The sequence below is a fragment of the Acidovorax sacchari genome (assembly GCF_042847045.1).
Classification (GTDB): domain Bacteria; phylum Pseudomonadota; class Gammaproteobacteria; order Burkholderiales; family Burkholderiaceae_C; genus Paracidovorax; species Paracidovorax sacchari.
In genome coordinates, this window is the sequence record NZ_AP035783.1 from 4818931 (window position 1) to 4930821 (window position 111891).

102 protein-coding genes and 1 pseudogene (1 of these 103 only partly in view) are annotated in these 111891 nt (G+C 70.6%); 50 read left to right on the forward strand and 53 right to left on the reverse strand.

What is annotated here, in order from left to right; genetic code table 11:
• Window positions 1-199, forward strand: partial view of a ribokinase gene (gene rbsK, locus ACGHC0_RS21295; protein ID WP_368352830.1) — the final stretch only. The gene continues 782 nt to the left of window position 1, outside the view; the window shows 199 of its 981 coding nt (coding positions 783-981); the start codon falls outside the window, past its left edge; its stop codon occupies window positions 197-199.
• Window positions 196-588 (forward strand): D-ribose pyranase, encoded by a 393-nt coding sequence (gene rbsD / locus ACGHC0_RS21300; RefSeq protein ID WP_415266678.1) that lies wholly within the window; start codon window positions 196-198, stop codon window positions 586-588. The genes rbsK and rbsD overlap by 4 nt, the downstream gene beginning before the upstream one ends.
• 7 nt (window positions 589-595) lie before the next feature.
• On the opposite strand, the gene ACGHC0_RS21305 is transcribed toward rbsD, so the two are convergent.
• Window positions 596-1120 carry a DUF6622 family protein gene (locus ACGHC0_RS21305; RefSeq protein ID WP_415266679.1) on the reverse strand — a complete coding sequence of 175 codons (525 nt, stop codon included), beginning with the start codon at window positions 1118-1120 and terminating at the stop codon, window positions 596-598.
• Window positions 1121-1280: 160 nt separating this feature from the next.
• Here ACGHC0_RS21305 and ACGHC0_RS21310 point away from each other — a divergent pair, with 160 nt between their 5' ends.
• Window positions 1281-2234, forward strand: a complete 954-nt coding sequence (locus ACGHC0_RS21310; protein ID WP_368352833.1) for an MBL fold metallo-hydrolase — start codon at window positions 1281-1283, stop codon at window positions 2232-2234.
• Window positions 2235-2273: 39 nt separating this feature from the next.
• Here the strand turns inward: ACGHC0_RS21310 and ACGHC0_RS21315 are convergent, their stop codons facing one another.
• A complete protein-coding gene (locus ACGHC0_RS21315) occupies window positions 2274-4256 on the reverse strand; it encodes a lytic transglycosylase domain-containing protein (protein ID WP_368352834.1) in 1983 nt (660 codons plus the stop codon).
• Window positions 4257-4270: 14 nt separating this feature from the next.
• Between ACGHC0_RS21315 and ACGHC0_RS21320 the strand changes: the two genes are divergently transcribed.
• Entirely contained in the window at window positions 4271-4846 is a 576-nt protein-coding gene (locus ACGHC0_RS21320) for a 5-formyltetrahydrofolate cyclo-ligase (RefSeq protein WP_368352835.1), read from the forward strand.
• 205 nt (window positions 4847-5051) lie between these two features.
• Here the strand turns inward: ACGHC0_RS21320 and ACGHC0_RS21325 are convergent, their stop codons facing one another.
• Window positions 5052-6836, reverse strand: a complete 1785-nt coding sequence (locus ACGHC0_RS21325) for a diguanylate cyclase domain-containing protein (RefSeq protein WP_415266680.1) — start codon at window positions 6834-6836, stop codon at window positions 5052-5054.
• Between the two features lie 155 nt (window positions 6837-6991).
• Here ACGHC0_RS21325 and ACGHC0_RS21330 point away from each other — a divergent pair, with 155 nt between their 5' ends.
• Window positions 6992-7678, forward strand: coding sequence for a glutathione S-transferase family protein (locus tag ACGHC0_RS21330; RefSeq protein ID WP_415266681.1), 687 nt, complete (start codon window positions 6992-6994; stop codon window positions 7676-7678).
• Window positions 7679-7723: 45 nt separating this feature from the next.
• Here the strand turns inward: ACGHC0_RS21330 and ACGHC0_RS21335 are convergent, their stop codons facing one another.
• Entirely contained in the window at window positions 7724-8185 is a 462-nt protein-coding gene (locus ACGHC0_RS21335; RefSeq protein WP_368352838.1) for a hypothetical protein, read from the reverse strand.
• Between the two features lie 98 nt (window positions 8186-8283).
• Between ACGHC0_RS21335 and ACGHC0_RS21340 the strand changes: the two genes are divergently transcribed.
• On the forward strand, window positions 8284-9543 hold the full coding sequence (locus ACGHC0_RS21340; protein ID WP_415266682.1) for a multifunctional CCA addition/repair protein: 1260 nt from the start codon (window positions 8284-8286) through the stop codon (window positions 9541-9543).
• A gap of 26 nt (window positions 9544-9569) precedes the next feature.
• Here ACGHC0_RS21340 and trxC read toward each other — a convergent pair whose 3' ends face one another.
• Window positions 9570-10025, reverse strand: coding sequence for a thioredoxin TrxC (gene trxC, locus ACGHC0_RS21345; RefSeq protein WP_415266683.1), 456 nt, complete (start codon window positions 10023-10025; stop codon window positions 9570-9572).
• A 123-nt stretch (window positions 10026-10148) separates the two neighbouring features.
• On the opposite strand from trxC, the gene otsB reads away from it, so the two are divergent.
• From otsB to ACGHC0_RS21365, 4 genes are all read left to right on the forward strand, one after another.
• The gene (otsB, locus tag ACGHC0_RS21350) at window positions 10149-10886 is read left to right on the forward strand and encodes a trehalose-phosphatase (RefSeq protein ID WP_415266684.1); all 738 of its coding nucleotides are present in this window, start codon (window positions 10149-10151) and stop codon (window positions 10884-10886) included.
• Window positions 10887-11068: 182 nt separating this feature from the next.
• The gene (locus ACGHC0_RS21355; RefSeq protein WP_415268443.1) at window positions 11069-12826 is read left to right on the forward strand and encodes a glycoside hydrolase family 15 protein; all 1758 of its coding nucleotides are present in this window, start codon (window positions 11069-11071) and stop codon (window positions 12824-12826) included.
• Window positions 12827-12862: 36 nt separating this feature from the next.
• On the forward strand, window positions 12863-14242 hold the full coding sequence (otsA, locus tag ACGHC0_RS21360) for an alpha,alpha-trehalose-phosphate synthase (UDP-forming) (protein ID WP_368352842.1): 1380 nt from the start codon (window positions 12863-12865) through the stop codon (window positions 14240-14242).
• A 24-nt stretch (window positions 14243-14266) separates the two neighbouring features.
• Window positions 14267-14527, forward strand: a complete 261-nt coding sequence (locus tag ACGHC0_RS21365; protein ID WP_415266685.1) for a helix-turn-helix domain-containing protein — start codon at window positions 14267-14269, stop codon at window positions 14525-14527.
• Between the two features lie 8 nt (window positions 14528-14535).
• On the opposite strand, the gene ACGHC0_RS21370 is transcribed toward ACGHC0_RS21365, so the two are convergent.
• From ACGHC0_RS21370 to ACGHC0_RS21385, 4 genes are all read right to left on the reverse strand, one after another.
• Window positions 14536-15471, reverse strand: a complete 936-nt coding sequence (locus tag ACGHC0_RS21370) for an ROK family protein (RefSeq protein ID WP_415268444.1) — start codon at window positions 15469-15471, stop codon at window positions 14536-14538.
• Between the two features lie 118 nt (window positions 15472-15589).
• Window positions 15590-16501: an amino acid ABC transporter substrate-binding protein gene (locus tag ACGHC0_RS21375; protein WP_415266686.1), complete on the reverse strand. Its 912-nt coding sequence runs from the start codon at window positions 16499-16501 to the stop codon at window positions 15590-15592.
• Window positions 16502-16619: 118 nt separating this feature from the next.
• Window positions 16620-16814 carry a DUF2905 domain-containing protein gene (locus tag ACGHC0_RS21380; RefSeq protein ID WP_013596459.1) on the reverse strand — a complete coding sequence of 65 codons (195 nt, stop codon included), beginning with the start codon at window positions 16812-16814 and terminating at the stop codon, window positions 16620-16622.
• A gap of 102 nt (window positions 16815-16916) precedes the next feature.
• A complete protein-coding gene (locus ACGHC0_RS21385) occupies window positions 16917-17786 on the reverse strand; it encodes a LysR family transcriptional regulator (RefSeq protein ID WP_415266687.1) in 870 nt (289 codons plus the stop codon).
• A gap of 125 nt (window positions 17787-17911) precedes the next feature.
• Between ACGHC0_RS21385 and ACGHC0_RS21390 the strand changes: the two genes are divergently transcribed.
• Complete coding sequence (locus ACGHC0_RS21390; protein ID WP_415266688.1) at window positions 17912-19216, forward strand: aspartate aminotransferase family protein; 1305 nt, start codon at window positions 17912-17914, stop codon at window positions 19214-19216.
• A 31-nt stretch (window positions 19217-19247) separates the two neighbouring features.
• Here ACGHC0_RS21390 and ACGHC0_RS21395 read toward each other — a convergent pair whose 3' ends face one another.
• From ACGHC0_RS21395 to ACGHC0_RS21410, 4 genes are all read right to left on the reverse strand, one after another.
• Window positions 19248-20171, reverse strand: a complete 924-nt coding sequence (locus ACGHC0_RS21395) for an ABC transporter permease (protein ID WP_415266689.1) — start codon at window positions 20169-20171, stop codon at window positions 19248-19250.
• A complete protein-coding gene (locus tag ACGHC0_RS21400) occupies window positions 20168-21178 on the reverse strand; it encodes an ABC transporter ATP-binding protein (protein WP_415268445.1) in 1011 nt (336 codons plus the stop codon). Before ACGHC0_RS21400 ends, ACGHC0_RS21395 begins: the two co-directional genes overlap by 4 nt.
• 81 nt (window positions 21179-21259) lie before the next feature.
• The gene (locus ACGHC0_RS21405) at window positions 21260-22315 is read right to left on the reverse strand and encodes an ABC transporter substrate-binding protein (RefSeq protein WP_415266690.1); all 1056 of its coding nucleotides are present in this window, start codon (window positions 22313-22315) and stop codon (window positions 21260-21262) included.
• Window positions 22316-22571: 256 nt separating this feature from the next.
• Entirely contained in the window at window positions 22572-23492 is a 921-nt protein-coding gene (locus tag ACGHC0_RS21410) for a TauD/TfdA dioxygenase family protein (protein ID WP_415266691.1), read from the reverse strand.
• Window positions 23493-23869: 377 nt separating this feature from the next.
• Here ACGHC0_RS21410 and ACGHC0_RS21415 point away from each other — a divergent pair, with 377 nt between their 5' ends.
• Window positions 23870-24313, forward strand: a complete 444-nt coding sequence (locus tag ACGHC0_RS21415; protein ID WP_368352851.1) for a ricin-type beta-trefoil lectin domain protein — start codon at window positions 23870-23872, stop codon at window positions 24311-24313.
• Between the two features lie 165 nt (window positions 24314-24478).
• Here the strand turns inward: ACGHC0_RS21415 and ACGHC0_RS21420 are convergent, their stop codons facing one another.
• Genes ACGHC0_RS21420 through ACGHC0_RS21435 form a run of 4 tightly spaced genes read right to left on the reverse strand, consistent with a single transcriptional unit; the run spans window position 24479 to window position 29007 of the window.
• Window positions 24479-25255: a DeoR/GlpR family DNA-binding transcription regulator gene (locus ACGHC0_RS21420; protein ID WP_415266692.1), complete on the reverse strand. Its 777-nt coding sequence runs from the start codon at window positions 25253-25255 to the stop codon at window positions 24479-24481.
• A 10-nt stretch (window positions 25256-25265) separates the two neighbouring features.
• Window positions 25266-26936, reverse strand: coding sequence for an ABC transporter permease subunit (locus ACGHC0_RS21425; RefSeq protein WP_415266693.1), 1671 nt, complete (start codon window positions 26934-26936; stop codon window positions 25266-25268).
• Window positions 26933-27940 (reverse strand): ABC transporter ATP-binding protein, encoded by a 1008-nt coding sequence (locus ACGHC0_RS21430; protein ID WP_415266694.1) that lies wholly within the window; start codon window positions 27938-27940, stop codon window positions 26933-26935. Before ACGHC0_RS21430 ends, ACGHC0_RS21425 begins: the two co-directional genes overlap by 4 nt.
• Window positions 27941-27981: 41 nt before the next feature.
• Window positions 27982-29007: an ABC transporter substrate-binding protein gene (locus ACGHC0_RS21435; protein WP_415266695.1), complete on the reverse strand. Its 1026-nt coding sequence runs from the start codon at window positions 29005-29007 to the stop codon at window positions 27982-27984.
• Between the two features lie 197 nt (window positions 29008-29204).
• Here ACGHC0_RS21435 and hisN point away from each other — a divergent pair, with 197 nt between their 5' ends.
• The gene (gene hisN / locus ACGHC0_RS21440) at window positions 29205-29993 is read left to right on the forward strand and encodes a histidinol-phosphatase (RefSeq protein ID WP_415266696.1); all 789 of its coding nucleotides are present in this window, start codon (window positions 29205-29207) and stop codon (window positions 29991-29993) included.
• Between the two features lie 25 nt (window positions 29994-30018).
• Here the strand turns inward: hisN and ACGHC0_RS21445 are convergent, their stop codons facing one another.
• Complete coding sequence (locus ACGHC0_RS21445; protein WP_415266697.1) at window positions 30019-31167, reverse strand: class I SAM-dependent methyltransferase; 1149 nt, start codon at window positions 31165-31167, stop codon at window positions 30019-30021.
• Between ACGHC0_RS21445 and ACGHC0_RS21450 the strand changes: the two genes are divergently transcribed.
• Complete coding sequence (locus ACGHC0_RS21450; protein WP_415266698.1) at window positions 31166-31951, forward strand: SDR family oxidoreductase; 786 nt, start codon at window positions 31166-31168, stop codon at window positions 31949-31951. The genes ACGHC0_RS21445 and ACGHC0_RS21450 overlap by 2 nt on opposite strands.
• A gap of 61 nt (window positions 31952-32012) precedes the next feature.
• Window positions 32013-32384, forward strand: a complete 372-nt coding sequence (locus ACGHC0_RS21455; protein WP_041827603.1) for a dihydroneopterin aldolase — start codon at window positions 32013-32015, stop codon at window positions 32382-32384.
• Window positions 32385-32401: 17 nt separating this feature from the next.
• On the opposite strand, the gene ACGHC0_RS21460 is transcribed toward ACGHC0_RS21455, so the two are convergent.
• From ACGHC0_RS21460 to ACGHC0_RS21475, 4 genes are all read right to left on the reverse strand, one after another.
• Window positions 32402-32599, reverse strand: a complete 198-nt coding sequence (locus ACGHC0_RS21460; RefSeq protein ID WP_041828234.1) for a YbdD/YjiX family protein — start codon at window positions 32597-32599, stop codon at window positions 32402-32404.
• Window positions 32600-32679: 80 nt separating this feature from the next.
• Window positions 32680-34743: a carbon starvation CstA family protein gene (locus tag ACGHC0_RS21465; protein ID WP_415266699.1), complete on the reverse strand. Its 2064-nt coding sequence runs from the start codon at window positions 34741-34743 to the stop codon at window positions 32680-32682.
• Between the two features lie 155 nt (window positions 34744-34898).
• Window positions 34899-35558 (reverse strand): response regulator transcription factor, encoded by a 660-nt coding sequence (locus ACGHC0_RS21470; protein WP_368352860.1) that lies wholly within the window; start codon window positions 35556-35558, stop codon window positions 34899-34901.
• A complete protein-coding gene (locus ACGHC0_RS21475; RefSeq protein WP_415266700.1) occupies window positions 35555-36991 on the reverse strand; it encodes a cache domain-containing protein in 1437 nt (478 codons plus the stop codon). The genes ACGHC0_RS21470 and ACGHC0_RS21475 overlap by 4 nt, the downstream gene beginning before the upstream one ends.
• Window positions 36992-37156: 165 nt before the next feature.
• On the opposite strand from ACGHC0_RS21475, the gene ttcA reads away from it, so the two are divergent.
• The 4 genes from ttcA to ACGHC0_RS21495 all read left to right on the forward strand — a co-directional run bounded on the left by ttcA (window position 37157) and on the right by ACGHC0_RS21495 (window position 40698).
• On the forward strand, window positions 37157-38089 hold the full coding sequence (gene ttcA / locus ACGHC0_RS21480) for a tRNA 2-thiocytidine(32) synthetase TtcA (protein ID WP_415266701.1): 933 nt from the start codon (window positions 37157-37159) through the stop codon (window positions 38087-38089).
• A 66-nt stretch (window positions 38090-38155) separates the two neighbouring features.
• Window positions 38156-38884 carry a DUF4136 domain-containing protein gene (locus tag ACGHC0_RS21485; RefSeq protein ID WP_415266702.1) on the forward strand — a complete coding sequence of 243 codons (729 nt, stop codon included), beginning with the start codon at window positions 38156-38158 and terminating at the stop codon, window positions 38882-38884.
• A gap of 7 nt (window positions 38885-38891) precedes the next feature.
• Window positions 38892-39533, forward strand: coding sequence for a histidine phosphatase family protein (locus ACGHC0_RS21490; RefSeq protein WP_019701636.1), 642 nt, complete (start codon window positions 38892-38894; stop codon window positions 39531-39533).
• Window positions 39517-40698: a DSD1 family PLP-dependent enzyme gene (locus tag ACGHC0_RS21495; protein ID WP_368352864.1), complete on the forward strand. Its 1182-nt coding sequence runs from the start codon at window positions 39517-39519 to the stop codon at window positions 40696-40698. Before ACGHC0_RS21490 ends, ACGHC0_RS21495 begins: the two co-directional genes overlap by 17 nt.
• A gap of 7 nt (window positions 40699-40705) precedes the next feature.
• Here the strand turns inward: ACGHC0_RS21495 and ACGHC0_RS21500 are convergent, their stop codons facing one another.
• The 7 genes from ACGHC0_RS21500 to ruvA all read right to left on the reverse strand — a co-directional run bounded on the left by ACGHC0_RS21500 (window position 40706) and on the right by ruvA (window position 48431).
• Window positions 40706-41320, reverse strand: a complete 615-nt coding sequence (locus ACGHC0_RS21500) for a phage tail protein (RefSeq protein ID WP_368352865.1) — start codon at window positions 41318-41320, stop codon at window positions 40706-40708.
• A 54-nt stretch (window positions 41321-41374) separates the two neighbouring features.
• Window positions 41375-41986 carry a phage tail protein gene (locus tag ACGHC0_RS21505; RefSeq protein WP_368352866.1) on the reverse strand — a complete coding sequence of 204 codons (612 nt, stop codon included), beginning with the start codon at window positions 41984-41986 and terminating at the stop codon, window positions 41375-41377.
• Between the two features lie 163 nt (window positions 41987-42149).
• A complete protein-coding gene (locus ACGHC0_RS21510; protein WP_368352867.1) occupies window positions 42150-42764 on the reverse strand; it encodes a phage tail protein in 615 nt (204 codons plus the stop codon).
• Window positions 42765-42992: 228 nt separating this feature from the next.
• The gene (gene ruvB, locus ACGHC0_RS21515; RefSeq protein ID WP_208943268.1) at window positions 42993-44054 is read right to left on the reverse strand and encodes a Holliday junction branch migration DNA helicase RuvB; all 1062 of its coding nucleotides are present in this window, start codon (window positions 44052-44054) and stop codon (window positions 42993-42995) included.
• Between the two features lie 37 nt (window positions 44055-44091).
• Complete coding sequence (locus tag ACGHC0_RS21520) at window positions 44092-46029, reverse strand: serine protease (protein ID WP_368352868.1); 1938 nt, start codon at window positions 46027-46029, stop codon at window positions 44092-44094.
• A 164-nt stretch (window positions 46030-46193) separates the two neighbouring features.
• Entirely contained in the window at window positions 46194-47792 is a 1599-nt protein-coding gene (locus ACGHC0_RS21525; RefSeq protein ID WP_368352869.1) for a trypsin-like serine peptidase, read from the reverse strand.
• Window positions 47793-47858: 66 nt separating this feature from the next.
• A complete protein-coding gene (gene ruvA, locus ACGHC0_RS21530; RefSeq protein WP_013596486.1) occupies window positions 47859-48431 on the reverse strand; it encodes a Holliday junction branch migration protein RuvA in 573 nt (190 codons plus the stop codon).
• A 48-nt stretch (window positions 48432-48479) separates the two neighbouring features.
• Here ruvA and ACGHC0_RS21535 point away from each other — a divergent pair, with 48 nt between their 5' ends.
• On the forward strand, window positions 48480-49430 hold the full coding sequence (locus tag ACGHC0_RS21535; protein ID WP_415266703.1) for a PhoH family protein: 951 nt from the start codon (window positions 48480-48482) through the stop codon (window positions 49428-49430).
• Window positions 49431-49458: 28 nt separating this feature from the next.
• Window positions 49459-49917 (forward strand): rRNA maturation RNase YbeY, encoded by a 459-nt coding sequence (gene ybeY, locus ACGHC0_RS21540; protein ID WP_368352871.1) that lies wholly within the window; start codon window positions 49459-49461, stop codon window positions 49915-49917.
• Between the two features lie 30 nt (window positions 49918-49947).
• Here ybeY and dtd read toward each other — a convergent pair whose 3' ends face one another.
• The 4 genes from dtd to dbpA all read right to left on the reverse strand — a co-directional run bounded on the left by dtd (window position 49948) and on the right by dbpA (window position 53973).
• Complete coding sequence (gene dtd, locus ACGHC0_RS21545) at window positions 49948-50403, reverse strand: D-aminoacyl-tRNA deacylase (RefSeq protein WP_415266704.1); 456 nt, start codon at window positions 50401-50403, stop codon at window positions 49948-49950.
• On the reverse strand, window positions 50400-51323 hold the full coding sequence (locus tag ACGHC0_RS21550) for a cation diffusion facilitator family transporter (RefSeq protein WP_415266705.1): 924 nt from the start codon (window positions 51321-51323) through the stop codon (window positions 50400-50402). Before ACGHC0_RS21550 ends, dtd begins: the two co-directional genes overlap by 4 nt.
• 136 nt (window positions 51324-51459) lie before the next feature.
• Window positions 51460-52485 (reverse strand): tripartite tricarboxylate transporter substrate binding protein, encoded by a 1026-nt coding sequence (locus ACGHC0_RS21555; protein ID WP_415266706.1) that lies wholly within the window; start codon window positions 52483-52485, stop codon window positions 51460-51462.
• 54 nt (window positions 52486-52539) lie between these two features.
• Window positions 52540-53973, reverse strand: coding sequence for an ATP-dependent RNA helicase DbpA (gene dbpA / locus ACGHC0_RS21560; protein WP_368352875.1), 1434 nt, complete (start codon window positions 53971-53973; stop codon window positions 52540-52542).
• A gap of 65 nt (window positions 53974-54038) precedes the next feature.
• On the opposite strand from dbpA, the gene ACGHC0_RS21565 reads away from it, so the two are divergent.
• Both ACGHC0_RS21565 and ACGHC0_RS21570 read left to right on the forward strand, forming a co-directional pair.
• The gene (locus ACGHC0_RS21565; RefSeq protein WP_368352876.1) at window positions 54039-55520 is read left to right on the forward strand and encodes an AMP nucleosidase; all 1482 of its coding nucleotides are present in this window, start codon (window positions 54039-54041) and stop codon (window positions 55518-55520) included.
• 28 nt (window positions 55521-55548) lie between these two features.
• Entirely contained in the window at window positions 55549-56736 is a 1188-nt protein-coding gene (locus ACGHC0_RS21570) for a GGDEF domain-containing protein (RefSeq protein ID WP_415266707.1), read from the forward strand.
• Window positions 56737-56782: 46 nt separating this feature from the next.
• Here ACGHC0_RS21570 and ACGHC0_RS21575 read toward each other — a convergent pair whose 3' ends face one another.
• Window positions 56783-57859, reverse strand: a complete 1077-nt coding sequence (locus tag ACGHC0_RS21575; protein WP_415266708.1) for a porin — start codon at window positions 57857-57859, stop codon at window positions 56783-56785.
• Window positions 57860-57897: 38 nt separating this feature from the next.
• Window positions 57898-59238 (reverse strand): MFS transporter, encoded by a 1341-nt coding sequence (locus ACGHC0_RS21580; protein WP_415266709.1) that lies wholly within the window; start codon window positions 59236-59238, stop codon window positions 57898-57900.
• A 306-nt stretch (window positions 59239-59544) separates the two neighbouring features.
• Here ACGHC0_RS21580 and ACGHC0_RS21585 point away from each other — a divergent pair, with 306 nt between their 5' ends.
• Genes ACGHC0_RS21585 through ACGHC0_RS21595 form a run of 3 tightly spaced genes read left to right on the forward strand, consistent with a single transcriptional unit; the run spans window position 59545 to window position 62530 of the window.
• On the forward strand, window positions 59545-60528 hold the full coding sequence (locus ACGHC0_RS21585) for an amidohydrolase family protein (protein WP_415266710.1): 984 nt from the start codon (window positions 59545-59547) through the stop codon (window positions 60526-60528).
• A 29-nt stretch (window positions 60529-60557) separates the two neighbouring features.
• Window positions 60558-61439 (forward strand): intradiol ring-cleavage dioxygenase, encoded by an 882-nt coding sequence (locus tag ACGHC0_RS21590; RefSeq protein ID WP_415266711.1) that lies wholly within the window; start codon window positions 60558-60560, stop codon window positions 61437-61439.
• 2 nt (window positions 61440-61441) lie between these two features.
• Window positions 61442-62530 (forward strand): maleylacetate reductase, encoded by a 1089-nt coding sequence (locus ACGHC0_RS21595; protein ID WP_415266712.1) that lies wholly within the window; start codon window positions 61442-61444, stop codon window positions 62528-62530.
• A 49-nt stretch (window positions 62531-62579) separates the two neighbouring features.
• On the opposite strand, the gene ACGHC0_RS21600 is transcribed toward ACGHC0_RS21595, so the two are convergent.
• Both ACGHC0_RS21600 and ACGHC0_RS21605 read right to left on the reverse strand, forming a co-directional pair.
• Entirely contained in the window at window positions 62580-63578 is a 999-nt protein-coding gene (locus ACGHC0_RS21600) for a LysR family transcriptional regulator (RefSeq protein WP_368352883.1), read from the reverse strand.
• A 31-nt stretch (window positions 63579-63609) separates the two neighbouring features.
• Window positions 63610-64050, reverse strand: coding sequence for a MarR family winged helix-turn-helix transcriptional regulator (locus ACGHC0_RS21605; RefSeq protein ID WP_368352884.1), 441 nt, complete (start codon window positions 64048-64050; stop codon window positions 63610-63612).
• A 269-nt stretch (window positions 64051-64319) separates the two neighbouring features.
• Between ACGHC0_RS21605 and ACGHC0_RS21610 the strand changes: the two genes are divergently transcribed.
• Together ACGHC0_RS21610 and ACGHC0_RS21615 are read left to right on the forward strand one after the other, a co-directional pair.
• Window positions 64320-65582, forward strand: coding sequence for an acyl-CoA dehydrogenase family protein (locus tag ACGHC0_RS21610; RefSeq protein ID WP_415266713.1), 1263 nt, complete (start codon window positions 64320-64322; stop codon window positions 65580-65582).
• Between the two features lie 121 nt (window positions 65583-65703).
• On the forward strand, window positions 65704-66249 hold the full coding sequence (locus ACGHC0_RS21615) for a flavin reductase family protein (RefSeq protein WP_415266714.1): 546 nt from the start codon (window positions 65704-65706) through the stop codon (window positions 66247-66249).
• Between the two features lie 43 nt (window positions 66250-66292).
• On the opposite strand, the gene ACGHC0_RS21620 is transcribed toward ACGHC0_RS21615, so the two are convergent.
• Window positions 66293-66796: a DUF4189 domain-containing protein gene (locus ACGHC0_RS21620; protein WP_415266715.1), complete on the reverse strand. Its 504-nt coding sequence runs from the start codon at window positions 66794-66796 to the stop codon at window positions 66293-66295.
• A gap of 49 nt (window positions 66797-66845) precedes the next feature.
• The gene (locus ACGHC0_RS21625; protein ID WP_415266716.1) at window positions 66846-67346 is read right to left on the reverse strand and encodes a DUF4189 domain-containing protein; all 501 of its coding nucleotides are present in this window, start codon (window positions 67344-67346) and stop codon (window positions 66846-66848) included.
• Window positions 67347-67555: 209 nt separating this feature from the next.
• Between ACGHC0_RS21625 and ACGHC0_RS21630 the strand changes: the two are divergent.
• The 3 genes and pseudogenes from ACGHC0_RS21630 (at window position 67556) to ACGHC0_RS21640 (ending at window position 69918) form a co-directional block, all read left to right on the forward strand.
• Window positions 67556-68134: pseudogene (locus ACGHC0_RS21630) on the forward strand (N-acetylmuramoyl-L-alanine amidase).
• The gene (locus ACGHC0_RS21635; RefSeq protein ID WP_415266717.1) at window positions 68128-68607 is read left to right on the forward strand and encodes a hypothetical protein; all 480 of its coding nucleotides are present in this window, start codon (window positions 68128-68130) and stop codon (window positions 68605-68607) included. Before ACGHC0_RS21630 ends, ACGHC0_RS21635 begins: the two are co-directional and overlap by 7 nt.
• Window positions 68608-69165: 558 nt before the next feature.
• Window positions 69166-69918, forward strand: a complete 753-nt coding sequence (locus tag ACGHC0_RS21640; protein ID WP_415266718.1) for a hypothetical protein — start codon at window positions 69166-69168, stop codon at window positions 69916-69918.
• Window positions 69919-69942: 24 nt separating this feature from the next.
• Here ACGHC0_RS21640 and ACGHC0_RS21645 read toward each other — a convergent pair whose 3' ends face one another.
• From ACGHC0_RS21645 to ptsP, 3 genes are read right to left on the reverse strand one after another with little or no spacing between them, the layout of a single operon-like run.
• Window positions 69943-71727 (reverse strand): fructose-specific PTS transporter subunit EIIC, encoded by a 1785-nt coding sequence (locus ACGHC0_RS21645; RefSeq protein ID WP_415266719.1) that lies wholly within the window; start codon window positions 71725-71727, stop codon window positions 69943-69945.
• A gap of 21 nt (window positions 71728-71748) precedes the next feature.
• Window positions 71749-72744 (reverse strand): 1-phosphofructokinase family hexose kinase, encoded by a 996-nt coding sequence (locus ACGHC0_RS21650; RefSeq protein WP_415266720.1) that lies wholly within the window; start codon window positions 72742-72744, stop codon window positions 71749-71751.
• Window positions 72737-75328 (reverse strand): phosphoenolpyruvate--protein phosphotransferase, encoded by a 2592-nt coding sequence (gene ptsP, locus ACGHC0_RS21655; RefSeq protein ID WP_415266721.1) that lies wholly within the window; start codon window positions 75326-75328, stop codon window positions 72737-72739. The genes ACGHC0_RS21650 and ptsP overlap by 8 nt, the downstream gene beginning before the upstream one ends.
• A 300-nt stretch (window positions 75329-75628) precedes the next feature.
• Here ptsP and ACGHC0_RS21660 point away from each other — a divergent pair, with 300 nt between their 5' ends.
• A complete protein-coding gene (locus ACGHC0_RS21660) occupies window positions 75629-76624 on the forward strand; it encodes a LacI family DNA-binding transcriptional regulator (RefSeq protein ID WP_415266722.1) in 996 nt (331 codons plus the stop codon).
• Between the two features lie 427 nt (window positions 76625-77051).
• On the forward strand, window positions 77052-77879 hold the full coding sequence (locus tag ACGHC0_RS21665) for an HpaF protein (RefSeq protein WP_415266723.1): 828 nt from the start codon (window positions 77052-77054) through the stop codon (window positions 77877-77879).
• Here the strand turns inward: ACGHC0_RS21665 and ACGHC0_RS21670 are convergent.
• From ACGHC0_RS21670 to purT, 5 genes are all read right to left on the reverse strand, one after another.
• Window positions 77857-79695, reverse strand: coding sequence for a TonB family protein (locus tag ACGHC0_RS21670; RefSeq protein WP_415266724.1), 1839 nt, complete (start codon window positions 79693-79695; stop codon window positions 77857-77859). The genes ACGHC0_RS21665 and ACGHC0_RS21670 overlap by 23 nt on opposite strands.
• On the reverse strand, window positions 79692-81410 hold the full coding sequence (locus tag ACGHC0_RS21675; protein ID WP_415266725.1) for an Hsp70 family protein: 1719 nt from the start codon (window positions 81408-81410) through the stop codon (window positions 79692-79694). The genes ACGHC0_RS21670 and ACGHC0_RS21675 overlap by 4 nt, the downstream gene beginning before the upstream one ends.
• Window positions 81411-81503: 93 nt before the next feature.
• A complete protein-coding gene (locus ACGHC0_RS21680; protein WP_415266726.1) occupies window positions 81504-83588 on the reverse strand; it encodes a retroviral-like aspartic protease family protein in 2085 nt (694 codons plus the stop codon).
• Window positions 83589-83771: 183 nt separating this feature from the next.
• Window positions 83772-84980 (reverse strand): hypothetical protein, encoded by a 1209-nt coding sequence (locus tag ACGHC0_RS21685; protein WP_415266727.1) that lies wholly within the window; start codon window positions 84978-84980, stop codon window positions 83772-83774.
• Window positions 84977-86221 carry a formate-dependent phosphoribosylglycinamide formyltransferase gene (purT, locus tag ACGHC0_RS21690; protein ID WP_368352901.1) on the reverse strand — a complete coding sequence of 415 codons (1245 nt, stop codon included), beginning with the start codon at window positions 86219-86221 and terminating at the stop codon, window positions 84977-84979. Before purT ends, ACGHC0_RS21685 begins: the two co-directional genes overlap by 4 nt.
• A 72-nt stretch (window positions 86222-86293) precedes the next feature.
• On the opposite strand from purT, the gene ACGHC0_RS21695 reads away from it, so the two are divergent.
• The 3 genes from ACGHC0_RS21695 to ACGHC0_RS21705 all read left to right on the forward strand — a co-directional run bounded on the left by ACGHC0_RS21695 (window position 86294) and on the right by ACGHC0_RS21705 (window position 89027).
• Window positions 86294-87241, forward strand: a complete 948-nt coding sequence (locus tag ACGHC0_RS21695) for an ATP-binding cassette domain-containing protein (protein WP_415266728.1) — start codon at window positions 86294-86296, stop codon at window positions 87239-87241.
• 61 nt (window positions 87242-87302) lie between these two features.
• On the forward strand, window positions 87303-88118 hold the full coding sequence (locus ACGHC0_RS21700) for an ABC transporter permease (protein WP_415266729.1): 816 nt from the start codon (window positions 87303-87305) through the stop codon (window positions 88116-88118).
• A gap of 60 nt (window positions 88119-88178) precedes the next feature.
• Window positions 88179-89027 carry a 3-hydroxybutyryl-CoA dehydrogenase gene (locus tag ACGHC0_RS21705; RefSeq protein WP_415266730.1) on the forward strand — a complete coding sequence of 283 codons (849 nt, stop codon included), beginning with the start codon at window positions 88179-88181 and terminating at the stop codon, window positions 89025-89027.
• Here the strand turns inward: ACGHC0_RS21705 and ACGHC0_RS21710 are convergent.
• Window positions 89021-89830 (reverse strand): IclR family transcriptional regulator, encoded by an 810-nt coding sequence (locus tag ACGHC0_RS21710; RefSeq protein WP_368352905.1) that lies wholly within the window; start codon window positions 89828-89830, stop codon window positions 89021-89023. The two genes, ACGHC0_RS21705 and ACGHC0_RS21710, sit on opposite strands and share 7 nt — an antisense overlap.
• Window positions 89831-89846: 16 nt before the next feature.
• On the reverse strand, window positions 89847-90479 hold the full coding sequence (locus tag ACGHC0_RS21715) for a flavin reductase family protein (protein WP_368352906.1): 633 nt from the start codon (window positions 90477-90479) through the stop codon (window positions 89847-89849).
• 253 nt (window positions 90480-90732) lie between these two features.
• Here ACGHC0_RS21715 and ACGHC0_RS21720 point away from each other — a divergent pair, with 253 nt between their 5' ends.
• From ACGHC0_RS21720 to ACGHC0_RS21780, 13 genes are all read left to right on the forward strand, one after another.
• On the forward strand, window positions 90733-91719 hold the full coding sequence (locus ACGHC0_RS21720; protein WP_415266731.1) for a Bug family tripartite tricarboxylate transporter substrate binding protein: 987 nt from the start codon (window positions 90733-90735) through the stop codon (window positions 91717-91719).
• Window positions 91716-92141, forward strand: coding sequence for a RidA family protein (locus tag ACGHC0_RS21725; protein ID WP_368355684.1), 426 nt, complete (start codon window positions 91716-91718; stop codon window positions 92139-92141). Before ACGHC0_RS21720 ends, ACGHC0_RS21725 begins: the two co-directional genes overlap by 4 nt.
• 41 nt (window positions 92142-92182) lie before the next feature.
• A complete protein-coding gene (locus ACGHC0_RS21730) occupies window positions 92183-93073 on the forward strand; it encodes an amidohydrolase family protein (RefSeq protein ID WP_415266732.1) in 891 nt (296 codons plus the stop codon).
• On the forward strand, window positions 93070-93939 hold the full coding sequence (locus ACGHC0_RS21735; protein ID WP_368352909.1) for a fumarylacetoacetate hydrolase family protein: 870 nt from the start codon (window positions 93070-93072) through the stop codon (window positions 93937-93939). The genes ACGHC0_RS21730 and ACGHC0_RS21735 overlap by 4 nt, the downstream gene beginning before the upstream one ends.
• A complete protein-coding gene (gene hpaH, locus ACGHC0_RS21740; RefSeq protein ID WP_415266733.1) occupies window positions 93936-94766 on the forward strand; it encodes a 2-oxo-hept-4-ene-1,7-dioate hydratase in 831 nt (276 codons plus the stop codon). The genes ACGHC0_RS21735 and hpaH overlap by 4 nt, the downstream gene beginning before the upstream one ends.
• A gap of 36 nt (window positions 94767-94802) precedes the next feature.
• Window positions 94803-95618: an aldolase/citrate lyase family protein gene (locus ACGHC0_RS21745; protein ID WP_415266734.1), complete on the forward strand. Its 816-nt coding sequence runs from the start codon at window positions 94803-94805 to the stop codon at window positions 95616-95618.
• Between the two features lie 93 nt (window positions 95619-95711).
• Complete coding sequence (locus ACGHC0_RS21750) at window positions 95712-96182, forward strand: MarR family winged helix-turn-helix transcriptional regulator (RefSeq protein WP_415266735.1); 471 nt, start codon at window positions 95712-95714, stop codon at window positions 96180-96182.
• 57 nt (window positions 96183-96239) lie between these two features.
• On the forward strand, window positions 96240-96656 hold the full coding sequence (locus tag ACGHC0_RS21755; RefSeq protein ID WP_368352913.1) for an organic hydroperoxide resistance protein: 417 nt from the start codon (window positions 96240-96242) through the stop codon (window positions 96654-96656).
• A gap of 345 nt (window positions 96657-97001) precedes the next feature.
• Entirely contained in the window at window positions 97002-97412 is a 411-nt protein-coding gene (locus ACGHC0_RS21760) for a hypothetical protein (protein WP_415266736.1), read from the forward strand.
• A gap of 289 nt (window positions 97413-97701) precedes the next feature.
• Window positions 97702-98460 carry a metallophosphoesterase family protein gene (locus ACGHC0_RS21765; protein ID WP_368352915.1) on the forward strand — a complete coding sequence of 253 codons (759 nt, stop codon included), beginning with the start codon at window positions 97702-97704 and terminating at the stop codon, window positions 98458-98460.
• Between the two features lie 16 nt (window positions 98461-98476).
• The gene (locus tag ACGHC0_RS21770) at window positions 98477-99922 is read left to right on the forward strand and encodes a serine/threonine protein kinase (RefSeq protein WP_368352916.1); all 1446 of its coding nucleotides are present in this window, start codon (window positions 98477-98479) and stop codon (window positions 99920-99922) included.
• Entirely contained in the window at window positions 99891-100928 is a 1038-nt protein-coding gene (locus ACGHC0_RS21775) for a serine/threonine protein kinase (protein ID WP_415266737.1), read from the forward strand. The genes ACGHC0_RS21770 and ACGHC0_RS21775 overlap by 32 nt, the downstream gene beginning before the upstream one ends.
• A gap of 175 nt (window positions 100929-101103) precedes the next feature.
• Window positions 101104-101814 carry a response regulator transcription factor gene (locus tag ACGHC0_RS21780; protein ID WP_415266738.1) on the forward strand — a complete coding sequence of 237 codons (711 nt, stop codon included), beginning with the start codon at window positions 101104-101106 and terminating at the stop codon, window positions 101812-101814.
• 153 nt (window positions 101815-101967) lie between these two features.
• Here ACGHC0_RS21780 and ACGHC0_RS21785 read toward each other — a convergent pair whose 3' ends face one another.
• Window positions 101968-105651, reverse strand: a complete 3684-nt coding sequence (locus ACGHC0_RS21785; protein WP_415266739.1) for an IPTL-CTERM sorting domain-containing protein — start codon at window positions 105649-105651, stop codon at window positions 101968-101970.
• Between the two features lie 385 nt (window positions 105652-106036).
• Between ACGHC0_RS21785 and ACGHC0_RS21790 the strand changes: the two genes are divergently transcribed.
• Window positions 106037-108979 (forward strand): ATP-binding protein, encoded by a 2943-nt coding sequence (locus ACGHC0_RS21790; protein WP_415266740.1) that lies wholly within the window; start codon window positions 106037-106039, stop codon window positions 108977-108979.
• Here ACGHC0_RS21790 and ACGHC0_RS21795 read toward each other — a convergent pair.
• From ACGHC0_RS21795 to xrtH, 3 genes are all read right to left on the reverse strand, one after another.
• The gene (locus tag ACGHC0_RS21795; protein ID WP_415266741.1) at window positions 108919-110355 is read right to left on the reverse strand and encodes a carbohydrate porin; all 1437 of its coding nucleotides are present in this window, start codon (window positions 110353-110355) and stop codon (window positions 108919-108921) included. The genes ACGHC0_RS21790 and ACGHC0_RS21795 overlap by 61 nt on opposite strands.
• An 86-nt stretch (window positions 110356-110441) precedes the next feature.
• Window positions 110442-111230 (reverse strand): exosortase H-associated membrane protein, encoded by a 789-nt coding sequence (locus tag ACGHC0_RS21800; RefSeq protein WP_415266742.1) that lies wholly within the window; start codon window positions 111228-111230, stop codon window positions 110442-110444.
• A 15-nt stretch (window positions 111231-111245) separates the two neighbouring features.
• A complete protein-coding gene (xrtH, locus tag ACGHC0_RS21805) occupies window positions 111246-111788 on the reverse strand; it encodes an exosortase H (protein ID WP_415266743.1) in 543 nt (180 codons plus the stop codon).
• Between the last annotated feature and the right edge of the window lie 103 nt (window positions 111789-111891).

Consider the following 111891-nt stretch of genomic DNA (forward strand, 5'->3'; position numbering starts at 1 on the left):
CACCACGGCCGCGGGCGACACCTTCCTGGGAGCCCTGACCGTTGCCCTGGCACGCGGCGAATCGCTCGACCTGGCGGTGCAGACCGGCGTCCGCGCCGCGGCGCTGTGCGTGACACGCCCGGGCGCGCAGCCATCGATCCCCACGCGCGCCGAAGTGGCCGCATCCCCCATGCCCCCTGAATGGAGCCGCATCGTATGAAACGCACCGCCCTGCTGCACGCCGATTTGTCCCGCGCCATCGCCGCCCTGGGCCATGGCGACATGATCGTCGTCGGCGATGCCGGCCTGCCGATTCCGTCCGGCCCCCTGCGCATCGACCTGGCCGTGACCCCGGGACTGCCTTCGGTCGCCGATGTGCTGGCCGCCGTGCTCTCCGAAATGCAGGTGGAGCGCGCCCTGATCGCCACCGAGGCCGTGGAGCGCGCGGGCGGGGCCCTGCCCGGCTGGGCCGGCGCGCTGCCCTTAGCCCCGCAGACCCTGTCCCACGAGGAATTCAAGCGCCTCACGCGCGATGCGCGTGCCGTGGTGCGGACGGGCGAGTGCACGCCCTACGCCAACGTGATCCTCTGCGCAGGCGTGACGTTCTGACCGGATTTCAGGTGCGCCCCAGCGGCATGGCACCGCGCGCGGACCACCACAGGCCCAGCAGGCGCAGTGCCCGCCCTGCGCTGGCTCCCGCGAAAATGCCGTAGAGAAGGCTGACCGCACCGGCGAACAACGGATCGCCCGACATCGCCGGATGCAGGGCGAGCGCCACGGCCACGGTGTACTTGGTGCAGAAGATGCCGAGCATCAGCAGGAGCGGCCGGACGCTGCCGGGCAGGTGGAAGACCGCGTCCACGGGGTCGAAGCGCGTGCCCGCCGGTACCGGACGCGACGCCACGAAGGCCGCCGCTGCCAGTGCCGCCAGGCCCCAGGCGGCCCAGGCGGCCGGCTGCCCGTGGCGCGCCGCCACCATACCGTACAGCGAGAACGCCGCCATGGCGGCCGGCAGCAGCATGGCCCGCCCCAGGGTCCTGCGGGACGGTCGCAACTGGCGCACGCCCAGCACGGACAGGGCGGCCAGCAGCGCGAAGACCCAGGCGGGCGTCGCCTGGAGCACGTGGGCAATGAAAGTCATCGGGATTCCTCGGCAGCGGTACGGCGATGGCGCACTGTCGGGCCTCCATGCCGCGCGGGCGAGCCCGGTGCGACGGCCTGCGCCGTGGCGGCGCGAAGGGTTGCGCCGGATGGATGAACGGCGGGGGCCGGTGCCATACTTTCCCGCAAAGGCTCTTCCCATGCACATTCCCACGCCCCAGGCCCCCGTCGGCGGCACCGCGCCGCTCCTGCCGCCCGGCACCACGGTGCTCGAACGCGGCTGGCTTTCGGCCAACAACATCGTCTGCGTGGGCGAAGACGCGGCGGCGGTGGTGGACACGGGCTACTGCGCGCATGCGGCCCAGACGGTGGCGCTGGTGGCGGCCGCACTGGAGGGCCGGCCCCTCGCGCTCATCGCCAACACCCACCTGCACAGCGACCACTGCGGCGGGAACGCGGCGCTGCAGCAGGCCTGGCCCGGGGCGCGCACCCTGGTGCCGCCCGGACAGGCCGAACACGTGCGCGACTGGGATCCGCAGGCGCTGAGCTATACGCCCACGGGACAGGACTGCCCACCCTTCCGCATGGACGGCCTGCTGGAGCCGGGCCGCAGCATCCGCCTGGGCGCACACGACTGGGAGATCCATGCGGCGCCCGGGCACGACACGCATTCGGTGGTGCTGTTCGAGCCCCGGCACCGGGTGCTGCTCTCGGCCGACGCGCTCTGGGAAAACGGCTTCGGCGTGGTCTTCCCCGAGCTGGAAGGCGAGCAGGCCTTCGCGGACGTCGCGGCCACACTGGACCTGATCGCCGGGCTGGCTCCGCGCACCGTCGTGCCCGGGCACGGTTCCGTTTTCACGGACGTCGAGAGCGCGCTCGGCACCGCGCGGCGCCGGCTCGACGGGTTCGTGCGCGCCCCGGAGCGGCACGCGCTCTACGCCGCCAAGGTGCTGCTCAAGTACAAGCTGCTCGAATGGCAGAGCGTGCCGCTCGCCCGGCTGCACGCCTGGGCCGGTGCCACCCCGTATTTCGGACTGCTCCATGCCGGCCATTTCGCGGGCCAGCCCCGCGCGGCGTGGCAGGAAGCCCTGGTGCATGAACTGGTGCGCAGCGGGGCCGCCCGGCTGGACGGGGAAACGCTGCACAACGCCTGAAGGAAGCAGCAGAGGCCGGACCGGCGCTCCGCTCCGTCATCAGGGCAGCTCGCGGCTCGGGTCCGGCGTGGCGGCGTCGCGCGGGCCCACGTTGCCGAGCCGGCCCTTGAGCGACTGGGGCTGGCCCGTCAGGATCGCGGCATACATCGTGGTGTTGGAAAGCACCTTCTTGACGTAATCGCGCGTCTCGGAGAAGGGGATGTTCTCGGCCCAGATCGCGGCCTCCAGCACCGGCCCGTTGCGCCAGTTGCGCGGCCGTCCGGGGCCAGCGTTGTAGGCGGCCGCGGCCATGGACATGGAGCCGTCGAAATCGTCGAGGGCGAGTTTCAGGTAGGCGGTGCCGATGGCGATGTTGGTGTCGCGGTCGTTGATCTGGTCGGGCGTGAAATCCGCCATGCCGATCTTGCGGGCCGTCCAGCGCGCGGTGGCGGGCATGACCTGCATCAGGCCCGATGCACCGACGCCCGAGCGCGCATCCATGATGAAGCGGCTTTCCTGGCGGATGAGGCCATAGACGTAGGCCGGATCCAGTCCGATGGACTGCGCGCGCGCCACGACGGCGTTGCGGAACGGCATGGGGAAGCGCTGGCCCACGTCCGTGAAGGACTTCGTGCGCTCGCTGGTGTTGATGCAGCGGTCCCAGATCTCGCGCTGGCAGGCGAGGTCGGCGGCGGCGAGCAGTTCGCGGTCGCCCATGCCGCCCGGCGAGTGCAGGTTGGTGGTGTAGTTCCACTCGCGCACGCCTTCGTGCCGCAGCCCCAGGCCGATGGCGTAGAGGCTGCGCACGAAGCCCGGGTTCGCGCGCGCGGCAGCTTTCTCCTCGGGCGTGGGCGGCAGCGGCGGCACGGGCGGGACCACCCGCTGGCCGAGTTCCTCCAGCGCCAGCTGCTCATAGAAGCCGCCGGGGCCCGCGATGCGCTCGAGCAGTTCGCGCGCCTTCGCCCGGTCTTCGTCGCCCGGGCGGTTGGACAGCCAGGCCCGCGCACGCCAGTAGGTCCAGGCGGGATCCTGCCGTCCCGCCGGGCTCATCGCGTCGATGGCGCGGGCCACCTGCTTCCACTGGCCTGCGCGCAGGGCGGCGCGCACCTTCCAGCCGAGCATGTCGTCCGTCAGGTCGGCATCCTTGGAGACGTTCCCGAAATAGCCCAGCGCATCCGGCGACAGCGCCACGGCGGACTGCTTGCCGATCACGCCCCAGACCCAGTTGCGCTCCTCCGGAGTGAGCAGCGGGCCCCATTTGGAGTCCAGCAGCCGGGCCGCGGTGCCGGCATCGGACATCGCCATCTTGATCAGCGACAGCACCACCAGTTCCTGCCGCATGCGGCCCGGTGCCGTGGCACGGCTCGCGAGGAACTTGGCGGGGGCGTCGAACACCTCGCGCAGCATCGGCAGCGCCTCGGGCGCGACGATCTCGACCGCGTTGCGCGTGGCGCGCGCCCGGTTGGCCTCGGCCGCCAGCCGGGCCTTGCGCCACACGTCCAGGGCCGCGATGCGCTTGTCGGCGTAGAACTCGGCCGCCGCGTGCGTGCAGCCGTCGTCGGCCTCGCGCAGCGCGTACCAGTTGCGCAGTACTTCGTCGGCCGCGCCGGAGGCCGCGGAACCCTTGATCTGGTCCACCAGCAGGGCGTAGCAGCGCACCTCGCGGTCGTCGTTCATGCGGTAGAGGGCGTGCAGCTCGCTGAACTGCGCCCAGTCCCGCCGCTGGCCGACGAGCAGCAGCCAGTCGTTGCGCAGCCGGTCCTCCTGGTAGGTGCCGGCAAAACGCTGCAGGAAGCCCGCCACCTCCTGCGGTGTCGCCTGGTCGAGACGGGCGCGCAGTTCCCAGTACGCGCCCCACGGTTCCAGCACGTGCCCGCGCAGGTCCGGCAGCAGTTGCGTGAGCCGCGCGCGGTCGCCCTTGCGGTAGGCCTGCTGCATTTGTAACAGCGCCTCGTCGCCCCGGTTTTGAGCCTGGACAGGCGCCGCGGCGGTAGCGAAGGCCACGGCGGCCAGGAGCGGTGTCAGAATCGTGAGCAATTGCATTGGGGAATTATGTGATGGACAAAGCAGCCCTGCGACGCGCATTGATCGATGAACGCCTGAACCTGCCGGACCGCCTACAGCGTGCAGACCTTCTGCAGCGCGTGATGCGCATCTGGCTGGTGGACCGCCCGGACACCGTGATCGGCGCCTACTGGCCCATCAAGGGAGAATTCGACCCCCTGCCCGCACTGCACCGCTGGAAGGAGGACGGCGAACTGCTGGACGAGCCGCAGCGCCGCCGCATCGGCCTGCCGGTGGTGAACAAGGAGCACAAGACGCTCACCTTCCACGCATGGTATCCCGGCTGTCCGATGGAAGAGGATGCTTACGGCATCCCGAAGCCCAAGGACACCGAGATCATCGTGCCCACCCTGCTATTCGTGCCCTGCGTGGGCTACGGCCCCGGCGGCTACCGCCTGGGGTATGGCGGCGGCTTCTACGACCGCACCCTGGCCACGCTGTATCCGGTGCCGACCACCGTGGGCCTGGGGTTCACCCACGGGTTCCTGGAGGATTTCGAGCCCGAGCCGCACGACCTGCCGCTGGACGCCATCCTGAATGACAACGGCGTCGTCTGGCCACTGAAATAGGCTCCCCCCTGGGTCGCCTTCGGCGCCTTCCCCCCAGGGGGACGACGCCGGCGGCCCGGCGAAGCCGGTTCCGCGGCGTCCGCTGGCGTGGCCTGCTCCGCGGCCTTCTGATGGCTGAGGCCGTGCAGGTTCCAGGGCCGCACGCCGGGCAACCGCCGCCCGGAGCCATCCCCACGCCAACGCACTGACGGTCAGGCAGTGACTGTCATGTCACCGCAGCCAGGTCGCTCGCGAAGGCGAAGCATTCTGCGCCGCCGTTCCGGCCGCGGCGCTTGCTGGCGTACATGGCAGCGTCTGCGGCGCGCAGCAGGGGTTCCAGGGCCCAGCCGTCGCCGGGATGGCTGGCGATGCCCACGCTGAGGCCCACGGACAGTTGCCGGCCCTCGAAGCCGAGGGGGACGGCCACGGCGCGGGCCATGGCGCGGGCCTTGTCCGCGAGGGCCTGGCGCGGCGGAGCGCCGGCCAGCAGCACGGCGAATTCGTCGCCGCCCAGGCGCGCGACCAGGTCGCCCTCGCGCAGCAGGGCGCGCAGGCGCTGCACCAGGGCCACCAGCACGGCGTCGCCCGCCGCGTGGCCATGGGTATCGTTCACGGCCTTGAAGCCGTCCAGGTCCAGCAGCATCAGCGTGAACGGCTCGCCGGCCTCCAGCGCCGCTTCGGCCCGGCGCGCCAGCCCGGCGCGGTTGGCCGCGCCCGTGAGGGCATCCGTGCCCAGCACCTCCACCAGTTCGCGGGTGCGCCGGCCGAGGGCCTGCTCCGACATGCGGAGCAGGCGCAGGCGCGACGCCATGGCGGCGGCGAAGATGACGGCTTCCGCCACGAGCGCGGCCTGGGTCAGGTCCATCTGGCCCGGCTTCCAGGCCACCCAGCCCCAGCTCGCGACGATGATCGCGCAGATGCCCAGCAACAGCAGCAGGACGCCGGCGCTGTAGAGCACGGCGGGCCAGTAGCGCCGGCGCACCGCGATCAGCGCCCCGGCGGCCAGCACCACGGTGGACACCATCACCGAGGCCTGCACGGCCCGGAACAGCCAGAGTGGATGGGGGCCGAACAGCCCGTACACGGTCGCCGCGCCCAGCGCCGCGACGAGCGCGAGCACCAGGCGGTCGATGCGCGGCGCATAGTGCGAGAGGCGCAGCAGGCTGCGCCCGAACAGCAGCTTGGACATGGCCCAGAGCGGTGGTGCGAGCGTGTAGAACAGGCCCGCCGCCGCCGGCCAGTGGGCGAACGGATAGCGCAGCGTGTGCCCGTTCAGGCTGGCGAGCGCCAGCAGGGCGCAGGCGCACGAGAGCGAATACCAGGCATAGATGCCTTCACGGAAGACCGCCAGCATCGCGAGGCTGAACGCCAGCAGGCCCAGCAGCAGGCCATAGCAGGCGCCGTCGAACATGCGCTTGTCCTGGGTGGCCTGCAGGTAGTCGGCCAGGTCCCAGGCCGTGGCGGCATAGAAGCGCGCGAAGGTCGATTCCACCCGGAAGTACGCCGTGTAGGTCTGCGCATCCTGCAGCCGGAAGCGCCAGGCCATCTGTTCCGATCCCGCCGGCCGCGTGGACCACGGATGGCGCATGCCCGTCACCACCGGCGGCGCCAGCGCGCGGCCATCCGGGTCGTAGGGACCGTAGAAGCGCAGTTCGTGGGTGGACACCGTGGGCACGACCAGCAGCCATTCGCGCTGCGCGTCCGCCGGATCGGCCAGGCGCAGCTGCACGCGGAACCAGAGCACCCGGTCGGCCTCGGCGCCCCGCAGCGGATCATCGGGATGCACGAAGTGCGCCGCGTTTCCCGGCGCGAGCACGTCGCCGATGCCGAGGCGGCGCCCCGGATCTTCCAGCACCTCCATGTGGGGCACGAGCGAGACGCCGCCCTCGCGCGCAGCGAGCACTGCCGGCTCGACGGCTCCGGCGCGCGCGGCCGGGTGCACCATCGTCAGGCAGAGCCAGGCCAGGGCGGCGCGCAACAGCAGCAGGCGGAAGAACGGGAAGACCGGCACGGATCGCGAAAAAAGCAGGGGGCGGATTGTGCCGCAGGCCGCCCGGCGCCGCATTGATGCGCGGCATGTATCAATCGGCGGGGCATACGGCATTGGCAGGCGCGGCGCATGGCCCTAGCATCGGCCTTCCCTTTCCACCCCTGCGAGTGCGGCCCATGCTCCAGCTCTACATTGGCAACAAGAACTATTCCTCCTGGTCCATGCGCCCCTGGGTGCTGCTGCGCGAGGCCGGCATTCCCTTCGAGGAAGTGGCCCTGCGCTTCGACAGCTTCGAGCCCGGCTCGCGCTTCAAGCAGGCCCTCCAGGCCGTGTGCCCCACCGGCAAGGTGCCCGTGCTGGTCGATGGCGGCATCACCGTGTGGGACACGCTGGCCATCGCCGAATACGTCGCGGAACGCCACCCCGACAAGCACCTGTGGCCGCAGGACCCGGCCGCCCGTGCGCAGGCGCGCAGCGTGACCGCCGAGATGCACAGCGGCTTCGGCGCACTGCGCAGCGCCTGCCCCATGAACATCGAGGCCCACCTGCCGGAGACGGGCGCCCTGCTCTGGCGCGACCGGCCCGGCGTGCGCGCCGACGTGCAGCGCCTCGTGGAGATGTGGGGTGCCCTCCTGCGCGAGCACGGAGGCCCGCTGCTCTTCGGGAGCCAGTTCACCATCGCGGACGCCTTCTTCGCACCCGTCTGCATGCGACTGCGCACCTATGCCCTGCCCGTGCCGGAGCCGATCGCCGCCTATGTGGAGCATGTGGCCTCACGGCCCGGCGTGAAGGCATGGATCGACGCGGCGCTGGCCGAGCAGGACTTCCTGGACTTCGAGGAACCCTACCGGCTCGGGCGCTGACGCCGGGGCCCGTGCGGCCCCGCGGCGCACTCCGGCTTCCCGGAGTCAGCCCTGGCGGAACTGCTTGCGCAGGAAGGCCCGGTGCCGCGCGATGTGCGCCATCTGCGCCGGTGCGATGGAGCCGCCCAGGTCCTCGTCCTCGGTATTGAGCACCCGGTTCGCGCAGGCCAGCGCCCGGGCTACCACCTCTTCCTGGGGCACGCCCTGCTGCGTGGCGAGTTCCATCGCCACGCTGCGCATGGCGCGCTGCGACAGCACCCACATCGCGGCGAAGGCGTCCCATGCCGCCGCCGTTTCCTTGAACCGGTCGCGTTCGGCCAGGATCTCGCTCAGCGGCTTGTCCAGCACTTCCTGCAGCGACTCCAGCCGCTGCTTCAGGGCCTCGGCCTCCTCCTCGCGGCGCAGCGCCTCCACGGCCGCGTTGGCGGCGGCATCCGGCGATTCCGGCACGGGCACGCTGCCGTCGGGGTTCATCTGGGCGATGGTGAGGGAGGAGGACAGGGACATGGCAGACGGGCAGAAAGGATCGCGCCGAATATACCGGCCGGTGCCTGCGCAGGAGCAGCGCATGCAGCAACGCCCGCCCGCCGCCGTACACTGCCCGCATGCAGATCTACATGGTGGGCGGCGCCGTGCGCGACCGGCTTCTGGGCCGCCCGGTGAACGACCGCGACTGGGTGGTGGTGGGTGCCACGCCCGACGACCTGGCCGCGCGCGGCTTCCTGCCCGTGGGGCGCGATTTTCCCGTCTTCCTCCACCCCGAAACGCGCGAGGAATACGCGCTGGCGCGCACCGAGCGCAAGAGCGGGCGGGGCTACCGTGGCTTCGTGGTGGACACGGCCGCGGACGTGACGCTGGAGCAGGACCTGTCGCGCCGTGATCTCACCATCAACGCGATGGCGGTGCGCGGCGAGGATGCTGCTGCAGGGGATCTGGTCGATCCCTACGGGGGCGCACGCGACCTGCAGGCAAAGCTGCTGCGCCACGTGACCGATGCCTTCCGCGAAGACCCGGTGCGCATCCTGCGCGTGGCGCGCTTCGCAGCGCGCTTCGCCGATTTCTCCGTCGCCCCCGAGACGATGGCGCTCATGCGGGAGATGGTCGATGCCGGCGAGGCGGGCGACCTCGTCCCCGAGCGCGTCTGGCAGGAGATCGCGCGTGGCCTGATGGAAACCGCCCCGTCGCGCATGTTCGAGGTGCTGCGCGGCTGCGGCGCCCTGGCGGTGCTGCTGCCCGAACTGGACCGGCTCTGGGGCGTTCCGCAGCGTGCCGAATACCATCCCGAGGTGGACACCGGCGTGCACGTGATGATGGTGCTGGACATGGCCGCGCGGCTGCAGGCACCGCTGCCGGTGCGCTTCGCCTGCCTGGTCCACGACCTGGGCAAGGGCACGACGCCGGCCGACGTGCTGCCGCGCCATATCGGGCACGAGCAGCGCAGCGCCGCCCTGCTGGCCGATGTGTGCGAGCGCCTGCGGGTACCGGTGGAGTGCCGCGAGACCGCGGACGTGGTGGCGCGCGAGCATGGCAACATCCACCGCAGCGCGGAACTGGGCGCGGCGGCCCTGGTGCGGCTGCTGGAGCGCTGCGACGCACTGCGCAAACCTGCCCGTTTCGCCGACGTGCTGCTGGCCTGCGAATGCGACGCGCGCGGCCGGCTGGGATTCGAGGAAACGCCCTATCCGCAGCGCGCGCGCCTGCTGGGCGCGCTGCAGGCGGCACGCTCGGTCGATACCGCCGCCGTGGCCGCGAGGGCCCAGGCCCGCGGCGTCGCCGGACCGCAGGTGGGCGAATGGATCCGCCGGGCACGCGGCGACGCGGTGCAGGAGTGGATGGCGGCACAGCCACCGGCGGCCGGGGGCTGACGGTCTCCTGCCGCCGGCCTTCGGCGTCAGGCGCCGCCGGCCGTCCGCACCCAGCGCGCGATGTCGGCGGCGCCCAGCGCCCCCGAGATGCGCGCGACCTCCCGTCCCTGGCGGAACATCACCATGGTCGGGATGCTGCGGATGCCCAGGCGCGCGCCGATGGCGGGATGCGCCTCGGTGTCGAGCTTGGCGAGCCGCACGCCCGGCTCGAGCGACCGCGCCGCCTGCGCGAAGGCCGGCGCCATGGTGCGGCAGGGACCGCACCATGGCGCCCAGAAATCCACCACCACAGGAATGTGGCTGCGTTCGGTGTGGCGCCCGAAGGAAGCATCGTCGAGCGCCACGGGCTCGCCCGTGAAAAGAGGCCGGTGGCACTCACCGCAGTCCGCCTCCACCGTGCCGGGCGGCGCAGCCAGGCGGTCGGCCGCGATGCGGTTGGTGGTGTGGCAGTGCGGGCAGACGATGTGCAGGGATTCGGGCATGGCGGCAGATGCGCGGCGACACCCGTGTTTTCAAGCCGCGCCCGCGGCGGCTGCGGCGCGCCTACAGGGCGCCAGCCTCGCGGACTACAGGCTCGGCAATGCCATCTGGTAAGGTATGCGCCAATGCAAAAGCCACCGTTGCTGACCGCGCACCATGCGCTGTTTCTCGACTTCGACGGCACGCTTGCCGACATTGCACCGCACCCTGATGCGGTGCAGGTCCATCCTGGCGTGGTGCCGGCCCTGCGGGTCCTGCACGAACGCCTGGATGGCGCCCTGGCCATCGCCACGGGCCGCACGCAGGCCGATATCGACCACTTCCTCAGCCCCCTGCAGCTGCCGCTGGCCTGCGAACACGGCGCCCAGTACCGGATGGGCAACGGCGTCGTCGGCGGCGTGCCGGCGCCCGACCTCGCCCCCGTGGTGCGGGCCGTGCAGCCGCTGCTGGACCGCTATCCCGCGCTGGTGCTGGAGCGCAAGAGCGCGGGCATGGCCCTGCACTACCGCCAGGCGGTGGAACTGGAGCCGCTGTGCCGCGCGGCGCTCGAGCATGCATTGGCGCAGGCGCCCGGCCTGGAGCTCATGCAGGGCAAGTGCGTGCTGGAGATCAAGCCCTCCGGGCCGAACAAGGGCCGGGCGATCGCCGACTTCATGCGCCAGGCGCCCTTCGCAGGCCGCATCCCCGTGTTCGCCGGGGACGACGTGACCGACGAATACGGCTTCGAGGCCGCGCAGGTGCTCGGCGGCGTCGGCATCAAGATCGGACCGGGCGAAACCCGGGCGCTCGCGCGCTGCGACGACACCACGGAGTTGCGTGAATGGCTGTTCCAGATGGCATCGCCGGAAGGGTTCCCCGCATGACCTCTCCCACCTCCACGCCCCCTGCGTCCCCCCCGCCCCCGGCATCCGCCGCCGCCAGCGCCGCAGCCGCCGCCGCGGCCAGCGCGCCGCCCTTCGCCGACGGCAACCTCGGGCTGTCGCACGACCCGCTGCCGCGCCCGCCGGGCTTCGCTGCGCCCGGGGAGGCCTCGCTGTCGCTCGGCATGGTGGGCAACTGCTCGGTCAGCGCGCTGGTGGACGCGAACGCCCACATCGTGTGGTGCTGCCTGCCGCGCTTCGACGGCGACCCGGTGTTCAACGCCCTCATCCAGCCCGGCGAACAGGGCAGCCGCTTCGCGATCGAACTGGAAGACCAGGTCGAGAGCCGCCAGTGGTATGAACCCAATACCGCGGTACTGCGCACGCGCCTGACGGACCGCTCGGGCAACAGCATCGAGGTGACCGATTTCGCGCCGCGCTTTTACGCACGGTCGCGCTTCTTCCGACCGATGCTGCTGGTGCGCCGCATACGCCCCGTGCAGGGATCGCCGCGCATCCGCGTGACGGCGAACGTGCGCTTCGGCTGGGGCAGCGAGAAGCCCGGCATCACGCGCGGCAGCAACCACGTGCGCTTCGTGGGCGCGGACCAGACGCTGCGGCTGAACACCGATGCGCCGCTCTCGCACGTGCTCTCGGGCCAGCCGTTCGTCATCTCGCGCGAGTACAACTTCCTGCTCGGGGCAGATGAATCGCTGCCCTTCGGCATCGCGGACACCGCACGCTCCTACGAGCAGGAGACCGTCGCCTACTGGCGCCAGTGGACGCAGCGCCTGGCGGTGCCGCTGGAATGGCAGGACGCCGTGATCCGCGCGGCGATCACGCTCAAGCTCTCGCTCTACGAGGACACCGGTGCGATCGTCGCGGCCATGACCACGAGCATCCCCGAATCCGCACACAGCGGCCGCAACTGGGACTACCGCTATTGCTGGCTGCGCGACGCGTTCTTCGTGGTGCGTGCGCTCAACAGCCTGTCCGAGACGGCCACGATGGAGGACTACCTGCGCTGGCTGAGCAACGTGGTGGCGGAGACCAGCAGCGGCCACATCCAGCCGCTCTACGGCATCGGCCTGGAGCGGGAATTGCCCGAGTACTTCGTGCCGCAACTGGCCGGCTACCGCGGCATGGGCCCGGTGCGCGTGGGCAACCAGGCGGCGGAGCATTTCCAGCACGACGTGTACGGCAACATCGTGCTCGGCGCGGCCCAGGCCTTCCATGACCGGCGCCTGCTGCATCCGGCCGGCCCGGCCGAGTTCGCGCGCATGGAGCAGATCGGCGAGCTGGCCGTGAAGGTATACGGCACGCCGGACGCCGGCATGTGGGAGCTGCGCACGCGCGCGCGGGTGCACACCTCCTCCGCGCTCATGAGCTGGGCCGCGTGCGACCGGCTGGCCAAGATCGCCGACTCGCTGCAGCTGTCCGACCGCGCCGGCTACTGGCACGGCCACGCACGGCGCATGAAGGACGAGATCCTGGAGAAGTCCTGGAGCGACAAGCGCCAGGCCTTCGCGGAAAGCTTCGGCGGCAGCGAGCTGGACGCCAGCGTGCTGCTGATGGCCGAGGTGGGCCTGATCGATCCGCGCGACCCGCGCTTCGTGAGCACCGTGGACGCCATGGAGCAGACGCTCTGCGACGGCCCCTACATGCGCCGCTACGAGGCCGCGGACGACTTCGGCAAGCCCGACACGGCCTTCAATATCTGCACGTTCTGGCGCATCGACGCCCTGGCGCGCATCGGCCGCCGCAGCCAGGCCCGCGAGATCTTCGAGGCCATGCTCGCCGCCCGCAACCCGCTGGGCCTGCTGTCGGAAGACACGCACGCGCAGACGGGCGAGATGTGGGGCAACTTCCCGCAGACCTATTCCATGGTGGGCATCATCAATGCCGCCATGCGCCTGTCGGCACCCTGGGACAGCGTGATCTGACAGGCACCCGCCTGGATTGAACAACAAGGAATCCCCATGAGCCGACTCGTCGTCATTTCCAACCGCATCGCCGATCCCCGCAAACCCGCCGCAGGGGGACTGGCCGTGGCCCTGGGCGAGACGCTGAGCCGCACCGGCGGCATGTGGTTCGGCTGGAGCGGCACCATCACCGAGGACGGCGTGCCCGGCGAGGGCAAGCTGCAGACGCGGCAGGCGGGCGGCGTGACGCTGGCCACGGTGGACCTGTGCCAGGAAGACCACGACAGCTACTACGCGGGCTACAGCAACAGCGTCCTGTGGCCGGTGTTCCACTACCGGCTGGACCTGGCCGATTTCAATGCGGGCTACATCGCGGGCTACCGGCGCGTGAACCAGATGTTCGCGCGCAAGCTGCTGCCGCTGCTGAAGGACGACGACATCCTCTGGGTGCACGACTACCACCTGATCCCGCTCGCGGCCGAGTTGCGCGCACTCGGCTGCAAGCAGCGCATCGGCTTTTTCCTGCACATCCCCGTGCCACCGCCGCTCATCATGGCGGCCATCCCGCAGCACGAATGGCTGATGCGCTCGCTGTTCGCCTACGACCTCGTGGGCCTGCAGAGCGAGGCGGACGTGTCCCACTTCACGCAGTACCTGAGGACCGAAGGCGGCGCCGAAAGCGTGGGCCCGCAGCGGCTGCGCGCCTTCGGCGGCACGGTGCAGGTAGGGGCCTTCCCGATCGGCATCGACGTGGACGAGTTCTCGCGCCTCACCGCCGCACCGGACGCCGTGCAGACCTACGAGGCGATGAAGAACGAGTATTCGCGCCGCCGCCTGCTGATGGGCATCGACCGGCTGGATTACTCCAAGGGCATTCCGCAGCGGGTGCGGGCCTTCCGCGAACTGCTGGCCCGCTATCCCGAGAACCAGCACAGCGCCACGCTCATCATGATCGCGTCCCCGACGCGCGACAGCGTGAACGCCTATGCCGACCTGCGGCACGAACTCGAGGGCCTGTGCGGAGCCATCAACGGCGACCACGGCGACCTGGACTGGATGCCCGTGCGCTACATCCACCGCACCGTGGCCCGCAAGCGCGTGCCCGGGCTGTGCCGGGCCTCGGCCGTGGGGCTGGTCACGCCGCTGCGCGACGGCATGAACCTCGTCGCCAAGGAATACGTGGCGGCGCAGGATCCGGAAGACCCGGGCGTGCTCGTGCTCTCGCGCTTCGCGGGTGCGGCGGAGCAGATGAAGGAGGCGCTGCTGGTGAATCCGTACGACACCCAGGGCATGGCCGACTGCATCCAGACCGCGCTGCGCATGCCGCTCGCGGAGCGCCAGCAGCGCCACCAGGCCCTGATGGACCGCATCCGCCGGCACGACATCCACTGGTGGCGGCGCACCTTCCTGGAGGCGCTGGAGAAGGCACAGGACTGAGCCGGCCCGCGGCACAATGCGCGCATGGCCCAAGGCAAACGCATCTCCGTGGACATCTCCGAGGACGCCCTGCAGGCGATCCGTGCCCTGGGCGCGGCGGCGAAGCAGGCGCGGCTGGCGGCAGGCGACGGCCAGGCCGCGGCCGCCGCGCGGCTCGGGGTGCATGTGCAGACGATCGGCCGTATCGAGTCCGGCGAACCCGGTGTCGCCATCGGGCACGTCATGGGCCTGCTGGCGCTCTACGGGGTCGCCGTCGCCGCCGGCACCCCGGCCGCCGGGCCCTGAGCCTGCGCTCAGCCGGCCATGGCGAGCGCCGCGTAATCGCCGATCTGGTGCCCCAGGCCGGCCGGCACCACCAGCACGCCGCCGGTGAGCGCGGGCAGGCGGCCCGACACTTCCGCCTGCAGCCGGGGCAGCAGGAAATCCTGGTGGTGCAGGAACACGCTCCCGCCGACGCTGATGCGCTGCAGGTCCAGGATGGCGACAAGGTTGTAGAGCATGCGGCCGAGCACGCGGCACATCTGCACCACGGCCTCGGCGGCGGCGGCATCGCCCTCGCGCGCGGCGCCGATCAGGCCGCCGGCATCGCGGCCCCAGCGGCGCGGGATGGCATTGCCCGCCACCAGCGATTCCACGTCGCCCACGTTGCCGCAGCCGCAGGTGGCCTCCGGCGGACCGTCGCTGGAAAAGCTGTGGCCCGCATGCCCCGCGTTGCCGTTCTTGCCGCGCAGCACGCTGCCGTCCACGCACAGGCCCACGCCGACGCCGGTGCTCCAGGTGACGTAGGCGCAGTGGTCCTGCCCCTGCAGCGCACCCCAGCGGCGTTCGGCCACCAGGGCCGCCACGGCGTCGTTCTGCACGTTCACGCGGCCCAGCGCCTCGGCCAGCGGGGCCTGCAGCGGGATGCGCGTCCAGTCGTTGGGCAGCAGGCTGCGGTCGGCCCCGGGCAGTCCTCCGCAGATGTTGGGGGTGGAGACCTCGACCATGCCGTCCTGCAGGACGAAGGGCCCGCAGCTCGCCACGCCGGTGGACTGCAGTTGCGCACGCGATATGCCGGCCTCGGCACAGGCCTCGTCCACCATGCGCAGGCACTGGCGCGCGAGCGCGTCGGGCGGCCCTTCCTTCACGGTCGGCTCGCTGCGCCGCGCCACGAGCGCGGCCCGGTCCGTTCCCGCGGGCGCCAGCGCCACCGCGACCTTCGTTCCCCCTATGTCGATACAAGCTCTCATCGCCACCTCGGTCGATCGGAAAAGGCGGCTCACCATGCCGGCGCCCGCCGCGAAACATCGAGCCGGCAGTATGGGCGCAACCGGCCGGCCTGCAGTGTAGGCCGGGGGCGCCCGGTGGTCACAGCGAGTAGCCGAGCATCATCGCCACGCCCGCCTCCTTGTTGGGGCGGTTGAAGCTCTCGCGCGTCAGGCGGCCCACCGGGATGGATATCTGGTCGTTCAGGAACCACTTCTTGTAGATGGGATCGATCTCGCGGCTGGTGTAGAGCTTGCCGAGCGTGCGGTCCACCACGGCCATGAGCGCGGTGTCGCTCTTGCGCGTCATGATGGCGTAGGGTTCCACGGACAGCGCGAAGTTGCCGAGCGCCAGGGCACCCTGCGCCTTGTTGCGGGCCACCAGGCCGAGCAGCAGCGAGTCATCCTGGGCGAATGCCTTCACCGTGCCGGCGCGCAGGGCCTTGAACGCCTCGTCGTTGTTGTCGAAGACCTTGACCGTGGCCTTCACCTCGTTCACGGTGAGCTGGGTGAGCAGCTTCTCGGAGGTGGATCCCTTGCTCACGGCCACCGTCATGCCGGCGAGGTCCTGCACCGTGTCGGCCTTGGTGCCCTTGGGCACGAGCACGCGGATGCCCGCCACGAACATGGTGGGGCCGAAGGCCACCCGCTCCTGCCGCGCCTTGGTGTTGGTGGTGGAGCCGCACTCCAGGTCGATCTCTCCCGTCTCCAGCTTCGGGATGCGCTCGGCGGCGCTCACCGTGCGGTACTTGACCTCCAGGTCCTTGAGCTTGAGCGTGTTCTTGATGTCCTCGACCACCGCCTGGCACAGGTCCACCGAATAGCCGGCCGCCTTGCCGCCGTTCTGGGCATCCACGAACGAGAAGGGCCAGGCCGATTCGCGCACCCCCAGGGTGATGGTGCGGGTCTGCTGGATGCGGGCCATCGTGTCGGCAGGCGCCTGGGCCAGGACGGGAGCGGAAAGGGCGGAAAAGGCCGCGGCGAGCGCCAGCAGCCGGAAAGAGCGGCGGATCATGGGAAAGGACCGGATCGAGGAGGAGGGAAGAAGGGAAGAGGAAGGGACGGTGGAGCCAAAAGCGAGGCAATCACTGTGCCAGGGAAAAACGCCGTGCATGTGACGCCCTTGCCCGTGCTCAGATCCACCGGGCGATCAGGCTGGCCACCGCGCTGAGCAGCAGGGTGCTGGCCAGGGGCAGGTGCCACTCGCGCCCGAAGAGGCGGAAATGGAAATCCCCCGGAAGGCGCCCCACGCCGAGCCGCTGGAGGAACGGCGCCAGCCCCTGGAGCAGCACCAGGGCGAGGAAGACGACGATGAGCCAGCGCAACATGCCGCGAGTGTAGGTGCAGAGCCGGCTGGCCGCATCCCCCCGGTGCGCCGGGACAACGGATGGGCGGGCCGGGTTTTCCGTGTGCGGGAATGCAGGCCGCCCTCAGAGCGAAGGCAGCACGCCGCTCACATGGTCCGAGAAGGCCTGCGCCAGCGGCGTTGCCCGCCCCTGGGCGAACGCCAGGCTGATGCCCAGCCAGGGCAGTTCCGGCAGGGCCGCATCGGCGGCCAGCACCTGCAGGTCGGGCGGCACCGCGCAGCGCGTGAGCACGGCCACGGCCGAGCCTGCACGCACCACTGCCGTCAGCCCGGTGAGGCTGCCGCTGGCGTAGGCCACGCGGTAGGCGCGGCCCTGGGCCTGCAGGGCATCGCAGGCCGCGCGGTGGTCCAGCACGTCGGGATCGGAAAGGGCCAGCGGCAAGGGATCCTGGTCCGCCACCGCCATGCCGGAGCTGGCCACCCAGACCAGGGGCTCGCGCCGCAGCGGCGCCAGCGTGCCGGGTGGCGGCGCATCGCCCCAGGGCAGCGAGACCAGGGCCACGTCGAGCGCGCGCGTGGCCAGGCGCTCGCGCAGGCGCGGCGTGGGTGCACATACCACGTCCACCCGGGCCAGCGGGTGCTGCTGCGCGAAGCCGCGCAGCAGGTGGGGCAGAAAAGCGGCAGCGTAATCGTCCGGGCAGCCCACCGCCAGTGCGCCAGCCAGGCCCGTACCAGCGAGGTCCGCCAGGGCCTCGTCATGGTGGTGCAGGATGCGCCGCGCATGCACCAGCAGGCGTTCGCCATGGCTCGTCAGGCGCACGCCGCGCCCCGTGCGGTGCAGCAACGGCTGGCCGCAGGCGCCCTCCAGGCGCTGCATCTGCATGCTCAGGGCGGATTGGGTGCGACCCACGCGCGCGGCGGCCAGACCCAGCGTGCCGGTCTGGGCCACGGCAGCGAAGCTGCGCAGCAGGTCGATGTCGAGGATGGACGGCAAGATGTCAAGAAAATTGATTTCAGATTTTAAAAGTATTCGTTTTACTGAAATCTGGCAAATCCCTAGAGTTTCCTCCAGCCCCCGCCCTTTCTTCCACCGCCTTTCCAGTCCGACAGGAGCCCCGCATGTCCCGCAACGAAGACCCCGATTTCTGGAACCGCGCCCGCCAGCACCTGGTGCGCTACGGCGGCAGCTTCGCCCCCATGGTGATCGAGCGCGCGGCCGGCAGCTTCGTCTACGACGCGGACGACCGGCCCATCCTGGACTTCACCTCGGGCCAGATGAGCGCCGTGCTCGGCCACTGCCATCCGGAGATCAGCGCCGTCATCGGCGACTACGCCCATCGCCTGGAACACCTGTTCAGCGGCATGCTGTCACGCCCGGTGGTGGACCTGGCCACGGCCCTGGCCGGCGTGGCACCCGGTGCCCTGGAGCGCAGCCTGCTGCTGACCACCGGCGCCGAATCGAACGAGGCCGCCATCCGCATGGCCAAGCTGGTCACGGGCCGGTTCGAGATCGTGGGCTTCGCCCAGTCCTGGCACGGCATGACGGGCGGCGCGGCCTCGGCCACCTACAGCGCCGGGCGGCGCGGCGTGGGCCCGGCGGCGGCAGGCTCGCTGGCCATCAACGCGCCCTTCGGCTTCCGGCCGCGGTTCTTCGACGCCAGCGGCGCCTACGACTGGCAGGCCGAGCTGGACTACGGCTTCGACCTGGTGGACCGCCAGTCCTGCGGCAGCCTGGCCGCCTTCATCGCCGAGCCCATCCTCAGTTCGGGCGGCATCATCGACCTGCCGCCGGGCTACCTGGCCGCGCTCAAGCAAAAGTGCGAGGAGCGCGGCATGCTGCTGATCCTGGACGAGGCGCAGACCGGCGTGGGCCGCACCGGCACGATGTTCGCGTGCGAGCGCGACGGCGTGGTGCCCGACATCCTGACCCTCTCCAAGACCCTGGGCGCCGGCCTGCCGCTCGCGGCCATCGTCACCACGGCCGAGATCGAGGAGCGCGCCCACGAGCGCGGCTACCTGTTCTATACCACCCACGTGAGCGACCCGCTGCCCGCGGCCATCGGCCTGAAGGTGCTGGAAATCGTGCAGCGCGACCGCCTGGCCGACCGCGCCCGGGTGGCCGGCGCACGGCTAGAGGCCGGCCTGCGCGCGCTGCAGGAGCGCTACGACTGCATCGGCGACGTGCGCGGCCGCGGCCTGCTGCTGGGCCTGGAGGTCGTGAAGGACCGCGCCACCAGGGAGCCGGCCGACGGCCTGGGCACGGCCATCACGCGCGAATGCATGCAGCTGGGCCTGTCGATGAACGTGGTGCAACTGCCCGGCATGGGCGGCGTGTTCCGCATCGCTCCGCCGCTGACGGTGAGCGACGCCGAGATCGACCAGGGGCTGGACCTGCTGGGCCGGGCGATCGCGCGCTGCGCTTGAGCCGGCATTGCAGGCAGGGCGGTACCCGCCCCTACCGCTGCACGCCCCAGCGCCGCACCGTGAGCCGCTCCAGCGTCTGGAAACCCAGCCCTTCCACCAGCAAACCGATCATGATCACGAGAACGAGCCCGGCGAACACCTTGTCGGTGTAGAGCTCGTTGCGGTTCTGGAAGATGTACCAGCCCAGGCCGCCCCGCCCCGACGAGGCGCCGAACACCAGTTCGGCCGCGATCAACGTTCTCCAGGCGAAGGCCCAGCCGATCTTCAGGCCCGAGAGGATGGCGGGCAGCGCGGCCGGCACGAGGATCTGCAGCACGTAGCGGATGCCCGTGAGGCCATAGTTGCGCCCGGCCATGCGCAGTGTCTCGGGCACGGACTGGAAGCCCGCATACGTGTTGAGCGCCAGCGGCCACAGCACCGAGTGGACCAGCACGAAGACGAGGCTGCCCTGCCCCAGACCGAACCACAGCAGTGCCAGGGGCAGCAGCGCGATGGCCGGCAGCGGGTTGAACATGGAGGTGAGCGTGCCCAACAGGTCGCGCCCGAACTGCGTGGAGACGGCCAGCGTGGTCAGCACGAAGGCACCCCCGATGCCGGCCAGGTAGCCCTTGAGCAGCACCGACAGCGAGATGGCCGTCTTCGCCACCAGCTCGCCCGACGCGAGCCCCTCGCCCAGCGCCCGCGCGGTCTGCAGGAAGGTGGGCAGCAGCAGGTCGTTGTTCTGCCAGCGCGCCACGAGTTCCCACAGCACGGCGAGCACCGCCAGGATGGCGAGGCGGCGCACGGCACCCTGCTGCCACACGCGGGTGGCCCAGGGCAGGGGCTGCTCGGGGGCGATGCCGTCCAGCGGCGGCAACGCATGTTCGACGTCCGGCCGGAAGGGCGGCTCGCGGCGACCGGCCGCCGCAGCCACGGCATGGGCTGCCGAGGGATGGAGAGGGGTCGGCGGGGTCATGTGGCGATCCGGAAGGGCAGCAGGTTGCCGGCGGGCTGCCGGCGGGCGGGCACAGCGGCACCGGGCACGGCCCCATCGCCCTCCTCCGGGTCTGGCTCATCGAACAACAGGCGATGGATGCGCTGTGCGGTGGCCTGGAATTCGGCGCCGCCCAGGCTGTGCAACCCGAACTGGTGGCTGTTGATCTCGGCGCGCAGCCGGCCCGGGTGGGGCGAGAGGATGGCGACGCGGCTGCCCACCACCAGCGCCTCCTCGATGGAATGGGTGACGAAGATCAGCGTGAAGCGGAACTCCTCCCACAGCGCCAGCAGCTCTTCCTGCATGCGGCGGCGCGTGAGCGCATCCAGCGCGGCGAAGGGCTCGTCCATCAGCAGCACGCGCGGCTGCATGGCGAGGGCCCGGGCGATGGCCACGCGCTGCTTCATGCCACCCGAGAGCTGGTGTGGATGCACATCGGCGAACTTCGAGAGGCCCACCTTGTCCAGGTAGAGCGCCGCGCGTTCGGCCGCCTCGGCACGTCCCGCGCGGCGCGCGGCGAGCAACGGGAACATCACGTTCTCGCGCACCGTCTTCCAGGGCGGCAGCTGGTCGAACTCCTGGAAGACGACCACGCGGTCCGGGCCGGGCTTCGTCACCGCCTGGCCGTCCAGCAGGATGCGCCCTTCACTGGGCGTGATGAAACCCGCGATGGATTTGAGCAGCGTGGACTTGCCGCAGCCCGAGGCGCCGAGCAGCACCAGCCGCTCGCCCTCGTGTACGTCGAAGCCCACGCGGTGCGTGGCGCGCACGGCGCGCTGCGGCGTGCGGTAGTCGATGCTCACGCCGTCCACGCGCAGCAACGGCGCTGCGGAGCCCGGGTGCGCGGGCACCTGCCCGGCCCCGGAAGCGGGCACCGATGCGAGCGCCCGGGCACGTGCGCGGGCAGGCGAAGGAGCAGGTGGCGATGAGGGCCAGGCCGGCGCGCCCTCCACTCCACCGGGCTCCGCCCAGAGGCCCCCGCCACCCATCTCGTCCTGCACACGCGCCAGCAGCGCGGAAGAAAGGCTTCCCATGCGTTTCATGCTGCGCTCCCCCGAAATCGCCGCCGGTCAGCTGCCGCGCGCGGTCAGCGCGTCGTCGAAGAAATAGTCCTTGAGCGCCTCGGGCCTGTTCCTGATCGCGCCCACGCGCTGCAGGAACTGCCCCAGGCCGAGCGTGTTCTCCGGCTGCACCTTGAACTGCACCTCGGGGTTCTGGATGATCTTGAGCAGCAGCGCACGGTCGGTTTTCGCGCCCGTCACCTTCAGGTAGACGTCGGCGGCCTTCCCGGGGTTCGCGGCGACGAACTGCGCCGCCTCGTTCAGCCCCGCGAGAAAGGCCTGGTAGGTCTTGGGGCTCTCCTTGCGGAATTTCTCGGTGGCGTAGAGCACCGTGGCGGACGCGGGGCCGCCCAGCACATCGTAGGAGTTGAGCACGATGCGGGCATTCGGATTGCCGGCCAGTTCCTGCTCCTGGAACGGCGGGTTGCCGAAGTGGCCGGTGATCTCGGTCCCGCCCTTGATGATCGCGGCGGCGGCATCGGGGTGCGGCACGGCGACCTGGAGCTTGTCGAGGCGGTTGAACTCCTTGTCGCCCCAGAGCCTGGCGGAGGCGTACTGCAGCACGCGGGACTGCACCGATACGCCCACCGCCGGCACCGCGATGCGGTCCTTGTCGGTGAAGTCGGCGATCGTCTTCACGGCCGGGTTGTTGCTGACGAGGTAGTACGGGAAGTTGCCGAGCGAGGCCACGCCCTTGACGTTCTGGCGCCCGCGGGTGCGGTCCCACAGCGTGAAGAGCGGCCCCACGCCAGCCCCCGCGATGTCGATGCTGCCCGAGAGCAGTGCATCGTTCACGGCGGAGCCGCCCGACAGCTGGAGGAATTCGACCTGGATGTCCACGCCCGCGGCCTTGCCGTGCTTCTCGATCAGCTTCTGGTCCTGCGCCACGTTGAGCAGCAGGTACACGATGCCGAACTGCTGGGCGATGCGCAGCCTGCCTTCCTCGGCCCGGGCCATGCCGGGTGCCGCCAGGCCCCCGGCCATGAGACCGGCTGCCGTGGCGAGGGTGGCGGCCTTGCGCACGAAGGCGCGGCGCAGGAGGGAGACGTTGGTGGAACGTGGCATGGATCAGGCTTTCCAGTGGATTTCAAAAATGAAGGTGCGCGTGCTTGTCGAGAGGCCGCGGAGCAGGCCAAGCCAGCAGACGCCGCGGAACGGGCTTTGCCCGGCCACCGGCGGCCAGCCCCCTCGCCAGAGTCGAGGGGCGTTCGCCCCGTCCATGCCCGCGCAGGCGGGCATGGAGCCGCGGGCCTCACCCCCTCCCACGCGCAGCGTGAGAGAGGGGGTGAAGGCGCGCAGCGCCTCAGGGGGGGGCTTCCTATTACAGGGGGAGGTCCCCTTCCACCGTCGTGCGATAGAGCTTGCGGCGCTCGCTGTCCGGCGTGCCCGCGGCCAGGTGCTGCACGGAGCGGTTGTCCCAAAACACGAGGTCGTGCGGCTGCCACACGTGGCGATAGACGAATTCCGGTTGCACGGCGGCGGCGAAGAGTTCGGCCAGCAGGCTGCGGCTTTCGTCCTCGGGCAGGCCGACGATGCGGGTGGTGAAGTGCTCGTTCACGAAGAGTGCGCGGCGCCCCGTCTCCGGGTGCGTGCGCACTACCGGGTGCACGGCGGGTGCCACCTCGGCGATTTGCGCGGCCGTGAGAGCGGGGCGCCAGGGGCTGCGCGCGCGCAATTCCTCGTACTTGGCCAGGTAGCTGTGCTCGGCCCGCAGCGGGGCGATGGCACGCCGCAGCGCTTCGGGCAGTGCGTCGTAGGCCGCATGCTGGTCGGCGAACAGCGTGTCGCCGCCCTCGCCGGGCAGTTCCTGCGCGTGCAGCAGCGAACCCAGGCTCGGCCGCTCCTTGTACGACAGGTCCGAATGCCAGTAGTGGCCGGCATCGCCCAGGCCGATGGGCTGGCCGCTGGCGTCCTTGATATTGGAGACGATGAGGATTTCCGGATGGTCCGCCAGCTGGAAGTTCTTCAGCACGTGGATCTGCAGTGGCCCGAAACGGCGACTGAAGTCGATGTGCTGGCGCGGCGTGATGCGCTGGTCGCGGAAGACCACCACGTGGTGGTCAAGATGGGCCTGGTGCAGCCGCGCGAAATCCGCATCGCCGAGCGGGCGCGAAAGATCCAGACCCAGCACCTCGGCACCTAGCGGCGCGCCGGCCAGCGGGCGGATCTCGAAGCCTTGCGGCGGTGCGTCACCCGACGGGAACGGAAGCACTTCGGCGGCATGGGACAGGACTGCGGACATGGCGTGGGATCTCCAGGTGGCACCCGCCGGAAACGCACCGGGCGGTGGGCGGCGAGCGGTTCATGGCTACTCTATGCACGACCGTTCATGCCTGGAACGAATGGTTTGTCAGTTGTTTACTACCAAAACAGCTAAGACCCCCTCCGATCTACTGCACGAGGCCCTGTGCCAATCAGTGCCTCCCTTCTTTACCGAAATGCCCTGGCGCCCCCGCTCATCCGCCATCGGCCTTCCAAACACCGGCTTTTCAGCACGCTTCAGCCCGTTTCAGCAGCATTCACGGTGCCTTCAGCCGAAAAAGCGGAGAACCCGGCAAGAATCCACTTGCCCATCCACGAAAGGGATCGGCACATCATCAACATATCGGAGGGATGAAAATGACGACGTATGTGATTCAAAGCCTGCAGAACACCAGCCTCTGCATTGGCGTCACCAGTGCTGCCGCCGGCTCCCTGGTGACTTTGCAGACCCTCTCGGGGGTAGGCAACAAGAACTCCCAGTGGACGATGGACCCCAACTCCGGCGTCATCGCCCTGGCGACGGACAGCAATCTGGTGCTGGACATCCAGGGTTACGATGGTCAGAAGGGCCAGGTCATCGTGGCCAATTACGTGCTCGGTCGCTCGAGCCAGACGTGGAACTGGGTCGGCAGCCCTCCCAACATTTCCAACAACCAGTATCCGCAAATGGTGCTGGACAACTCCCAGGGCACTGCCGCGCCGGGCAACCCGATTCTGATCTGGCCGAACAATGGGGGAACGAACCAGAAATGGAGCTGCCTGGCGGTGCCGGCATTGCAGCGCTCGCTCGAAACAGCTTGAGCACAGAAGCCGGGACGGCCGCCAGCCTTGAACTCGAGCGACCGCATACGGACCCGGGGCCATTCAGCCATTCAGAGGTGGCGCTGCGGTCCTCGCGCGCAAAGCCGGAGCGCTCCACCGTCCTGACCGCGTTGCGACGACCTCTGCGGAATGGAGAGCAAGCGGTCAGGCCACCACGATGCGGCAACCCGCCGCCTGCAGCGCCGAGAACCCGGGCAGCGCGCGGGCGCCCGCATCGGTCACCAGCGTGCCTACCTCGGCCAGGCCCGCGTACACCACGCGGCTCGACTGCCCCACCTTGCTGTGGTCGGCCAGCAGCACCAGTTCCTGCGACTGCCCGGCCATGGCGCGGGCGACGGCCGCCTCGTGGTGCTCGAAGCTGGTGGCGCCGCCGTGCACGCTGATGCCCACGGGCGAGAGCAGCGCCACGTCGGCGCGGTAGCGGTGGATCTCGGCCACGGTGGTGTCGCCATGGGTGGCCTGCACGGCCGGGTCGGTGCGCCCGCCCAGCAGGATCACGTCGTTGCGCGCGCTGCGTCCGGCATCGGCGGCGGCCAGCTTGAGCGCCACGTTCAGCCCGTTCGTGATGACGGTCAGGCCCGACAGGCTCGACAGCTCTTCGGCCAGGATGGTGGTGGTGCTGCCGGCGTCCAGGAACAGCGTCTGCCCCGGCTGCACCAGCTGCAGCGCGGCGCGGGCGATGGCCCGCTTCTCGCGCGCGCGCACGGCCTGGCGCACGGCCAGCGGGGGCTCGGGCTCCGGACCCTGGACCACCACGCCGCCGTGCACGCGCCGCAGGACGCCCTGCGACTCCAGCGCCAGGATGTCTCGGCGCACGGTCTCGCGCGACACGTCGAGGTCGAGGGCGATGCGTTCGGTGCTCACGCGAGAGAGCGTGGACAGCAGCGTGCGGATGCGGAGGAATCGTTCTTCTTGCAGCATGGGAGCGATGTTATGCAGGTCTTGCGCGCGCGGTGCGGCGCTGCGTGGACAAGTGCAGCAGCAGCGCCAGCGAGCCCACCACCGCCATGATGCAGGTGGAGAACGCGGCGGCCTGCGAGGTGAGCCCCGCCTCGTCCAGCCGCATCACCGTGACCGCGCCCATGGGCAGCGAGGGCGTGACGAGGAAGATGACGGCCGAGAGGGTGACCATGGAGCGCATGAACAGGAAGGCCAGCACGGCCAGCAGCGTGTGCCGCAGCGCCGGCAGGTACACGTCGCGCAGCACGCGCGCGGTGCCGCCGCCCAGCACGGTGGTGGCGTCCTCCAGCGTGGCGGGCACGTGGCGCATGCCGGTCATCATGGTCATGAAGCCCTGCGTGTGATAGTGGTAGTAGTTGCACAGCGCCAGCAGCACGGCCGTGCCGTACAGCATGCCCCAGGGCCAGGTGGCGCTGTTGAAGGTGAACACATAGGCCAGCCCCAGCACGAGGCCGGGCACGCCCACGGGCAGCGCCGACAGGGCCGTGGCCGCGCGCGCCAGCCGCCCCGGCATGCGCCGGATGCCGAAGCACAGCACGAACAGCATCGCCGTGCCCAGGCAGGCAGCCAGGGCCGACACCCACACCGAGGTCCAGAGCGGCGCGTAGCCGCCCGCGATGGTGATGTCGTAGTGCTTGAGCGTGAGATCCAGCCGGTACGGCCACAGCCGGATGAAGCTCGCCAGGACCACCGTGAGCACCAGGGCCGCGATGCCGCCCGCGATGGCCATGCAGGCGAAGAAGAACGCGGCATCGCGCCCCGGGCGGCGCACGGGCGTGGGCGGCAGGGCCGACTCGGCGCCCGCGCCGGCACGCTGCGCGGCCACGCGCTCGATGAACACCGACAGCGCCGCCGGCGCCAGCAGCAGGATGCCCACCACCGCGCCCATGCCGAACTTCATCTGCCCGCTGACCTGGTTGTAGATCTCCGTGGCCAGCACGGCGAAGTCGCCGCCGATGACCACGGCGTTGCCGAAGTCGGTGATGGTGATCGTGAACACGACGAAGCCCGCGCTCAGCAGGCCGTAGCGGGCCTGCGGCAGCGTGATGTCCAGGAACTGCCGCCAGGGCGTGGCACCCAGCACCTCGGCCGCGTCGTACTGGCGGGCGTCGCCCTGGCGCAGCGCGGTGCGCACGATCAGCACGGCCTGCGGCAGCGCGTAGAGCACGTCGGCGATCAGCAGGCCCCAGAAGCCGTAGATTTCGGGCCGCACGCCCAGCATCTTGCCCACGATGCCGTTGCGCCCCAGCAGGAAGATCAGCCCCAGGCCCAGCACGAGCGAGGGGGCCAGCATGGGCAGCGCCAGCGCCCCGGCCACGAAGCGGCGCCCTGGCATGCAGGTGCGCTCCAGGCCGTAGGCCACCACGAAGGCCAGCACCAGGGTGACCAGCGTGGTGGCGCCGCCCAGCAGCAGGCTGTGGCCCAGCGCCCGCCATACGCCGGGAGTGTCCAGCAGCGCCAGGTAGTTGCCCCAGCCGATGCCGCCGCCGTCCTGCACCAGGCTGCGCCAGGCGATGACGAGCATGGGCATGCCGAAGAACAGCACCAGCGCCGCCAGCGGCAGCACCAGGCAGGCGCGCAGCAGCCAACGCTCGCCCGCGTGCATGGGCGCGAGCTGCGGGGTGGAGGTCGCCGCGCTCATGCCTGCACCCAGGCGCAGTCCTGCGCGTTCACGGAGACGTCGACGGGCTGGCCCGTCTCCCAGGTGCCGGCGCTGCTCGATTCGGCCAGCAGGTCCAGGCCGTTCCAGTGCAGCTGCACGCGCTGGATGCTGCCCAGGAAGGTGGTGCCGGTCACCCGGCCCGCGCCTTGGGGACTGGGGTCAATGCGCAGCCGTTCGGGGCGGATGCACAGCAGCGCGGAGCCGGCGGCCATGTCGTGCGGCGCCTCGCCCAGGGCGGGCAGGAGCTGCCGCGCCTGCGCGGGCGACAGCAGGTTGCTGTGTCCCATGAAGTTGGCGACGAAGCGCGTGCGGGGCGTGAGGTACAGCTCGCGCGGCGAGCCCGCCTGCGCGATGCGGCCGCCCTGCATGCACACGATGCGGTCGGCCATGGCCAGGGCTTCCTCCTGGTCGTGCGTGACCATGATGGTCGGAATGCCCAGCCGGCGCTGCACCTCGCGCAACTCGTGGCGCAGATCGGCGCGCACGCGCGCGTCCAGCGCCGACAGGGGTTCGTCGAGCAGCAGCAGCGAGGGGTTCACGGCCAGCGCCCGCGCGATGGCCACGCGCTGCTGCTGGCCGCCCGAGAGTTGCGCCGGGTAGCGCGCGCCGAAGTCCGCCAGCTTGACCATCTCCAGCAGTTCGGCCGTGCGCGCGGCGACCTGCGCGGGCGGCGTGCTGCGGATGGCGAGGCCGTAGCCCACGTTCTGCGCCACCGTCATGTGCGGGAACAGCGAGTACGACTGGAACACGATGCCGAAGCCGCGGTCGCGGGCGGGCAGCGTGGCCAGGTCGCGCCCGCCCAGCGCAATGCTGCCGCCGTCGCCCGGCAGCAGCCCGGCGATGATGCGCAGCAGCGTGGTCTTGCCACAGCCGCTGGGGCCCAGCAGGCACACGAACTCCGATGCGCCCACGGTGAGGTTGATGCGTTCGAGCGCGACCTGGCCGTCGAAGCTCTTGTGCAGGTCGGTGATCTGCAGGGACATGGTGTGCTTGCCTGTGGTGCGTGGGGTGCGTGGGAATGAGGTCAGCGGCCGATGGTCTTTTGCCAGGTGCCCAGGATGGCATCGCGGTCCTTGGCGGATTTGGCGAAATCGACGGGGTAGAGCACCTTGGAGAGGTCTGCGGGCAGGCCCGCCGCCGCAGCGGCCTTGGATTGCGGCACGCCGGGCACGGTGACGATTTCCTTGTACTTGGTGTAGAGCTGCGCCGCGTGGGGCGAGAGCATCCAGTCCAGGAACCGCTTGGCGTCGGCCTTGTTCTTCGACGCGGCCATCAGGCCGGAAGCCTCGAGCTCGTAGCCCGCGCCGTCGCTCGGGATCACCATCTTGATCGGGTAGCCATCGTCCACCGACTGCATGGCCGCGAACGCCAGCGAGGTGCCGATCGCGAACTCCCCGGCGCGCGCCGATTTGCAGGGGCGCGAACCCGACTTGATGTACTGCGCCACGTTGGCGTCCATGGCCTTGATGAGCTTCCAGCCCTCCTCGTTGCCGCGCGACTGGATGATCGCCGCGATCTGCAGGTAGCCCGTGCCCGAGGACACGGGGTTGGGCATGACCACCTCGCCCTTGTAGACGGGGTTGGCAAGGTCTTTCCACGAGGTGGGCATGGGCAGCTTCTTGGCCTTGAGCACCTCGGTGTTCACGCAGAACGCGGCCATGTAGCCCGTGGTGGCGAACCATTTGCCATCGGCGGCCTTGTCCTTGGCGGCCAGCTTGTCGCTGCCCTTGGGCTGGTAGGGTTCCAGCAGCGCGGTGATGCGGGGGTCCAGCGTGTTGGTCAGGGCCCAGCCCCAGATCACGTCATGCTGCGGATTGCCGGCCTCGGCCAGGATGCGCGCGCCCAGGTCGCCCGTGGAGAGGCGCAGCACCTTCACGTCCACGTCGGGCAGGTCCTTCTTGGCCGCTGCGAGGTATTCCTTGATCTCGTCTTCTTCCAGGGCCGTGTAGGCGGTGACGGTGCCCGCGTGGGCGCCGGGCCAGCCGCAGGCCAGCGCGCCCAGCACGGGCAGCAGGCGCAGGGCGGCGAAGAGAGGGGAGCGATTGCGCATGAATTTCTCCAGAACGGTGCGGGGCCAGACAACGGTGCGGAATCGCCGCGGGCCGGCGGTACCGATTCACCAGGATTGTGCGTTTTATTGCACTTGTGCAAATTATTGTTTTTGCACGAAAATCCACAAGCACTAAATATGCCAACCCCGGCCGCACTGCCTGCCGGTTCCCCTCCCCTCCTTTCCTGGACTTTTCCATGAACACTCCGGTCACCCCTTCTTCCGCTCTCGCATCCCTGGCCCAGGCCATGGCCGACGCGGCCCGCGTCCCTTCGCTGCGGTACTTCCGCACCCGGCTGGATGTCCTCACCAAGGCGGACGAAAGTCCCGTCACCGTGGCCGACCGCGAGGCCGAGCTGGCCATGCGCGCGCTGCTGCGGGCCCAGGCGCCCGCGCACGGCATCCTGGGGGAGGAACATGGCCGCGAGCGGCTGGACGCCGAGTACGTGTGGGTGATCGACCCGATCGACGGCACCAAGAGCTTCATCACCGGATCACCCCTGTGGGGCACGCTCATCGCCCTGCTGCACCATGGCCGTCCGGTGCTGGGCCTGATGGACATGCCCGTGCTGGGTGAGCGCTGGCTCGGGCTGGCCGGCCAGGGGACGCAATGCAACGGCCAGCCGGTGCAGGCCAGCGGCTGCGCGCAGCTGGCGCAGGCACGCATCTACACCACGTCGCCCGATGCCTTCGCGGCCGAGGACTGGCGGCGCTTCGACGTGCTGAGCCGCGCCTGCGCCCTGCGGCGCTTCGGCGGCGACTGCTACGCCTACGCCCAACTGGCGTCCGGCCATGTGGATCTGGTGGTGGAAGCGGGCCTGCAGCCCTACGATTATCTGTCGCTGGTCTGCCTGGTGGAAGGGGCGGGCGGCCGCATCACCGACTGGCAGGGACGCGCCCTGACGGTGGAATCGGACGGGCGCGTGGTGGCCGCCGCCACGCCCTCGCTGCATGCCCAGGCACTGGAGAGCCTGGCCACGCCGTGAGCGGCCGGCCGAGTGCTCAAGCGAGTCAGAGCCGATGCGTGCGGTCGCCGCGCGCAAAGCCCAACGGCGTCCACACCGGCACGCCAGTGCCCACGGCCAGCACCTTGAAGAGCTCGCCCATCTCGTGCTCCATCATGAGCTTGGCGGCCTGCGCGCGCTCCGCCTGCGGCAATGGCTCCAGCAGCGCGAGCAGGCCGCAGTTGATGAGGAAGTGCGCCTGCGTGGTGTAACCCAGCACGTCCAGCCCCGCCTCCTGCGCGGCCACGGCCATGGCGGTGAAGTTGACGTGGGCGGTGATGTCCTTCGCGCCCACGCCGGAGAGCGGATCGGAATCGACCTGGTGGGCCCGGTGGCACACCAGCGTACCCATGTGGCGCTGCGGGTGGTAGTACTCGGCCTCGGGGAATCCGTAGTCGATGAGGAAAGCCGCTCCGCGCGCGAGGCGCTGCCCCAGCATGCGCAAAAAACCCTCGCCCTGCGCGTGGATCTCGGTCAGGTAGTCCTGCGGGCCCTCGGGCTCGACGGGCGGGCGCAGGGCCGTGGGGCGGTCCTCCCAGGCGAAGCGGGGGACGCCGCCGTCAGCACCTTCGACGACCACGCCGCGCTCGTGCCACGTGCCACCTTCCGCCCCGCCGTGGCGGGCCAGCAGCTGGACCGGCATGGCGTCGAGCACCTCGTTGCCCACCACCACGCCCTCGATGCGCTCCGGCAGGGCCTGGGCCCACTGCACGCGGTCGCCCCAGGGCGCGAGCCGCTCGCGCTGGCGCTGGCGCAGGCTGCCCGACAGGTCCACGATGGTGTAGCGGCGCACGCGGTCGCCCAGCGCCTCCAGCAGTTGGGCGGCCAGCGCGCCGGAGCCGGCGCCGAACTCCCATACGTCGTGCGTGTCGGTGGCGTCCAGCGCCTCGCGCACCTGCCGCGCCAGGGCCTGGCCGAACACGGGGGACATTTCCGGCGCGGTCACGAAATCGCTGCCGGACTGCGGCAGGGCACCGAACTTCGGCAGCGCGTTGGCGTAATAGCCCAGGCCGGGCGTGTAGAGGGCCCATTCCATGAACCGGTCGAAGCCGGTCCAGCCGCCGGCCTCGGCGATGCCATCGGCGATGCGCCGGGCCAGGGCGCTCGATAAACTGGGGGGCTGTTCTGTCGTCGTCACGACCCGATTGTCCCCCATGCCCTCCTCCGCTTCCCTCCGTACCGTGCTGGTCACCGGCGCCGCCCGGCGCCTCGGCCGCGAGATCGCCCTGGCGCTCGCCGCCGCGGGCTGGCGCGTGGCCGTGCATTACCGCGGCTCGCGCGAGGATGCCCTGCGCACCGCCTCCGACTGCGCCGCGCTCACGCCGGGCAGCGCCGCCTTCGATGCCGACTTCCACGACGAGGCCGCGGTGCGCGCCCTGCTGCCGCGCGTGGCCGCGGAACTCGGCACCGTGGATGCCGTGGTCAACAGCGCATCGCTCTTCGAGCACGACAATGTGGCGAGCTTCGGCTTCGATGCGCTCGAGAAGCACCTGCGCAGCAACACCGCCGCGCCCATCCTGCTGGCGCAGGCATTGCATGCGCACCTGGCCTCTCGCGACGACACACCAGGCCACCACCCGCAGGGCGCCGTCGTGAACCTGCTCGACCAGAAGCTCTGGAACCCGAACCCCGATTTCCTGAGCTACACGCTCTCCAAGGCCGCGCTCGAATCGGCCAACACCCTGCTGGCGCAGGCCCTGGCCCCGCGCGTGCGCGTGGTGGGGGTGGCGCCCGGGCTCACGCTCACCAGCCACATGCTGTCCGACGAGAAATTCCGCGAACTGCACCGGCAGAGCCCCCTGGGCCGCTCCTCCACGCCCGAGGACGTGGCCGCCGCCGTGCGCTTCGCGCTGGAGAACCGCTCCATCACCGGCACCACGCTGCTGGTGGACGGCGGTCAGCACCTGATGCGCTTCGAGCGCGACTTCTCGCTCATGTGAGGCGCGGCGCGCAGGCCCCGCACCCATCCCCTTCATCGCTTTTTCTTCAGCCACCATGCCCATGCACCCCGACGGCGGCCTCCAGATCCTCACGCTCACCGGTTTGCGCTTCGACGCCAACCTGGGCATCCTCGACCATGAGAAGACCGCGCCCCAGCCCATCCAGGTCGACGCCGAATTGAACCAGGGCCGCCAGCCGCTGCTGCCGCACGACGACGACATCGGCCACGTGCTGGACTACCGCAAGGTGCGCCAGATCATCATCGACGAATGCACGGCAGAACACGTGAACCTGCTGGAGAGCCTGATCGGCAAGCTCACGCGCCGCCTGATGCAGCTGCCCGGCGTGCTCGGCGTGCGCGTGAAGATCGCCAAGCTCGAAATCTTCGACGACTGCGAGGTAGCGATCCGGATGGAGTGCGGGGAGTGGTGACCCCGGCGGCCTGACCTTCAGCAGCAGCGGCCGATGCGCCCGTTGCCGCCATAGCGCGCGTCCTGGCGCTCCCGGAAGAACTCGGCGTAGCTCATCACGGGTTCTCCGGGATGCGTGCGCTCGCGGTGGGTCAGGTAGGCATCGTAGTCGGGCAGGCCCACCATGAGGCGCAGCGACTGCGCCAGGTAGCGCCCGCCCGTGGCGACGGCTTGCACGGCCCCGCGCGCGGCCTGCAGCGGCCGGCCCGCGGCGCTGCGGGCGCCGCTTCCGTTCCCGCTGCCGTCGGCCGCCGGACTCACCGCGCGCCCTCCGGCAGGGCCTCGAACGGGGTCTCCTGCGCCGTGGGACGGTTGGCGGCGCGGGCCTGCAGGCAGGCGCGCACGCTGTAGACCAGCACGCTCAGCACCACGAAGATGAACAGCGCGCACAGCCCGGCGTTGATGCGGTCGTTGAGCACGATGCGCGACATGGCCTCGGCCGTCTTGGCCGGCGCGATCACCGTGCCCTGGGCGATGCCCTCGGCGTACTTCGCGGCGTGCGACAGGAAGCCGATCTTCGGGTCGGCCGAGAAGATCTTCTGCCAGCCGGCCGTGAGCGTGCACGCCAGCAGCCACGCGGCCGGGGCGATGGTCACCCAGGCGAAGGCCTCGCGCTTCATGCGGAACAGCACCACGGTGCCCAGCATCAGCGCCACGGCGGCCAGCATCTGGTTGGAGATGCCGAACAGCGGCCACAGCGTGTTGATGCCACCCAGCGGATCGACCACACCCTGGTAGAGGAAGTAGCCCCAGGCGCCCACGCACAGCGCGGTGGCGACGAGGTTGGCCGGCAGCGAGTCGGTGCGCTTGAGCGCGGGCACGAAGCTGCCCAGCAGGTCCTGCAGCATGAAGCGGCCCGCGCGCGTGCCGGCGTCCACCGCGGTGAGGATGAAGAGCGCCTCGAACAGGATCGCGAAGTGGTACCAGAAGGCCATCATGGTCGGCCCGCCCACCACCTGGTGCAGGATGTGCGCCATGCCCACGGCGAGCGTCGGTGCGCCGCCGGCGCGGCCCAGGATGGTGTGCTCGCCCACGTCCTTCGCGGTCTGCACCAGCATGTCGGGCGTGATCACGAAGCCCCAGGTGGAGAGCGTCTGCGCCACTGCCTCGGGCGTGGTGCCCACGAGCGCGGCGGGGCTGTTCATCGCGAAGTAGATGCCGGGGTTGATGCACGAGGCGGCCACCAGCGCCATCACGGCGACGAAGGATTCGGCCAGCATGCCGCCGTAGCCGATGTAGCGGGCATGGGTCTCGTTCTCCAGCATCTTGGGGGTGGTGCCCGAGGAGATCAGCGCGTGGAAGCCCGAGACCGCACCACAGGCGATGGTGATGAAGAGGAACGGGAACAGGCTGCCCGACCACACCGGGCCGTTGCCCTGCGCGAACTGCGTGATGGCCGGCATCTCCAGCGTGGGCGCCACCACCACGATGCCGATGGCCAGCGCCACGATGGTGCCGATCTTCAGGAAGGTGGAGAGGTAGTCGCGCGGCGCCAGCAGCAGCCACACCGGCAGCGAGGCGGCGACGAAGCCGTAGCCGATCAGCATCCAGGTGAGCGTGGTGCCCGAGAAGGTGAACATCGGCCCCCAGGTGGGGTGCGCGGCCACGGCCTGTCCGCCGAAGATCGCGGCCATCAGCAGCACGAAGCCGATGACGGACACCTCGGCGATGCGGCCCGGGCGCAGGAAGCGCAGGTACACACCCATGAAGAGCGCCACGGGAATGGTCGCCGCCACGGTGAACGCGCCCCAGGGCGATTCGGCCAGCGCCTTGACCACGATCAGCGCCAGCACGGCCAGGATGATGATCATGATCATGAAGGTGCCGAAGAGCGCGATCAGCCCCGGCACGGTGCCCATCTCCTGCTTGACGAGGTCGCCCAGCGAGCGGCCGTCGCGCCGCGTGGAGATGAAGAGCACGATGAAATCCTGCACCGCGCCCGCGAACACCACGCCTGCGAGCAGCCACAGCAGGCCCGGCACGTAGCCCATCTGCGCGGCCAGCACGGGGCCCACCAGCGGCCCCGCGCCCGCGATGGCGGCGAAGTGGTGGCCGAACAGCACGTGCTTGTTGGTGGGCACGTAGTCCAGTCCGTCGTTGTGGCGCCATGCCGGCGTGGAGCGCCTGGCGTCCAGCCCCAGCACGCGCTGGGCGATGAACAGGCTGTAGTAGCGGTAGGCGATGAGATAGACGCAGACCGCCGCGACGACGATCCAGAGCGCGCTGACGGCCTCGCCGCGCGTCAGCGCGACGGTGCCGAGCGCCCAGGCGCCGAGCACGGCGATGCAGAGCCACACCAGGTGGCGGCGGATGAGGGGCATGGGACTTGTCTCCTGAATGCGGGATCGGCCCCGGTGGTCCGGGGGCAGGCCAGTATCCCGGTCAGGGGCGCCGCGCGCATCCGCCCTGCCACGTAGGCGGCCCGGGTGGAATTTCGTAAGGGACAACCCTAGGGACTGCCGACAGGCCCCGGGCGTCAGCGACCCGTGTCGAAGCGCTTGGCGTGCTCGACGGCATAGCGGATCAGCTCCGCCAGGCTGCCCAGTTCCAGCCGCCGGCGGATGTTCTGCCGGTGCGCCTCCACCGTGCGCACGCTCAGGCCGAGATCGCAGGCGATCTGCTTGCTGGACGCGCCGCGGCCCAGCGCCGCCAGGATCTCGCTCTCGCGCGGGGTGAGCAGCGGCTTCGGGGCCTGGTTGCGGAAGAGCCGCTGCGACACGGCCGGGCTGAGGAAGGTGCCTCCCGCGGCCACCGCCTCCAGCGCCGCGACCAGCTCGGACGCCGGCGCATCCTTGAGCACGTAGCCGCTGGCGCCCACCTGCAGGGCGCGCTGCACGTACTCGGGGTTGTCGTACATGCTGAGCATGAGCACCCGCGGGGCGCCGTCGCCGGCCAGCAGGCGGGCGGCGAAGTCCAGCCCGCTCACGTCCTTCATGCCCACGTCCATGAGGACGATGCCGGGCGCCAGCCGCGCGATCAGCGGCTCCGCCTCGTCCGCGCCGGAGGCCTCTCCCACGATCGCCACCCACGGCAGGCTGCCCAGGCGCGCGCGCAGGCCGTCGCGCACAAGGGCATGGTCATCGACGAGAAAAAGGCGGACGGGGCGCTCCAGGGGAGCGATGGCGGGCGCAGTCATTCGGACTCCATCCTATCCGCGGGCACCTCGGCCACCACGCGCGTGCCGCCCGCGCCCGAACGCACCTGCAGGCGGCCGCCGATGGCCGCCATGCGCTCGTGCATGTTGCGCAGGCCGATGCCGCGCCGCGGATCGTGCTGCAGCGCCGCGGGATCGAAGCCCCGCCCGTCGTCGCGCACCTCCAGCTGCACGCCGCCGCCCACGCATTCCAGCGTCACGTGCACCTGCCGCGCCTGCGCGTGCTTGCGCACGTTGGTGAGCGCCTCCTGGGCGACGCGGAACAGCGCGGTGGTGACGTCCTGCGGCAGCGGCCCCGGCGGCTGGGCCACGTCGGCGGTGGCCGCCACCGGGCCGTGTTCTCCGAAGGCGCGGGCCAGGTGCTCCAGCGCGGCGGGCAGGCCGAGGGTGTCCAGCAGCGCCGGGCGCAGCTCGTGCGACAGGCGTCGCACCTCGCCCAGGGCCTCGTTGAGGTGCTGCAGCGCGGTGCCGAGGGTGGCCGGCGCCGGGCGCTCGCGCTCGATTTCCTCCACCGCCGACTCGATGAGCAGCTTGGCGGAAACCAGGGTCTGGCTGGTGCCGTCGTGCAGTTCGCGCGCGAGGTGCCCGCGCTCCTCCTCCTGCGACTGCACCACGCGGCGCGCGAGCAGGCGGAGGCGGGCCTCCGACAGGCGGTGCTCGCTGAGGTTGAGCAGCAGCCCGCAGGCGCTGATCGCCGCGAAGCCCAGGGCGGCGAAACCCGCGATCCACCACATCGTGGTGCCCACGTTGGAGCCCACCTGGCGCTCCAGGCCGGCCTGCGTGGCCTCGATGTCGTCCAGGTACAGCCCCGTGCCCACCATCCAGTTCCAGTGCGGCAGGGCGATCACGTAGCCCAGTTTCGGCGCGAGCTGCCCCCCGAGGGAGGGCTTGGGCCAGGAATACTCCACGAAGCCGCCGCCGGCCTGCGCCTGCGCGATGAGCTGCTGGATGGTCGGCCGCCCCTGGGGGTCGCGCAGGTCCCACAGCATCCTGCCCACCAGTTCCGGCTGGCGCGAATGCATGAGGGAGCGGCCCTGCAGGTCATACACGAAGAAGTAGCCGTCGCTGCCGTAGTCCAGCGCGGCCAGGCGGCGCATGGCCTCCTCCCGCGCCTTCGGGTCGTCGCCGCCCGCCTCGTAGAGCGGCCGCACGGTGCTCACCGCCAGGTCCACGTAGCTGCGCAGCTCGCTGCGGCGCTGCTCCAGGTACGACTGCTCCACCAGGGCGCGCTCGCGCCGCGCGAGATCCTGTGCCTGGTGGCGCACCAGGGCCGTCACCAGCGCCAGGGTGACGAGCAGCGGCACCACCGCCAGCGCCACGATCTTCGTGCGCAGGCGGGCCGCAGGGTCCGCCGCGCCGGCCGCGGCCGCACCGTCCGGCGGGGCTCCACGAAATACGTCCTTGCCTGTTCCCATGCGCCTTCCATCCGTCCCGGAAATGCGTTCCCGCCGTAAAATCGGCGGTCACCCGCCCCTTGAACGGGCGCCGCCGCACGGCTGCGCCGCGCGGCAAGCGGGGGGGGCGCCGCGCAGCCGCGCCGTGCCCCTTCCTGCTTCCGCGACCCGATTGTCTCCCCTCCCATGACCGCCCTGCCCCAAGACACCGACTGGACCGCCGACGCCTCCCGCCCCGCGCAGGCCCGGATCGAACGCGAGGCGCACAAGCTCGAGAAGCGCCTGTGCCGCGAGGTGGGCCGCGCCATCGTCGATTACCGCATGATCGAGGAGGGCGACAAGGTCATGGTGTGCATGTCCGGCGGCAAGGACAGCTACACCCTGCTGGACATCCTCATCAAGCTGCAAAAACGCGCGCCCATCCACTTCGACCTGGTCGCCGTGAACCTCGACCAGAAGCAGCCGGGCTTCCCGGAGCACATCCTGCCCGAATACCTGGCCACCACCGGCGTGCCCTTCCACATCGAGAACCAGGACACCTACAGCATCGTCAAGCGGGTGGTGCCCGAGGGCAAGACCACCTGCGGCCTGTGCAGCCGGCTGCGCCGCGGCATCCTCTACCGCGTGGCCGACGAGCTGGGCTGCACCAAGATCGCGCTGGGCCACCACCGCGACGACATCCTGCAGACGCTGCTGCTCAACATGTTCTTCGGCGGCAAGATGAAGGCCATGCCCCCGAAGCTGGTCAGCGACGACGGCCGCCACGTGGTGATCCGCCCGCTGGCCTACGTGACCGAGAAGGACACCACCCGCTGGGCGCAGCAGCAGCAGTTCCCGATCATCCCGTGCAACCTCTGCGGCAGCCAGGAGAACCTGCAGCGCAAGCAGGTCGGCGAGATGCTGCGCGACTGGGACAAGCGCTTCCCCGGCCGCGTGGACAACATGTTCAACGCCCTGCAGAACATCGTGCCCTCCCACCTGCTGGACGGAACGCTGCACGACTTCCAGCATCTGAAGGCCACGGGCGTTCCGAGCGACGACGGCGACAAGGCCTTCGACGCGGAGGAATTCCCCCCGGCGCCCGCCCTGCCGGGCCTGCAGGTGGTGCAGATTTCCTGACACGCCGCGGCCCTCCGAGCGACCCGTGAAGCCTTCCCCTTCGTACCGGATTCCAGGAGACCGCCCATGAATGCCGCCACCGCCGGACTGCCCCGGCTTTTCCGCTGCCTCTGGCTGCTGCTGGCCGCCGCCGTGCTGGCCGGCTGCGCCAGCACCCGCACGGTGGACAGCACCGTGTCCACCTACTCCACCCTGCCCGGGCTGCCCTCCCCGCCCACCTACCGGCTCGAGCGCCTGCCTTCGCAGCAGGCGCAGGCCGCGCAGTTCGCACCCATCGAGGCGCTGGCCCAGCAGTCGCTCGCGCGCGTGGGCCTGCAGCGCGACGACGCCAACGCCCGGCTGGTGCTGCAGATCGGCGCCAGCGCCAGCACCACCTGGCCCGCCTCCTGGCCCTACTACGGACCCGCCTACCCCGGCTGGGGCTGGGGGGTGGGTTGGGGCGGCCGCGGCGGATGGGGCTGGGGCATGGGCTCCGGCTGGATGATGGACCGCCCGCCCACGCTCTACCGCCGCGAGGCCAGCCTGGTGCTGCGCGACGCGGCCACGCAGAAGATCGTCTATGAAACCTCGGCCATCTATGAGGATGTCTGGGTGAACGATCCGGCCATCTTCGGCATCCTGTTCGACGCCGCACTCACCGGATTCCCGGCACCGCCCGCCGGGCCGCGCCAGGTGCGCACCACGTTCGCCCCGGCCGGCCAGGGGCCTGTCCCCGCCCCCGCCACCTCCGCCGCGCCCTCCGCACCCGCCACGCCGGGGGTGGTCGTGCCCCCCGATCCGGGCCGCGCCCCCTGACCGCCGCATGCAGCAAGCCACCCGCATCATCGCCATCCGCCACGGGGAAACCGCCTGGAACGTGGACACGCGCATCCAGGGCCACCTCGACATTCCCCTGAACGACACCGGCCTCTGGCAGGCCCGGCAGCTGGGCCGTGCCCTCGCGGACGAGCCCGTGGCCGCGATCTACGCCAGCGACCTGCGGCGCGCCCATGCCACGGCCCAGGCCGTGGCAGACGCCACGGGCGCGCCCCTGGCCACCGACGTGCGGCTGCGAGAGCGCGCGTTCGGCCTCATGGAGGGACGCACCTTCCGCGAGATCGAGGCCGAACTGCCCGAACAGGCCCGCCGCTGGCGGCAGCGCGACCCGGATTTCGAGCCCGAAGGCGGCGAATCGCTGCTCTCCTTCCGCGAGCGCATCACTGCGGCCACCCATGCACTCGCCCGCCGGCACCCGGGTGAACTGATCGCCCTCGTGGCACACGGCGGCGTGATGGACGTTCTCTACCGCGCCGCCACCGGCCAGGAACTGCAGGCGCCGCGCACCTGGCTCCTGGCCAACGCCGCCATCAACCGCCTGCTCTGGACCGAAGACGGGCTCACCCTGGTGGGCTGGGCCGACACGCAACACCTCGAGGATGCCGCCCGCGATGAAAACCATGCCTGATCCCGCCACGGCGCTGCTCGCCACCATCGGCCAGCGGGTGGACCTGATCGACACCCCCGCCGCGGTCGTGGACCTCGACGCCATGGAGCGCAACATCCAGCGCATGGCCGATTTCGCTCGCAAGCACCAGGTGCGCTGGCGCCCGCACGCGAAGATGCATAAGTGCGCCGAACTGGCGCTGCGCCTGCAGCAGGCCGGGGCCGGCGGCGCCTGCGTGCAGAAGGTGTCCGAAGCCGAGGCACTCGCCGCCGGGGGCGTGACGGACATCTACATCAGCAATGAAGTGATCGCGCCGGCCAAGCTGCAGCGCGTGGCGCGCCTGGCCCGGCAGCTCGCCGGCCTGGGCGGGCGCCTCGCCATCGCCGTGGACAGCCTGGAGGGCATCGCCCGCCTGGCCGAGGCCATGGACGCTGCCGGCCCGGACGGCGCCGGCATCGACGTGTTCGTGGAGATCGACGTGGGCCAGGGCCGCTGCGGCGTGCCACCGGGCGAGGCGGCGGTGCCGCTCGCGCAGGCGGTCGCCCGCCATGCCCGGCTGCGCTTCGCCGGCCTGCACGCCTACCACGGCCGGGCCCAGCACCTGCGCGGCGCGGCCGAACGGCGCGATGCCATCGCCGCCGCGGTGGAGGCCGCCCGCGCCACGCGCGATGCCATCCAGGCGGCGGGCCTGCCCGTCCCCCTCGTCACCGGCGCGGGCACGGGCACCCTGGTGCACGAGGCCGCGAGCGGCGTGTACGGCGAACTGCAGGCCGGCTCCTTCCTGTTCATGGACGCGGACTACGCGGCCAATGAACGCGAGCCCGCGCAGCCGGCCTTCGAGCATGCGCTGTTCATCAAGACCCAGGTCATCTCCAGCCGCGATACGCATGCCGTCTGCGATGCGGGCCACAAGAGCCATGCCATCGACTCCGGCCTGCCGCAGGTCGCCTTCCTGCCGCCCGAACGCGCGCTGCGCTACGCCAACGGTGGCGACGAGCACGGCCTGCTGTTCGCGGATGGGGAGCGGGCCCGTCTGCCCGCCATCGGCCGCATGCTCTGGCTCGTGCCCGGCCACTGCGACCCGACGGTGAACCTGCACGGCCACCTCATCGGCGTGCGCGGCGGGCTCGCGCACGGCGTGGTCGAGCGCATCCTGCGCGTGGACGCACGCGGCGCGGTGACCTGAAGCACCCTCAATCGGGCCGGGGCGGGAACAGCCCCTGCACGCAGATGATGAAGGCCACCGTCAGCGAAGGCTGGAGGGTGCCCATCGTCCCGGACGCCGCCACCGGCAAGGCCAGGGGCTGCTGCGCGCCCACCGGGACGACGGACACAGGGGCGTCGAACGGCTTGAGGTTGGCATTCGGGGCATCGCTCGTCCATTCCTTGACGTCGAAGTTGCCCCCCTTGCCCTTGCTCTGCACGGACCCGGGACCGGGCGTTTCGGTCACGTTGGCCAGTGTCGGCGCGCTGTTCGCGGGAATGCCCAGGGATGCGTTGCCACCCACCGGAGGCAGCTGGCTGGCGGAGATCATTCCAGTCGCCGCTCCGGTGAGCACCACGGGATGCGACGCGGCCCCTGTCGGGCCGGGCGGCTGGTCGGCCGTCTGCAGGCCCATGGGTACGCGGTTGCGCAGGTCGGGCAGCTGGAAGGTGGTGCGCCCGTCGCCGCCGAAGCGGTTGCCCAGGATCGCGAACAGCGCGGGGTTCTGCGTGATGTTCAGGACCGACCCGTCGCACAGCGCCCAGCCGCGCGGCACGAAGGCCGCCGTCCACAGCAGGACGGTGCCGATGTAACTCTCATCCATGATTTCCCTCTTTCCTCAAGATGTCTGGAACGGTCCGCGGGCATGGCGGACGGATCAGGGCCGGTCGGGGTAGAGCCCCAGCAGGCAGATGATGAAGTTCAGCGTCAGCGATGGCTGGAGGGTGCTCACCTGGCCCGACAGCGACACCGGCAGCGACAGGGGCTGCTGCGCGGAACCCGCGCTGATGGTGACGGGTGCGTCGAAGGGCTTGAGGTTGGTGTTGGCGGCATCGCTCGTGTAGATCTTCGCGCCGAAGTTGCCCGCCGTTCCCTTGGCCAGCACGCCGGTGGGGCCCGGGACGTCGGTGAGGTTCGCCGCGACCGGCGCGTTGTTCACGGGGATCGATACGGATGCCTTGCCGCTCATCGGGGGCAGCTGGTTGGCGACGATCATGCCGGTGGCGGCACCGGTCACGGTCAGGGCCTGCGACGCTGCGCCCGTGGCGCCGGGCATCTGCGAGGCCGCCTGCAGCCCCATGGGCACCCGGTTGCGCAGGTCGGGGAGATTGAAGGTGGTGCGCGCATCGCCGCCGTAGCGCACGCCGATGAGCGAGTACAGCGCCTGGTAGTCCATGATCTTCAGCTGCGTTCCGTCGCACAGCGCCCAGTTCCTCGGCACCCAGCTGCCGGCCCACAGCACGATCGTGCCGATATACGCTTCATCCATGGTTTCCCTCACTTTCGGTTGGTGACTGCTTTGAATGGACCCGCGCGCATGGCGCGGGACGCACCGCTCCGCAGCCCCGCGCAGGAGGCTGAGAGCTGGCGAATGGTCGCGATGGAACGCACCGCCGCTTCCAGCCGGGCTGGAAAGCCGCGGACGCGGCCCCTCAGTTGCGCGAGGGGTAGATGCCTTCGGTGGCGATGATGAAGTTCAGCGTGATGCCGGGCTGCAGCGTGCTCACCGTGACGGGGATGCTCACGGGTACGGCGGGCGTGCCGGACGCCTGCGCCGTGAGCACGGGCAGGTCCACGTCGAAGGGCTTGAGCGTGGTATCGGCGGCCGTGGCGCCGTAGATCTTCGTGGGGAAGTTGCCGGCGGTGCCCTTGCCGAGCACGAGGCCGCTGGCCGGTGCGGCGGTGTCCGCGGCCGCGCCGGCATTCGCCGGAATGGCGACGCTCAGCTTGCCGCTGCCGGCGGCGGTCACCGCATGGGTGTGGGGCGGCAACTGGCTCGCCGCGAGCGTGACACTGGCGGTGGTGGAGGCCGTGGCCGCACCGCTGGTGATGGCCACGTTCGTCGCGTTCTGCGAGCCCACGGGCACCCGGTTGCGCAGGTCCGGCAGAGCGAAGGTGCTCACCCCGTTGCCGCCGTAGGACGTGCCTATCAGCGAGAAAAGCGCCGCATTCTGCTGGATGTTCAGCAGGGTGCCATCGCAGATGGCCCAGCCGCGCGGAATCCACGGCGTAGCCCACAGAATGATCTGTCCAAGGATCGGATCCATCGTAATTTCCCTCTCATCCGTTCGTCGTTTGCTTTGAACCAGCCTTAGCGCGATGCATTGTTTTCAATGCATCGCATAGCGGCTGGTTATCGCAGTAGACACCATGCGCATGACGAAGCGCACGGGATTTCCCCGAATGACGCCTTGCGGCAACACCGTTTTCGGAACGCTTGCGGGAGGGCCGCGGTGGCCTCAGGATGGAAGGCGGAAACCGCTATGCGGGCCGGCTCAGGCAGCGCCGAACAGGTCCGTGTGCTGGCGCGAGGGCGCCACGCCCAGGTGGCGGAAGGCCGCCAGGGTGGCGATGCGGCCGCGCGGCGTGCGCTGCAGGTAGCCCTGCTGGATGAGGTAGGGCTCGATCACGTCCTCGATGGTGCCGGGCTCCTCGCCGATGCTCGCGGCGATGTTGTCCAGCCCCACCGGGCCGCCGTCGAAGCGGTGCACCACGGCCTCCAGCAGCTTGCGGTCCATCACGTCGAAGCCCTGCGGATCCACGTCCAGCATGGCCAGCGCGCGCTGGGCGATATCCTGCGTGATGCGGCCGTCGCCCTTCACGTCGGCATAGTCGCGCACGCGGCGCAACAGGCGGTTGGCGATGCGCGGGGTGCCGCGCGAGCGGCGCGCGATCTCGAAGGAGCCCTGCGCATCGATGGGTGCGTTCAGCAGCCCGGCCGACCGCGTGACGATGCGCGACAGCTCTTCGGGCGTATAGAACTCCAGCCGCGCGACGATGCCGAAGCGGTCGCGCAGCGGGTTGGTGAGCATGCCGGCGCGGGTGGTGGCGCCGACCAGGGTGAAGGGCTGCAGGTCGAGCTTGATGCTCCGCGCGGCCGGCCCTTCGCCGATCATGATGTCGATCTGGTAGTCCTCCAGCGCGGGGTAGAGGATTTCCTCCACCACGGGCGAGAGGCGGTGGATCTCGTCGATGAAGAGGACGTCGTTCCTCTCCAGGTTGGTCAGCAGCGCGGCCAGGTCCTTGGGCTTTTCCAGGACCGGCCCGCTGGTCTGCCGCAGGTTCACGCCCAGTTCGGCCGCGATGATGTGGCTCAGCGTGGTCTTGCCCAGCCCGGGCGGGCCGAACAGCAGCACGTGGTCCAGCGCCTCCTCCCGCTTGCGCGCGGCCCCGATGAAGATCTCGAGCTGCTCGCGCGCCTTCGCCTGGCCGACGTATTCCTGCAGCAGCTTGGGCCGCAGTGCACGCTCCAGCGCCTCCTCCTGCGGGGAGGCGGGCGCGGCGGAAACCACGCGCCGGGGCGGCGCGGGCGCGAAATCGTCGGTCTGGATGCTCATGGGCGCGGATGCGTGTCGGGAAGGAGGTGCCGGGCCGTCAGTTCGTCCAGGCGTAATACGCCACGCCTTCGTACTTGAAGACCGGGTAGGTCGCGATCACGAAGTCGCGCTCGGCCTGGCTGATCGTGTAGAAATGCGTGCTGGTTTTCGTGTTGAAGAAGCGGTACATCGCCGTGGAGCCGTTGCCGGCGCCCGTCTGGGCATACCACACGGGCCCTTCGTACTTGAAGACCGGGTAGTTGGCGATCACGGAATCGCGCTCGTCGGCATTGATGGTATAGAAGTGCGCGCCCGTCGAGGTGTTGAAGAAGCGGAAGACCGCGCTCTGGCCGGCCGTGGCGCCGCCGTAGGCATAGAAGCCCACGCCCTCGTAGCTGAACGCCGGGTAGGTGGCGATCACGAAATCGCGCTCGCTGGCGCTGGAGGTGTAGAAGTGCGCGCCCGTGCTGCCATTGAAGAAGCGGTAGATGGCGGTGCGCCCGCTGGTGCTGACGGCGGGCGAGAGCCACTGCTGCAGCGCTGCGCCGTAGGCGACATCGAAGCGGCCGTAGAAGTCCGATCCACCGTTGCTGGTGCAGGAGATGCTGCCGCCGTACAGCGTGCCGACCAGGGCGCCGTTCACGAACACGCCCGATCCGCTGCTGCCGCCTTCCGTCACGCCCTGGGTCCAGTTCACGCGGTAGAAGTTGCCGGAGGTGCCGCTGCACGAGAAGGTCGTGCTCGAATCGGTCAGGGCGCTGCAGGAGGACAGCGCCGCGATGCTGCCGAAGGAAATCTTCTGCAGGTCGCCCTTGGGATGGTGGATGCCCACGGAGGAGGCGCCCATGGCCTGGGTGCCCGCGTTCCACGCGGCGAACACGGCGCCCGCGGGCGGCGTCTCGTTGAGGCGCACGAACAGCGTGTCGGTGCTGGAACTGGCATACAGCAGCGTGGCGCCGCCGGTGCGGGTCACGGAACTGGACGACAGCGCATTGCTGTTGCAACTCGGGGAGCGGTAGAACCAGTCCGTGCGCAGGCTGGACGCCACGGTCTGCGACGAGAAGCAGTGGTTGGCCGAGATGAAGTACGGCGTGCCCGTGCCGTCGCGGTCATTGAGCAGCGTGCCGGTGCAGAGGTAGGCATTGCCGTCGGTGCGCACGAAGACCATGCGGGCCACGGCGTTGCGCTGGCTGGCATAGGCGTCGTAGCAGCTGGAGTCGAGGTTGCAGGAACCCGACTGGCCGATCTTGGCCTGCTCTCCCTCGTCCGCCGTCGGCAGGGAGAGGTTGGTGAAGATGTGCGACACCCGCGGGATGGCGATGTCCAGGGCGCTGGCGGGCGTGCCGGGGGGCAGTTCGATCTCGAGCGTGGCCTCGTCGCCGCCGGTGTCGGGCGTCCACCACGTGCGGCCCGCGTCCGACGTGTCCCCGGCCGCGATGTTGCGGTCGATGGTCTGCAGGACTTCCTGGCCGGAAATCTCGTACACCGCGGACTGGCGGTCCTGGCGATAGACGCGCAGCTGCGCGCCGCCCGGCAGGGCATGCACCAGCACGCCCAGGCGCAGGCCGTGCGCGTCCTGCGCCGTGAAGCTGATGGCGGCGGCGAGGCCGCCGGCCGCGGTGGGCGTCCAATGCAGCTGCCCGGCCAGCGCGGCGGGCGTGGCCGTGGCCTCCACGGAGCGCGCGGCACCGATCTGGCGCGGGCCGACGGCGGCTGCGGCCGCCTCGGCGCGCGACTCCAGCAAGGCGCCCAGCGAGACCTGCGCAGGCGCCAGCGCGGGCCGCGCGGCCAGGTCCTTGACCCTGACGGCATCCTGCGCGGCCGTGGCGGGCTGCTCGCGCGACTCCACGCTCAACACCGCCGCCCTGGGCAGGGCCGTGGCGGAGGCGGAAGGACCCGCCCCTGCACCGCTGCCACCACCGCCTCCGCAAGCCGCCAGGAGCGCGGCAGCCCCCAGCACCATCACCGCTCGAACCCTTCGCAGCCTGAAATCCATGGCCTCTGCTCCTGTTGTGGCTCCGGCGGGCACCATGCCCGCCGCTGCCCGTCAATGTGCCACGGCCGCGTCGCCCTGGGCGAGCGCGGCCGCAGCAAAACGATCCTGCCCGGCCGTTCCGTTGCGGGCGGCACACGCCGGCCCGGCCGGCGGCCGGGTGCGCATCACCCCTGCGCCACGGAGGCGGCCTCCTGCGGAGCCTCCGGCGTGCCGTGGCCGCTGTGGCCGTGGTGGGGCAGCACGCGGGGCTGGTGGCCACGGTGGCGGGCGGGGGTCGCCGGGGACAGCCATTGCTTGAGCGCCGCCTGGTAGGCGTGGTCGAAGCGGCCATACACCCGCACCCCGTCCAACGAGCATTGCCCGTCGCCCGAGAAGCCGTAGAGCGTGCCGATCACCCGGCCGCCCTGGAACAGCGCCGCGCCGCTGCTGCCGCGCTCCACCGTGCCGCGGTCCAGGCCGACATCGTAGTAGTTGGCTGCGTCACCCGTCGCGGAGTCGCAGGTCAGGCTCTCGAGGTCGCCGGAGCAGGCGAGCGTGCCCATGATGCTGCCGAAACTGATCCTCTGCAGGTCGCCGCGCGGATGGTGGATGCTGGCGATCGCGGAGGACTCGGCCTGCAGGCCCGCATCCCATGCCGCGAACACGGCGCCGGGCGGCGGTGCGTCGTTGAGGCGCAGGAAGGCCGTGTCGGTATCGGCGCCCGAGTAGAGCAGCACGGCACCGCCCGTGCGCGTCGCCGCGTTCGGCGACAGCGTGCGGTTGTTGCAGGACGACGACCGGAAGAACCAGTCGGTCTGCAGCGTGGACGCCACCGTCTGGGACGGGATGCAGTGGTTGGCGGTGAGGAAGTACGGCGTGCGCGTGCCGTCGCGGTCGTTGAGCAGCGTGCCGGTGCAGAAATGCGCCCCCGTGGAGTCCACGAAGACCATGCGCGCCACCGCGTTGCGCTGCTGCGCATAGTCGTCGTAGCAGGTGGAGTCCAGATTGCAGGCCACGGCGTCGCCGACGTTCTTGGCGACCGGCGCATCATCGCTGCCGGAAGACAGCGAAAGGTCTTCCTGGATGTGCACCAGCGACGGGATGGCGATGTCGAGCGCATCGGCAGGGGTACCGGCCGGCAGGTCGATCTCCAGCGTCGCCTCGCTGCCACCCGTATCGGGCGTCCACCAGGTTTTCGCCGCGTCCGACTGGTCGCCGGCGGCCGCGTTGCGGGCCAGGATCTGCAGGACGTCGCTGCCCCGCGTCTCATAGGCGGCGTCCGGCCGGTCCTGCCGGTACACGCGCAGCAGCGCCGACCCGGGCAGCCGGCGCACCAGCACGCCCAGGCGCACGCCGTAGGCATCCTCGGCCGTGAAGCTGATGGCGGCCCGCAGGCCACCGTCCGCCGCCGGCTTCCATTGCAGGCGGCCGGCCAGTCCGGCGGCCGAGGCCGTCTCGGGCACGGTGCGCAGGGTGCCCACCTTGCGCGGGCCGCCGCGCGCCCCCGTTTCCTCCGCCTGGGCGGACTGCAGTGCCGCCAGCGCCACCCGCACGGGCTGCGGCCCGGCCTCGGAGCGTGCCGCCGCGCGCGACGGCGCGGCCGCGTCCGCGTCCGCGGGCTGCACCGCAGACTCCACCCGCAGCACGGTCTCGGCAGACGAGGATGCAGTGGCGGTGGAGCCGCCCCCGCCGCCGCATCCTGCAATGAGCAATGCCGCCGCGATGCCGGCCAGTGCACCGCCCCGGCGCGCGATCTTCCCTTTGGAAACCCTGTGATTTTTCATGTTTTGGTTCATTTTTTTCGCCCCTCCCCCAGCGTCCGGCACTGGCGTGCCGGGACGGGCCTAACTTCACTTCGCCAGTGCCTTGAGCGCCAATTTGATGCCCTCGCTGACCCCCACGTCCTTCGGCAATGCCTTGAGCGCGGAGGCGCCTTCCCTATCGTTGTATCCCAGTGCCAGCAGGGCCTGCAGGATGTCGGCCTGCGCGTCGTTCGCGGCCTCGGGGCGGGCACCGATGTCCACGCCCAGCTTGCCCTTGAGTTCCAGCAGCAGGCGCTCGGCGGTCTTCTTGCCGATGCCGGGCACCTTCACGAGGCGGCCGGCCTCCTGCAGCGACACGGCCTGGGCCAGGTCGTCCACGCCCATGCCGGAGAGGATGGACAGCGCCGTGCGCGGCCCCACGCCGGAGATCTTGATGAGTTCGCGGAACGCCTGGCGCTCCGGCGCGCTGCCGAAGCCATAGAGCAATTGCGCATCCTCGCGTACGATGAACTGCGTGAGCAACTGCACGCGCTCGCCCACGGCGGGCAGGTTGTAGAAGGTGCTCATGGGCACCTGCACTTCATAGCCCACGCCATGGCAGTCCACCAGCACCTCGGGCGGGTTTTTCTCCAGCAGCGTGCCGGTGAGTTTGCCTATCATCTTCGTCCTGTCTTTTTGTCCTGCTGAAGTCCAACCGGAATTATCCGCGTGATCCTGCGCCATACATTCACTCCCCACAACAACACCCGGCTCACGCACCTGTGCGGGCCCGCCGATGCCCACCTGCGCACCATCGAGGCGGCGCTGTCCGTCGGCATCGCGCACCGCCACGAGCAGTTCAAGGTGGACGGCCCCAAGGCGCGGGCCACCCAGGCGATGGAACTGCTGCAGGCGCTCTACGAGATCGCCGAGCGGCCCATCACCGAGGAGCAGGTGCAGCTCATGCTGGCCGGCGACGGCGGCATGCGGGAAGCGGCCGACGGGGCCGTGGTGCTCACCACGCGCCGCGCCGACCTGCGCGCGCGCACGCCCACCCAGAGCGTGTACCTGGACAACATCGCCAGCCACGACATCACCTTCGGCATCGGCCCGGCCGGTACCGGCAAGACCTACCTGGCCGTGGCCTGCGCCGTCGATGCGCTGGAGCGCAGCGCGGTGCAGCGCATCGTGCTCACCCGCCCGGCCGTGGAGGCGGGCGAGCGCCTGGGCTTCCTGCCCGGCGACCTGACCCAGAAGGTGGACCCCTACCTGCGCCCGCTCTACGATGCGCTCTACGACCTGATGGGCTACGACAAGGTGCAGAAGGCCTTCGAGCGCAATGCGCTGGAGATCGCGCCGCTGGCGTTCATGCGCGGGCGCACGCTCAACAACGCCTTCGTCATCCTCGACGAGGCGCAGAACACCACGCCCGAGCAGATGAAGATGTTCCTCACGCGCATCGGCTTCGGCGCCCGGGCCGTGGTCACGGGCGACGTGAGCCAGATCGACCTGCCCAAGGGCGCGATGAGCGGCCTGATCGACGCCGAGCGGGTGCTCAAGCGCGTCAAGGGCATCGCCGTCACGCGCTTCACGAGCGCCGACGTGGTGCGGCATCCGCTGGTGGCACGCATCGTCGATGCCTACGACGCCCAGCGCAGCAGCCGCTCCCCGGCGGCATGATGCGGCACATGCCGCACCGATCCATCCCATGGCCCTGAACCAGCTCTCCCTTTCCCTGCAGTTCGCGCGGTTTCCCGGCGTGGAGGCGCACCGCGCCGCCCTGCCCCGGCATGCCGTCGCCCGCTGGATCCGCCACGCGCTCTCGCTGGACGCCGAGATCACCGTGCGCATCGTCGATGCCGAGGAGGGCCAGGCCCTGAACCGCGAGTACCGGCACAAGGACTACGCCACCAACGTGCTCACCTTCGACTACGCGCAGGAGCCGATGGTCATGGCCGACCTCGTGCTCTGCGCCCCGGTGGTCGAGCGCGAGGCCCGCGAGCAGAACAAGGCGCTGCACGAGCACTACGCCCACCTGCTGGTGCATGGCACCCTGCACGCCCAGGGCTGGGACCATGAGACCAGCGCCGAGGACGCGGACGAGATGGAGGCCTACGAGACGGCCATCATGGAGGAGCTGGGCTTCGCCGACCCCTACGCCGGCTGAGAACGACTCACAGAGCCGTTCTAGGAGCCGTTAGGGGGTACCCGGCGGGGCGATCCGCAGCGGGATCGTCACCGGCCCGTCGTTGACGAGGTGCACCTGCATCTCGGCCGCGAAGCGCCCCGTCTCGACCACCGGGTGCAGGGCGCAGGCACGTTCCACGAAATGGCCGTAGAGCCGGCGGCCGTCTTCCGGTGCGGCCGCCTGCGTGAAGCTCGGCCGGTTGCCGCCGCGCGTGTCGGCCGCCAGGGTGAACTGGCTCACGAGCAACAGGCCGCCGCCCGTGTCCTGCACGCTGCGGTTCATCTTGCCAGCCTCGTCGGCGAAGATGCGCAGCCTGAGCAGCTTGTCCAGGAGGCGGTCGGCCTCCGCTTGCGTGTCGCCGCGTTCGGCGCACACCAGCACGAGCAGGCCGGGGCCGATGCGGCCCACGGTCTCTCCGTCGATCTCCACGCGCGCTTCGCGCACGCGCTGCAGCAGGCCCATCATGGGTGCAGGCTCCTCGTTTCGTCGTCTTCCATGGGGGTGGCCACGGCTTCCATGCCCGTGGGCAGCAGCTCGATGGTGGCGCGCAGGCCGGGCACGGCATCCACCAGCGCCTGCTCCACCGCGCCGCGCAGCCGCGCGGCCTCGGACAGGCTCCAGTCGCCGGGCACGTGCAGGTGCAGGGATACGTGCCGGCGGCGCCCGGCACGGCGCGTGGCCACATGGTCGAAACGCACGCCGGGCTGGCGCCGGGCGAAGGCGGCCAGCGCCGCGTCGATCGCCGCGCGCTCCCCGGGCTCCACGGCTTCGTCCATCAGGCCCTGCGATGCGCGCCATACGAGGCGGGAGCCTTCCCGCATGATGTTCAGCGCCACGGCGATCGCCACCACGGGATCGAGCCAGAGCCAGCCCGTGGCCATCACGCCGAGGATGCCCGCCACCACGCCGGCCGATGTCCAGACGTCCGTGATCAGGTGCCGGGCATCGCCCTCCAGCGCCACGGAGCGGTACGCCCGCGCCGAGCGCAGCATCATCCAGGCGAGCAGGCCGTTGAGAGCCGAACTGGCCACCGACAGCGACAGGCCCCAGCCCAGCTGCTCGATGGGCGCGGGCACCAGCAGCCGGTGCACGGAGGCCCAGAGGATGGCCAGCGCCGCTCCCAGCACCAGGATGCCCTCGAAGCCGGAAGAAAAGTATTCGGCCTTGTGGTGGCCGAAGGGATGGTCGCCGTCGGCCGGGCGTTCGGCCACCGTGACCATCATCAGCGCGAACACGGCGCCCGCCAGGTTCACGAACGATTCGAGCGCGTCCGACAGCAGCCCGACGGAGCCGGTCAGGTACCAGGCGGCGCCCTTGAGGCCGATGGTGGCGAACGCCACGCCGACGGAGATCCAGAGCAGCGTGCGCGGCGGCAGGGGCTTCATGCGCGGCCCCCGTGGCGTGCGGTGCGGCGCAGGCAGGGCGGGAGCAAAAGGGTCTGGATCATGGCCGTCGGGAGAGTCTGCCCGGATTCTGCCCCAGAGACATTTCATCCGGGCCTGGAAGGGTCCGCCATGCGGCTCATCCCACCGAGATCTTGCGCTCGCGGACCACCTGGGCCCACTGCGCCTGCTGCGCCTGGATGAAACTCCCGGCGCTCGCCTGCGAGGCGTCGGCGAACACGTCGCCGCCCAGGGCCTGCACCCGCGCCAGCACCCCGGGATCGGCCAGCGTCTTGCGGATGGCGTCCACCAGCGCCTCCCGGGTGTCCGCCGGCAGCCCCGACGGTGCCAGCACGGGGTTCCATTCCAGTACCTCGTACTGGGGAACGCCCACCTCGGCCATGGTCGGCACCGCGGGCAGGGGCCGGGCGCGCACCGGCGCCGTCACCGCGAGCGCGCGCAGCCTGCCCGCCTGGATATGGCCGAGGGCGGACGCCACGTTGGCGAAGAACAGCGGCACCTGCCCGCCGATGACGTCTTTCATGGCCGGGCCGCCGCCGCGGTAGGGAACATGCGAAAGCCTGACGCCCGCGCGCTGCTCGAACAGGGCGCCGGCCAGGTGCTGCGCCGAGCCGTTGCCCGACGACGCATAGGCGATGGCCCCGGGCCGCCGGCGCGCCATGCGGACCACGTCCAGCACCGTGCGCGCCGGGAAATCCGCCGAGCACACGAGCACGTTCGGAAAGGTGGCCAGCACCGCCAGCGGCGTGAAGGCCTTGCCGCTGTCGTAGGCCATCTTCGGATAGAGCGACGGGTTCACGGCGAACGACGAGGCATCGACCAGCAGCGTGGCGCCGTCCGGCTCCGCATCCGCCACGAAGGCCCCCGCGACCTGGCCGCTGGCGCCGGGCTTGTTGTCCACCACCACGCCCTGGCCCAGCGCTTCGCCCAGGCGCGGCGCGATGATGCGGGCCATGAGATCGGCACCGCCGCCAGCGGGGTAGGACACCACCAGGGTGACCGGGCGCCCGCCCGCGACGGGCGCGGCGCGGCTGGTGCCCCAGGGAGCGCAGAGCGCGCCGGCCGCGGCACCGAGCACGATGCCGCGGCGCGAAAGCCGCCCGGCGGAAACGGGGCCGGCCAGCGGCAGGGAGGCATCGGTCATGGGGGCGGTCTCCTCAAGGCGTTTCATACGGGCGTGAAGAGTGTGCGGAAAGGGTCAGGCGTCGCCGTCCTCGACCAGCCGCGCCTTGACGCTGCGGCCCTTCACGCGGCCGGACGAGAGCCGCTGCGCGGCCTGCCGGGCCACGCTGCGCTCCACCGCCACGTAGGTGGAGAAGTCGTTCACGTTGATCTTGCCCACCTGCTCGCGCGTGAAGCCCATCTCGCCGGTGAGCGCGCCCAGCACGTCGCCCGCACGGATCTTCTCCTTGCGGCCGCCGATGATCTGGATCGTGGCCATGGGCGGCTGCAGCGGCCCGCCCGGCGCGGGAGCGAGGCCGGAGAGCGGATGCCACTCCGACGGCCGGCCCTGCAGCACCTCGATGCGTCCCACCTGCCCCATTTCCGGCAGGCTCGCGAGGCTGAGCGCCAGGCCTTCCGCGTCGGCGCGGCCGGTGCGCCCGATGCGGTGGATATGCACCTCCGGGTCGGGCGCCACGTCCACGTTGATGACCGCCTGCAGGCCGGCGATGTCGATGCCGCGCGCGGCCACGTCGGTGGCCACCAGCACGCTGCAGCTGCGGTTGGCGAACTGCACCAGCACCTGGTCGCGGTCGCGCTGCTCCAGGTCGCCGTGCAGGGCCAGGGCGCTGAACCCCTGTGCGCGCAGCACTTCCACCAGATCGCGGCACTGCTGCTTCGTATTGCAGAACGCGATGGCGGATTCCGGCCGGAAATGGTTCAGCAGCTGCGAGACGGCATGCAGGCGCTCGCGCTCCTGCACCTCGTACCAGCGCTGCTCGATCTTGCCTTCGGCATGCTGGGCCTGCACGGCGATGCGCTGCGGGTCTTTCATGAACTGCCGTGCGATCCGCTCGATGCCTTCGGGATAGGTGGCCGAGAACAGCAGCGTCTGGCGGGTGTCCGGGCAGCGGCGCGCCACCTGGGCGATGTCTTCGGAAAAACCCATGTCGAGCATGCGGTCGGCCTCGTCCAGCACGAAGGTGGCCAGCGCGCCCAGGTCGAGCGTGCCGCGCTCCAGGTGGTCCATCACGCGGCCGGGCGTGCCGACGACGACATGCGCTCCGTGCTCCAGGCTCGCGACCTGCCCGCGCAGCGGCACGCCGCCGCAGAGGGTGACCACCTTGATGTTCTCCTGCGCGCGGGCCAGCCGGCGGACCTCGGCCGCCACCTGGTCTGCCAGTTCGCGGGTGGGGCAGAGCACCAGCGCCTGCACGGCGAAGCGGCGCGGATTGAGGCGCTCCAGCAGGGCCAGCCCGAAGGCGGCCGTCTTGCCGCTGCCGGTGCTGGCCTGAGCGATCAGGTCGCGGCCCAGCAGGGCGGGCGGCAGGCTGGCCGCCTGGATGGGCGTCATGCGCTCGTAGCCGAGCTGGCGCAGGTTGGCCAGCACCTCGGGGGAGAGCCCGAGGGCGTCGAAGCCCGCGGAAGCCGCGGCAGCCCGGGGAGCCGGGGAAGAGGGAGAGGGTTGCATCGCCCGATTATCCCGGTCCGACCCCTTTCCCGGCGCACCATGCGGCGGGCGTGGACAATACGCCCATGGCCCAGATACCAGAATTCACAGAGCCCACCTTCCACACCGATCCCGCCGACGCGCTGGCCCAGGTCCAGCGCATCTACCAGGAGCAGATCGGCCACCTGAGAAACGCCATGCAGCGCTTCGTGGCCGGCGAGACGCCGAGCGGCCACGTGCGGGCCTTCTACCCCTTCGTGCGGGTGCAGACCACCACGGTGGCGCGCGCGGCGACGCAGCTGGCCTACGGCTTCGTGGAGGGTCCGGGCCGCTACGAGACCACCCTCACCCGCCCCGACCTGTTCGCGCGCTACTACGCCGAGCAGTTCCGGCTGCTGCGCGCCAGCCACAACGTCGAACTGGAGGTGGGCATCAGCAACCAGCCCATCCCCATCCACTTCTCGTTCGCCGAGCACGACCACATCGAGGGCACCCTCTCGGCCCAGCGCCGCATGCTCATGCGCGACGTGTTCGACCTGCCCGACCTCGCCGCCATGGACGACGGCATCGCCAACGGCACCTGGGAGCCGCGCGCGGGCGAGGCGCAGCCGCTGTCGCTGTTCACCGCCCCGCGCGTGGACTATTCGCTGCACCGCCTGCGCCACTACACGGGCACCGCGCCCGAGTGGTTCCAGAACTTCGTGCTGTTCACGAACTACCAGTTCTACATCGATGAATTCGTGCGCCTGGGCCATGCCGAGATGGCGAACCCCGACAGCGAATACGTCGCCTTCATCGAGCCGGGCAACGTGGTCACCCGCCGCACCGGCCTGCCCGCCGAACCGGGCGACGACCTCGGCTCGCCGCCGCCGCGCCTGCCGCAGATGCCCGCCTACCACCTGGTGCGCGCCGACCGCAGCGGCACCAGCATGGTGAACATCGGCGTGGGCCCGTCCAACGCCAAGACCATCACCGACCACATCGCCGTGCTGCGGCCGCACGCCTGGATGATGCTGGGGCACTGCGCGGGCCTGCGCAACAGCCAGCAACTGGGCGACTACGTGCTGGCGCACGCCTACGTGCGCGAGGACCACGTGCTCGACGAGGAACTGCCCCTGTGGGTGCCGATCCCCGCGCTGGCCGAGATCCAGCTCGCGCTGCAGCAGGCGGTGGCCGACGTGACCCAGGTGCCCGAGGACCAGCTCAAGCGCATCATGCGCACCGGCACCGTGGCCAGCACCGACAACCGCAACTGGGAACTGCTGCCCGACAACATGCCCCAGCGGCGCTTCAGCCAGAGCCGCGCCGTGGCGCTGGACATGGAAAGCGCGACGATCGCCGCCAACGGCTTCCGCTTCCGCGTGCCCTACGGCACGCTGCTGTGCGTGTCCGACAAGCCGCTGCACGGGGAGATCAAGCTGCCGGGCATGGCCAACCACTTCTACCGCGAGCGCGTGGACCAGCATCTGCGCATCGGCATGCGCGCCATCGACATCCTGCGCGACGGCGGCGTGAGCCGCCTGCACAGCCGCAAGTTGCGCAGCTTCGCGGAAGTCGCCTTCCAGTAGCGGAGCGCCACGGCGCCGACAACGCACGATGGCGCTGGATTTCGTCACGCTGCTGGCCGTCACGGCCACCAACCTGTTCATGCTCTCGATCGCCCTGCCGCTCATCATGGGGCGGGAGGTGAGCCGCGCCGCGCGCTTCACGCAGGCCAGCGTGGCGCTGCAGGCCCTGTCCTGGGCAGCCATCATCGCCTCCTCCCGGCTGTGGGACCAGGCGCTGTCCACGCTCGCCATCGGCTGCGCGGCGGCGGCGCAGTGGGCTCTGTTCGCCGCCCTGCAGGAATGGCTGGGTCCGCGCCCGGGGCGGCGCTGGCTGCCCTGGCTGGTCGCCGCGATACCGCTCGGCTACACCCTGGGCTTCGGCAGCTACCCCTTCCGCGTGGGCTGGGCCAACCTGCTGCTGGCCGTGCTGCTGGCCACCGTCGCGCGGGCCACGCTCGTGCCCTGGCGCCCGTCGCCCCGGCACTGGCGCCTGCTGCTGTGCGCCTGCCTCGTCGCGATGGTCGGCTTCACGGGCGCGCGCGGCGTGCTCGGCGCCTTCACCGACGCGTATCCGAGCTTCCGCACGCCGCATCCGGTCAACATCGCCGCCGCGCTCGCCACCAACGTGACCCTGGTGCTGGGCACCATGGCCCTGCTCGTGGCCTGGCGCACCGAGGCCGAGGACAAGCTCCGCGCCCTGGCCAAGACGGACGCGCTCACCGGCGTGCTCAACCGGCGCGGCTTCGACGTGCGGGGCCGGGCGCTGCTGGCGCATGCGCTGCGGCACGGCCTGCACGTGACCGCCGTGATGCTGGACGTGGACCACTTCAAGCGCGTGAACGATACGCATGGGCACGGCACGGGCGACCACGTGCTCGCGTTCTTCGCGCGGCTGCTGCAGGACGCGACGCGCACGGGCGACGTGGCGGGCCGCATCGGCGGCGAGGAGTTCGCCGTGCTGCTCGCGCATGCCCCGGGCGACCGCGCCGCCGAGAGCTTCGACCGCCGGCTGCGCGCGCGGCTGGCCGCCGAAAGCCCGCAGGCCCTGGGATTCCCGGTCGGCTACAGCGCCGGGGCCGCCACCCTGGGGGCCGGCCTGCCGGCCCCCGGCACCGTGGCCGCCGCCCCGCTGCTCGCGGACCTCATGGCGCGTGCCGATGCGGCCCTCTACGAGGCCAAGCGCGCGGGGCGGGGGCGGCTGCAGGTGCAGGCGCCGGCACAGGACGAGCCGGGCTGAGCGCCGTCCGCCGCCGCGACGGCCGGCGGCCACGGCGGCCGAGCGGTCAGAACCGGTGGCGGATGCCCACAGCCAGCGTGGTGCCGCGGTCCAGGCCGGAAGCCTTGTCGAAAAGCGTCGCCACATACACGTCCGTGCGTTTCGACAGGTCGTGGTCGTAGCCGAGCGCGAACGAGGTGCGTTGCTGGTCCTGCGCTGCCGCCTCGGTCTTCTCCGTGCGCGCCACGCTGGCCAGCACCTTGCCGGCGCCCAGGGGCACCGCGGCCCCCAGCTGGGCCGTCTGAAGGCGGACCTTGCCCCCGGTGCCTTCCAGGCGCGCATGGCGGTACTGTCCGAACAGCTTGACGGCGCCGAAGTCGTAGCTGGCCCCCACGGTGGCATGGGTGAAGTCCCGCAGGGTGACCACGCCCGCGGCGGGATCGGACACCGGATTGCGGCGCGGGAACGTGGCCGCGGCGCCGCCGGTCTTCTCGTAGCTGACCCCCACGGAAAATCTCGATGCGGGCGCGCCGTAGAGGGCACCCAGGCCCAGACGCCGGCCGGCGCCCGAGCCCTCGCGGGCCGCGTACTGCACGCTGGCCGTCACGTCGGCGAAGGACGGGCTGGTGTAGGCCACCGAATTGCTCCAGCCGGAATCCAGGAAGCCGTCGGACGTCATCAGGGACTGGGACGGGCTGGGCAGGTAGTTGTGCAGCAGGAAGGGGCTGAGCACCGCCGAATCCCCGAAGGGGTTGAACCGCACGGCCTGCTGGAAGCCGTTGGTGGGAATGCGGCCGAGGCGGACGGAACCCGCCGTGGCCGACCCGAGCCCCACCCAGGCGGCACGGGCCCAGTACGGCTCGGTCGCGGACCGCCCGGCGTCGCCGGTATCCACCCGGATGAAAGAGCTCAGGTCGAACTGGGCGCGCAACCCGCCTCCCAGATCCTCGGTGCCGGCGATGCCCCAGCGCGAGGTGGACAGCCCCCCGCTGGTCACGCCGCCCACGGCGGTTTCGCCAGACAGTTGCCTCCGCGTGACCGCCGCATCGACGGTGCCGTACAGCGCCACGGCGGACTGGGCGTGCGCGCCAGCGCAATGCATTGCCGCCAGGGCCATGGCGGCAGAAAGGGAATGCTTCTTCATGTCGTCGTCTCCAGGGGAATGCCGGATGGATCGGTGCTTCACTTGGACAGCAGCGCATCGCGGGGCATGGCGTCCGCCGCCGACCGGCCGTGCTGGATCAGCAGCACCGCGACCATGCCGATGACCGCGGGGATCGCGATGGCGACGAAGTTCTGCTGCAGCGGCAGGCGCATGCCCACGAGCATGCCGATCAGGATGGGTGCCAGGATGGCTCCGCTGCGGCCGACGCCCAGGGCCCAGCCCAGGCCCGTGGCGCGCACTGCCATGGGGTAGAACTGGCCGGCATAGGCGTTCGCGACGATCTGCGTGCCGATGGTGGAGGCGCCCGCCAGGCCGAGCAGCAGGAAGAGCACGGGCGTCGAGGCCGGCTGCCCCAGGAGCGTGAGCGACACCGCTGCCAGCGCATACATGCCGGCCAGCACGTACTTGATATGGAACCGGTCGGCCAGCCAGCCGCCACCGACCGCGCCCGCCACCGCGCCGATGTTCATCACCAGCACGAAATTCAGCGCGGAGCCCAGGCTGTAACCGGCGCCGGCCATGAGCTTGGTGAGCCAGGAGCTGAGCGCGAACACCATGAAGAGGCACATGAAGAAGGCGATCCAGAACATGACCGTGCTGAAGCCCCGGCCGTCGCTGAACAGCTGGCGGATGGGCGCGGCGGCGGCCTTTTCGTGGGCGGGAATGGTGAAGCGGTCTCCGTCCTGCGGCATGTAGCCCGGGTCCAGCCGGGCGGCGATCTGCCGGAGTTCATCGGTACGGCCCCGGGCCAACAGGAACGGCATGGACTCGGGCAGCGACTTCATGAGGAACGGCACCAGCAGCAGGGGCAGGCCGGCGGCGAAGAACACCGACGGCCAGCCATGGCTCTCCAGCAGGCCCTTGCCCAGCAGCGCCGCCAGCATGCCGCCGAGCGCATACCCGCTGAACATCAGCGTGACCAGGGTGGCGCGCATCTTCCTGGGTGCGTATTCCGTCATATGCGCCACCACGCTCGGCATCACGCCGCCGATGCCCAGCCCCGCCAGGAAGCGCATCACGCTGAACGACACCGGCCCCTGCGCCAGGCCGGCTCCCGCGGTGAAGACGCTGAACAGCGCCAGGCAGATGACGATGGCCCACCGGCGCCCGATGCGGTCCGCCACGGTGCCCAGCAGGATGGCGCCGAACATCATGCCGAACAGCGCCGAACTCACCATGAAGCCCGCGTGGGTGGCGTCCACGCCCATCTTGGCCATGATCGACGGCAGGGCGATGCCGACGACGGCGAGGTCGTAGCCGTCGAACACGATGATCAGCGCGCACCAGAAAAGCACCAGTGCGTGGAACCGGTTGAAGCGGGCGGTGTCCGCCAGCTGGTGGAGGTCGATGTGGCGCACGTCCGTTGTCTCCGTTGCGTTGTCGTTGGAATCCGGCGCGCGGCGGTTGCCAGCGCATCGCCCACCGATCATCTGCACGGCGGGGCACCGGGTCCAACGCATTTTCAGGATGTCCCGTATGCGCCGCGGAAATGGTGGGGCGGGTCTTCCCATGGGGCCGCGCCGGTCGGCCCTGGGCTCCGGCTGCATGCGATTGGTGAATGCGCGCTATCACGGAATTTCGTTCGACCCGCCGGCCCGCGCTCCCTACATTCCATTCGATCACCCATCACACGGCGCCCGCGAGGCGCGGCAAAGGAGACACCCATGCAGGGAAAGATCGGCCTCGAGGAACATTTCGCCATTCCGGAGACGCTGCAGGATTCGGCCGGCTTCGTGCCCGGCGACTACTGGAAGGAACTGAGCCTGCGCCTGCTGGACATCCATGAACGGCGGCTGCGCGAGATGGACGCCAACGGCATGGAGATGATGATCCTGTCGCTCAACGCGCCCGCCGTGCAGGCGATTCCCGACCCGCGCAAGGCCGTGGAGATCGCCGTGCGCGCCAACGACTTCCTGGCCGAGCAGGTGGTCCGCCGGCCGGACCGCTTCCAGGCCTTCGCGGCGCTGCCGATGCAGGATCCCGACCTCGCCACGCGCGAGCTGGAGCGCTGCATGCAGGACCTGGGCTTCCGCGGCGCGCTGGTCAACGGGTTCTCGCAGGTCGGCACGCCCGAGAACGTGGTCTATTACGACGCACCGCAATACGGCGATTTCTGGGCGGCCGTGGAACGGCTGGACGCGCCCTTCTACCTGCACCCGCGCAACCCCATCGCCAGCTGGGCGCAGATCTACCAGGGCCATCCCTGGCTGATGGGCCCCACCTGGGCCTTCGCGCAGGAAACCGCCGTGCATGCGCTGCGCCTCATGGCCAGCGGCCTGTTCGACCGGCACCCGGGGCTGAAGATCATCCTCGGCCACCTCGGCGAAGGCCTGCCCTACAACATGTGGCGCGTGGACCACCGCAACGCCTGGGTGGACATGCCCAAGGGCTACCCCGCGAAGCGCAAACTGTGCGACTACTTCCACGAGAATTTCTACCTGACCACCTCGGGCAACTTCCGCACGCAGACGCTGATCGACGCCTTGCTCGAAGTGGGCGCGGACCGCATCCTGTTCTCCACCGACTGGCCCTTCGAGAACGTGGACCACGCCGCGCACTGGTTCGACGGCGCGGCCATCAGCGAGGCCGACCGACTGAAAATCGGCCGCACCAACGCCCTGTCGCTCTTCAAGCTGCCGCAGGGTTGAGACACGACGCACAGCGAGAAAGGCTCTCCATGATCGACATCGACGAATGGACCATCACCCAGGCCGTGCTGAAGGCACAGGCCGGCACGCAGGACGCGCGGCTGCGCCGCGTGCTGGACAGCCTGGTGCGGCACCTGCACGACTTCGCGCGGGAGGTGGAGCTGACCGAGGCCGAATGGGCGCAGGGCATCGACTTTCTCACGCGCGTGGGGCACGTCACCGACGACCGGCGGCAGGAATTCATCCTGCTCTCGGACGTGCTGGGCCTGTCCACCCTCGTCACGGCGCAGAACAACCGCCGCCCCGCGGGCTGCACGGAAGCCACCGTCTTCGGCCCGTTCTACGTGGCCGATGCACCCGTCGTCCGCAACGGCGACGACATCGCCAACGGTGCGCACGGGCAGCCCTGCTTCGTGAGCGGCACGGTGCGCGGCATCGGCGGCGAGCCGGTGGCCGGCGCCACGATCGACGTATGGCAATCGGACGAGGACGGCACCTACGACGTGCAGCGCCCCGGCCTGGACCACGCCGAAGGCCGGGCCCGCCTGGCGAGCGAGCCGGACGGGCGCTACCGCTTCCGCTCCATCCTCGCGGTGCCCTACCCCATCCCGCACGACGGACCCGTGGGCCGGCTGCTGGAGCGCACGGGGCGGCATCCCTGGCGGCCCGCGCACCTGCACTTCATGATCCAGGCGCCGGGCTACGAGACGCTGGTCACCCACGTGTTCCGCTCGGGCGGCGAGTACCTGGATTCGGACGCGGTGTTCGGCGTGCGCTCGTCCCTGGTGGCCGACTGGAAGCCCCACGGCCCCGGCACGGCCCCCGACGGCACCCGCATGGACACGCCCTTCCACACGCTGGACTACGACTTCGTGCTGAACCCCGCGGCCCCCGCCCCGCAGGCACCGTGAGGATGGCCATGGACCCCCTGTCGTTCTCCTACGCCGCGAGCCCGTCGCGGATCGTCTTCGGCGCGGGCAGCCTCGAGCGCCTGCCCGGGGAACTGGACCGCCTGGGCGTGCGGCGCGCCCTGGTGATGTGCACGCCGAACCAGCGCGGGCAGGCCGAGGCCGTCGCGCAGCGCCTGCCCGGCCGGGTGGCCGGTATCTTCGACGGCGCCGAGATGCACGTGCCCATCGAGGTGGCCCGCCGGGCCCGGGCCGCAGCGGCGGCGCTGGACGCCGACTGCGCCCTCGCCGTGGGCGGTGGATCGACCATCGGCCTGGGCAAGGCCATCGCCCTGGAGAGTGGCCTGCCGATTGTCGCGGTGCCCACCACCTACGCCGGCAGCGAGGCGACGCCGATCTACGGCATCACCGAGGCCGGCCTGAAAAAGACCGGACGCGATGCCCGCGTGCTGCCACGCACGGTGGTCTATGACCCCACGCTCTCGCTCACCCTGCCCCTGCCGCTCACGGTGTCCAGCACGCTCAACGCCATCGCCCATGCCTGCGAGGGCCTGTATGCCCACGACGGCAACCCGGTCACGGCCCTGATGGCCGAGGAAGGCATCCGCGCCTGCGCCGGCGCGCTGCAGCCGCTGCACGCCGACCCGCAGGACCTGCCGGCGCGCAGCCAGGCCCTGTACGGCGCCTGGCTCTGCGGCACCGTGCTGGGGGCCGTCTCCATGGGGCTGCACCACAAGCTCTGCCACACCCTGGGCGGCAGCTTCGGTCTGCCGCATGCCGAGGTGCACTCCGTCATCCTGCCCCATGCGATGCGCTACAACACGGCCGCCGCCCCGCAGGCCATGGAGCGCATCGCGCGTGCGCTGGGCGCGGACGACGCGCCCCTGGGCCTGCACCGGCTCGCCGCGGAGCACGGCGCGCCGCTGTCGCTGCAGGAGATCGGCATGCCCGAATCGGGGCTGGACCGCGCGGCGGAACTGGCCGCGTCGCAGCCCTACCCGAATCCGCGGCCGCTGGAGCAGGCCGCATTGCGGCAGCTGCTGGAGGCCGCTTTCCACGGCCGGGCGCCCCTGGCCACGCCGAACGCCGCCTGACGGCGGGCGATCCGCTCCGCAGGCAGGACGCGTGGAATGGGCGGCGGCATCAGCCCGGCGGGCCGGCGGGCACGTCCGCTCCCGCACTGACCGCACTGGCCGCATCCGCTGCGGCGTCCGGCGCGCGCCGCGACTTCTCGTGGAACAGGCCGAACATCAACTCGCGCAGCCAGCGGTTGCCGCTGTCCTGGTGGAAGCGCTCGTGCCACTGCTGGCTGATCTCGAAGGGTGCCACGTCGAACGGCGCGTTCAGGATATGCAGGTCCGAGCGTGAAGCCACCATGGCCTGCGCGAGGCGCTGGGGCGCGGTCAGCACCAGCCCGGTGGTGGCGACGATGGACGACAGGCCCAGCGAATGGGCGGCAGTGAGCACCACGCGCCGGCGGTCGAGCGCGCCCACGCGCTCCAGGGCCTGCTGCAGCTGGTGGTCGGTGGTGCCGCGCGGCCGGTAGGCGATGTGCTCGGCCGCGAGGTAGTCGTCCAGCGTGATGGCGTCGCGCGTGCCCAGCGGCGACGCGCGGGCCACGAGCACCACGAATGTCTCGTCGAACAGGCGCTGCTGGTAGAACGACGGCCCCATGGGCTCCCAGCTGCCCAGCGCGACATCGATCTGGCCGTGCAGCATCCGCTGGCGGGCCTCGGCGCGGGGCACGTCCACGGTCTCGAAACGGATGCCCGGCGCCAGGCCCCGGGCCAGCGACAGCAGCCGGGGCACCATCACCAGCTGCCCGATGTCATTGACCGCGATGCGGAACAGGCGCCCGGAGCTACCCGCCTCGAACGTGCGCCCCTGGTCCACCGCCTGGGAAAACGCCGCGAGCCCTTCCTCCACCGGGCCGATCAGCCGTTCGGCCAGCGGCGTGGGCACCATGCCCTCCGCCGAGCGCACGAACAGTACGTCGTTGAAGCGCTCTCGCATGCGCTTGAGTGCATTGCTCACCGCCGACTGCGTCATGCCCAGCCGCTCGCCCGCCAGCGTGACGCTGCGGGTCGCGAAGATGGCCTGGAAGACCAGGAACAGGTTCAGGTCGATCGAGTGGATGTTCACCGCACCGCCTCCTTGCCCTCGGGCATGTCGCTCACTCCCGGTCCAGCGCGGCGAGGTTGTCGTAGAGCAGTCGCAGCATGTCGCGCAGCGACTCGGCCTGCGCGTGGGTCAGCCCCCCCAGGGACACCCGCTCGTACAGCTGTGCCAGCGGAATGATGCGCAGCGTCAGGTCGTGCCCCGCCGGGGTCAGGCTCAACGCCAGCGCGCGGGCGTCCTCGCCCGAGCGGTCGCGCACCACGAGGCCGCGCTGCAGCAGCCCGTCGACGACGCGCGACAGCGTGGAAGGCTCCGTCGAGGTGTGCAGCGCCAGGTCGGAAAGCCGCTGGTGGGGCTGGTGGTGCAGCGCCACGCACACACGCCAGTCCGTGAGCGACAGCTCGAACTGCCGCAGCTCCCGGCTGAACGACTGGCCCATGCGCGAGCCCGCACGCGCCAGCAGATACGGAATGGCGCGCTCGAGGTCGAGCCGCACCTCTTTGCCTGCATTTGCAATGGATTCTGCGGCAGCGGCAGGCGCTGCAACTGCGCGCCTGGGTGCCTTGGAGGCCGCAGTTTTCGCGGTCGCCGGGATCTTTTTTCGGGTGGACATGGCCCATCTTACCGGTGCCGGAACCGTGGGACATCCGTGTAAGCCCCGTAGGCATGCGTGAAAACCCCGAGCGTTATTTACTTGCAAATGCAAATAAAAAGCTCTCCAATGGCTTCACAGAAGACGGCTCAACCATTCCATCCGGAGACACCATGCCCACCGCCCATCCCTTCGCCGCGCTCGACCACGTGGACCTTCCCGCCCCCGGCCGCCACTCGCCCGTGGCGGGTGCACCTTCCCTGGATTCGATCGTTGCATCCGCAAGCGATCTGGTCCCCGTGCTGCGCGCACGGGCCGAGCAGACGGAGCGGGACCGCCGCGTTTCCGAAGAGACGACCCGCGCCTTCCGCGACGCGGGCTTCTTCAAGCTCATGCAGCCGGCGCGCTATGGCGGCTACGAATACGGCTTCACGGCCTTCATCGACGTGGTCAGCGAACTGGCGCGCGGCTGCACCTCGTCGGCCTGGGGATGCTCGCTGGGCGCCATCCACCAGTGGCTGGTGGGCACCTTCCCCGAGCAGGCGCAGGACGACGTGTGGCGCGACGACCCGTCGGCCATCGTGTGCGGCTCGTACGCGCCGGCCACGATGGCGCAGAAGGTCGATGGCGGCTACCTCGTGCAGGGCCGATGGCTGTTCGCCTCCAATGTGGACAACTCGCAATGGGCCCTGCTGGGCGTGCAGTTTCCGCCCGAAGACCAGGGCGCACCACCGTCCGCCGGCTTCCTGCTCGCGCCGCGCGCCGACTGGCGGATCGAGGACAACTGGCACGTCGCCGGCCAGGCGGGCACAGGCTCCAAGGCCATCGCCATCGACCAGCCGCTCTTCATTCCCGGGCACCGCAAACTGACCTTCGCGGAAGCCTCGTCCAACCAGCCGCCCGGCGCACGCGCCAACACCAACCCGATCTACCGCATCCCGTTCCTGTCGGCCGTGCCGGTGTGCCTGACCTCCCCCATCCTGGGCACCGCCCAGGGCGCGGTGGACGCGCTGATCGAGCTGGCCGGCGTGCGCGTGACGCGCGGCGCGGTCTCGGGCGGCGGGAACCGGCTGAGCGAATTCTTCCCCGTGCAGTCGCGGCTGGCCGAAGCCTCCGCCAGCGTGGATGCCGCCCGCCTGCTGATCTACCGCGACACCGCGCAGGTCGAACAGATGGCCATGGACGGCCAGGCCATCGACGTCGCCCGGCGCATACGCAACCGGCGCGACCACGCCTTCGCCGCGCGCCTTTCGCGCGACGCCGTGGAGGCCGTGTTCGCCAGCGTGGGCGGCGCGGGCCTGGCGCTGGACCAGCCCATCCAGCGCATGTGGCGCGACGCGAACGCGATCTCCCGCCACATCAGCCTGAACTGGGACGCCGTGTCCTCCATGGTCGGGCAGTACCTGCTGGGCCTGGAGCCCAAGGGCCAGTACTGAACGCGACTCACAAAACCTTTCTGCCGTCGTTGCCGCATCTTGTCGTAGCGCTGCTACTGCCTGCGATGCGGCGCCTCGCCAGAACCGCTTCGCTGCAAAAACACGAGAACGGAGCTACGCGATGTATTCCTGGGCCCTCATCACCGGCGACGCGGCCGACACGGTCGATGCGCGCGCGCTGCGGCAGGCGCTCGGCGCCTTTCCCACCGGCGTGTGCCTGGTCACCACCGCCACGCCCGACGGCAAGCGCGAAGGCATGACCATCAACTCCTTCGCGTCCGTCTCGCTCGACCCGCCCCTGCTGCTCTGGAGCATCCGCGACGACGCGCGCAGCGCCGACGCCTTCCTGACGGCGCGGTCCTTCAACCTCGGCGTGCTGGCCGCCTCGCAGCGCGAACTCGCCTGGCACTTCGCCAGGCCGGCGCCGGACAAGTTCGAGCGCTTCGAGGCCGGCTTCGACACCGCCGGCAACGGTTGCCCCCGCCTGCGCGAGAGCGTGGCAACCTTCGAATGCAGCACCTACTCGCGCCACCAGGAGGGCGACCACACCGTGCTGCTCGGGCGCATCGAGCGGTTCACGCGCAGCGACGCGCCGCCGCTGCTGTTCCATTCGGGGCAGATGGGGTCGCTGTGGGAACTGGCGGGGACGCTGGCGCAGCCGGCGTGAGCCGGTATCCCGCGGGCCGGCCTCGCCCCCCGGTCCCGCTGGATCAATACTTGTGGAAGTAGGGTTTCGAGCAGTCCGTCCCGCGCACCTTGCACTCGGTGCCACCGGCCTTGCGGCAATCCTCCAGCGCCCGCTCCTGCGCCGCGGGGATGCTCACTGCACTGATGATCTTGCCGATCGCGCGCCCGGAAGTGGATTTCGAGCTATCGACCACCGCGACGCACTGGTTGCGATAGGTGTGCGAGACGACGCAATCCGAGTTGCCGAGCTTGGAGCAGAGCTGCATGGCGCCCTGGCGGGCCTCCTCCTCCGAGAATTTTCCGGTGCTGCTGCCGATGTCCCCGCTGGACGAGGAGGTCGCGATGGCGCCCCAGGTCTTGATCCACTCGCCTGTAGGCCGCGGGGGCGCCTCCTCGCCGCCACCGCTCGGGCCGCAAAGCGCGCTGCCGGCCGCCACGCCCGAGGGGCATGCGGTCTGGGCGAAGGCCGCGAAGGAGAACAGGCAGGAGGCGGCGGCCAGCAGACCGCTCGAAAAGGGATGTTTCATGGCGGTACCTGGATGTGTGGTTCGACGGTGTCCGTGGCTCGCGCCAGTCTCAATACTTGTGGAAGTACGGCTTCGTGCAATCCGTTCCTATCACCTTGCACTCGGTTCCACCGGCCTTACGGCATTGCTCCAGCGCGAGGTCCTGGGCCGAGGCGATGCTCCCGGCAGATGTGATCCTGCGCAAGACACGCCCGGACGCAAGCTTCTGACTGTCCACCACGGCTACGCACTGGTTGTAATAGGTGAACACGGCCGTGCAATCCGAATTGCCCAGATTGGCGCAGACCTTCACAGCGCCTTCGCGTGCTTCCTCTTCCGTGAATTTGCCAGTGCTGCTGCCGACGTCCCCGGAGGACGAAGAGCGCGCGATCGCCCCCCAGGTCTTGATCCACTTGCCCGTCGGCCGCGGAGGCGCCTCCTCTCCACCGCCGCTCGGCCCGCAAAGCGCGCTGCCGGCCACCACGCCCGAGGGGCATGCGGTCTGGGCGAAGGCAGCGAAGGAGAACAGGCAGGAGGCGGCGAAGAGGCCGAGGGACACGGGCAATTTCATGGCGACTCCCATGCAAGGCTGGAGGGAACGGTTCCAAAGCATGCTGCAAGCGTAACCGCTCCGCCTCCAGGACACGGCGATTGGCGCCCCGAACCAGGCCCCTCGATGTATCGAGCGGCAAGGTTATGCAACGCCAGGAAACAGGTGTTTACACATCGAACCTCGCCGATAGCATGGCCCGTTCACACCAAAGGAGGAACAGGCAAGGCATGGACATCGACAAAACCGGAAAAGTACAGCATCCGCGTGTGCGGCTGGCAATCCACGGGGCCATCCAGCGCGGGGAGATGAAGGTGATCAACGGCATCATCGTCCACCAGACGGGGGCTTCCACGGCGCAGTCGTCATTCAACAGCTACAAGACGGCCAACCCCAACGGCGCGCACTTCCTCATCGACAAGGACGGCACGATCTACCAGACGGCCTCCATCTACCAGAAGACCCACCACGTGGGTTTCATCAAGTCACGCTGCATGGAAGAGCACAAGTGCACGCCGGCCGAGGTCGCCGCGCTCAAGGGCAAGACCGTGGGCCGCCAGATCGGCACGGTGGAAAAGCACAAGCCCTTCCCCAGGCGATACCCGGACAACAGCGACTCCATCGGCATCGAGATCGTCTCGGGGGTGCAGGGCCAGAACTTCGAAGCCGTGACGGGCGCGCAGCAGGTCTAGCTGACGTGGCTGGCAGCCCAGCTCACATCCACGCTGGGCATCTCCACGCGCGAGATCTACCGGCATCCCCAGGTGTCCTGGAAGAACGCAACCGAAGCGAGTACAGCACAATGGTGAAACGACACGCAACCCTTCTCGCACTCGCCTGCTTCGCGGCATTGCCGGCCGCCACCCGGGCGGCCGAATCCTGGATGCGCGCGCAGGTGGAAGCCCTGCCCGCCTCCGTGCGCCAGGTGCTGCCCTGCGGCCAGTGGGCGGAAGCGTCCCGGCAGGGCACCTACCGCGTGGTGGAGGCGAACGTGAACGAGGGCGCCGGCAGCGAGCTCTACGTGCAGTGGGTGAGCGACCCGCTGCAGGGCGACCCGTCGCGCATCACGAAGACCGTCGCCTTTCCCGAACTGAACGACGACCACAGCCAGTACCGCTTCGAATCCGTGCAGTGCCGAGCGCGCGGCGCGGCCATCGAGATCACGGTGAAGGCCCGCTACGAGCACGACGAGGACGACCGGCTGCGCACCTTCAGCGTGCGCGTGGAGCCGGGCGGGAGCTACCGCCTGTTGGAAACACCGGTGCGGCGCAACCGCCGGTAGGAATGTGCCGTCAAGGTCCGGAGATGCCGTCTTAGCCTGCAGCCGCACCTCTTCGCTGCGCTACGGAGAAGTTCGCAACCCAGCGAACGTGTGCATGGGCGCTGCCATACAACATGGATTTGCCATTACCTGTACCGGCGACCAGCGTGGATGTGCATCCACAGCAGGCCGCCCACAGGCACTCAAGGAAGTTCCATGGGAAATTGCATCAAGCCCCCCAGCAATACCCGGCGCTATCAGGCTAGCGCTACCGGCTCTCCCGCCCATTCATCGCCGGCCCGAACCTCTCTAAGCCACGCATCAAGGTCCGAAGGGCTCAGTTCCAGAGGCGGCAACAGCCCCGCCTACGCGCCACCACCCCGTGTCTACCTGGGAACGCATCCCGCCCATCTGCGGTACGGAGGGAACCACCCCCTGGAGCCGCACGAGATCCAGCAGGCGGCGTACCATCTGGCCGCGTATGCCGTTGGCGATGAGGTCACGAGCCCGAGACGGCTGGCTGCCGCAGGGCAAACCGTACATGACGTGCGTGCGCTGTTGAAGCACGGCCGAGGTAATGTGCAGGCAGACAACGCGCCATCAGGTGGACAAAACCAGATCGGTTCTTCGGTGGCGAAGATGGCAGCGGACGCCACCAGCATGATCGCGACGGCGGTAGCCATGGGCGCTGCAGTCTGCGATCAGATCGCACCTCTCGTCGGCATCGTCCATGCGCCGCACATGGCGCCGAACGAGCGCAGCGAAACCGTTGGAGGCACCGTCCACTTGCACGAGATAACGAACGCGGGATATGCCGTCCCGACCCGGACCGGGCACACCTGGAACGAATTGCGGCGCCAGTCGGACGGCCGCCACGGAAAATCGACCATCGTCATGGAAGCATGGGGCAATGGCCCTGCCGTTCGGCTGCAGGACAGCGCGTGGAGCCGGACCCCGATCGAAGAGCAGGTATGGGCGTTCGACAAGGACGATGCCGGACGGATGAAAAGCCGCCTCGAAGGGCTGGTTCCGCTGGTTCACCCTGACAACGACCCCTTTACCGAAAAGAAGCTGAACAGGATTCTGCGCGACCCCGTGCAGTGGGAACAATTCGTGGAACCGCAAGTGGTGTCCGGAGAGTTCGCCGACAGGGCACGCGCCGCGTTATCGAACATGCATACGGGGGAGCAGAGAGCAACGGCGTCCAGGGTGATCCAGGATACCTATGGCATGGAGCCAGGCACTGACGAACACCAACATGCGGTGGAGTCCGTCGTCGCCACCGCATACCAGCTAGACGCACTGCACCGTTCTGCTCCCGTGGTTCCGTGAGAAAGCCGATGCGGCCATGGAACACTAGCCTGCATTGGCCTTCCGCTTGAGCACGCCCAGCGCCAGGGCCGTCACCACGGTGCCGGCCAGGATCGCGGCCGCGTACGGCACGACATGGTTCACCGCGTTGGGAATGGCCAGCACGAACACGCCGCCGTGCGGCGCCTGCAGGCCGATGTTCCAGGCCATCGAGAGGCCGCCGGCCACCGCGGAGCCCAGCACGCAGGCCGGGATCACGCGCAGCGGGTCGCGCGCCACGAAGGGAATGGCGCCTTCGGTGATGAAGGCCAGGCCCAGCACGGCGGAGGCCTTGGAGGCTTCGCGCTCTTCGGCGGTGAAGCGGCTCTTGAACAGCCAGCAGGCCAGGGCGATGCCCAGCGGCGGCGTCATGCCGGCGGCCATGGCGGCGGCCATGGGGTTGGCCACGCCGCTGGCGATCAGGGTGGTGGAGAAGACGTAGGCCGCCTTGTTCACCGGCCCGCCCATGTCGAAGGCCATCATGGCGCCGAGGATCACGCCCAGCAGCACGGCGCTGCCGGTCTGCAGGCCCTTGAGCCAGTCCGTCAGCGCGCCCATCACGGCGGCCATGGGTGCGCCGATCACCATCATCATCAGCACGCCGACGATGGCCGCGCCCAGCAGCGGCAGGATCAGCACGGGCTTGAGCCCGTCCAGCCCGCGCGGCAGGCGGATGAAGCGGTTCAGCCAGTGCACCGCATAGCCGGCGATGAAGCCTGCCGCGATGGCGCCCAGGAAGCCCGCGCCCACGGTGCCGGCCAGCATGCCGCCGATCATGCCGGGCGCGATGCCGGGCCGGTCGGCGATGGAGTAGGCGATGTAGCCCGCCAGCGCGGGCAGCATGAGCGCGAAGCCCGCCTTGGCCCCGACCTGGAACAGCACCCAGCCGAGCGTGCCCTTGTGGGCGTCGTCATAGACGTAGATGCCGCCCAGCGCGAAGGCCAGCGCGATCAGCAGGCCGCCCGCCACCACGAAGGGCAGCATGAAGGAGACGCCCGTCATCAGGTGCTTGTAGGCGCCGGAGGATTCACGCTTGCCAGCCGTTGCCGGGGCCGCCGCCGTGCCGCCGGCCGCAGGGGCGGGCGATGCGGAAGCGCCCCACGCCTGGGCCTGTGCCCGCGCCTGGGCGAAGACCGCCGCCGCATCGTGGATGGCGGCCTTGGTGGAGGTGGCGTAGAGGCGCTTGCCGGCGAAGCGGTCGCGGTTCACCTGCGTGTCCGCCGCGATCACCACGAGGTCGGCCCCGGCGATCTCGCCCGCGGTGAGCGCGTTCTGTGCGCCCACCGAGCCCTGCGTCTCCACCTTGATGGTGTGGCCCAGCGCACGCGCGCCCTGCTCCAGCGCCTCGGCGGCCATGAAGGTGTGGGCCACGCCCGTGGGGCAGGACGTGATGGCGACGATGCGCAGGGGGCCGTCCTGGGGCGCGGCCGCTGCGGGTGAAGCCACTGCGGGAGCAGCGGCCTGCACGGGCGCACCGCCCGCGCGGGCCAGCGCGGCGCGCACCACGCGTTCCGCATCGGCCAGCACCTCCTGCGGGGCGGCTTCGTGCACGAGGGCCGCGGCCGTGCCCAGCAGGTCCTGGCGGTCCACGGGCATGTCGGCGGCGATGATGGCCGCCGCGGCGCCCGCCAGTTCGCCGTCGCTGAAGCCGCCCTGGGTGCCCAGGCTGCTGTGCACGCTCACGGCGATGCGGTGGCCGAGCGATTCGGCCGCGGCGCGCAGCGCCTCGGCCACCATGAAGCTGTGCGCCGGGCCGGCCTGGCTCGCGGCGATGGCGATGAGTTGGGCCATGGTGTGTGTCTCCTGATTGCTTTAGAGCGGCGTGGCCTGGATGGATGCGGCCAGGGCATCCACCTCGGCGCGCGGGGGCAGTCCCGGCGCGATGCGCTGGATGCGCGCGGCCGCGCAGGCCATGCCGAAGATCGCGGCGGCGGGCATGGCCCGGCCCTGCGACAGGGCGGCGAGCGTGCCCGCCACCAGTGCGTCGCCCGCGCCCACCGTGGTGGCGACGGGCACGCGGGCGGCCGCGGCCTGCCAGCAGCCTTCGGCCGTGGCGATCACCGCGCCGTCGCCGCCCAGGGACACGGCCAGCTGCCGCACACCGTGCGCGCGGCACAGCACGCGCGCGGCCTGCGCCACATCGGCGGGCGTGGGCAGTTCGCGGCCGGCCAGTTCTTCCAGCTCCGCCCGGTTGGGCTTGATGAAATCGACGGGCACCACGGCGCCGCGCGCCGGATCGGCCAGCGCCTGCAGCAGTTGCCGCAGCACCGCGCCGCCCGTGTCGATGGCGATGCGCGCCCCGCGCGCCGCCACGGCGCGGGCGATGCGCTCCCACACGGCGGCATCCGCGCCGGGCGGCAGGCTGCCGGCCAGTTCGCACCAGTCGCCGGGCCGCACCTCGGCGCACAGCGCGGCGGTCAGGTCAGCCTCGGCGCGCGCGAGGGCCGCGGGCTCCATGGCCAGGCCCGGCAGGTTGATGTCGGTGGAGTCGCCGCGCGCGGCATCGGCGATCTTGATGTTGGTGCGGGTGGATCCCGGCAGGCGCAGCATGCCGTCCGCGATGCCGCGCGCGGCGAAGGCGGCCGCGAACACCGCGTCGTTGTCCGCGCCCAGCCAGCCGGTGGCCGTCACCGGCACGCCCAGCGCCGCGAGCACGGCCGCGACACCCACGCCCTTGCCGCCGGCTTCCACCTGCTGGCCCAGCGCGCGGTGCACGCTGCCGGGCACGAGCGACTGCACGCGCACCGTGTGGTCGATGGCCGGGTTGAGGGTGACCGTGAAGACCCGGGGCGTCGCGTGATCAGCCATGGTCGGCCTCCTGCCCGGGCGCCTGCGGGGCCGGGCGCAGCGCGGCGCCCAGGGCGCGCACTTCGTCGGCCGTGTCCACGTCGAGCGCGCTGCGCGCCAGCGCCTGCAGCTCGGCCAGGGAATGGCGCCGCAGCAGCGCCTTGACGGTGCCGATGTCGCCCGCGCTCATGCTCAGCTCCTGCACGCCCAGGCCCACGAGCAGCGCCGCGCCCAGCGGCTCGCCCGCCAGGCCGCCGCACACGCCCACCCAGCGGCCGTGCCGCGCCGCGCCGGCCACCGTGCGCTCCACGAGGCGCAGCACCGCGGGATGCAGGCTGTCGGCCATGCCGGCCAGTTCCGGATGCTGCCGGTCCACCGCCAGCGCGTACTGGGTGAGATCGTTGGTGCCGATCGAGAAGAAATCCACGTGGGCGGCCAGGCGGTCGGCGGTCAGCGCGGCCGAAGGCACCTCGATCATGATGCCCACCGGTACCGCGGGCGCCTGCAGCTCGGCGCGCACGGCTTCCATGCGCGCGCGCAACTCGCGCACCTCTTCCACGGTACTGATCATCGGGAACATCACCTGCAGCGGGCCGTGCTGCGCAGCGCGGTAGAGCGCGCGCAACTGGGGCACCAGCAGGTCGTCGCGCCGCAGCGCCAGCCGCGCGCCGCGCACGCCGAGGAAGGGGTTCTCCTCCACGGGCAGGTCCAGGTGGGGCACGCGCTTGTCGCCGCCGATGTCCAGCGTGCGCACCACGAGCGGCCGGCCCTGCAGCGCCTCGACCATGCCGCGGTACGCCTGGTATTGCGCCTCCTCGTCCGGCACCGTGTCGCACTCCAGGAAGAGGAATTCGGTGCGCATCAGGCCCACGCCTTCGGCGCCGGATTCCAGCGCCTTCGCGACCTGGTCGGCGCGGTTCACGTTCGCGGCGATCTCCACCGTGTGGCCGTCGGTGGTGGTGGCGGGCTCGCGGCGGGTGCGGGCCTCCTCCTCCTGCCGCCGGGCCAGGCGCGCCATGCGCTCGCGCGCTTCCACCAGAGCGGTTTCGCTCGGCGCCACGTACAGCCGGCCGCGGTAGCCGTCCAGGATGGCCGGCGTGCCGCCCAGTGCCGGGCCCGTGCCGTCGCGCGCGGGCAGCACGCCCGGGCCGGCGGCCACCACGGCGGGCAGGCCCAGGGCGCGCGCCAGGATGGCCGTGTGCGCCGTGGGGCCGCCGCGCGCGGTGCAGAAGCCGCGCACGCGTTCGGTGTCGATCTGCGCGGCCATCGAGGGAGAAATATCGTCGGCCAGCAGGATGGCATGGTCGGGCCAGGCGGCCCCGGCCGCATCCGGCCCGGACGCCTCGCCGCCCAGGCCCAGCAGGTGGCGCAGCACGCGCTCGCCCACGTCCTGCAGGTCGGCCGCGCGGGCGGCCAGGGTGGCGTCCGGCAGCGCGCGCTGCGCGGCCACGCGCTCGTGCACCGCGTGGCGCCAGGCCCAGGCGGCGCCGTGGCGCTGCACCACGGTGCGGCTCACGGCCTGCATCAGTTCGGCATCGCGCAGCAGCCCCTGGTGGGCCGCGAAGATGCCGGCCTGCTCCGCCCGGCCGGCGGCCTTCGCCCCGGCGGCCAGTTGTTCCAGCTGCGCCTGCGCGGCGGCGAAGGCGCTGTCGAGCGCGGCGGCCTCGGCGGCCACGGAGGTGAAGCGGTCCTCCACGTCCAGGGCCGCCGCATCCGCATGCACCAGCGTGCCCACGACCAGGCCGGGGCTGGCGGCGATGCCGGTGAAGGTGTGCCGAGCCGCAGGCTGCCAGTCGCCCAGTTCACGGCCCAGGCCCTGGGCCTGGGCCTGCCGCGCGGCCGACAGTTCGGCCTGCCGCGCCTCTTCCTCGCCGAGCCGCACGATGGTGGCGGCCAGCGTGGACAGCGCGGCGGCTGCATCCGGCCCCTGCGCGGACAGGCGCAGCTGCGCGCCACGCCCGGCACCCAGGCCCAGCAGCGCGGCCACGCTCTTGGCGTCGGCCACCGCATCGCCGCAGCGCACGTGTACCCGCGCCTGGAAGCGGCCGGCCACGCGGGCCCATTCGCCGGCCGGCCGCGCATGCAAGCCGCTGGGGTAGTTGAGGGAGAGCTCGCGACCGAGCGGGAAATCCTCCAGCGCCGCGCCCTGGGCGCCGGCACCCGCAGCGCCCTCCGGCGCATCGGCCGTGAGCGCCCGCACGATCTCCTGCACGTCGCCCGTGGTGGCCAGGCGCTGCATCAGGGTGGAGTCGCGCATCACGCGGGTGAGCCGGCGCAGCACCTGGATGTGCTCGTCGGACGCTGCGGCGATCGCCACCACCAGCTTCGCCTGCTTGGCGTCGTCGCCCCAGCGCACGCCGGCCGGCACCTGCAGCACGGCCAGCCCCGTGCGGCGCACGAGGTGCTTGTCTTCCACCATGCCGTGCGGAATGGCCAGCCCCTCGCCCAGGAAGGTGTTGGCGACCTTCTCGCGCTGCAGCAGGCTGTCGACATAGGCGGGCTGGATGTGGCCGGCCTGCGCCAGCAGTGCGCCGGCGGCGCGCACGGCATCCTCGCGGTTGTGCGGGGCCGCCCCGAGGCGGACCTCGACCGGAATGGTGGACATGGACATGTCTCCTGAATTTGGTATCGATTCCAGACTAGATTATGGAACGGTGGCTCGCGCCCGGGCAACCCGCACTGCACCTCCGTCGCCATGGAAACCAGGGAAAACACCTAGCAAATTAGAGGTCCCGAGCATTTCTGCGTGCATATCGATGCCGCCGGCAACCATGGGATGGAAAACGGCTGCCGCACCGCTTGCCAGATGAATCATGGAATCGTTACCATCCAACGAACCCTGTACTGGCGCCCCTGTGCCCGGTACCTGCCCCGTTATCCCAACCGCCTTGCCCAGGAGTCCGGATTGGCCAGCATCAAGGACGTCGCCCTGCGCGCCGGCGTCTCCACCACCACCGTCTCGCGCGTGCTCACGACGCCCGGCGCCGTGCGTTCCCCGCTGCGCGAGCGCGTGGAGCAGGCCATCGCCGACCTGGGCTACCGGCCCAACCTCGCGGCGCGCCGGCTGCGCCAGCGCCGCGCCTCGATCGTGGGCCTGATCGTCTCGGACATCCGCAGCCCCTTCTTCACCGATGTGGGACGTGCCGTGGAGGACATGGCCTACCGCAACGGCCTGCGGCTCATCCTCTGCAACAGCGACGAGAACCCCGCCAAGGAGCAGTCGTACCTGGAGCTGATGGCCGACGAGCAGGCCAGCGGCGTGATCCTGTCGCCCACCATGGAAGGACTGCAGCGCCTGCGGCCCGGGGACTGGCCGTTTCCACTCGTGCTCGTGGACCGCGCGCTGGACAGCTCGCGCGTGGACCGCGTGGTGCTGGACAACCACGGCGCGGCGCGCCGCGCCACGGAACACCTGCTGCAATCGGGCTGGCGGCGCATCGCCCTGCTCGCCGGCATCCACAGCACCACCGGCCAGCAGCGCCATGCGGGCTATGCCGACGCCCTGGCGGCGCACGGCCTCACGCCACGGCCGCTGTGGCTCGACCCCACGCGCGACGCGGGCGAGCGCGCCACCGCGCAGTGTCTCGCCGCGCCGCCCGCCGAGCGCCCCGACGCCCTGCTCGCCACCAACGGGCTGCTGCTGCTCGGCGCCCTGCAGGCCGTGCAGGCCGCGGGCCTGCGCACGCCGCAGGACATCGGCATCGCCGGCTTCGACAACAACGACTGGACCGCCCTGCCCGCGCTGGACGTGACCACCATCGCCCAGCCCACCTACGACATCGGCCGCACCGCGGCGGAACTGCTGCTGCAGCGCATGCAGGACCCGGCGCGGCCTGCGCGGCGCGTGGTGCTGGAGGGAGAGCTGGTGGTACGGGGCTCCAGCGCCAGGCCCAGGGCCTGAACAGGCCCCGGCGGGCCGCCGGGCTTCGCACGCCCCGGTGCCGCTTCGCACTGCGCGCGGGGTCTGGCGGGGCGCGCGGTTACTGTCGGTGGTGACCATGTCCGCTCCATGCGGCATGGCCCGCTCCATGCTCCGTATCCAGCGAACCTTCCCGAACCCGTCCGCGCAGCACACCGCTCCGGACGCGACCCCGGGCCCTGCCCCGAGTGCCAGAGACACGACGCCAGACGGCACCACCCTTCGGCAACTGCTCACCGAGCCCGAGGCGGCGTCGGGAGCCCGGGGTCCTGCCGGCCCGGCGCCACGCGGCACCACCCTCCGGCAACTGCTTCGCGAACCCGAGGCGGCATCCGGGGCCCTGCCCCCCCGGCAGGCACCACCGGGGTCATCGGAACAGCCACGCCACCGACCTACGCTGTGGCAGTTGATGCACGCCGAACGCGGGAGGGTGGGCGCGGGCCTGCAGCCACCCGCCCAGGCTCTGTCGCAGCGCAAACCCGCAGCAGCGCCAGCCCCGGAGGGCGCGCCCCATGGCGAACGCCTGCGGAAATCGGCCGCCGACCTGCAGGCCGTGGACCCGGAATCGGCCAAGGCCTTCCAGCGGTGGGCCCGCGGCCTGCAGGACCAGGCCACGATACTCGAACAGCCATTGACGCAGGCAGACCTGGAGCTGGTCGATGCCGTGGTGGCAGAGGCCCTGCGGTCCACCACCTTCCGGCGATCCTTCACCGACTTCCTGGTGGAGCACGCCCCCGGCGATCTCCACCTGGACGGATCACCGCGCGACGAAGGTTTCCAGCGCATCGCAGGCGATGCCTGCACCGCCTATGCGCGCATGCTGGAACACCGGATCATGGGCAGCCTGGGCCAGGACGAGGCACTGCACTTGCTGCTGGACGCCTTGCGCGATCCCCGCCTGGGCCTGTCCCGGCACACCTTGCTGCACGAGACGCCTCCCACTGGAGGCCCCGAGCGGATATGGCCGCCACTGCGGGCCTATGTGGTCCTGCACGACCCGGCAGGTTCCGTAGCCCAGGAAGAGGCCGCCGACCTGGCAATCGATGCTTTCGAGCAGGCCCGGCAGGGCGGCATCGAGGACGCCGAGGCCGTCGCGCGGACAAAGGCAGCGCAAGCGCACGCGAACGGCGTGGCCGAACAGCGCGCCCGCGCACTGCTGGAGGACTGGGGTTTCGGCCGCCCCGCCCCTGCGGCGGGCGGGGCGCGCAACCCTCTCAGGGTGTCGGCCGGAACGTGATCACCATCTCCGGAGGGAACTGCCCGTTGTCGTCCGCGGGCACCCGCTTGACGCGCGCCACCGCGGCCAGCACGGCCTGGTCCCAGTCCTTGCTGCCGCTGGGCTGCACCAGCCGGTAGCTTTCGATGGCGCCCTGGGCGCTCAGCCGCAACCGGACTTCGGCGGCGGGATTGCCGGTCAAGCCCTGCGGCAGGATGATCTGCGACTGGAAGGCGTCCCGGATCCGCTGGGCGTAGTCGCGCGGCTTGACTGCGAGGCCGGTGACCGGCTTTTCCGCGGGACCGGCGGCCGGCTTGTCCGACAGCACGAAATTGAACGGGATGCGGTAGCTGGCGTCCACCGCGTACCCCTGGCTGTCCTTGGCGGGGTGGAAGGTGGCATTGCGCACGGCGGCCAGGGCCGACTCGTCCAGTTCCCGGTGGCCGGAACTCTGGGCGATGGAGACATCCCGCGCCTGCCCCATCGATCCGATGGTGGCGGAGACGACGACACGCCCTTCGTGCCCCCGGCGGCGGGCCTCGGGCGGATAGACGGGCTGCAGGGGCGCGACCGGGGTGGCACGCGCGGAGAGCGACGGCGGCACGGGCCCCGCCGGCTCGCGGGGCGACAGGCCAGGGTAGATGCCGCCCACCCCGGTCCCTGGCGGAAGGCTGCCGTGGACGGGCGCAGCCGGTGAAGGCGCCGATCGCGGCGGATCGTTCTGCAGGCACGTCCGCAGCAGGGCCGTGAGGATCACCACGCCGAAGATGATCCACCCGTTGCCGATGCGGAAAGACGATTCCGGCACCGAAAAAGGTTTGGCTGCGGGCGCAGGCGCGGGTACCCTGGCCGGCGCATAGGTCAGCCAGCGCCGCCACCGCGGCACGGCATCCGCCCATTCGCGCCACCGCTCCACGTTGCCCAGCGCGGTGATCACGTGCAACCAGTGCGGAAACAGGCTGCGCAGGTGCAGCACCCGGGGCAGGTGCCGCAGCAGGAACCCCGTGCCCGGGCGCCTGTCGTCCCGCAGGCGGCGGATGAGGTCCCGCTGGCCGACCCGCACATTCTTCGGCTGCGCATCGTAGAAATCGAGCTCGTCGATGGCGGACGCGATCACCGCACCCGCGCGCCCGAACGCGGCCAGCCGGCCACGATCGCGGCGCCAGCCGAAACACTCCATCGCGGGCCCGAACAGGTACTCGTGGCCCGGCTGCCAGCCATTCGCCAGCAGGGACACCACGCCGCCCTCGAACAGGAAGCGGGCATCCATGTCGATCAGGTGCTCGCTTTCGAGCGCCTGCTGCAGCCAGGCCCGCACCTTCTCGTGGGCCCCGCGCCGCCGCTGCGGCAGCATCGCGCGCATCGCCTCGAACACCTCGCGGGCCGAGGTTTCCGCAGCCCGCGCAGCGGCCTGCCGCAGCACGGCCGCATCGCCGGTGTTGCCGCCCGGCTCCCGCCCGGCCGGCAGGGGCCCGGCGTGCGGTGGTGGTTCAGCGGGCGCTCGCGGTTCGGCGGGGGGCAGCGGTTCGGTGCGCAGCGGTCGGCCATCCGGCGAGCCGTCTCCTGCGCTGGCGGAAGCCCCACCTTCCGCGGCGCCAGCCCCGGCTGCATCCGCCTCGGCCGGCGCCGCCTGCGCCTCTTCCTGCTGCCGGTGGGCGAACCATTGCAGGGACACCTCGTACGCCTGGCGCAGTGACTGGAAACCCTCGGGATCCTGCTCCTGGTCGATCTGCTTGAGCAGCCGCGCATAGGCCCGCCGGATCGCCCGGTCGTCCGCCGCCTCGTCGAGGCCGAGGTGGGCGAGGAACGGCGGCGGCGTTCTGCTGCCCGCGCTCACGGCTCGTCGTCCGCCAGGACGGCCCCCGTGCGCTCCAGGTGGGCCAGCTGGTCCTCCAGCAGCTTGCGCGCCTTGGCGACGACGCGGCCGTCCTGGGTGGCCAGGGCCCCTTCGAACCGCAGGATCTGCTCGGCCAGCCATTCCCGCGCGCCGCCCCGCAACTGCTGGTAGATGCGCTCCGCATGCGCCATCGCGGTGCGGTTCTCCAGCGCATCGCGCGGATGGATCTTCAGCGTGCCCATCGCCTCGAGGCGTTCGGCGATCTCGGCTTCGGTCAGCAGGCCCGGGTTGCCTTCGATGACGACGCTGAAGGTCTTCTGGGTGCTGGGCACCTTCGCCTCCACCTGCAGCAGCCCGTTGACGTCATAGCTGAAGCGCACCTCCAGGGAGGACTCCTCCCGGCTCGTGCCCGGCAGTTCGATCCGCAGGTTGCCCAGGTGGATGTTGTCCTGCACCAGGCGCGATTCGCCCTGGTAGATCTCCAGATCGACGAACACCTGGTCGTCCCGGGTCGGCGCGTAGGTCTTCATGCGGCTGACCGGCACGATCGTGTTGCGCTCGATGACGGGATCGAAATGGCCTGGCGATGAGCTCCCGTCGGGCATGCGCTTGTTCACGGCCACCCCCAGGGAATAGGGCGACACATCGGTCATCACCACTTCGCTGAGGGCCGCGTCCTTCGCCTTGAGGCCGGCCTGGATGGCCGCCCCCATGGCGACCACCTCGTCCGGGTTGAAGTCGATGGCGGGAAAGCGGCCGAACATCGTCGTCGCGAGCCGCCGGACCATCGGCATGCGCGTGGCACCGCCCGCCAGCACGATGTTGTCCAGCATGACGGTGCGCAGGTTCGCGTCGCGCAAGGCCCGCTCCACCGGCAGCCGCAGCCGCTTGAGCAGCGTGGCGCAGGCGCTTTCGAACAGGGCCTCGTCCACCTCCAGGGACAGGGGCTTTCCCTTGTGCTCCACCGAGAGCACGGCCCGTGTCTGCTCGCTGAGCGCCCGCTTCGCACGCTCGGCGGCCGCGAGGAGCCGCTGCATGAAGTGGCTGTCCCGGCGCAGGGAGTCGGAGAGCTTGAGGCGCTCGAAGAACAGGTTCACCAGGGCCTGCAGGAAATCCTCGCCGCCGAGGAAGTTGTCCCCAGCGGATGCCCGCACCTCCATCACGCCGTCGAACATCTCCAGGATGGAAACATCGAAGGTGCCGCCGCCCAGGTCGAAGACGAGGAACCGGGTCTCGCTGTCCTGCTGGTGCAGCCCGTAGGCCAGCGCCGCCGCCGTCGGTTCGTTGAGCAGCCGATCGACCCGCAGCCCGGCCAGGGCGCCCGCGGCCCGCGTGGCCTTGCGCTGCGCATCGGAGAAATAGGCGGGCACCGTGACCACCGCCTCCTCCACCGGCTCGCCGAGGAACGCCTCGGCATCGGCCTTCAGCGCACGCAGCACCAGCGACGACAGCTCCTCGGGCCGGAACGCGCGCCCGGCCAGCACCATCGTCTTGTCGCTGCCCATGTAGCGCTTGAAGTTCGCGGCCGTCCGGTCCGGGTGGGTCTGCAGCCGCTCGCGGGCCGCACGCCCCACCAGCACCGTGCCGTCCTCGTCCAGGCTGACGCAGGACGGCGTCAGCATCTCGCCGAGCGCATTCGGGATCAGGACGGATCGTCCGTCCTTCCACGCCGCCACCAGGCTGTTGGTGGTTCCCAGGTCGATGCCGATGATCATCCTCTGCTCCATGTCCTTTAGCGTTCTGGCTTCGTTTGAACTGTGTGCGGACCGCTGCCGGTGCCGGCAGGGCGGGTTGCGGGGGAAAGCACTTTAGCTCCGCCGCTGCGCCAGCAGCAGGAATTCCACGCCCTGCGTCCGTGACGATTGCATGTCGAAATGGGTGAGGCTGGCCTGGCCCAGCAACGATGCGCAGTCCGGGCACGTCAGCGCCGGCACGCCCGCGAGTTCGAATGGTCCGACTTTCATCGAGTCGATGAGGATGCCCCTGGCCAGCATCGTCCGTCCGTCCGCGGTCCGCATCCTGACCTGGGGATCGGTCACCCGATAGACAGCCTTCGAAGCCCTCAGCAACTCTTCGCTGACGGTGGTCATGCTGGCTCCGGTATCGATCATGAATGCCAGCGGCTTGCCCTGCCCGAGTGTGACGGGTGCGAAGAAGTGGCCGCCATACACCGGGAGGCGTAGCGCCGAGCGCTCGCCGGACTGGTCCGGCCCGAGTCCGCCGATCACCGTTTCGATCGCGATTCTCTGGGCCGTGAAATATGGAGCTTCACCCTGGACGCTGCGGCGGCTGTCATAGGACTGCAGCAGCGACAGGGCCTCGTAGGGCTTGTGCGCCCTGGTCAGCAGTTGGGCAAGCCGCGCCCTCACGTCCACGAGATCCGGCGCCACCGACAACGCTTTGTAGGACCACTCGATGGCTTCCTGCCCGTGCCCCAGCCTCTCATGGCTGTCCGCGTAGTACGCGAACAGGTCGTAGGCCCCGGTGCCCAGCTCGATCGACCGCTTGAAATGGCCGATGGCCTCCTCGTGCTTGCCGCGCCGGTTGAGCACGATGCCCAGCCGCGCCATCGCCACCGCGTCGTCAGGACGCAGCCGGACGGCCTCCCGCCAGCTCGCCTCCTGGCACCGCAGATCGCCCTGTCGGGCGCACTGGGCAGCCTGGGCCATGAACTCCTCGGCTGTCATGCTGTCCTTGCGCGCCAGCCGGTCGAAATACCCGTGCGACATGAAGACATTGGTTCCGGAAACGAGCAGCATCAACGCGCACCCGGCAGCGAAGACACGGACCTTCTTGCGCTGATTCACCGTGTCGCTGAACAGTGAATACAGGACGACGGCAGCGCCTGGAACCAGCAGCGCGCCGACACCCCTGCCCAGCGAATACGACAGGGAAAACTGGCCGGCATCGTAGACGGCCAGGCTGCACAGCACCAGCAAGACCGCCAACGTGACCGCAACTGCCACCGACAGGCCGCTGGCGGGCTGTTCTCGGAGCAGTGCCTGCCGGATGAACGAGGGTTCGCCCTCCTGCACCGCTGGCAACCGCCCTTCCGGAAGATTCAGTATTTCCTGTACCGGCTTCCAGGCCAGCAAGCCCTCCCGCCAGGCACGGGACTCCGCGCCGAGGGCATCCGTCCCGGACAGCGCAGCCAGTTCGTCCAGTGTCACCGGTCCCTTCCGTTGTCCCGAAGCGTCGAGATACCACCAGACGCTCGCCCCGGCAGTCCCGCCCTGCCCCTCCGTGGACAGGACGGCAGGTTCCATCTGCGTACCCAACGGTGGGTCCGGGGTCCAGGCCAGCACCGGCTCATGGAGCGCCGTCCCCTCCACGGACGAACGTACTGGGCTCGCGCAATAGGTGTTCTGCACGCGCTCGGACACACAGAAATACCAATACCACCCGACGTTGTAGAACAGGACACCCATCAACTGGCCCACCGCCTGCTCCGAGGAATTCGCTCCCATGAACAGCCAGGCTGCCGCCACGTCGGCGATGGCGCACACCACAGGCGCGCCGATCAGCCAGCGTTTGACATGGACCACACTCTGCGGTTCGTGGCGGGTAAGCAGCCGGTAGGCTACCCAGAACTGCCAAACGGTGGTAGCGAACAGCAATAACCAGCAGAACGCCTTGTAGGAGACATACCCCGATGTCTGCGCAAGGGCGGGCTCGCGGGTCTCGAAATCCAGCAGGTTGCGGAGCAGTGATCCGGCATTTGCGACCGCCGCCAGGATCAGGAATCCCAGAAAGACTCGCAACCACCCGCGGAACCCGGACACTATCTCACGGCGCTCGCGGCGCCGACGGTCACCCCAGCGCTTCCACTGCACCACGCCGGCCAGAAACAGCAGACCGGCGAAAAGCGGCATGAAAGGAACGATGTGCTCCATGGTTTCCCGGACGTTTTTATGGTTTTGGTGCCGAGCAAACGGACAACGGCTGGTGCGTGCCGTGCGCCACTGTCGGGCTTGGAGGCCCGAGCATGCCACAAAGTTATGTTTCAAATTGAGCAATTTGATACATAAAGCCTTGAAGCCTGCGGCCCACGCGACCGGGAGCCCTGCCCGGAACGCTTAACTCCCGTCGGGCAGATGGGCCATGCCGCTCCCGTGCGGGGTAGCCACCCCCTGCGTGGAAGGCGACCAGGCATCGGAGGCCGGCTTGCCCAGCAGGGCGCAAACGCAGGCCCCGAGGTCGACACCCAGGTGCTCTTGCGCGGAAGAGGCGCCAGCGTCCTCACGCCTTGCGTGCTGCACGAATCGCTCGAATTCCTCCCAAGTCTTGCCGAAGTGCTCCACGAGGGTTCTCGCCAAGTCGTACGACAGCTTGCTGCCTTCGTCCGTCCGCGAGAACGATCGGCCCGCCCAGAATTGCTGGATTTCGGGAACGCCCCAGAAGCGCAGATGCTGTTCCCGCAACTCCTTCATTTCGGCGTGGGGAAACGGGCCGGCCGTCAGCCGAAACTCAGCATTGACGGCGATGCCTTCGTCGATCCACAGGGGCAGGCGCAGGCGGGCCAGCGCACTGTGTACAAGTTCGTGGGCGATCACCGGCTCGATGGCGGAGAGGTCGGCTCGCCGCACGACGAAATGCGGACAGCCTTCCCCCACGAAAATCCCGCTGCTGAAGGCGAATTCCCCATGGTCCGGATAGAAAAGCCCGATGTAGTGGTAGTACCACTCCTCGTCATCCAGCACCAACAGCACGCTTTTATGGCCGGGCGGGAACTGCGCCAGCGCACCTAGGGTCTGCCGGATGCGGGTACGTGTCGCCCAAACGTACCGTGCGGCGGCGCGGGCCACGCTCCCCTCGAGGGACGACAGGACGAAAGCATGGTCCGTCTCGTGTAGATGGAAATGCGAGCCCAGCACCGACCGGAGATGCATCAGCCAAGCCCGATGGCACTGCAACCGGGCATCTTCGCGCTCGGCCCCGGCTTCAAGGGTGTCCAGCCAATGCTCCACTGCTGGCCAATCGACCACCGGAAAACCACCGGCCGTGGCGACATGGTCCACGAAGGCAAAAGGCGGCCGGCCCGGCATGCAGATCGTCTCCACCGGTGGATCCAGTCTGCCGTCTCCTGCCGCCAGGATGGCATCCCGGGCGCGCCCATGGGACCGGAGATGCCAATGGGTGAAGAGCGCCCCCAGGAAAGGCGTGATCCAGACCATGGCGATATGCAGCCCTCTATGGTCCAGCCCGGCTGCACGCCGGACGCGTACGGTCATCCAGGCATTCAGGCAGAACCAGCACGTGGCGAAAAGAAGAAATTCGACGCTCACGCCTCGCGCGGCCTCACCTTGCCTGCCGCCAGCCGCGCATTGGCGCGCGCCGTGTCCACGTCGTCCGCCCGGGCCACGGCCACGCCCATGCGGCGCTTGGTGAAGCTCTCGGGCTTGCCGAAGAGGCGCAGGTCGGTGCCCGGCACGGCCAGGGCTTCATCGACGCCGTCGAAGGCGATGCCCTGCGCATCGACGCCGCCGTAGATCACGGCACTGGCGCCGGGGTTGCGCAGGGACGTATCGACGGGCAGGCCCAGGATGGCGCGGGCATGCAGCTCGAATTCGCTCTGGTGCTGCGTGCCCAGGGTGACCAGGCCGGTGTCGTGCGGGCGCGGGCTGACCTCGCTGAACCAGACCTCGTCGCCCTTCACGAACAGCTCCACGCCGAACAGGCCCAGGCCCGAGGGCTGGCCGTCCAGGCCGCGGCCCAGGTCGTCCGTCACGGCCTTGGCGATGTCCCTGGCACGCTGCAGCGCCAGGGACGGCATGGGCTGGGGCTGCCAGCTTTCCACGTAGTCGCCGCTGACCTGCTTGTGGCCGATGGGTTCGCAGAAAGAGGTCTGGATGCTGCCGTCGGCCGCGCGGGCACGCACGGTGAGCAGGGTGATCTCGTATTCGAAGTCGATGAAGCCCTCGACGATCACGCGGCCATGGCTCACGCGGCCGCCCGCCATGGCGTAGTCCCACGCCTTCTGCACGTCGGCCGGGCCGTCGAGCTTGCTCTGGCCCTTGCCGGAACTGCTCATCACGGGCTTGACCACGCAGGGAAAGCCGATGGCGGGATGCCCGTCAGTGCCGTCGATGGCAGCCTGCAGTTCCTCGGCCGAATCGCAGAAGCGGTAGGGGCTGGTGGGCAGGCCCAGCGTCTCGGCGGCCAGGCGGCGGATGCCTTCGCGGTCCATGGTCAGGCGCGCGGCGCGGGCCGTGGGGATGACGCGCACGGTGCCGGCGGCCTCCAGCTCCTCGAGCATGGGCGTGGCGATGGCCTCGATCTCGGGCACGACCAGGTGCGGGCGCTCGGCTTCGATCAGGGCTTTCAGCTGCGCCGGATCGCTCATGGTGATGGTGCGCGCATGGTGGGCCACCTGCTGGCCGGGCGCGTTGTCGTAGCGGTCCACGGCGATGGTTTCCACGCCCAGGCGCTGCAGGGCGATGAGCACTTCCTTGCCCAGCTCGCCGGAGCCGAGCAGCATGACTTTGGTGGCGGAAGGCGAGAGGGGGGTGCCAAGGGTGATGGGCATGGTCGTCGTCGAAAAAAGAAAGGAAGGAAGGGGACGGTTGGAGCGTAAAAAGGGCGGCCAATAATAGACGCCATGGCCACTCCCTCCCCGCTTTTCGAGATCGCCCACCTGCGCAAGCGCTACGGCGGCACGGCCGTGGTGGACGACCTGTCGCTGTCCATCGCGCCGGGCGAATGCCTGGGCGTGATCGGGCCCAACGGCGCAGGCAAGACCACCACGCTGCGCATGTGCCTGGGCCTCACGGCGCCCGACGAAGGCAGCGTCCGCTTCCACCCGCCCGGCGGCGACGCGCCGCTGTTCATGCCGCAGGATGCGCGCGCCATCAAGGCGCAGCTGGGCGTGGTGACGCAGTTCGACACGCTGGACCCGGATTTCACCTGCGCCGAGAACCTGCACGTGTTCGGGCGGTACTTCGGCCTGCGCGGCCGGGTGATGGACGAGCGCGTGCCGCGGCTGCTGGAGTTCGCCGCGCTGTCCCACAAGGCCGGTGCGAAGCCGGGCGAACTCTCGGGCGGCATGAAGCGGCGCCTTTCGCTCGCGCGGGCACTGGTGAACGACCCCGCGCTGCTGCTGCTCGACGAGCCCACCACGGGCCTGGACCCGCAGGCCCGCCACCTGATGTGGGAGCGCCTGCTGCAACTGCTGCAGCAGCAGGGCAAGTCGATCCTGCTCACCACGCATTTCATGGACGAGGCCGAACGCCTGTGCACGCGCCTGCTGGTGCTGGACCACGGCCGCAAGATCGCCGAGGGCCGGCCGCGCGAACTCATCGCCGGGCACCTGGAGAGCGACGTGGTCGAGGTGTACGGCCAGGGCGCACTGGCGCTGGCCGGGGATACCGCGCTGCGCGCGCTCGCGGCGCGCGTGGAGGTGAGCGGCGAGACGGTCTTCTTCTACACGCAGGATGCACGCCCGCTGCTGGCCGCGCTCGACGCGCATCCGCAGCTGCGCCGCCTGCACCGCCCCGCCAACCTGGAGGACCTGTTCCTCAAGCTCACGGGCCGCCAGATCCGCGAGTGAGGCGGCTGCCGCCTTCTCGCAGCCCCTGCTCCTCTTTCTTCCGCCTCCAGGATCGATCCCCATGGACTCTCCCACGCCTTCCGTGCCCAGCCACTGGCGCCCGCCCGCGCCCACCGCGCGCTGGTGGCCGGTGTTCCTGCGCAACCTGCTCGTGTGGCGCAAGCTCGCGGTGCCGAGCCTGCTGGGCAATATCGCCGAGCCGCTGATGTGGCTGGTGGCCTTCGGCTACGGCATGGGCGCGCTCGTGGGCCAGGTGAACGTGGACGGGCGCGCGGTCCCCTACATCCTGTTCCTGGCCAGCGGCTCGATCTGCATGAGCGCGATGAACGCGGCGAGCTTCGAGGCGCTCTACTCCGCGTTCTCGCGCATGCATGTGCAGAAGACCTGGGACGGCATCATGAACGCCCCCGTGGGCCTGGACGACGTGGTGCTGGCCGAGATGCTCTGGGCCGCGTTCAAGGCCTTTTTCACCGTGACGGCGATCATGGGGGTGATGCTGGCGCTCGGCATCAGCCACAGCCCCAAGCTGCTGGTCGCCTGGCCCGTGTTGCTGCTGGCGGGCGTGATGTTCTCCAGCATCGCGCTCATCTTCAACGCGCTGGCCAAGGGCTACGACTTCTTCACCTACTACTTCACGCTGGTGCTCACGCCGATGATGTTCCTCTCGGGCGTGTTCTTCCCGCGCGAGCAGCTGCCGGACCTCGTTCGTCGCGTGTCGGACTGGCTGCCGCTCACCAACGTGGTCGAATTGGTGCGGCCGCTCTTCATGGACCAGTGGCCCGCGCACCCGCTGCGCCACGGGCTGGTGGTGGGCCTCACCGCGCTGGCCTCGTTCTGGATCGCGCTCGCGCTCACGCGGCGGCGCTTCGCGAAGTAGGTTTTCCGCTTTTTCTTTCTTTCCTTTGTCTTTTCCACTCGTTCTTCAGGAGGATTCCCAATGACGATCAACACCGTCGGCATCATCGGCGCGGGCACCATGGGCAACGGCATCGCGCAGGCCTGCGCGGTCGCCGGCATCGACGCGGTGATGGTGGACATTTCCGACGCGGCCGTGCAGAAAGGCCTGGCCACCGTGTCCGGCAGCCTGGACCGCCTCATCAAGAAGGAAAAGATCACCGCCGCCGACAAGGATGCGGCGCTCGCGCGCATCAAGACCTCGACGAACTACGACGACCTGAAGGCCGCGCAGCTCATCATCGAGGCCGCCACCGAGAACCACGAACTCAAGGTGAAGATCCTCAAGCAGGTGGACACGATCGCGGCGCCCGGGGTGATCATCGCGTCGAACACCTCGTCGATCTCCATCACGCAACTGGGCGCCGCCACCTCGCGGCCCGACCGCTTCATCGGCATGCATTTCTTCAACCCCGTGCCGATGATGGCACTGGTGGAGATCATCCGCGGCCTGCAGACCAGCGACGCCACGCACGACGCCGTGAAGGCGCTGGCCGAGCGCCTGGGCAAGAGCCCCATCACCGTGAAGAACGCGCCGGGCTTCGTCGTGAACCGCATCCTGGTGCCGATGATCAACGAGGCCTTCTTCGTGCTGGCCGAGGGCCTGGCCACGCCGGAAGACATCGACGCCGGCATGAAGCTGGGCTGCAACCAGCCGATCGGCCCGCTGGCGCTGGCCGACATGATCGGCCTGGACGTGTGCCTGGCGGTGATGAACGTCTATCTGGAAGAGTTCGGCGACAGCAAGTACCGCCCCTGCCCGCTGCTCAAGGAGATGGTGGCCGCGGGACGCCTGGGCCGCAAGACGGGCCAGGGCGTGTACAGCTACTGAGGGCTGCCGCCGAGGCCGCGCGCCTGCGCCTCGCGGCCGATGGCGTCGGCCTGCGCCTGCACGGCCTGCACCACCTGCGGCAGGCGTGCCTCCGTCAGGCGCGAAGAGATCGCGGTGACGGCGATGGCCGCCACCGTGCGGCCGCCGGGAGTGCGCACCGGCACGGCCACCGCGCGCGTGCCGCGCACCACGCCCACGGGTGCATAGGCATGGCCCAGTGCGCGTGCCTGGGTGCAGCGCTCCAGCACGCCCGCGGCATCGAGCCGCAGGCCCCGCAGTCGGGCGGCGTTGCGCTGCAGGATGTCCGCGGCCTCGGCCGTGTCCAGCGCGGCCAGCAGCACCACGCCGCTCACCCCCACGCCCAGCAGGCGCCGCGCCCCCACGTCGATGGACAGCACCTTCACCGGGTAGCTGCCGATGGCGCGGTCCAGGCACACCGAGTCGTCGCCCTGGCGGATGGTGAGGAAGGCGGTCTCGCCGAGCGTCTCGCCCAGGTGCCGCAGGTGCGGCGCGGCGATCGCGCGCAGCGGAAAACCTGCGGGCCGCGCGAGGCCCATGAGCGAGACCTCCCGGCCGATGCGGTAGCGCCGCGTGGCCGCATCCTGCTCCACCGCCCCCTCCTCCACCAGCGCGCGCAGCAGGCGGTGCGCCGTGGGCCGGTTGAGGCCCGTGGCCATCGAGACGTCGATCAGGCGCACGCCGCCCTCCTGCCCGCCCGCGACGATGCGCAGCACCGCGATGGCGCGGCGCACGCTCTGCGCGCCGTCGCGCGGGCCGTCGGTGGAGGCAGGAGAAGAGGACACGTGAGCCGCCCCGCGCTCACTGCGCCGTGGTCACGGTCTTGGCGGTCTGCGGCATGGTGCGCAGCGTGACCACGCGGCCGAGCGTGGCGTAGTTCGGTCCGCCGATGCGGCAGACGGGATCGAGCGCGAGCGTGTCGATCTTGCCGTCCCGCAGCAGGCCCTCGCGCACGTGAAAGCGCAGCACCTCGCCCACGAAGAACTCCGCGCCCGTATCGCCGAACGGGATCACCTGGGACAGGCGGCATTCCATCGCGACGCCGGCATCGGCGATGCGGGGCACGGCGACGGCCTCGCCCGGCGCCGTGGCCAGGCCCAGCAGCCCGGCCTCGCTGACTTCGGGCGGATGCTCGGCGCTGCTCTCGTGGATCTGCTGCAGTTGCCCGCCGTGGCCGATATTCACCACGTACTCGCGGCGCGCGAGGATGTGCGTGGCCGTGTCCTTCCGCCGTCCGGCCTTGCGGCCGATGTTCACGCCCAGCAGGGGCGGCTTGTTCGAGACGAAGGTGAAGCAGGAGAACGGCGCGAGATTCACCACGCCGGTCTCGGACAGCGTGCTGATCCACGCGATGGGACGCGGCACGACGATGCCGCTCAGGAGGCGATAGGTGGCTTCGGGGCCGAGGTCGGCGGCGTCGAGGGTGTCGGTCATGGCAGTGCGGCGGGTGGCAGTCGGATGGTGGGAACCCGCCGGGCGCCGCACTGGCGGCGGCCACCGGGGGCTGCCGGCATTGTGGAAAGGGTAGCCGCCGCCCGGGCCGCCGAATCGCCGATTTGTTCCACATCGCGGACTCTTGCGACGCGGGTGCATTGCTGCGGCAGGGACCGCTTCCTACGATGGGCCCAACGGCCGCGAAGACCCCGACGGGCACCGGCCGCCTACTACGAGACAGGAGACAAACCCCATGCACAGACGCCTCATCCTGCGCGGCGCGGCCGCCCTTGGCGCCACCGCCGCGCTGCTGGCGGGCCCCGCGGCGGCGCAGCCCGGCAGCTGGCCCGACAAACCCGTGAAACTCGTGCTGCCCTACCCGCCCGGCGGCAATGTGGACGGCGCGGCGCGCATCGTCAGCGAGCAGTTGCAGGCGCGGCTCGGACAGCCGTTCATCGTGGACAACCGGCCCGGCGCGGGCGGGCTCATCGCGGGCGAGGCCGTCGCCAAGGCCGCGCCCGATGGCTACACCTTCTTCATGGGCGCGAACGGTCCGATCCTGTTCTCGCCGCTCATCTTCCGCCGCAACGCCTACGACTGGAAAAAGGACTTCGTGCCGGTGAGCTCGGTCTCCTTCACGCCGCTGGTGCTGCAGGTGCATCCGTCCACGCCCTACCGCACGCTGCGCGATCTGCTGGCCGCGGCGCGCCCGGGCGGGCAGAACATCACCATGGCCTCGCCGGGCGCAGGCACCACCAACCACCTCGTGAGCGAATACCTGCAGCGCGAAAGCGGCGCGAAGTGGCTCACGGTGCACTACAAGGGCAACGCGCCGGCCACCACCGACCTGCTCGGCGGGCAGGTGCAATTCAACTTCGACCAGATCTCGGTGGCGCAGCCCTTCATCCAGGCGGGCCGCACGCGGGCGCTGGCCGTCACCTCGCGCGAGCGGCTGCCGCAGTTGCCCGACGTGCCCACGCTGCGCGAATCGGGCTTCGCCGATTTCAGCGCCGAAACCTTCACCGGCGTGCTCGCGCCGCGCGGCACGCCCCAGGCCGTGGTGGACCGTCTCTCCGAAGCCCTGCGCACCGTGCTCGCCGAGCCCGCCGTGCAGGAGAAATTCCGTGTGCTCGGCTCCGAGGCCCGCGGCAGCACGCCCCAGCAATTCACCCAGTACCTCACCCAGGAAGACCAGAGATGGACACCGATCATCCGGCAGGCCGGCATCACGGCGGAATGACGCCCGCGCAGACGGCAGCGCACGAGGGCCCGGCGCCCGTGGCGCGCACGAGCATCTACGTGGAAGGTTTCAGCCACAAGAACCCCATCCCCGCGGCCTGCCGCGTCGGCCCGCTCGTGGAGAGCGGCAGCGTGCTCGGCACCGATCCGGCCACCGGCGTGGTCGCGCCCACGATCGAGGCGCAATGCCGCTTCATGCTGGACAACCTGCGCCGCATCGTTGAGGCCGCGGGCGGCAGCACGGCCGATGTCGTGAAGGTCACGGTCTGGATGAAGGACCGCAGCCAGCGGCCCGCGCTCAACGGGCCCTGGCTCGAGATGTTCCCCGACCCGGCCTCGCGGCCCGCGCGCCACGCGATCCACGCACCCGAGCTCGACATGGGCAAGCTCATCGAGTGCAGCTTCACCGCCTATATCGCCTGAGAGCGGCTCTCTCCATCTTCCACCGCAGTGAAAGCGTCCCGATGCCCGACTACCTTCCCTTCGAGCCCCATCCCCGCGCGCCCGTGCCGCTGCCGCCGCCGCTGGCCTGCGACAGCCAGTTCCACGTTTTCGGCCCGCGCGACCGCTACCCCGTGCGCGCCGGCGCGGCCTACGAGATGCCCACGGCCACCTGGGAGGTCGCGCAGCGCCTGCATGCCACGCTCGGCATCGCGCGCGGCGTGATCGTGCAGGCCACCACCTACGGCGCCGACCATGCGGTGGTGCTGGACGCGCTCGCCGCGCTCAATGCGGGCGGCCCGCGCCGCTACATGGGTTGCGCCAACGCCGCCGTGCTGCTGGAGCGCGACGACGCCTACCTGCAGGTGCTCCACGACGCGGGCGTGCGCGGTGCGCGCTTCACGCGCGGCGGCCTAGGCATCCAGTTCACGGCCGACCAGATGGACCGGGCCCTGGCGCGCGTGCGCGAACTGGGCTGGTATGTGAAGGTGCAGCCCGAGCCCTCCGGCATCGCCGGGCAGATGCGCGCCTTCGATGCACTGCGGGACGTGCCCGTGGTCATGGACCACATGGGACGCGCGGACCCGGCGCTCGGCGAGGCGGACCCGAACCTCGCCTGCATGCGGGATCTGCTCGCGCGCGGCAATTACTGGGTGATGCTGTCGCTCTCCGAAAAGCTCTCGCACGAAGGCCCGCCCTGGAACGACGTGGTGCCGCTCGCGCAGCGGCTGATCGCGGCGGCGCCGGAGCGCTGCATCTGGGGCAGCGACTGGCCGCATCCCGTCTCGGTCAGGCAGCCGCCCAACGAAGGCGAACTGCTGGAACTGCTCTACCGCTTCTCGCCCGACGCCGCCACGCGCGAGCGCATCCTCGTCACCAACCCGGCACGGCTTTTCGGATTCGACACACCATGAAACTGCTCTCCTTTCTCACCGGCGGCGAGGTGCGCTGGGGCGCCGCCACCGCGGACGGCATCGTCGATCTGGGCCGGCGGCTGCCCGCGTTCGGCAGCGTGCTCGCGCTGCTGGAAGGTGGCGAGGCGGCGCTGGCGCAGGCGCGCGACGCGCTCGCGGCCACGGCGGTGCCCGACCATGCACTGGCCGGCGTCACCCTGCTGCCGCCGATTCCCGCGCCGCGCAAGATCTTCTGCATCGGCGTGAACTACGCGCACCGCAATGCCGAATACCGGGACGGCAGCGAACTGCCGCGCTACCCGAGCATCTTCCTGCGCGTGCCGGATTCGTTCGTCGGCCACGGCCAGCCGCTGCTGCAGCCGCGCGAATCGCGACAGCTGGACTACGAGGGCGAGATCGGCCTGGTGATCGGCCGCGGCGGGCGCCGCATCGCGCGCGAGGACGCGCTCGGCCACATCGCCGGGCTCACCTGCGTGAACGAGGGCACGGTGCGCGACTGGGTGCACCACGCCAAGTTCAACGTCACGCAGGGCAAGAACTTCCATGCCTCCGGCGCAATGGGCCCCTGGATCGCCACGGCCGACGAACTCCCGCAGGGCTACGGCCGGCTGCGCGTGCGCACGCGCGTGAACGGGGAAACGCGACAGGACGACACGACCGAGCACCTGATGTTCGATTTCGCGCAGCTCATCCACTACCTCTCCACTTTCACCACGCTGGAGCCCGGCGACGTGATCGTGACCGGTACGCCGACGGGCGCGGGCATCCGCTTCGATCCGCCGCGCTTCCTGCAACCCGGCGACGTGGTCGAGGTGGAAGTGGACGGCGTGGGCGTGCTGCGCAATGCGGTGGAGGCCGAGGCATGAGCGACGCTCCTGTACTCACCCTGTCTGCAGAGCAGCTCGCCGAAGCGGCGCGGCAACTCGACGAGGCCGAACGCACACGCGTGCCCTGCGCCCAGTTCTCGCAGCAGTATCCGGGCATGGGCATCGACGATGCCTATGCGATCCAGGACGCCTGGATGCAGCGCAAGCAGGCCCGTGGCCGGCGCGTGATCGGCCACAAGATCGGCCTCACTTCCAAGGCGATGCAGCGCGCGGTGAACATCGCGGAACCGGACTTCGGCACGCTGCTGGACGACATGCTGTTCCGTGACGGCGCGAGCCTGCCGGCCGACCGCTTCCTGCAATTGCGCATCGAGGCCGAACTCGCGTTCGTGCTCGCGCGGCCCCTGGCAGGCCCGCACTGCACGCTCTACGACGTGCTCGACGCCACCGCCTACGTGACGCCGGCGCTGGAGATACTGGACGCGCGCATCCAGCGCGTGGACCCGGAGACGGGCCGCACGCGCACGGTCATCGACACCATCTCCGACAACGCGGCCAACGCCGCGCTGGTGCTCGGCGGCCGGCCTTTCAGGCCCGCCCTGCTCGACGCCGACCTGCGGCGCATCGGCGCCATCGTCACGCGCAACGGCGACGTGGAGGAGACCGGGCTCGCGGCCGGCGTGCTGAACCACCCGGCCAACGGCGTGGCCTGGCTCGCCAACCGGCTGCACCGCCACGGCATCGCGCTGCAGGCCGGCGAGGTGGTGCTCGCGGGGTCGTTCATCCGGCCGATCGACGTGGCGCGCGGCGATACCATCGTGGCGGACTACGGCGAATTCGGCACCGTCGCGTGCCATTTCGGCTGAGCGATTCCCTGCCCCTTTCCGCAAGACCCTTCCCCCATGCCCCAGCCCAACCGCTTCAAGCGCGCGCTCGCCGCCGGCCAGCCGCAGATCGGCCTCTGGTCCACCCTGGCCTCGCCCTACGCCAGCGAACTGCTCGCGGGCGCGGGTTTCGACTGGATGCTGCTGGACACCGAGCATTCGCCCAGCGACGTGCCGCACATGCTGCAGCAGCTGCAGGCCGTGGACGCCGAGCGCGAAGGGCGCACGGCCGCCGTGGTGCGGCCCGCGTGGAACGACCCGGTGCTCATCAAGCGCTACCTCGACATCGGCGCGCAGAGCCTGCTGCTGCCCTTCGTGCAGGACGCGGACGAAGCGCGCGCCGCGGTGGCCGCCACGCGCTACGCCCCGCGCGGCATCCGCGGCATGGGCGGCTCGGTGCGCGCCACGCGCTTCGGGCGCGACACGCACTACCTCGCGCAGGCCGAGGACGAACTGTGCCTGCTCGTGCAGGTGGAGACGGCCGAGGCGCTGGAGCGCATCGAGGACATCGCCGCGGTGGACGGCGTGGACGGCATCTTCATCGGCCCCGCGGACCTCTCGGCCAGCATGGGGCACGCGGGCCGGCCGCAGCATCCCGAAGTGCGCACGGCCATCGACGGCGCGATCCGCCGCATCCGCGCCTGCGGCAAGGCCCCCGGCATCCTCATGGCCGACGAGGCCCGGGCGCGCGAGTGCCTGGACCTCGGAGCGCTCTTCGTGGCCGTGGCCATCGACATGCTGCTGCTGCGCCAGGGCGCCGACGCCGCAGCCGCGAGGTTCCGGGGCAGCGCTGACGCTGCCCACCGCCAGCCCCCTGCTTCGCACACTTACTGAACCCTGTCCGCGGCCGGGCTGCCGGCCCCAGGCCCGTCGTGGTCATTGCCAATTCAATTGCACACAATTTAATTGGCCGCAATAATCCAGCCCATGTTTTCCCGCCCCATCCCAGCCACGGCCCCGCTCCCCGCCCTCCAGCGGCTGGACAGCCAGGTCTGCTTCGCCCTGTATTCGGCGTCGCTGGCGATGACCAAGCTCTACAAGCCGCTGCTCGATGCCGTGGGACTCACCTATCCGCAGTACATCGCCATGCTCGCCCTCTGGGAGCAGGACGGCATCACGGTCTCCGAACTGGGCGAGCGCCTGTGCCTGGATTCGGGCACGCTGACCCCGCTGCTCAAGCGCATGGAAGCCTCCGGGCTCGTCGCCCGCGAGCGCGACCCCCAGGACGAGCGGCGCGTGCGCATCACCCTCACGCCCGGCGGCCGGGCCCTGCGTGGCCGGTCCGAGTCGATCCCGCACTGCGTGCTGGAGCGCAGCCAATGCACCATTCCCGAACTGGAGGCGCTGACCGCGCAGCTCACGCAGCTGCGCGAACGGCTCTCCCGCAGCCCGGGCTGACGGTCTTTTCCGTTCGCGCCCATCCTTTTTTCCCCATCCCCAACCCAAGGAGTCCACATGACCACGCTCGACAAAGTCCTCTACACCGCCCGCGCCCACACCACCGGCGGCCGCGATGGCGCCTCGCGTACCGACGACGGCCGCCTGGACGTGAAGCTGTCCTCCCCCGGCACCAGCGGCACGGGCACCAACCCCGAGCAGCTCTTCGCCGCCGGCTACTCCGCCTGCTTCATCGGCGCCATGAAGGCCGTCGGCGGCAAGCTGGGCATCGCCGTGCCGCAGGACGTGGCCATCGACGCCGAAGTGGACCTGGGCCAGATCCCCAACGCCTACGGCATCGCCGCCCGCCTGAAGGTCTCCCTGCCCGGCCTGGACAAGGACAAGGCCCAGCAGCTGGTGGACGCTGCCCACCAGGTCTGCCCCTACTCCAACGCCACGCGCGGCAACATCGACGTGACGATCACGCTGGCCTGATCTCCACGATCGCCGGCCGCCCGCCCGCCTCCCAGGCCCGATGCAGCCAGGGGCGGGCGGCCCTTTTTCTGCTCTCCCGGCGGCGTACCGGGCAACCCTTCCGGCCTCAGCGGAAGACGATTCGAACCCGGACATCAATTACGTTACTTCGCCAGCTGACCGCGCCCTTCGCGGCAGCGATCAGCACAAACCCCTGGCCGCCGGACGATTCCTCCATCTTTGTTTTCATGAGGAATCGCCATGGGTTGTGTCCAAGGCACATCACGCACCAGTTCCCCGCCCCGCGCCAGCCGGGCCCGCGACAGCGATCACACGCCAGCACGCCAGACCGGCGGCACGCGCACGATGACCGCCTATCCTGACGAGAGCCTCCACATCCGGGGTCGCGCCGCGGGCCAGGGGAACTGGCAGGCAGATCGCGCCACCATCGAAAGCGCCAGGCAGGGCGCCCATGCACTGCTGCGGGACGCGTCGGGCACGCTCGACGAGGTCCCTTCGCTGCGCTCCCGGCTGCACCAGTTGCTGGCAACGATCGCCCTCCAACAGGAGGGCAATCAATTTTTCTTGCCTCCGGAGCAATTCGGGCAGCAACTGGACCTCATCCGGCAGGACATCGACCAATACCGCAGGGACCATCCGACGCTCCATGAACTCCAGGGCCGGGCGGACTACGCCGTGGCGTTCCGCGGGCAGGATTTCGAAGAGTCCACGCAATTGCCCACCAGCTATGAGATGGGCGGCTTCCACGGACGATAGGCAGCACGCCCGGGCCGCTCCGCCAGGCGGCCATCGGGCCGTCCCGGATCGCAGGCCGGACCGCGGCCCGCCATTGCGGCCAGTTTTTCACAGCAGAAATAGCGTTTCTGCCATTCCTGCATTCATATCCGCCCCGCACCGCGCGTGCGGTGCTCCGAAAGCCTTCTTTTTTGCTGCATCTGCCCGCAGAAGCGGGCGTTTCCGCGCCATCATGTCGGCCGGCGCTCCCGCCTCTCCAGCATTCCACGCCCTGCCCGATCCGCGACGGCCTCCTGCGCCTGCGCCCGCCATGAAGATCGCCCTGCTGTCCGACATCCACGCCAACCGACAGGCGCTCGAGGCCTGCCTCGCGCATGCGCGCGCCCAGGGCGCGGAACAGTTCGCCCTGCTCGGCGACCTGGTGGGCTATGGCGGCGATCCGGTGGCCGTGGTCGACACCGTGATGGAACTGGCCGCGCAAGGCGCGCCCTGCGTGCTGGGCAACCACGACGCGGCCGCGCTGGACCCGCCCGTGGATTCGCCCCTGCTGGGCGAGCAGAGCGCGCAGTGGACGCATGCGCAACTGGCGCCCCGGCATTGCGAGTTCCTCGCGGGCCTGCCGCTCACGCGCCGGCTGGGCGCATCGGCCCTGCTGGTGCATGCCAGCGTGGACGATCCCGCGCACTGGCACTACGTGCACGACGCGGGCGCGGCGGAGCGCAGCATGGCGGCCGCGAGCGCCATCGACCCGGCGATCCGCTACGTGTTCTGCGGCCACGTGCACGAACAGGCGCTCTACTTCCTCACGCCCACGGCCAAGCTCATGCGCTTCGCGCCGCAGCCCGGCGTGGCCGTGCCCGTGCCGCCGCACCGCCAGTGGCTGGCGGTGGCCGGCTCGGTGGGCCAGCCGCGCGACCGCGACGTGCGCGCCATGTACGCGCTGTTCGACGATGGCGCCGCCACGATCACCTTCCACCGCGTGCCCTACGACCACGCGGCCGCGGCGGCGGCCGTGCGCGCCGCGGGGCTGCCCGCCTTCTTCGCGGACCGGCTCGAAGAAGGCCGCTGACCCGGCCGGCCCCTCCATGAAGCTGCTCGCTCCCGGCACCGCGGTGGACGGATTCGTGGTGCACGAGTGCCTGCACGCGGGCGGCATGGCGCACATCTACCGCGCGTCCTGCGCCGATCCCGCGCAGGACCCGGGCTTCCCGCTCGTGATGAAGGTGCCCCGCATGACGGCGGGCGACGGTGCCGAGAACATCGTGGGCTTCGAGGTGGAACTGCAGATCCTGCCTGCGCTGCAGGGCCCGCACGCGCCGCGCTTCGTGGCCGCGGGCGACCTGGCCCGCCTGCCCTACCTCGCCATGGAATACGTGGAGGGACACACGCTGCAGCACCGCCTGGACGCGGGCGGGCGACCCGGCGCGCAGGAGATCGCACAGCTCGGCGCGGCCATGGCCCTCGCGGCACACAGCCTGCACCAGCAGAACGTCTGCCACCTGGACCTCAAGCCCGCCAACGTGCTGCTGAGGCCGGACGGCAGCGCGGTGCTGCTGGACTTCGGCCTCTCGTTCCACGCGCACTACCCCGACCTGCTGGCCGAGGAGATGCGCGAGGCCGTCGGTTCGCCCGCCTGGATCGCGCCCGAGCAGGTGGTGGGCGTGCGCGGCGACCTGCGCAGCGACGTCTTCGCCATCGGCGTGATGCTCTACGAACTCGCCACCGGCGAGCTGCCCTTCGGCGCGCCCGCCACCCGGGGCGGCCTGCGCCAGCGGCTGTGGATGACGCCGCGCCCGCCCCGCCAGCACCGGCCGGACATCCCGCCCTGGCTGCAGGAGGTGATCCTGCGCTGCCTGGAACCCGAGGCCGCGCAGCGCTATCCATCGGCCGCGCAGCTCGCATTCGATCTCGCGAACCCGGAGCAGGTGCCGCTCACCGAGCGCGCGCACCGCCTGCGCGGACCGGGCCTGCGCGCCCACCTGCGCCGCTGGCTGCGGGCCGCGGGCATGCACTACCAGCCCAGCCCGCTGCCGGCGCGGCTGATCGAGGCCGCCCCCATCCTGATGGTCGCGCTGCCCGGCGAGGACGCCGCCGACGCGACGCTGCAGTCGCTGCGCGAGGCGGCGGCGCGGTCGCTGGGCATCCGGCCCGGCGCGCGCCTGGCCTGTGTCACGGTGGTGTCTCCTTCGGCCAGCAGCGCCACCGACCATGCGCGCAGCGAGACCACGCTGCACCGGCGCCATCTCGTGCGGCTGCGGCAGTGGGCGGCGGGGCTGGACCTGCGCGGCCACGGCGCGAGCTTCCACGTGCTCGAATCCGGCGACGTGGCGCAGGCGCTGGTGCGCTACGCCGCCGGCAACCGGGTGGGCGTGATGATCCTCGGCGCGGCCACGCACGGCGTGCCGCTGCAGCGCTTCATCGACACCATCCCGCTGCGGGTGGTGCGGGATGCGCCCTGTACGGTCATCCTCGTGAAGCCGCAGGAGCCCGCCAGCGACAATGCCGGCCATGCACCATTCACCAGCGCCTGAGCGCGACGACCTCCACCCCTACGCCCTCCTCACGCCCGACCTCGTGCTGGACGCGCTCGCGTCCATCGGCCTGCACGGCGACGGCCGGCTGATGGCCCTGGGCTCCTACGAGAACCGCGTCTACCAGGTGCACCTGGAGGACGGCTCGCGCGTGGTCGCCAAGTTCTACCGCCCGGGCCGCTGGAGCGAGGCGCAGATCCTGGAGGAGCACGCCTTCTCCGCCGAACTGGCCGAAGCCGAGGTGCCGGTCGTCGCACCGCTCGCCGTGGAGGGCCGCACGCTGCACGCGCATGCGGGCTTCGCGTTTTCCGTGAGTCCCTGGCGCGGCGGCCGCACACCCGACCTGGACGACTTCGAGGCCCTGGAATGGATCGGCCGCTTTCTCGCGCGCATCCACACCGTGGGCACGGCGCGGCCGTTCGCGCACCGCCCTGCGCTGGATGTGCGCAGCTTCGCCGCCGAGCCGCGCGACGCCCTGCTGCAGGCAGAGGCGATCCCCCTGGACCAGCAGTCGGCCTGGACCGCCGCCTGCGCCGATGCCATCGCGCTGATCGAAGAAAAGATGGCAGGCACCGGTGGCGCGGCGCCATGTACCGTGCTGCGACTGCACGGCGACTGCCACCCGGGCAACGTGCTCTGGACGCCCGCCGACCTGCCCGGCGGCGGTCCGCATTTCGTGGACCTGGACGACGCGCGCATGGGACCGGCCGTGCAGGACCTGTGGATGCTGCTGTCGGGCGAGCGGCGCCAGCGCACGCATCAACTGTCGGCCCTGCTGGACGGCTACGAGCAGTTCCGCGACTTCGACCGCCGCGAGCTCGCGCTGATCGAGCCGCTGCGCACGCTGCGCCTCATCCACTACAGCGCCTGGCTCGCGCGGCGCTGGAGCGATCCGATCTTCCCGATCAACTTCCCCTGGTTCGGCAGCAGCGACTACTGGCGCGGCCAGGTGGACATGCTGCGCGAGCAGATCGAGGCGATGCAGGAAGCGCCGCTGGCAGCGTGACACAGGAGAAGAAGCGGCAGCGTCCGCGTCACACCACGGCTGCGCAGCAAACGCAAACAATTGTCAAATTCCACGCCTGGCGCACGCAGGCCGTTAGTTTCGGGCCCTTCGTATTCTCGTAGCGCGCTGCGGCCGGCCTGCGTGGCCGTGCCTCCATCGCTCCGCTCCCGTTTCCATGCGCATTGCCGTTCTCGACGACGACCCGATCCTTCTCGACCTCCTGCAGGCCACGGCCGCACGGGCCGGGCACACCTGCCACCTCTACCAGGAAGGCGGGGAACTGCTGAAGGCACTGCGCACGGATACCTACGATCTGCTGGTGGTGGACTGGCACCTGCCGGACATGGAAGGGCTGGAGGTGATCCGCACCGTGCGTACGGCATCGGACACCGTGCCCATCCTCTTCATCACCCGCCGCAATGCCGAGCAGGACCTGGTGGAGGCCCTGGCCTGCGGCGCCGATGATTTCATGACCAAGCCGCTGCGCATGGGCGAATTCATGGCGCGCTGCAACGCCCTGCTGCGCCGCGCCTATCCGCAGGCGGCAGCGGGCACGCTGGTGTTCGGCCGCTACCGGTTCGACCAGGAGCAGCGCAGCCTGCGGGTGGACGGCGTGCCGGTGGAATTGAAGAACAAGGAATACGAACTGGCGCTGTTCATGTTCCAGAACGCGGGCCGGCTGCTCTCGCGCGAGCACCTGCGCGAGGCCGTGTGGGGCGACATCCATGACGCGCCCTCGCGCTCGCTGGACACGCACATCTCGCGCCTGCGCGCCAAGCTGGCGCTGGTGCCGGACCATGGGTATGTGATCACGGCGGTGTATGGGGTGGGGTATCGACTGGAGCTGGCAACACCCCCTGAGTCGCCTGCGGCGCCTTCCCCCTGAAGGGGGACGCCGCCGGTGGCCCGGCGAAGCCGGTTCCACGGCGTCTGCTGGCATGGCCTGCTCCGCGGCCTTCTGATGGGAAAGGCCGTGCCTCATTGCAGGCCTTGAACCATGTCTGAACCGGGGGCTTTGGTGCCCCCCGTTCAGTTCACCTCATCGTCCGCGCCGCTGGCCGGTCGTGGAGTGGCGCAGGGCCAGGAGGCCGAGCAGGCACGACAGCGCGATCAGGCCCCACTGCGACAGCGTCGGGATCGTCGCGAGCTGGTCGGGCGGCGACTGCACGGTGGTCGTCCTGGACGAGCTGTTGTTGCCCGGGTTGGTGTCGCCCGGCGCGTCCAGCGTGGCGGTGTTCACGAGCGGCCGGGCGCCGTCGTAGGGGGACGCGAGCTTCGCCTTGAAGCGGAAGTCGCGGCTCGCGCCGGACAGCAGTTCGCCGACCGTGCAGTTCACCGTGCCGGACGCGAACGTGCAGTCGGTGGACGACACGAAAGCGAGGCCCTGGGGCAGTACGTCGATCGCCTGCGCGCCCTGGCTCGTGAGCGGGCCGAGATTGCTCACGGTGAGCACATAGTCCACGTCCGCTCCGGGCGCGAGCGGGCCGTCGGGGCCGGTCTTGGTGATCGACAGGTCGGTGGCGATCGCGTCGCGCTTGGTCGAGGTCTGGTCGTAGGTGGTGTTGTTCACCACCACGTCCTGGCCGCCGCGCAGGAACTCGGTCTCGCGCACCGCCACCACGGCCTTGTGGAACACCGTGCCCGACTCCGCACCCGCCGGCAGGCTCAGCGCCTTCATGCGGAACGTGATGGTCGCGACCTCGTCCTTGGCGAGCCCGGGGAAGGTGCACACCACGCTGCCGGAAGTCGCGCCCGCGGCGGGCTGCGTGCAGGAGCCGCCCCGGTCCACCGTCAGGTTGCCGGTGTAGGCGAAGGTGGCCGAGGGGGCGCCGTTGGTCGGGTGCGTGACCGGGAAGGTGTCGGTCATCACCACGTTCGTGCCGTACGACGGGCCCGAATTCTTCACCGTGATCGTGTAGGTGGTCTCGGCGCCGAGCGCGATGGCGTCCGCGCTGTGTGCCATCGACACCAGCACGTCCAGCTCGGGCTGGGTCAGCTCGACCTGGGCCTGGGCCTGGTTGTTGGCGAGGTTGGGCTCATCGGTCGTGGTGCCGATCTCCACCTCGTTGTTCAGCACCTGCCCGGCCGTCCACGCGGTGGTGGGCCGCAGGCGGTAAGTGACTTCGTACTGCCCTCCGTTCGCCAGCAGCATGCTCGCGCCCGCGGTGCCCCAGCGGCAGTTGAGCGTGCCGTCGGCTCCCACCGGATCGCAGGTGCCGCCGCCGGTGGCCGTGGGCGTGCCGATCAGCACGGTGCCCGCAGGCAGCGTGTCCTTCAGCCAGACGTTCTCGGCCGACGAAGGTCCGTTGTTCTTCGCGCGCACCGTGTAGGTGATGGGTTCGCCGGAGATGGCGCGCGGCGTGGGCGAGACCGTCTTGGAGGCGACAAGGTCCAAGCGCGCCGTGACTTCGCTCTGCACCGTCGAGGTGTTGTTGCCCAGCACCGGGTCCACCACGTCGGCGGAGAACGCGGTGGCGGTGTTGCTGCGCTGCGCCGTGGTGGCCACCGTGGGCCGCACGGCCACGGTCACCGTGGCGCTCGCGCCGCTCGCCAGCGTGCCGAGCTGGCACAGCAGCGTGGACGAGGTGGCGTTGGTCGGTCCGGAGGGCGTGCAGGTGCCCGCCGTGGTATTCACCGACACGACGCCCGGCGAGCCGCTGCTCGACACCAGGCTGCCCAGCGTGTCGCGCAGGCTCACGTTGGTGGCGGGATTCGGTCCCTGGTTGGTGACCACGAGGGTGTAGGTGAGCACGTCGCCGGCCGGCACCGAAGCCTTGTCAAAGGTCTTGACCACGCTCACGTCGGCCGACACTTCGCTGCCCGGCGTCTGGTCGGAAGCGCCCACGCCGATGCCCTGGCAGTTGATGCCATGGGCGGGATCGTTGAGCCACGGGTCCTGCCGCGTGCCGCCGCTGGCGGGGCTGAAATTCACGCAGGCGTTGTTGGTGGCGGAGCCCGCGGTGGTACGCACGGCGTCCACCACGATGTCCGGCGCATTGCTGTTCACCGCCAGGCCCGCGACGCGCTCGCAGGTGAAGGTGCCGGGCCCTGCGAGCGGCAGCGCACTGCAGGACCAGCCCGCGCCGGAGGCCGCGTTCAGCCCCGTGAGCGTCACGCCCGCAGGCACGGAATCGCTCACCACCATGGACGGGATCTGCGGCGTCGCGCCCGAGGTCGCCGGCACGGCCAGCGGCCCCAGGTTGCGCACGCGCAGCCGGTACTGGTAGGTCTGGCCGATGGGAATGGCCACGCCCTGCCCGTTCTGGTAGTTGGACGCGGACTTGGTGATCTGCAGGTCGGACACGTCGGTGGCCGTGATGAGCACGTCGGGCGTGGCGTTGTTGTTGGTGTTCGGGTCCGTGCGGCCCGTCATCGCCACCGTCGCGCTGTTGGCCAGCGTGCCCGTCTGCAGCACCTGCGCCCGCACGGTGATCGCGGGCAGGTTGGTGTAACTGGAAGCCGTCGCGGCGGGCAGGTCGCAGGTGATCTGCTGGCCTGCAGGAGTGCAGGTCCAGCCGGTGCCGGTGGCGGACACGAAGGACAGCCCCGCGCCCAGCGTATCGACCACGCGCACGGGCACGCCGTCGAGCGCCATGCCGCCGTTGAGCCGGGGCGTGAGGGTGTAGGCCACCTGGTCGCCGATGCCATAGGTGGTGCCGCCGCTGACCGCCTTGGTGATGGACACGTCCGAGCCCGTGCCGGCGACGTTGACCTCGGCAGTACCGGTGTTGTTGGGCGGCTGGCCGTCGGGCATCTGCGTGGAGCCGTCCTTGTAGCCCTGCACGGAGAACGAGGTGGTGATGGAGCCGGTCACGTTGGGCGCGGCCTCCACGCGCAGCTGCGGCGCCACGGCACCGGCAGCGAGGGCCCCGGCACGCGAGCAGGTCACCACCGTGGCCGGATCGGGTGCGCCCGGCGAGACCAGCGGCGATGCGTTCGACGCCGCGGGCGTGCAGCTCCAGCCGTTGGTGCCACCCACGCGCGTCACCGCGACGCCAGTGGGCACGCTGAAGGTCACCTGCACGCGCCCATCGGCCGGGATGTCCGTCGGGCCCTGGTTGCCCACGTCCACGAGGTAGGCGTACGGCTGCCCGGGTGCGATCGGATTGCCCGGGGGCGCGAGCGGATCGGTGGCCACCGAGAGCGACAGGTCAGCCGCCTCGGTGGTGGTGATGCGGCGGTCCAGCGCATCGTTGCTGGGGTCGGAATCGGTCTCGTTGCGCGTCACGCGCGCGCTGTTGATCCAGTTGGTGGACACGGTGGGCAGCACCAGCTCGAAATCCACGGTCTTGGTGGCGTTCACCGCCAGGGTGCCCAGGTCGCACTGCACGGTCTGGTTCGCGGCCGTGATCGTGGTGCCGGGCGCGATGGCGGGCAGGCAGGACATGCCGGCCGGGCTGGTCGTGACGGACCGGAACACCGCGCCCAGCGGCAGCGTGTCCGTCAACTGCACGCCGGTGGCGGCGCTGCCGGTGTTGTGGCGCACCTTGACCACGTAGTGGAAGGTCCCGCCGGCCGGGCCGGACGCGGACGCAGGCACGGCATCCTGGTTGACCAGCACGTCCGTGGTCTGGGCCTGGGCCGCGCCAGCGGCGAGGGCCAGCGCGGCAGTGACTGCGCCGAGATGGAGGCTGCGCGCGGCTCTGGCGGCCCTGGCGAGCATGGTGCGGCAGGTGCCGGACGGCGCCGAAGCGCCTGCCCGCCCTGGAGAAGAATGATTCATGCCGGTCTCCCTGAGTGTGATGGACTGGACCCGGCCACGCCGCGACACCACTGCAGCACCGCGAGGTGCGTCGGAGTGGGGGCGGCTTGGCGCGAGGAGTTGGCAGAATCTATGGGATGGATCACTGCGATTGCGGAATTCAACAATTGTTGACAATCCATGCTCTGCCGTGCGTTCCTCGCCACATGTATGGGCTCCGCACGCTGTGCTGCCGCTCCATCCTTGCGCCCCATGCATTCCCCGACCGACGATGTCGTGATGCCTCCGCTCCGTTGGCATGGGCCAACCCCATCCGTCCCGCGTGAGAATCGCCGTCTGCGATGGGGAAACGCGCCGTCTGCCCGACCGTCACGTCCCGCCCGCCACCCTTCCCCGGAGCCGCCGCATGGTCCGCACCCGCCCGCTGTCTCACCTGCCGCTCACCGCCAAGATCGTGTTCCTCGTGGCACTGATGGGCGCGATTTCCATCGCGACCGCGCTCTACACCACGCGGACCATGGGGCACATCACCGACGACTACCAGGCTCTCATCGACCGCGAGGCCCAAAGCGCCCTGCACGTCAGCGATGCGGCCCTGCTGCTCGGCGAGTCGAGCCGCCTCGTCTATGCGGTGCTCACCGAACAGGACGAGAACACCATGCGTGCGGCCCTCGCCACGCTGCAGCGGCTGCAGACGCAGTTCGAGGCGCAGATCGACACCACCGAGCGGCTGGTGCCCGGGGACGCCGACGCGCTGGGATCGATCCGCAAGCAGGCGGCCCATGCCTTCACGCTGGCCGCCCGCATCGTGGAGGCCGCCGCGCGCTGGCGCGGCGACCGGGCGCTGGAGATCATCCACGGCGAATTCGAGCCCGCGCTGCGCACGCTGCAGCAGGCCATGAACCGGCAGCGCGACGAATCCACCGACCGCTTCCGGACCGCGTCGGTGCAGCTCGGGCGCCTGACCAGCAGCACGATCCTCTACACCGCCCTGGCGGTCGCAGGCGGCCTGGCACTGGTGATCGGGCTGTCCACCTGGGTGGCCGTTTCCCAGATCTCGCGCCCCATCACGCAGCTCACGCGGCACATGGAACGCCTCACCGACCGGCACTACGACGACCCCATCACCGGCACCGACCGGCGCGACGAGGTGGGCACCATGGCCAAGGCCCTGAAGGTGTTCAAGGACAGCATGCAGCGCGAAGACCGGCTCGCCGTGGAACTCGCGGCCAGCGCCGAGGCGCGGCGCCTGTCGGAGCAGTTGATCGACCTCACCGGCGCCATTCCCGGAGCGGTGTTCCAGCTGCGCATGGAGGCGGGCGGCGATGCCCACCGGTTCCTGTTCGTGAGCGAGAAGGCCGGGGACCTGCAGGGCCGCAGCGCGCAGGAACTGCTCCGGATGCTGGGGCCCCTGCATGCCGCCTACGGCCTCGACGACGCCGCCAGCACCCCGCTGCACGAGGCTTTCACGCACAGCCTGCGCACGCTGGAGCGCCTGGATTTCGACGTGGAGGTGCAGCGCGGCGAGCACACCCGCTGGATCAAGACACTGGCCACCGCGCGCGCCCTGCCCGACGGCGCCGTGCTGTTCAACGGCGTGTGGCTCGACGTGACCGAGCAGCGCAACCAGGCCCGCGCGCTGGCGCAGGTGGCCGAGGAGAAGGCCACGTTCCTCGCCGTGATGAGCCACGAGATCCGCACCCCGCTCAACGCCATCCTCGGCCTGGCCCAGCTCGCTCTCAAGGAGCCCCTGCCGCCCGCGCAGCGGGAGCGCGTGGAGCAGCTCTACCGCGCGGGGCGGCGCCTGCTGGGCATCGTGGACGACACCCTGGACTTCTCCAAGATCGACGGAGGGCACCTCGTGCTCGAGCATGCGGAGTTCGACGCCCGCCAGTTGCTGGCGGACCTGTGCGAGCTGTTCGAGCCGCACGCCCGCGACAAGGGCCTGGCGCTGCGCGTCGGGCTGTCGGACGCCTTTCCGGCCCACCTCGTGGGCGACGCGCACCGCATCGCGCAGATCCTGATGAACTTCGTGAACAACGCCATCAAGTTCACCGAAGCGGGCGAGGTGGCCGTCGCGCTGGAGGCCGCGGCGCAGGAGCCCGATGGCACGGTCGTGCTGCGGGGCACCGTGCGAGATACGGGCATCGGCCTCACCCCGATGCAGCGGGAGCACCTGTTCCAGCCCTTCCACCAGGCCGACGCAACCATCACGCGCCGCTTCGGCGGCACCGGGCTGGGCCTGGCCATCTCCCGCCGGCTGGCGCGCCACATGGGCGGCGACACGGGCGTGGACAGCACGCCGGGCCTGGGCAGCACGTTCTGGTTCACCGTCCGGGTGCGGCGCGCCGACGGAACCGCGCCGGCCCCCATGGCCCCGGCGCTCCCGTCGGGAACACCTGCCGCACTGGCGGGCCGGCGCGTCCTGCTGGTGGACGACAACGAACTCAACCGCCTCGTCGCCACCGGCCTGCTGGAGGCCGGCGGCCTGCAGGTGGACACCGCCAACGACGGCGCGCAGGCGCTCGAACGGCTGGCCCGGGCGCCCGACGGCACCTATGACGCCGTACTCATGGACATGCAGATGCCCGTCATGGATGGCCTCACCGCCACCCGCCGCCTGCGCGCCGATCCGCGGTTTGCCGCCCTTCCAGTGATCGCGATGACCGCCAATGCTGCGGCGCTGGACGTGGAGCGCGCGCGCGCAGCCGGCATGAACGACCACCTGCCCAAGCCGGTGCTGGAACTGCCGCTGTGGACCATGCTGGCCCGCTGGATCGCGCCCTCCGGCGCCCGCGGAGTGCCGCCCGCCGCAGAGCGCACTCCGCCTCCGGACACCGGGGCAGCGGGGCCCGGCCTGCAGGAGGTCCGGTCCCTGCCCGCCTTCGATGCGGCCCCGCTGGAGGATCTGGCGGGTTTGCTGTCGCCCGGGCACCTCGCGGCGCTGCGCGAACGCTTCGTCCGCCAATGCGATGCGCGGATGCGCCGGGCCGAGCAGGCGTGGCGGGAGCGCGACTGGCCGGCCCTGCGGCAGGAAGCGCACGACTGGGGCGGCACGGCCGGCAGCTTCGGACTGGAGCGCCTGGGCGGCCTCACGCGGCTGCTGGAAGAGGCCGCCGTGCAGTCACTGGCAGCAGGCGACGGGCAGGCGCCCCCCCCGAACTGCTGGAGGCCGTGCGCGAAGCCCTCGGCGATGGGCTGGAGCAACTGCAGGCCCATGCGCTGCGGCCCCACGCATTGCAGGCACGCGCCGGGAAGGCAGACGCCCCGGCGTGAAAAAAGGAGTTCTCAGAACTCCGCGTGCAGCCGTACCGAGAAAATGTCCACCGGCCCGCGGTCGCGGTTGTAGCCCGGGTTCTGGATGCGCTGGGCGCCCAGAGACACCGCCGACTGCAGCGCGCCGGCGGCCGTCTGCACCGGCGGCATGGCCACGCGGTAGTACACCTCCCAGACCCGCTCCCTGCCATAGTTCAGCGCGCCATCCCCCAGGAAGGCGCCCTGCCCGCCGGCCGCGAGGTAATCGCGGTGGCTGCCGGACAATCCATTCACCGCCAGGGCCGCGCCCATGCGGTCTGCCGGCCGGCCCCAGGCCGCGCCGGACCACTGGCCCCCCACCGACAGCTGCCGGTCGATCTCGGTGAACGCGAACGTTTCCTGGCGGCCGCTGCTGCGGCCCGCACGCACGAACACGCCGGCATCCTCGCCCAGCGGCGCCTCCAGGGTCACGGCCCAGCCGGTCTTGGTCTGCAGCCGGCGCACCGCGCCCACGTCCGGCGCCGTGCCGGTGGCCTGCCCCAGCGCCACCGCATCGTCGAAGGCCCCCATCACCGCCCGGTTGCGGAACCACAGCACGCGCCCGCGCAGCGGGCCCGCCGGCAGCGCCACGGGCAGGTTCGATTCGGCCTCGATCTGGTCGCCGTAATGGCGCAGCCAGGCGCGGTCGAGCTTCGGCCCGTTGGACTCGCGCGGCTGCAGCCCCCGGCCGCCGCGCACGGCCCACTGCGGCGTGCGGTATTCGAGGATGCCGGCCCAGGTGTAGCCGCGCGCATCGGCGGCGTAGTCCCACGGCCCCGGTGCCAGGAACGACCAGTTGAAGAACTGCTCGCGCGGATCCTTGGCGTAGGGGTTCGGATCGAAGTAATCCAGCAAAGAGACGTTGCCCAGCACCAGCGTCCAGCGGCGTGCGGCGGCCGTGCCGCCCATCTCGTTGAAATCCGCGTCGATCTTCTCCGTCTCGCCGCCCGCGTTCCAGCGCTGCAGCAGGAAGAGCCGCGCGCGGTAGGCCTTGAGCTGCGCCCCGGAAGAACGCGCCAGTTCGCCATTGGAGAGCCCGCCCGCGCCGGTGAGGCGCGACAGCGGCACGCCCTGCGCGGCCTCCGGGTTGAAATGCAGTTGCCCCCCCTCCCAGGGCCGCACCGCCAGGTCGACCGTGGCGGTGAAGGAATACGAGCGCTCGCGCGTGGGCACCAGGCTGTTCGGCCCGGTGTAGGCCGCATCGAAGGCCGGCTTGCGCTGCCAGACATAGGTGGTCTGGGCATGCAGGGCCACGCGCGGCTCGGGCGGGGCGTCGCCCCCCGCCGCAGCGGCTGCGGGCGCTTCGGCAGGGGCGCCGTCCGGAGACGCGGCCCAGGCCCCGGCGGCGGGGACCGCCAGCAAGGCGGCGGTCAGGAAGGCAACGCGGAAACGGGTCGGCGCGGGAAAGGGCAGGGGCAGGAAGCTACGCATGGGCCGGCATTCTGGCAGCGCCCGGCGGCACGGCCGTGTCGGCGGGCCCCGGTGTGACTCGGCCGCCACACTGCCGGGCAGGAAGGTCAGCGCAGGGGACGGCGCGGGGGCAGGCCCGCCGAGGCGCTGGACGACACCGGAACGCCGCCGATGGAGCGCTCGGGCGACAGCGCGGCGCCGGCTGCGGGAGCCTCTGCAGCCGGCCCGGAAGCCACGGGGGGCTCCGGTGCGGCATCCTCGCCGGGAGCCACCGTGGCCTCCGGCGCCGTGGCCCGACCGGACAGCGAACGCTTCCACGCGCCGATCACCACCTCGTTCACGAACGCCCGGTCCAGCCAGAGCCAGACCAGGATCGGCGCCAGCGTCGGCACCACCAGCGAGCCCAGCTGGTAGCCATAGACCAGGGCCTCCATCTGCCACTGCGCCACGCGCAAGGTGCGCACGTCGAACTGCGCCGTCAGCAGCAATTGCATGAGCAGTTGCATGCACAGGCTGAAGGCCTGCAGCGGCAGCAGCAGCGCATAGCCGGCCAGCGCGCGCACCGTGCGCCCCGGCCCGCGCGCGGCCAGCAGCAGCGCCAGGAAGATCGGCAGCCCGTAGGCATAGCGGCCCGGGTCGGATTCGAGGGTGATCTCCACCGGCTGGTTGCCCGTCTGGGGCGTGGCGATGGCCACCGAGGTGTCCACCTCCAGCCGCCCGGGGGCGAGCCGCGCCTCGCGCACCCAGCCGGGGGCCGCGCGCTCCAGCGCCGCGCCGGCCACCATGCCGGCCGGGTACGACGTCCAGGGGGACACCCGCGTCCACGCGAGCGTGAGCACGACAACCCCGATGAAGAGGCCGATGACGAAGGCCTTCAGGCTGGCGGCGCGGCGCATCGCGGTCGCGCTGCCTCAGGCCAGGGCCGCGGCCGGGGGCGTGGCCGGCGGCGCGCCCGGGCCGGGCGGGGAGCCCGCGGACGGCTTGCTGCCCGCGCGCACCCACAGCAGCCAGACGATGAGCACGTCCACCATGATCAGCGCCTGCCAGAGGTACTCGTGCGCGAAATTGAACACCGCCGTGCTCCACTGGCCCAGATAGAACAGGCTGATCACCCGCACGATGTTGAGCGCCTGCACCGCCACGAAGCCCGCCGCCAGCCCGACCAGCTTGTGCCGCCAGGTCGAGGGGAATGCCATCACCGCCGCGAACAGCACGATGCAGGCCTCGATCCCGTTGCAGCCCGCCTCGATCGACACGCCGAAGCCCGTCTGGTGGTTCCAGAGCACCTTCCCCGCCGCCGCGGCCGAGCTGTCGAACCACATCACCATCGTCGCGCAGATGCGCGCGAGCAGTGCCGTCCACGGCAGCACCAGGTGCTCCTGCACCCAGTTGAGCATGTTGATGCCGAACAGGGTGAGCTGGAGGGTGAGGAAGATGAGGAAGAAGCGCAGCATGGCCTTGGGGCTCCGCGGAGGACGTGGGGATCGCTGCGCATTATCCGGGAGCGTTGGGAGCCGCCCGATCAGCGCCTCATGCGTGTTTGGTGCAGACCCGGCC

What these genes read in the sequence shown, in the direction of transcription:
- rbsD (WP_415266678.1), top strand. Translation starts at nt 196, where the DNA reads ATGAAACGCACCGCCCTGCTGCACGCCGATTTGTCCCGCGCCATCGCC.
- ACGHC0_RS21305 (WP_415266679.1), bottom strand. Translation starts at nt 1,120, where the DNA reads ATGACTTTCATTGCCCACGTGCTCCAGGCGACGCCCGCCTGGGTCTTC.
- ACGHC0_RS21310 (WP_368352833.1), top strand. Translation starts at nt 1,281, where the DNA reads ATGCACATTCCCACGCCCCAGGCCCCCGTCGGCGGCACCGCGCCGCTC.
- ACGHC0_RS21315 (WP_368352834.1), bottom strand. Translation starts at nt 4,256, where the DNA reads ATGCAATTGCTCACGATTCTGACACCGCTCCTGGCCGCCGTGGCCTTC.
- ACGHC0_RS21320 (WP_368352835.1), top strand. Translation starts at nt 4,271, where the DNA reads ATGGACAAAGCAGCCCTGCGACGCGCATTGATCGATGAACGCCTGAAC.
- ACGHC0_RS21330 (WP_415266681.1), top strand. Translation starts at nt 6,992, where the DNA reads ATGCTCCAGCTCTACATTGGCAACAAGAACTATTCCTCCTGGTCCATG.
- ACGHC0_RS21335 (WP_368352838.1), bottom strand. Translation starts at nt 8,185, where the DNA reads ATGTCCCTGTCCTCCTCCCTCACCATCGCCCAGATGAACCCCGACGGC.
- ACGHC0_RS21340 (WP_415266682.1), top strand. Translation starts at nt 8,284, where the DNA reads ATGCAGATCTACATGGTGGGCGGCGCCGTGCGCGACCGGCTTCTGGGC.
- trxC (WP_415266683.1), bottom strand. Translation starts at nt 10,025, where the DNA reads ATGCCCGAATCCCTGCACATCGTCTGCCCGCACTGCCACACCACCAAC.
- otsB (WP_415266684.1), top strand. Translation starts at nt 10,149, where the DNA reads ATGCAAAAGCCACCGTTGCTGACCGCGCACCATGCGCTGTTTCTCGAC.
- ACGHC0_RS21355 (WP_415268443.1), top strand. Translation starts at nt 11,069, where the DNA reads ATGGTGGGCAACTGCTCGGTCAGCGCGCTGGTGGACGCGAACGCCCAC.
- otsA (WP_368352842.1), top strand. Translation starts at nt 12,863, where the DNA reads ATGAGCCGACTCGTCGTCATTTCCAACCGCATCGCCGATCCCCGCAAA.
- ACGHC0_RS21365 (WP_415266685.1), top strand. Translation starts at nt 14,267, where the DNA reads ATGGCCCAAGGCAAACGCATCTCCGTGGACATCTCCGAGGACGCCCTG.
- ACGHC0_RS21370 (WP_415268444.1), bottom strand. Translation starts at nt 15,471, where the DNA reads ATGAGAGCTTGTATCGACATAGGGGGAACGAAGGTCGCGGTGGCGCTG.
- ACGHC0_RS21375 (WP_415266686.1), bottom strand. Translation starts at nt 16,501, where the DNA reads ATGATCCGCCGCTCTTTCCGGCTGCTGGCGCTCGCCGCGGCCTTTTCC.
- ACGHC0_RS21380 (WP_013596459.1), bottom strand. Translation starts at nt 16,814, where the DNA reads ATGTTGCGCTGGCTCATCGTCGTCTTCCTCGCCCTGGTGCTGCTCCAG.
- ACGHC0_RS21390 (WP_415266688.1), top strand. Translation starts at nt 17,912, where the DNA reads ATGTCCCGCAACGAAGACCCCGATTTCTGGAACCGCGCCCGCCAGCAC.
- ACGHC0_RS21395 (WP_415266689.1), bottom strand. Translation starts at nt 20,171, where the DNA reads ATGACCCCGCCGACCCCTCTCCATCCCTCGGCAGCCCATGCCGTGGCT.
- ACGHC0_RS21400 (WP_415268445.1), bottom strand. Translation starts at nt 21,178, where the DNA reads ATGGGTGGCGGGGGCCTCTGGGCGGAGCCCGGTGGAGTGGAGGGCGCG.
- ACGHC0_RS21405 (WP_415266690.1), bottom strand. Translation starts at nt 22,315, where the DNA reads ATGCCACGTTCCACCAACGTCTCCCTCCTGCGCCGCGCCTTCGTGCGC.
- ACGHC0_RS21410 (WP_415266691.1), bottom strand. Translation starts at nt 23,492, where the DNA reads ATGTCCGCAGTCCTGTCCCATGCCGCCGAAGTGCTTCCGTTCCCGTCG.
- ACGHC0_RS21415 (WP_368352851.1), top strand. Translation starts at nt 23,870, where the DNA reads ATGACGACGTATGTGATTCAAAGCCTGCAGAACACCAGCCTCTGCATT.
- ACGHC0_RS21420 (WP_415266692.1), bottom strand. Translation starts at nt 25,255, where the DNA reads ATGCTGCAAGAAGAACGATTCCTCCGCATCCGCACGCTGCTGTCCACG.
- ACGHC0_RS21425 (WP_415266693.1), bottom strand. Translation starts at nt 26,936, where the DNA reads ATGAGCGCGGCGACCTCCACCCCGCAGCTCGCGCCCATGCACGCGGGC.
- ACGHC0_RS21430 (WP_415266694.1), bottom strand. Translation starts at nt 27,940, where the DNA reads ATGTCCCTGCAGATCACCGACCTGCACAAGAGCTTCGACGGCCAGGTC.
- ACGHC0_RS21435 (WP_415266695.1), bottom strand. Translation starts at nt 29,007, where the DNA reads ATGCGCAATCGCTCCCCTCTCTTCGCCGCCCTGCGCCTGCTGCCCGTG.
- hisN (WP_415266696.1), top strand. Translation starts at nt 29,205, where the DNA reads ATGAACACTCCGGTCACCCCTTCTTCCGCTCTCGCATCCCTGGCCCAG.
- ACGHC0_RS21450 (WP_415266698.1), top strand. Translation starts at nt 31,166, where the DNA reads ATGCCCTCCTCCGCTTCCCTCCGTACCGTGCTGGTCACCGGCGCCGCC.
- ACGHC0_RS21445 (WP_415266697.1), bottom strand. Translation starts at nt 31,167, where the DNA reads ATGGGGGACAATCGGGTCGTGACGACGACAGAACAGCCCCCCAGTTTA.
- ACGHC0_RS21455 (WP_041827603.1), top strand. Translation starts at nt 32,013, where the DNA reads ATGCACCCCGACGGCGGCCTCCAGATCCTCACGCTCACCGGTTTGCGC.
- ACGHC0_RS21465 (WP_415266699.1), bottom strand. Translation starts at nt 34,743, where the DNA reads ATGCCCCTCATCCGCCGCCACCTGGTGTGGCTCTGCATCGCCGTGCTC.
- ACGHC0_RS21470 (WP_368352860.1), bottom strand. Translation starts at nt 35,558, where the DNA reads ATGACTGCGCCCGCCATCGCTCCCCTGGAGCGCCCCGTCCGCCTTTTT.
- ACGHC0_RS21475 (WP_415266700.1), bottom strand. Translation starts at nt 36,991, where the DNA reads ATGGGAACAGGCAAGGACGTATTTCGTGGAGCCCCGCCGGACGGTGCG.
- ttcA (WP_415266701.1), top strand. Translation starts at nt 37,157, where the DNA reads ATGACCGCCCTGCCCCAAGACACCGACTGGACCGCCGACGCCTCCCGC.
- ACGHC0_RS21485 (WP_415266702.1), top strand. Translation starts at nt 38,156, where the DNA reads ATGAATGCCGCCACCGCCGGACTGCCCCGGCTTTTCCGCTGCCTCTGG.
- ACGHC0_RS21490 (WP_019701636.1), top strand. Translation starts at nt 38,892, where the DNA reads ATGCAGCAAGCCACCCGCATCATCGCCATCCGCCACGGGGAAACCGCC.
- ACGHC0_RS21495 (WP_368352864.1), top strand. Translation starts at nt 39,517, where the DNA reads ATGAAAACCATGCCTGATCCCGCCACGGCGCTGCTCGCCACCATCGGC.
- ACGHC0_RS21500 (WP_368352865.1), bottom strand. Translation starts at nt 41,320, where the DNA reads ATGGATGAGAGTTACATCGGCACCGTCCTGCTGTGGACGGCGGCCTTC.
- ACGHC0_RS21505 (WP_368352866.1), bottom strand. Translation starts at nt 41,986, where the DNA reads ATGGATGAAGCGTATATCGGCACGATCGTGCTGTGGGCCGGCAGCTGG.
- ACGHC0_RS21510 (WP_368352867.1), bottom strand. Translation starts at nt 42,764, where the DNA reads ATGGATCCGATCCTTGGACAGATCATTCTGTGGGCTACGCCGTGGATT.
- ruvB (WP_208943268.1), bottom strand. Translation starts at nt 44,054, where the DNA reads ATGAGCATCCAGACCGACGATTTCGCGCCCGCGCCGCCCCGGCGCGTG.
- ACGHC0_RS21520 (WP_368352868.1), bottom strand. Translation starts at nt 46,029, where the DNA reads ATGGATTTCAGGCTGCGAAGGGTTCGAGCGGTGATGGTGCTGGGGGCT.
- ACGHC0_RS21525 (WP_368352869.1), bottom strand. Translation starts at nt 47,792, where the DNA reads ATGAAAAATCACAGGGTTTCCAAAGGGAAGATCGCGCGCCGGGGCGGT.
- ruvA (WP_013596486.1), bottom strand. Translation starts at nt 48,431, where the DNA reads ATGATAGGCAAACTCACCGGCACGCTGCTGGAGAAAAACCCGCCCGAG.
- ybeY (WP_368352871.1), top strand. Translation starts at nt 49,459, where the DNA reads ATGGCCCTGAACCAGCTCTCCCTTTCCCTGCAGTTCGCGCGGTTTCCC.
- dtd (WP_415266704.1), bottom strand. Translation starts at nt 50,403, where the DNA reads ATGATGGGCCTGCTGCAGCGCGTGCGCGAAGCGCGCGTGGAGATCGAC.
- ACGHC0_RS21550 (WP_415266705.1), bottom strand. Translation starts at nt 51,323, where the DNA reads ATGAAGCCCCTGCCGCCGCGCACGCTGCTCTGGATCTCCGTCGGCGTG.
- ACGHC0_RS21555 (WP_415266706.1), bottom strand. Translation starts at nt 52,485, where the DNA reads ATGACCGATGCCTCCCTGCCGCTGGCCGGCCCCGTTTCCGCCGGGCGG.
- dbpA (WP_368352875.1), bottom strand. Translation starts at nt 53,973, where the DNA reads ATGCAACCCTCTCCCTCTTCCCCGGCTCCCCGGGCTGCCGCGGCTTCC.
- ACGHC0_RS21565 (WP_368352876.1), top strand. Translation starts at nt 54,039, where the DNA reads ATGGCCCAGATACCAGAATTCACAGAGCCCACCTTCCACACCGATCCC.
- ACGHC0_RS21570 (WP_415266707.1), top strand. Translation starts at nt 55,549, where the DNA reads ATGGCGCTGGATTTCGTCACGCTGCTGGCCGTCACGGCCACCAACCTG.
- ACGHC0_RS21575 (WP_415266708.1), bottom strand. Translation starts at nt 57,859, where the DNA reads ATGAAGAAGCATTCCCTTTCTGCCGCCATGGCCCTGGCGGCAATGCAT.
- ACGHC0_RS21585 (WP_415266710.1), top strand. Translation starts at nt 59,545, where the DNA reads ATGCAGGGAAAGATCGGCCTCGAGGAACATTTCGCCATTCCGGAGACG.
- ACGHC0_RS21590 (WP_415266711.1), top strand. Translation starts at nt 60,558, where the DNA reads ATGATCGACATCGACGAATGGACCATCACCCAGGCCGTGCTGAAGGCA.
- ACGHC0_RS21595 (WP_415266712.1), top strand. Translation starts at nt 61,442, where the DNA reads ATGGCCATGGACCCCCTGTCGTTCTCCTACGCCGCGAGCCCGTCGCGG.
- ACGHC0_RS21610 (WP_415266713.1), top strand. Translation starts at nt 64,320, where the DNA reads ATGCCCACCGCCCATCCCTTCGCCGCGCTCGACCACGTGGACCTTCCC.
- ACGHC0_RS21615 (WP_415266714.1), top strand. Translation starts at nt 65,704, where the DNA reads ATGTATTCCTGGGCCCTCATCACCGGCGACGCGGCCGACACGGTCGAT.
- ACGHC0_RS21620 (WP_415266715.1), bottom strand. Translation starts at nt 66,796, where the DNA reads ATGAAACATCCCTTTTCGAGCGGTCTGCTGGCCGCCGCCTCCTGCCTG.
- ACGHC0_RS21625 (WP_415266716.1), bottom strand. Translation starts at nt 67,346, where the DNA reads ATGAAATTGCCCGTGTCCCTCGGCCTCTTCGCCGCCTCCTGCCTGTTC.
- ACGHC0_RS21635 (WP_415266717.1), top strand. Translation starts at nt 68,128, where the DNA reads ATGGTGAAACGACACGCAACCCTTCTCGCACTCGCCTGCTTCGCGGCA.
- ACGHC0_RS21645 (WP_415266719.1), bottom strand. Translation starts at nt 71,727, where the DNA reads ATGGCCCAACTCATCGCCATCGCCGCGAGCCAGGCCGGCCCGGCGCAC.
- ACGHC0_RS21650 (WP_415266720.1), bottom strand. Translation starts at nt 72,744, where the DNA reads ATGGCTGATCACGCGACGCCCCGGGTCTTCACGGTCACCCTCAACCCG.
- ptsP (WP_415266721.1), bottom strand. Translation starts at nt 75,328, where the DNA reads ATGTCCACCATTCCGGTCGAGGTCCGCCTCGGGGCGGCCCCGCACAAC.
- ACGHC0_RS21665 (WP_415266723.1), top strand. Translation starts at nt 77,052, where the DNA reads ATGCACGCCGAACGCGGGAGGGTGGGCGCGGGCCTGCAGCCACCCGCC.
- ACGHC0_RS21675 (WP_415266725.1), bottom strand. Translation starts at nt 81,410, where the DNA reads ATGATCATCGGCATCGACCTGGGAACCACCAACAGCCTGGTGGCGGCG.
- ACGHC0_RS21680 (WP_415266726.1), bottom strand. Translation starts at nt 83,588, where the DNA reads ATGGAGCACATCGTTCCTTTCATGCCGCTTTTCGCCGGTCTGCTGTTT.
- purT (WP_368352901.1), bottom strand. Translation starts at nt 86,221, where the DNA reads ATGCCCATCACCCTTGGCACCCCCCTCTCGCCTTCCGCCACCAAAGTC.
- ACGHC0_RS21695 (WP_415266728.1), top strand. Translation starts at nt 86,294, where the DNA reads ATGGCCACTCCCTCCCCGCTTTTCGAGATCGCCCACCTGCGCAAGCGC.
- ACGHC0_RS21700 (WP_415266729.1), top strand. Translation starts at nt 87,303, where the DNA reads ATGGACTCTCCCACGCCTTCCGTGCCCAGCCACTGGCGCCCGCCCGCG.
- ACGHC0_RS21705 (WP_415266730.1), top strand. Translation starts at nt 88,179, where the DNA reads ATGACGATCAACACCGTCGGCATCATCGGCGCGGGCACCATGGGCAAC.
- ACGHC0_RS21715 (WP_368352906.1), bottom strand. Translation starts at nt 90,479, where the DNA reads ATGACCGACACCCTCGACGCCGCCGACCTCGGCCCCGAAGCCACCTAT.
- ACGHC0_RS21720 (WP_415266731.1), top strand. Translation starts at nt 90,733, where the DNA reads ATGCACAGACGCCTCATCCTGCGCGGCGCGGCCGCCCTTGGCGCCACC.
- ACGHC0_RS21725 (WP_368355684.1), top strand. Translation starts at nt 91,716, where the DNA reads ATGACGCCCGCGCAGACGGCAGCGCACGAGGGCCCGGCGCCCGTGGCG.
- ACGHC0_RS21730 (WP_415266732.1), top strand. Translation starts at nt 92,183, where the DNA reads ATGCCCGACTACCTTCCCTTCGAGCCCCATCCCCGCGCGCCCGTGCCG.
- ACGHC0_RS21735 (WP_368352909.1), top strand. Translation starts at nt 93,070, where the DNA reads ATGAAACTGCTCTCCTTTCTCACCGGCGGCGAGGTGCGCTGGGGCGCC.
- hpaH (WP_415266733.1), top strand. Translation starts at nt 93,936, where the DNA reads ATGAGCGACGCTCCTGTACTCACCCTGTCTGCAGAGCAGCTCGCCGAA.
- ACGHC0_RS21745 (WP_415266734.1), top strand. Translation starts at nt 94,803, where the DNA reads ATGCCCCAGCCCAACCGCTTCAAGCGCGCGCTCGCCGCCGGCCAGCCG.
- ACGHC0_RS21750 (WP_415266735.1), top strand. Translation starts at nt 95,712, where the DNA reads ATGTTTTCCCGCCCCATCCCAGCCACGGCCCCGCTCCCCGCCCTCCAG.
- ACGHC0_RS21755 (WP_368352913.1), top strand. Translation starts at nt 96,240, where the DNA reads ATGACCACGCTCGACAAAGTCCTCTACACCGCCCGCGCCCACACCACC.
- ACGHC0_RS21760 (WP_415266736.1), top strand. Translation starts at nt 97,002, where the DNA reads ATGACCGCCTATCCTGACGAGAGCCTCCACATCCGGGGTCGCGCCGCG.
- ACGHC0_RS21765 (WP_368352915.1), top strand. Translation starts at nt 97,702, where the DNA reads ATGAAGATCGCCCTGCTGTCCGACATCCACGCCAACCGACAGGCGCTC.
- ACGHC0_RS21770 (WP_368352916.1), top strand. Translation starts at nt 98,477, where the DNA reads ATGAAGCTGCTCGCTCCCGGCACCGCGGTGGACGGATTCGTGGTGCAC.
- ACGHC0_RS21775 (WP_415266737.1), top strand. Translation starts at nt 99,891, where the DNA reads ATGCCGGCCATGCACCATTCACCAGCGCCTGAGCGCGACGACCTCCAC.
- ACGHC0_RS21780 (WP_415266738.1), top strand. Translation starts at nt 101,104, where the DNA reads ATGCGCATTGCCGTTCTCGACGACGACCCGATCCTTCTCGACCTCCTG.
- ACGHC0_RS21785 (WP_415266739.1), bottom strand. Translation starts at nt 105,651, where the DNA reads ATGAATCATTCTTCTCCAGGGCGGGCAGGCGCTTCGGCGCCGTCCGGC.
- ACGHC0_RS21790 (WP_415266740.1), top strand. Translation starts at nt 106,037, where the DNA reads ATGGTCCGCACCCGCCCGCTGTCTCACCTGCCGCTCACCGCCAAGATC.
- ACGHC0_RS21795 (WP_415266741.1), bottom strand. Translation starts at nt 110,355, where the DNA reads ATGCGTAGCTTCCTGCCCCTGCCCTTTCCCGCGCCGACCCGTTTCCGC.
- ACGHC0_RS21800 (WP_415266742.1), bottom strand. Translation starts at nt 111,230, where the DNA reads ATGCGCCGCGCCGCCAGCCTGAAGGCCTTCGTCATCGGCCTCTTCATC.
- xrtH (WP_415266743.1), bottom strand. Translation starts at nt 111,788, where the DNA reads ATGCTGCGCTTCTTCCTCATCTTCCTCACCCTCCAGCTCACCCTGTTC.